At 51.5% G+C, this 113,759-nt stretch carries 122 protein-coding genes and 1 tRNA gene (2 of these 123 cut by a window edge); 59 read left to right on the top strand and 64 right to left on the bottom strand.

What is annotated here, in order from left to right:
* The 30 genes from HAV38_RS04670 to HAV38_RS04530 all read left to right on the top strand — a co-directional run.
* Positions 1-149, top strand: partial view of a phage major capsid protein, P2 family gene (locus HAV38_RS04670; protein WP_168052834.1) — the 3' portion only. Its footprint begins 871 nt before the window's first position; the window shows 149 of its 1,020 coding nt (coding positions 872-1,020); its start codon lies off the left edge, out of view; the stop codon is at positions 147-149.
* A 2-nt stretch (positions 150-151) separates the two neighbouring features.
* Positions 152-856: a phage terminase small subunit gene (gene gpM, locus HAV38_RS04665; RefSeq protein WP_168052832.1), complete on the top strand. Its 705-nt coding sequence runs from the start codon at positions 152-154 to the stop codon at positions 854-856.
* Positions 857-964: 108 nt separating this feature from the next.
* Positions 965-1,450, top strand: coding sequence for a head completion/stabilization protein (locus HAV38_RS04660; RefSeq protein ID WP_168052830.1), 486 nt, complete (start codon positions 965-967; stop codon positions 1,448-1,450).
* A 4-nt stretch (positions 1,451-1,454) separates the two neighbouring features.
* Entirely contained in the window at positions 1,455-1,664 is a 210-nt protein-coding gene (locus HAV38_RS04655; RefSeq protein ID WP_168052828.1) for a tail protein X, read from the top strand.
* Positions 1,665-1,678: 14 nt separating this feature from the next.
* On the top strand, positions 1,679-2,032 hold the full coding sequence (locus HAV38_RS04650; RefSeq protein ID WP_168052826.1) for a putative holin: 354 nt from the start codon (positions 1,679-1,681) through the stop codon (positions 2,030-2,032).
* Entirely contained in the window at positions 2,025-2,324 is a 300-nt protein-coding gene (locus HAV38_RS04645; protein WP_168052824.1) for a phage holin family protein, read from the top strand. Before HAV38_RS04650 ends, HAV38_RS04645 begins: the two co-directional genes overlap by 8 nt.
* Complete coding sequence (locus HAV38_RS04640; RefSeq protein WP_168052822.1) at positions 2,321-2,776, top strand: D-Ala-D-Ala carboxypeptidase family metallohydrolase; 456 nt, start codon at positions 2,321-2,323, stop codon at positions 2,774-2,776. The genes HAV38_RS04645 and HAV38_RS04640 overlap by 4 nt, the downstream gene beginning before the upstream one ends.
* Complete coding sequence (gene lysB, locus HAV38_RS04635; RefSeq protein WP_168052820.1) at positions 2,773-3,189, top strand: Rz-like lysis system protein LysB; 417 nt, start codon at positions 2,773-2,775, stop codon at positions 3,187-3,189. The genes HAV38_RS04640 and lysB overlap by 4 nt, the downstream gene beginning before the upstream one ends.
* Positions 3,077-3,355 (top strand): Rz1-like lysis system protein LysC, encoded by a 279-nt coding sequence (gene lysC, locus HAV38_RS21820; RefSeq protein ID WP_245182189.1) that lies wholly within the window; start codon positions 3,077-3,079, stop codon positions 3,353-3,355. The genes lysB and lysC overlap by 113 nt, the downstream gene beginning before the upstream one ends.
* Complete coding sequence (locus HAV38_RS04630) at positions 3,288-3,776, top strand: phage tail protein (protein ID WP_168052818.1); 489 nt, start codon at positions 3,288-3,290, stop codon at positions 3,774-3,776. Before lysC ends, HAV38_RS04630 begins: the two co-directional genes overlap by 68 nt.
* The gene (locus HAV38_RS04625) at positions 3,773-4,237 is read left to right on the top strand and encodes a phage virion morphogenesis protein (protein WP_168052816.1); all 465 of its coding nucleotides are present in this window, start codon (positions 3,773-3,775) and stop codon (positions 4,235-4,237) included. The genes HAV38_RS04630 and HAV38_RS04625 overlap by 4 nt, the downstream gene beginning before the upstream one ends.
* Positions 4,238-4,327: 90 nt before the next feature.
* Positions 4,328-4,582, top strand: a complete 255-nt coding sequence (locus HAV38_RS04620) for a type II toxin-antitoxin system HicA family toxin (RefSeq protein ID WP_168052814.1) — start codon at positions 4,328-4,330, stop codon at positions 4,580-4,582.
* Positions 4,579-4,914 (top strand): type II toxin-antitoxin system HicB family antitoxin, encoded by a 336-nt coding sequence (locus HAV38_RS04615; protein ID WP_168052812.1) that lies wholly within the window; start codon positions 4,579-4,581, stop codon positions 4,912-4,914. Before HAV38_RS04620 ends, HAV38_RS04615 begins: the two co-directional genes overlap by 4 nt.
* Before the next feature lie 120 nt (positions 4,915-5,034).
* Positions 5,035-5,367 (top strand): BrnA antitoxin family protein, encoded by a 333-nt coding sequence (locus HAV38_RS04610; protein WP_168052810.1) that lies wholly within the window; start codon positions 5,035-5,037, stop codon positions 5,365-5,367.
* Positions 5,368-5,406: 39 nt separating this feature from the next.
* Positions 5,407-5,631: a hypothetical protein gene (locus tag HAV38_RS04605; RefSeq protein WP_209216606.1), complete on the top strand. Its 225-nt coding sequence runs from the start codon at positions 5,407-5,409 to the stop codon at positions 5,629-5,631.
* 149 nt (positions 5,632-5,780) lie between these two features.
* Positions 5,781-6,437, top strand: coding sequence for a phage baseplate assembly protein V (locus tag HAV38_RS04600; RefSeq protein ID WP_168052808.1), 657 nt, complete (start codon positions 5,781-5,783; stop codon positions 6,435-6,437).
* Entirely contained in the window at positions 6,434-6,775 is a 342-nt protein-coding gene (locus tag HAV38_RS04595) for a GPW/gp25 family protein (RefSeq protein WP_168052805.1), read from the top strand. Before HAV38_RS04600 ends, HAV38_RS04595 begins: the two co-directional genes overlap by 4 nt.
* Entirely contained in the window at positions 6,772-7,659 is an 888-nt protein-coding gene (locus tag HAV38_RS04590; protein WP_168052803.1) for a baseplate assembly protein, read from the top strand. The genes HAV38_RS04595 and HAV38_RS04590 overlap by 4 nt, the downstream gene beginning before the upstream one ends.
* Entirely contained in the window at positions 7,652-8,206 is a 555-nt protein-coding gene (locus HAV38_RS04585; protein WP_168052801.1) for a phage tail protein I, read from the top strand. The genes HAV38_RS04590 and HAV38_RS04585 overlap by 8 nt, the downstream gene beginning before the upstream one ends.
* A 5-nt stretch (positions 8,207-8,211) precedes the next feature.
* On the top strand, positions 8,212-9,732 hold the full coding sequence (locus HAV38_RS04580) for a hypothetical protein (protein ID WP_168052799.1): 1,521 nt from the start codon (positions 8,212-8,214) through the stop codon (positions 9,730-9,732).
* 5 nt (positions 9,733-9,737) lie between these two features.
* A complete protein-coding gene (locus tag HAV38_RS04575; RefSeq protein WP_168052797.1) occupies positions 9,738-10,202 on the top strand; it encodes an XkdW family protein in 465 nt (154 codons plus the stop codon).
* Between the two features lie 49 nt (positions 10,203-10,251).
* Positions 10,252-10,710, top strand: a complete 459-nt coding sequence (locus tag HAV38_RS04570; RefSeq protein ID WP_168052795.1) for a tail fiber assembly protein — start codon at positions 10,252-10,254, stop codon at positions 10,708-10,710.
* 27 nt (positions 10,711-10,737) lie between these two features.
* Positions 10,738-11,910, top strand: a complete 1,173-nt coding sequence (locus HAV38_RS04565; RefSeq protein WP_168052793.1) for a phage tail sheath protein — start codon at positions 10,738-10,740, stop codon at positions 11,908-11,910.
* 24 nt (positions 11,911-11,934) lie between these two features.
* On the top strand, positions 11,935-12,444 hold the full coding sequence (locus tag HAV38_RS04560) for a phage major tail tube protein (RefSeq protein ID WP_168052791.1): 510 nt from the start codon (positions 11,935-11,937) through the stop codon (positions 12,442-12,444).
* A 36-nt stretch (positions 12,445-12,480) separates the two neighbouring features.
* The gene (locus HAV38_RS04555; RefSeq protein ID WP_168052789.1) at positions 12,481-12,798 is read left to right on the top strand and encodes a phage tail assembly protein; all 318 of its coding nucleotides are present in this window, start codon (positions 12,481-12,483) and stop codon (positions 12,796-12,798) included.
* Positions 12,799-12,806: 8 nt separating this feature from the next.
* A complete protein-coding gene (locus HAV38_RS04550) occupies positions 12,807-12,920 on the top strand; it encodes a GpE family phage tail protein (RefSeq protein ID WP_168052787.1) in 114 nt (37 codons plus the stop codon).
* A gap of 12 nt (positions 12,921-12,932) precedes the next feature.
* A complete protein-coding gene (locus HAV38_RS04545) occupies positions 12,933-13,178 on the top strand; it encodes a hypothetical protein (RefSeq protein ID WP_168052785.1) in 246 nt (81 codons plus the stop codon).
* A gap of 206 nt (positions 13,179-13,384) precedes the next feature.
* Entirely contained in the window at positions 13,385-15,541 is a 2,157-nt protein-coding gene (locus tag HAV38_RS04540; protein ID WP_168052783.1) for a phage tail tape measure protein, read from the top strand.
* Positions 15,542-15,561: 20 nt separating this feature from the next.
* Positions 15,562-16,071: a phage tail protein gene (locus tag HAV38_RS04535; protein ID WP_168052781.1), complete on the top strand. Its 510-nt coding sequence runs from the start codon at positions 15,562-15,564 to the stop codon at positions 16,069-16,071.
* On the top strand, positions 16,068-17,294 hold the full coding sequence (locus tag HAV38_RS04530; RefSeq protein ID WP_168052779.1) for a contractile injection system protein, VgrG/Pvc8 family: 1,227 nt from the start codon (positions 16,068-16,070) through the stop codon (positions 17,292-17,294). Before HAV38_RS04535 ends, HAV38_RS04530 begins: the two co-directional genes overlap by 4 nt.
* Before the next feature lie 68 nt (positions 17,295-17,362).
* On the opposite strand, the gene HAV38_RS04525 is transcribed toward HAV38_RS04530, so the two are convergent.
* Positions 17,363-17,635, bottom strand: a complete 273-nt coding sequence (locus HAV38_RS04525; RefSeq protein WP_168052777.1) for a type II toxin-antitoxin system RelE/ParE family toxin — start codon at positions 17,633-17,635, stop codon at positions 17,363-17,365.
* Positions 17,635-17,877 (bottom strand): addiction module antitoxin, encoded by a 243-nt coding sequence (locus HAV38_RS04520; RefSeq protein WP_168052775.1) that lies wholly within the window; start codon positions 17,875-17,877, stop codon positions 17,635-17,637. Before HAV38_RS04520 ends, HAV38_RS04525 begins: the two co-directional genes overlap by 1 nt.
* A 179-nt stretch (positions 17,878-18,056) precedes the next feature.
* Between HAV38_RS04520 and HAV38_RS04515 the strand changes: the two genes are divergently transcribed.
* From HAV38_RS04515 to HAV38_RS04505, 3 genes are all read left to right on the top strand, one after another.
* The gene (locus HAV38_RS04515; protein WP_168052773.1) at positions 18,057-18,338 is read left to right on the top strand and encodes a BrnT family toxin; all 282 of its coding nucleotides are present in this window, start codon (positions 18,057-18,059) and stop codon (positions 18,336-18,338) included.
* The gene (locus HAV38_RS04510; protein WP_168052771.1) at positions 18,310-18,594 is read left to right on the top strand and encodes a BrnA antitoxin family protein; all 285 of its coding nucleotides are present in this window, start codon (positions 18,310-18,312) and stop codon (positions 18,592-18,594) included. Before HAV38_RS04515 ends, HAV38_RS04510 begins: the two co-directional genes overlap by 29 nt.
* An 88-nt stretch (positions 18,595-18,682) precedes the next feature.
* Positions 18,683-18,859 carry a hypothetical protein gene (locus tag HAV38_RS04505; RefSeq protein ID WP_168052769.1) on the top strand — a complete coding sequence of 59 codons (177 nt, stop codon included), beginning with the start codon at positions 18,683-18,685 and terminating at the stop codon, positions 18,857-18,859.
* Here the strand turns inward: HAV38_RS04505 and HAV38_RS04500 are convergent.
* From HAV38_RS04500 to HAV38_RS04480, 5 genes are all read right to left on the bottom strand, one after another.
* On the bottom strand, positions 18,843-19,352 hold the full coding sequence (locus tag HAV38_RS04500) for a hypothetical protein (RefSeq protein ID WP_168052767.1): 510 nt from the start codon (positions 19,350-19,352) through the stop codon (positions 18,843-18,845). The genes HAV38_RS04505 and HAV38_RS04500 overlap by 17 nt on opposite strands.
* Positions 19,353-19,612: 260 nt before the next feature.
* The gene (locus HAV38_RS04495) at positions 19,613-19,933 is read right to left on the bottom strand and encodes a hypothetical protein (protein WP_168052765.1); all 321 of its coding nucleotides are present in this window, start codon (positions 19,931-19,933) and stop codon (positions 19,613-19,615) included.
* Between the two features lie 23 nt (positions 19,934-19,956).
* Positions 19,957-21,006 carry a BRCT domain-containing protein gene (locus HAV38_RS04490; RefSeq protein ID WP_168052763.1) on the bottom strand — a complete coding sequence of 350 codons (1,050 nt, stop codon included), beginning with the start codon at positions 21,004-21,006 and terminating at the stop codon, positions 19,957-19,959.
* 111 nt (positions 21,007-21,117) lie between these two features.
* Positions 21,118-21,264, bottom strand: a complete 147-nt coding sequence (locus tag HAV38_RS04485; RefSeq protein ID WP_168052761.1) for a hypothetical protein — start codon at positions 21,262-21,264, stop codon at positions 21,118-21,120.
* Positions 21,265-21,418: 154 nt separating this feature from the next.
* On the bottom strand, positions 21,419-21,985 hold the full coding sequence (locus tag HAV38_RS04480; RefSeq protein ID WP_245182188.1) for an OB-fold protein: 567 nt from the start codon (positions 21,983-21,985) through the stop codon (positions 21,419-21,421).
* Positions 21,986-22,236: 251 nt separating this feature from the next.
* Here HAV38_RS04480 and HAV38_RS04475 point away from each other — a divergent pair, with 251 nt between their 5' ends.
* The 7 genes from HAV38_RS04475 to HAV38_RS04445 all read left to right on the top strand — a co-directional run bounded on the left by HAV38_RS04475 (position 22,237) and on the right by HAV38_RS04445 (position 26,122).
* Positions 22,237-22,494: an Ogr/Delta-like zinc finger protein gene (locus tag HAV38_RS04475; protein ID WP_168052759.1), complete on the top strand. Its 258-nt coding sequence runs from the start codon at positions 22,237-22,239 to the stop codon at positions 22,492-22,494.
* Positions 22,495-22,629: 135 nt separating this feature from the next.
* Positions 22,630-23,091, top strand: coding sequence for a hypothetical protein (locus HAV38_RS04470; RefSeq protein WP_168052757.1), 462 nt, complete (start codon positions 22,630-22,632; stop codon positions 23,089-23,091).
* Between the two features lie 98 nt (positions 23,092-23,189).
* A complete protein-coding gene (locus tag HAV38_RS04465) occupies positions 23,190-23,363 on the top strand; it encodes a hypothetical protein (RefSeq protein WP_168052755.1) in 174 nt (57 codons plus the stop codon).
* Positions 23,360-23,719: a hypothetical protein gene (locus HAV38_RS04460; protein WP_168052753.1), complete on the top strand. Its 360-nt coding sequence runs from the start codon at positions 23,360-23,362 to the stop codon at positions 23,717-23,719. Before HAV38_RS04465 ends, HAV38_RS04460 begins: the two co-directional genes overlap by 4 nt.
* Positions 23,709-25,547, top strand: a complete 1,839-nt coding sequence (locus HAV38_RS04455) for a replication endonuclease (RefSeq protein WP_168052751.1) — start codon at positions 23,709-23,711, stop codon at positions 25,545-25,547. Before HAV38_RS04460 ends, HAV38_RS04455 begins: the two co-directional genes overlap by 11 nt.
* Positions 25,544-25,768, top strand: coding sequence for a hypothetical protein (locus HAV38_RS04450; protein ID WP_168052749.1), 225 nt, complete (start codon positions 25,544-25,546; stop codon positions 25,766-25,768). Before HAV38_RS04455 ends, HAV38_RS04450 begins: the two co-directional genes overlap by 4 nt.
* Positions 25,769-25,912: 144 nt before the next feature.
* Positions 25,913-26,122 (top strand): helix-turn-helix transcriptional regulator, encoded by a 210-nt coding sequence (locus HAV38_RS04445; RefSeq protein WP_168052747.1) that lies wholly within the window; start codon positions 25,913-25,915, stop codon positions 26,120-26,122.
* Here HAV38_RS04445 and HAV38_RS04440 read toward each other — a convergent pair.
* From HAV38_RS04440 to HAV38_RS04430, 3 genes are all read right to left on the bottom strand, one after another.
* Positions 26,095-27,291: a tyrosine-type recombinase/integrase gene (locus HAV38_RS04440; protein WP_168052745.1), complete on the bottom strand. Its 1,197-nt coding sequence runs from the start codon at positions 27,289-27,291 to the stop codon at positions 26,095-26,097. The genes HAV38_RS04445 and HAV38_RS04440 overlap by 28 nt on opposite strands.
* A gap of 533 nt (positions 27,292-27,824) precedes the next feature.
* A complete protein-coding gene (locus HAV38_RS04435; protein WP_168052743.1) occupies positions 27,825-28,742 on the bottom strand; it encodes a DUF3037 domain-containing protein in 918 nt (305 codons plus the stop codon).
* Positions 28,739-29,473, bottom strand: coding sequence for a hypothetical protein (locus HAV38_RS04430; RefSeq protein ID WP_168052741.1), 735 nt, complete (start codon positions 29,471-29,473; stop codon positions 28,739-28,741). The genes HAV38_RS04435 and HAV38_RS04430 overlap by 4 nt, the downstream gene beginning before the upstream one ends.
* A gap of 329 nt (positions 29,474-29,802) precedes the next feature.
* Here HAV38_RS04430 and HAV38_RS04425 point away from each other — a divergent pair, with 329 nt between their 5' ends.
* From HAV38_RS04425 to HAV38_RS21590, 3 genes are all read left to right on the top strand, one after another.
* Positions 29,803-30,450: a hypothetical protein gene (locus HAV38_RS04425; protein WP_168052739.1), complete on the top strand. Its 648-nt coding sequence runs from the start codon at positions 29,803-29,805 to the stop codon at positions 30,448-30,450.
* Between the two features lie 252 nt (positions 30,451-30,702).
* The gene (locus HAV38_RS04420) at positions 30,703-31,056 is read left to right on the top strand and encodes a Rap1a/Tai family immunity protein (protein WP_168052737.1); all 354 of its coding nucleotides are present in this window, start codon (positions 30,703-30,705) and stop codon (positions 31,054-31,056) included.
* A gap of 8 nt (positions 31,057-31,064) precedes the next feature.
* Positions 31,065-31,241, top strand: coding sequence for a hypothetical protein (locus tag HAV38_RS21590; protein WP_209216604.1), 177 nt, complete (start codon positions 31,065-31,067; stop codon positions 31,239-31,241).
* A gap of 650 nt (positions 31,242-31,891) precedes the next feature.
* On the opposite strand, the gene HAV38_RS04415 is transcribed toward HAV38_RS21590, so the two are convergent.
* The 9 genes from HAV38_RS04415 to HAV38_RS04375 all read right to left on the bottom strand — a co-directional run bounded on the left by HAV38_RS04415 (position 31,892) and on the right by HAV38_RS04375 (position 38,023).
* On the bottom strand, positions 31,892-32,206 hold the full coding sequence (locus HAV38_RS04415) for a hypothetical protein (RefSeq protein ID WP_168052735.1): 315 nt from the start codon (positions 32,204-32,206) through the stop codon (positions 31,892-31,894).
* Positions 32,199-32,693: a hypothetical protein gene (locus HAV38_RS04410; protein WP_245182187.1), complete on the bottom strand. Its 495-nt coding sequence runs from the start codon at positions 32,691-32,693 to the stop codon at positions 32,199-32,201. The genes HAV38_RS04415 and HAV38_RS04410 overlap by 8 nt, the downstream gene beginning before the upstream one ends.
* A 96-nt stretch (positions 32,694-32,789) precedes the next feature.
* Positions 32,790-33,167: a YdaU family protein gene (locus HAV38_RS04405; RefSeq protein WP_168052733.1), complete on the bottom strand. Its 378-nt coding sequence runs from the start codon at positions 33,165-33,167 to the stop codon at positions 32,790-32,792.
* Positions 33,167-34,114 (bottom strand): PriCT-2 domain-containing protein, encoded by a 948-nt coding sequence (locus HAV38_RS04400; RefSeq protein ID WP_168052731.1) that lies wholly within the window; start codon positions 34,112-34,114, stop codon positions 33,167-33,169. The genes HAV38_RS04405 and HAV38_RS04400 overlap by 1 nt, the downstream gene beginning before the upstream one ends.
* The gene (locus tag HAV38_RS04395) at positions 34,111-35,640 is read right to left on the bottom strand and encodes a DEAD/DEAH box helicase (protein WP_168052729.1); all 1,530 of its coding nucleotides are present in this window, start codon (positions 35,638-35,640) and stop codon (positions 34,111-34,113) included. Before HAV38_RS04395 ends, HAV38_RS04400 begins: the two co-directional genes overlap by 4 nt.
* Positions 35,637-36,494, bottom strand: a complete 858-nt coding sequence (locus tag HAV38_RS04390) for a ParB N-terminal domain-containing protein (RefSeq protein ID WP_168052727.1) — start codon at positions 36,492-36,494, stop codon at positions 35,637-35,639. Before HAV38_RS04390 ends, HAV38_RS04395 begins: the two co-directional genes overlap by 4 nt.
* Positions 36,494-36,931 carry a helix-turn-helix domain-containing protein gene (locus HAV38_RS04385; protein ID WP_168052725.1) on the bottom strand — a complete coding sequence of 146 codons (438 nt, stop codon included), beginning with the start codon at positions 36,929-36,931 and terminating at the stop codon, positions 36,494-36,496. The genes HAV38_RS04390 and HAV38_RS04385 overlap by 1 nt, the downstream gene beginning before the upstream one ends.
* Positions 36,931-37,122, bottom strand: coding sequence for a helix-turn-helix transcriptional regulator (locus tag HAV38_RS04380; protein ID WP_168052723.1), 192 nt, complete (start codon positions 37,120-37,122; stop codon positions 36,931-36,933). The genes HAV38_RS04385 and HAV38_RS04380 overlap by 1 nt, the downstream gene beginning before the upstream one ends.
* Positions 37,123-37,240: 118 nt before the next feature.
* Positions 37,241-38,023 (bottom strand): response regulator, encoded by a 783-nt coding sequence (locus tag HAV38_RS04375; RefSeq protein ID WP_168052721.1) that lies wholly within the window; start codon positions 38,021-38,023, stop codon positions 37,241-37,243.
* Between the two features lie 660 nt (positions 38,024-38,683).
* Between HAV38_RS04375 and HAV38_RS04370 the strand changes: the two genes are divergently transcribed.
* Positions 38,684-38,941 (top strand): hypothetical protein, encoded by a 258-nt coding sequence (locus HAV38_RS04370; RefSeq protein WP_168052719.1) that lies wholly within the window; start codon positions 38,684-38,686, stop codon positions 38,939-38,941.
* A gap of 58 nt (positions 38,942-38,999) precedes the next feature.
* Here the strand turns inward: HAV38_RS04370 and HAV38_RS04365 are convergent, their stop codons facing one another.
* The 7 genes from HAV38_RS04365 to HAV38_RS22240 all read right to left on the bottom strand — a co-directional run bounded on the left by HAV38_RS04365 (position 39,000) and on the right by HAV38_RS22240 (position 42,488).
* Positions 39,000-39,896, bottom strand: coding sequence for a hypothetical protein (locus HAV38_RS04365; protein WP_184013369.1), 897 nt, complete (start codon positions 39,894-39,896; stop codon positions 39,000-39,002).
* 597 nt (positions 39,897-40,493) lie between these two features.
* Positions 40,494-40,991, bottom strand: coding sequence for a hypothetical protein (locus HAV38_RS04360; protein WP_168052717.1), 498 nt, complete (start codon positions 40,989-40,991; stop codon positions 40,494-40,496).
* A 143-nt stretch (positions 40,992-41,134) separates the two neighbouring features.
* Positions 41,135-41,329 (bottom strand): hypothetical protein, encoded by a 195-nt coding sequence (locus tag HAV38_RS04355; protein WP_168052715.1) that lies wholly within the window; start codon positions 41,327-41,329, stop codon positions 41,135-41,137.
* On the bottom strand, positions 41,326-41,646 hold the full coding sequence (locus HAV38_RS04350; RefSeq protein ID WP_168052713.1) for a hypothetical protein: 321 nt from the start codon (positions 41,644-41,646) through the stop codon (positions 41,326-41,328). The genes HAV38_RS04355 and HAV38_RS04350 overlap by 4 nt, the downstream gene beginning before the upstream one ends.
* Entirely contained in the window at positions 41,646-41,852 is a 207-nt protein-coding gene (locus tag HAV38_RS04345) for a hypothetical protein (RefSeq protein WP_168052711.1), read from the bottom strand. The genes HAV38_RS04350 and HAV38_RS04345 overlap by 1 nt, the downstream gene beginning before the upstream one ends.
* Positions 41,849-42,232: a hypothetical protein gene (locus HAV38_RS04340; protein WP_168052709.1), complete on the bottom strand. Its 384-nt coding sequence runs from the start codon at positions 42,230-42,232 to the stop codon at positions 41,849-41,851. Before HAV38_RS04340 ends, HAV38_RS04345 begins: the two co-directional genes overlap by 4 nt.
* A 73-nt stretch (positions 42,233-42,305) precedes the next feature.
* Complete coding sequence (locus HAV38_RS22240; RefSeq protein ID WP_168052707.1) at positions 42,306-42,488, bottom strand: Arc family DNA-binding protein; 183 nt, start codon at positions 42,486-42,488, stop codon at positions 42,306-42,308.
* 50 nt (positions 42,489-42,538) lie between these two features.
* On the opposite strand from HAV38_RS22240, the gene HAV38_RS04330 reads away from it, so the two are divergent.
* Positions 42,539-42,823 (top strand): Arc family DNA-binding protein, encoded by a 285-nt coding sequence (locus HAV38_RS04330; protein WP_209216602.1) that lies wholly within the window; start codon positions 42,539-42,541, stop codon positions 42,821-42,823.
* 668 nt (positions 42,824-43,491) lie between these two features.
* Here HAV38_RS04330 and HAV38_RS04325 read toward each other — a convergent pair.
* The 10 genes from HAV38_RS04325 to HAV38_RS04280 all read right to left on the bottom strand — a co-directional run bounded on the left by HAV38_RS04325 (position 43,492) and on the right by HAV38_RS04280 (position 56,065).
* Positions 43,492-44,754 (bottom strand): tyrosine-type recombinase/integrase, encoded by a 1,263-nt coding sequence (locus HAV38_RS04325; RefSeq protein ID WP_168052705.1) that lies wholly within the window; start codon positions 44,752-44,754, stop codon positions 43,492-43,494.
* A gap of 164 nt (positions 44,755-44,918) precedes the next feature.
* Positions 44,919-45,009: transfer RNA gene (locus HAV38_RS04320), tRNA-Ser, on the bottom strand.
* A gap of 154 nt (positions 45,010-45,163) precedes the next feature.
* On the bottom strand, positions 45,164-46,471 hold the full coding sequence (gene serS, locus HAV38_RS04315) for a serine--tRNA ligase (protein ID WP_168052703.1): 1,308 nt from the start codon (positions 46,469-46,471) through the stop codon (positions 45,164-45,166).
* 258 nt (positions 46,472-46,729) lie between these two features.
* Positions 46,730-47,746, bottom strand: coding sequence for a peptide ABC transporter ATP-binding protein (locus HAV38_RS04310; RefSeq protein WP_168052701.1), 1,017 nt, complete (start codon positions 47,744-47,746; stop codon positions 46,730-46,732).
* Positions 47,743-48,834 carry an oligopeptide/dipeptide ABC transporter ATP-binding protein gene (locus tag HAV38_RS04305; protein ID WP_168053561.1) on the bottom strand — a complete coding sequence of 364 codons (1,092 nt, stop codon included), beginning with the start codon at positions 48,832-48,834 and terminating at the stop codon, positions 47,743-47,745. Before HAV38_RS04305 ends, HAV38_RS04310 begins: the two co-directional genes overlap by 4 nt.
* A 26-nt stretch (positions 48,835-48,860) precedes the next feature.
* Positions 48,861-49,796 (bottom strand): ABC transporter permease subunit, encoded by a 936-nt coding sequence (locus tag HAV38_RS04300; RefSeq protein ID WP_168052700.1) that lies wholly within the window; start codon positions 49,794-49,796, stop codon positions 48,861-48,863.
* A complete protein-coding gene (locus HAV38_RS04295; RefSeq protein WP_168052699.1) occupies positions 49,793-50,803 on the bottom strand; it encodes an ABC transporter permease subunit in 1,011 nt (336 codons plus the stop codon). The genes HAV38_RS04300 and HAV38_RS04295 overlap by 4 nt, the downstream gene beginning before the upstream one ends.
* A 378-nt stretch (positions 50,804-51,181) precedes the next feature.
* A complete protein-coding gene (locus HAV38_RS04290) occupies positions 51,182-52,798 on the bottom strand; it encodes an ABC transporter substrate-binding protein (RefSeq protein ID WP_168053559.1) in 1,617 nt (538 codons plus the stop codon).
* A 140-nt stretch (positions 52,799-52,938) separates the two neighbouring features.
* Positions 52,939-54,327 (bottom strand): aminopeptidase P family protein, encoded by a 1,389-nt coding sequence (locus HAV38_RS04285; RefSeq protein ID WP_168052698.1) that lies wholly within the window; start codon positions 54,325-54,327, stop codon positions 52,939-52,941.
* Between the two features lie 430 nt (positions 54,328-54,757).
* On the bottom strand, positions 54,758-56,065 hold the full coding sequence (locus tag HAV38_RS04280) for a replication-associated recombination protein A (protein ID WP_168052697.1): 1,308 nt from the start codon (positions 56,063-56,065) through the stop codon (positions 54,758-54,760).
* Positions 56,066-56,339: 274 nt separating this feature from the next.
* Between HAV38_RS04280 and fdxA the strand changes: the two genes are divergently transcribed.
* On the top strand, positions 56,340-56,690 hold the full coding sequence (fdxA, locus tag HAV38_RS04275; RefSeq protein WP_168052696.1) for a ferredoxin FdxA: 351 nt from the start codon (positions 56,340-56,342) through the stop codon (positions 56,688-56,690).
* A 79-nt stretch (positions 56,691-56,769) separates the two neighbouring features.
* Here the strand turns inward: fdxA and lolA are convergent, their stop codons facing one another.
* Positions 56,770-57,417, bottom strand: a complete 648-nt coding sequence (lolA, locus tag HAV38_RS04270; RefSeq protein WP_184013382.1) for an outer membrane lipoprotein chaperone LolA — start codon at positions 57,415-57,417, stop codon at positions 56,770-56,772.
* A gap of 238 nt (positions 57,418-57,655) precedes the next feature.
* Positions 57,656-59,986, bottom strand: coding sequence for a DNA translocase FtsK (locus HAV38_RS04265; protein WP_168052695.1), 2,331 nt, complete (start codon positions 59,984-59,986; stop codon positions 57,656-57,658).
* A 656-nt stretch (positions 59,987-60,642) separates the two neighbouring features.
* On the opposite strand from HAV38_RS04265, the gene trxB reads away from it, so the two are divergent.
* The 4 genes from trxB (at position 60,643) to fusA (ending at position 65,171) form a co-directional block, all read left to right on the top strand.
* Complete coding sequence (gene trxB / locus HAV38_RS04260; protein ID WP_168052694.1) at positions 60,643-61,599, top strand: thioredoxin-disulfide reductase; 957 nt, start codon at positions 60,643-60,645, stop codon at positions 61,597-61,599.
* A 149-nt stretch (positions 61,600-61,748) separates the two neighbouring features.
* Positions 61,749-61,934, top strand: coding sequence for a hypothetical protein (locus HAV38_RS04255; protein WP_168052693.1), 186 nt, complete (start codon positions 61,749-61,751; stop codon positions 61,932-61,934).
* A 36-nt stretch (positions 61,935-61,970) separates the two neighbouring features.
* A complete protein-coding gene (locus HAV38_RS04250) occupies positions 61,971-62,651 on the top strand; it encodes a Smr/MutS family protein (protein WP_168052692.1) in 681 nt (226 codons plus the stop codon).
* Between the two features lie 420 nt (positions 62,652-63,071).
* Positions 63,072-65,171: an elongation factor G gene (gene fusA / locus HAV38_RS04245; protein WP_168052691.1), complete on the top strand. Its 2,100-nt coding sequence runs from the start codon at positions 63,072-63,074 to the stop codon at positions 65,169-65,171.
* A gap of 200 nt (positions 65,172-65,371) precedes the next feature.
* Here the strand turns inward: fusA and HAV38_RS04240 are convergent, their stop codons facing one another.
* The 12 genes from HAV38_RS04240 to HAV38_RS04185 form a co-directional block, all read right to left on the bottom strand.
* Positions 65,372-65,929, bottom strand: a complete 558-nt coding sequence (locus HAV38_RS04240) for an NADPH-dependent FMN reductase (protein ID WP_168052690.1) — start codon at positions 65,927-65,929, stop codon at positions 65,372-65,374.
* Positions 65,930-66,147: 218 nt separating this feature from the next.
* The gene (locus HAV38_RS04235; RefSeq protein WP_168052689.1) at positions 66,148-67,257 is read right to left on the bottom strand and encodes an ABC transporter ATP-binding protein; all 1,110 of its coding nucleotides are present in this window, start codon (positions 67,255-67,257) and stop codon (positions 66,148-66,150) included.
* 78 nt (positions 67,258-67,335) lie between these two features.
* Entirely contained in the window at positions 67,336-68,211 is an 876-nt protein-coding gene (locus HAV38_RS04230; protein ID WP_168052688.1) for a carbohydrate ABC transporter permease, read from the bottom strand.
* Complete coding sequence (locus tag HAV38_RS04225) at positions 68,208-69,128, bottom strand: carbohydrate ABC transporter permease (protein WP_168052687.1); 921 nt, start codon at positions 69,126-69,128, stop codon at positions 68,208-68,210. Before HAV38_RS04225 ends, HAV38_RS04230 begins: the two co-directional genes overlap by 4 nt.
* Positions 69,125-70,417 (bottom strand): ABC transporter substrate-binding protein, encoded by a 1,293-nt coding sequence (locus tag HAV38_RS04220; RefSeq protein ID WP_168052686.1) that lies wholly within the window; start codon positions 70,415-70,417, stop codon positions 69,125-69,127. The genes HAV38_RS04225 and HAV38_RS04220 overlap by 4 nt, the downstream gene beginning before the upstream one ends.
* Before the next feature lie 44 nt (positions 70,418-70,461).
* The gene (locus HAV38_RS04215; RefSeq protein ID WP_168052685.1) at positions 70,462-71,676 is read right to left on the bottom strand and encodes a tetratricopeptide repeat protein; all 1,215 of its coding nucleotides are present in this window, start codon (positions 71,674-71,676) and stop codon (positions 70,462-70,464) included.
* 78 nt (positions 71,677-71,754) lie between these two features.
* Entirely contained in the window at positions 71,755-72,186 is a 432-nt protein-coding gene (locus tag HAV38_RS04210; protein ID WP_184013368.1) for an ExbD/TolR family protein, read from the bottom strand.
* A 32-nt stretch (positions 72,187-72,218) separates the two neighbouring features.
* Entirely contained in the window at positions 72,219-72,650 is a 432-nt protein-coding gene (locus tag HAV38_RS04205; RefSeq protein ID WP_168052684.1) for an ExbD/TolR family protein, read from the bottom strand.
* Positions 72,651-72,653: 3 nt separating this feature from the next.
* Entirely contained in the window at positions 72,654-73,547 is an 894-nt protein-coding gene (locus tag HAV38_RS04200) for a MotA/TolQ/ExbB proton channel family protein (RefSeq protein WP_168052683.1), read from the bottom strand.
* Positions 73,548-73,603: 56 nt separating this feature from the next.
* Positions 73,604-74,278 (bottom strand): energy transducer TonB, encoded by a 675-nt coding sequence (locus HAV38_RS04195; RefSeq protein WP_168052682.1) that lies wholly within the window; start codon positions 74,276-74,278, stop codon positions 73,604-73,606.
* A 37-nt stretch (positions 74,279-74,315) separates the two neighbouring features.
* Positions 74,316-76,208 (bottom strand): alpha-amylase family glycosyl hydrolase, encoded by a 1,893-nt coding sequence (locus HAV38_RS04190; RefSeq protein ID WP_245182186.1) that lies wholly within the window; start codon positions 76,206-76,208, stop codon positions 74,316-74,318.
* Between the two features lie 165 nt (positions 76,209-76,373).
* Positions 76,374-78,731 (bottom strand): TonB-dependent receptor, encoded by a 2,358-nt coding sequence (locus tag HAV38_RS04185; protein ID WP_168052681.1) that lies wholly within the window; start codon positions 78,729-78,731, stop codon positions 76,374-76,376.
* Positions 78,732-79,599: 868 nt separating this feature from the next.
* Here HAV38_RS04185 and HAV38_RS04180 point away from each other — a divergent pair.
* Entirely contained in the window at positions 79,600-80,607 is a 1,008-nt protein-coding gene (locus tag HAV38_RS04180) for a LacI family DNA-binding transcriptional regulator (RefSeq protein ID WP_168052680.1), read from the top strand.
* 184 nt (positions 80,608-80,791) lie between these two features.
* On the opposite strand, the gene HAV38_RS04175 is transcribed toward HAV38_RS04180, so the two are convergent.
* Entirely contained in the window at positions 80,792-82,027 is a 1,236-nt protein-coding gene (locus HAV38_RS04175) for an AI-2E family transporter (RefSeq protein WP_168052679.1), read from the bottom strand.
* Positions 82,028-82,341: 314 nt separating this feature from the next.
* Between HAV38_RS04175 and HAV38_RS04170 the strand changes: the two genes are divergently transcribed.
* Both HAV38_RS04170 and HAV38_RS04165 read left to right on the top strand, forming a co-directional pair.
* Positions 82,342-83,622: an FAD-dependent oxidoreductase gene (locus HAV38_RS04170; protein WP_168052677.1), complete on the top strand. Its 1,281-nt coding sequence runs from the start codon at positions 82,342-82,344 to the stop codon at positions 83,620-83,622.
* A 71-nt stretch (positions 83,623-83,693) separates the two neighbouring features.
* A complete protein-coding gene (locus tag HAV38_RS04165) occupies positions 83,694-85,214 on the top strand; it encodes an NAD(P)H-hydrate dehydratase (RefSeq protein WP_168052675.1) in 1,521 nt (506 codons plus the stop codon).
* A 163-nt stretch (positions 85,215-85,377) separates the two neighbouring features.
* Here HAV38_RS04165 and HAV38_RS04160 read toward each other — a convergent pair whose 3' ends face one another.
* The 4 genes from HAV38_RS04160 to HAV38_RS04145 all read right to left on the bottom strand — a co-directional run bounded on the left by HAV38_RS04160 (position 85,378) and on the right by HAV38_RS04145 (position 88,831).
* A complete protein-coding gene (locus tag HAV38_RS04160; protein WP_168052673.1) occupies positions 85,378-86,436 on the bottom strand; it encodes an alkene reductase in 1,059 nt (352 codons plus the stop codon).
* Positions 86,437-86,556: 120 nt separating this feature from the next.
* Positions 86,557-87,744 (bottom strand): MFS transporter, encoded by a 1,188-nt coding sequence (locus tag HAV38_RS04155; protein ID WP_168052671.1) that lies wholly within the window; start codon positions 87,742-87,744, stop codon positions 86,557-86,559.
* A 97-nt stretch (positions 87,745-87,841) separates the two neighbouring features.
* The gene (locus tag HAV38_RS04150) at positions 87,842-88,138 is read right to left on the bottom strand and encodes an ArsR/SmtB family transcription factor (RefSeq protein ID WP_168052669.1); all 297 of its coding nucleotides are present in this window, start codon (positions 88,136-88,138) and stop codon (positions 87,842-87,844) included.
* Between the two features lie 411 nt (positions 88,139-88,549).
* Positions 88,550-88,831, bottom strand: a complete 282-nt coding sequence (locus HAV38_RS04145) for a DUF427 domain-containing protein (protein ID WP_168052667.1) — start codon at positions 88,829-88,831, stop codon at positions 88,550-88,552.
* 704 nt (positions 88,832-89,535) lie between these two features.
* Here HAV38_RS04145 and HAV38_RS04140 point away from each other — a divergent pair.
* Both HAV38_RS04140 and HAV38_RS04135 read left to right on the top strand, forming a co-directional pair.
* The gene (locus HAV38_RS04140; protein WP_168052665.1) at positions 89,536-91,269 is read left to right on the top strand and encodes an ABC transporter permease; all 1,734 of its coding nucleotides are present in this window, start codon (positions 89,536-89,538) and stop codon (positions 91,267-91,269) included.
* 31 nt (positions 91,270-91,300) lie between these two features.
* The gene (locus HAV38_RS04135; RefSeq protein WP_168052663.1) at positions 91,301-92,602 is read left to right on the top strand and encodes an ABC transporter ATP-binding protein; all 1,302 of its coding nucleotides are present in this window, start codon (positions 91,301-91,303) and stop codon (positions 92,600-92,602) included.
* 499 nt (positions 92,603-93,101) lie between these two features.
* On the opposite strand, the gene HAV38_RS04130 is transcribed toward HAV38_RS04135, so the two are convergent.
* A complete protein-coding gene (locus HAV38_RS04130; protein WP_168052661.1) occupies positions 93,102-96,890 on the bottom strand; it encodes a sensor domain-containing phosphodiesterase in 3,789 nt (1,262 codons plus the stop codon).
* A gap of 581 nt (positions 96,891-97,471) precedes the next feature.
* Between HAV38_RS04130 and HAV38_RS04125 the strand changes: the two genes are divergently transcribed.
* The 3 genes from HAV38_RS04125 (at position 97,472) to nadB (ending at position 102,938) form a co-directional block, all read left to right on the top strand.
* Positions 97,472-99,148 (top strand): MFS transporter, encoded by a 1,677-nt coding sequence (locus HAV38_RS04125; RefSeq protein ID WP_168052659.1) that lies wholly within the window; start codon positions 97,472-97,474, stop codon positions 99,146-99,148.
* A 543-nt stretch (positions 99,149-99,691) separates the two neighbouring features.
* A complete protein-coding gene (purT, locus tag HAV38_RS04120; protein WP_168052657.1) occupies positions 99,692-100,903 on the top strand; it encodes a formate-dependent phosphoribosylglycinamide formyltransferase in 1,212 nt (403 codons plus the stop codon).
* A 397-nt stretch (positions 100,904-101,300) separates the two neighbouring features.
* On the top strand, positions 101,301-102,938 hold the full coding sequence (gene nadB, locus HAV38_RS04115; protein WP_168052655.1) for an L-aspartate oxidase: 1,638 nt from the start codon (positions 101,301-101,303) through the stop codon (positions 102,936-102,938).
* A 129-nt stretch (positions 102,939-103,067) separates the two neighbouring features.
* Here nadB and nadC read toward each other — a convergent pair whose 3' ends face one another.
* Both nadC and nadA read right to left on the bottom strand, forming a co-directional pair.
* Positions 103,068-103,976: a carboxylating nicotinate-nucleotide diphosphorylase gene (nadC, locus tag HAV38_RS04110; RefSeq protein ID WP_168052653.1), complete on the bottom strand. Its 909-nt coding sequence runs from the start codon at positions 103,974-103,976 to the stop codon at positions 103,068-103,070.
* Positions 103,973-105,112, bottom strand: a complete 1,140-nt coding sequence (nadA, locus tag HAV38_RS04105) for a quinolinate synthase NadA (RefSeq protein ID WP_184013367.1) — start codon at positions 105,110-105,112, stop codon at positions 103,973-103,975. The genes nadC and nadA overlap by 4 nt, the downstream gene beginning before the upstream one ends.
* Positions 105,113-105,287: 175 nt before the next feature.
* Here nadA and HAV38_RS04100 point away from each other — a divergent pair, with 175 nt between their 5' ends.
* Complete coding sequence (locus HAV38_RS04100) at positions 105,288-105,890, top strand: hypothetical protein (protein ID WP_245182185.1); 603 nt, start codon at positions 105,288-105,290, stop codon at positions 105,888-105,890.
* Between the two features lie 239 nt (positions 105,891-106,129).
* Here HAV38_RS04100 and HAV38_RS04095 read toward each other — a convergent pair whose 3' ends face one another.
* The 6 genes from HAV38_RS04095 to ldcA form a co-directional block, all read right to left on the bottom strand.
* Entirely contained in the window at positions 106,130-107,731 is a 1,602-nt protein-coding gene (locus HAV38_RS04095) for an ABC-F family ATPase (protein WP_168052651.1), read from the bottom strand.
* A 142-nt stretch (positions 107,732-107,873) separates the two neighbouring features.
* Positions 107,874-108,899: a galactofuranose ABC transporter, permease protein YjfF gene (gene yjfF / locus HAV38_RS04090; protein WP_168052649.1), complete on the bottom strand. Its 1,026-nt coding sequence runs from the start codon at positions 108,897-108,899 to the stop codon at positions 107,874-107,876.
* On the bottom strand, positions 108,899-110,035 hold the full coding sequence (locus HAV38_RS04085; protein ID WP_168052647.1) for an ABC transporter permease: 1,137 nt from the start codon (positions 110,033-110,035) through the stop codon (positions 108,899-108,901). Before HAV38_RS04085 ends, yjfF begins: the two co-directional genes overlap by 1 nt.
* Positions 110,032-111,633 (bottom strand): sugar ABC transporter ATP-binding protein, encoded by a 1,602-nt coding sequence (locus tag HAV38_RS04080; RefSeq protein ID WP_245182184.1) that lies wholly within the window; start codon positions 111,631-111,633, stop codon positions 110,032-110,034. The genes HAV38_RS04085 and HAV38_RS04080 overlap by 4 nt, the downstream gene beginning before the upstream one ends.
* A 206-nt stretch (positions 111,634-111,839) precedes the next feature.
* Positions 111,840-112,808 (bottom strand): ABC transporter substrate-binding protein, encoded by a 969-nt coding sequence (locus HAV38_RS04075; protein WP_168052645.1) that lies wholly within the window; start codon positions 112,806-112,808, stop codon positions 111,840-111,842.
* 429 nt (positions 112,809-113,237) lie between these two features.
* Positions 113,238-113,759 carry the 3' portion of a muramoyltetrapeptide carboxypeptidase gene (gene ldcA, locus HAV38_RS04070; protein ID WP_168053544.1) on the bottom strand. The gene runs 414 nt beyond the window's last position, so 522 of the gene's 936 nt are visible here — the last part of the coding sequence; the start codon falls outside the window, past its right edge; its stop codon occupies positions 113,238-113,240.

The raw sequence follows: 113,759 nt of genomic DNA, 5'->3' as shown, positions 1-113,759 counted from the left end.
CCGGTCGCCGCCGTCGCATCGTCGATGAAGCCAAGCGCGACCGCATCGAAAATTACGAATCTTCGAACGACGCCTATGTAGTCGAAGATTTTGGTCTAGGTGCCCTCATTGAAAACATTGCGCTGGTCGCCGCCACACCGAAAGCCTGACGATGTCCCACCTTTCCCCTGCACTGCGCCACAAGGCCCGTACGCTTGCCGCCAAAGCCGCCGCCGACACCGCGCCCGGCGGACTGACTGGCGGCAATGCCTACGAGCTGATCCACTATCAATTGATCGACCATCTGCGACGTATCAAGCAAATCCAGTCAATCGAACAAAAGAATACGCTCAAGGCAGAATTGTTGCCCGAGTATCAGGACTGGATCGACGGCGTCTTAAGCGCGGGCAAAGGTGGGCAAGACGACGTACTCACCACGCTCCTGGTCTGGTATATCGACGTCGGTCATTATGCGCGCGCCTTGCAGGTGGCGCAGTACGCGGTTACGCACAACATGAGCATGCCGGACCAATACAATCGCGACATCCCGACGCTACTAATGGATGAATTTGCCGACGCCACGCTGGCGGGCAATATGCCCGCCGAGGTTGGCCGTGCCATCTTAGCCGACGTCATTGCACTAACCGAAAGCAAAGACGCCCCCGATCAGGCTCGCGCCAAACTGCACAAAGCCTATGCCTATGCACTACTCGACAAAAGCAACACCGCCGACCCTATCGCCGAAGGCCTCGATCCCAGCGAGATGCAGCAAGCGCTGCCGCATCTGACCCGTGCACTAGCGCTCGACAAACGGATTGGCGTCAAAAAAGACATCGAACGTCTGACATTGCGCCTTAAAAAAGTGCCCAAGGTCTAGACGTTCAACAGAGCACCCAAGCGGCGCACGGCGGCGCGGGTCGATAAGGCACGGCGCAATCCAACACCTTAAGACACCCGCCCACCGCCGTCCTACCAGAAAGTCGTCATGCCCTTTATCCCCAAAACCACCATCATCACCGATGGCGTCCCCGAACAAACCGTCGTCCACAATGACGGCTGGTTCCCCGACATTGATCTGCATCATATGCGCGACGCCATGCGGCTTGACGGCACCGTCACCACCCCGCGCCTCATTCAAGCCGTCGCCGAAGCCATCCTGCACGTCAACGCAGAACTCGACGCATGGCAAGACGCGCAACTGGACGACGGCTACATCGCGCTCGAAGCCGTCCCCGCCAAAAAGGTCAACCAGGAAAGCAGACTCGTCATCCATTACCGGCGCGCCGTCTACAGCACCGCCAAAGCCGACCTCATGGAAAAGTACCGCGATTACGACAGCACTGCGTCGTCATTGTCCAACAAGAAAGCAACCGACAATCTCGACATCGGCCCCGGTGAACAACGCCGCAACGCGCACTGGGCCATCGCCGATATATTGCAACGGCATCATTTAACCGTTGAACTGATCTGACGCCATGCTAGTGCGCGCCCAACAACACGACACGCTCGATCTGCTGTGCTGGCGCCACCTCGGTGCCACCGCCCGCGTGGTCGAAGTCGCGCTGGAACTGAACCCCGGCATAGCAGACGGCGGCCCGTTCATTCCCCACGGTCATCTTGTCACGTTGCCAGACCCTTCCGCGGTCCCCACCAACACCACCCAGACCATCAGTCTCTGGGATTAACAAGTGAGAACGTCATGGCCGAACCCAGCACCTCTTTTGTCCTGACCGCCGCCGCAGGCATCGGCCTGTCCTCCCTCTATCCCGGCATTGACGGCAATGCCCTCATCGGTGCCTTCGCCGGAGCCGCATTGGTCGCGATTTCCAGCAAAAACCTGCCGCTCTTCAAACGGCTGGCCTACCTCGTCATCTCGCTGGCCATCGGTTACCTCGCCGCGCCCGAAGTCATCCAGCACACGCCGCTCAAACAATCCGGCGTCGCCGCCTTCTTCGCTTCCGCGGGTGTCATTGCCCTGACCCTGCACGGCATCGACCTGATTAAAACCATCGCACTACCCGACTGGCTACGCAAAGGAGACCGCCATGATTAATGCAGCAGACGCCATTAGCGTCACCACCACGCTACTAACCACCATCGAAATGCTGAGCTACGCCGCCACCTGCATGCAACTGCTGTGCTATCAACGCGGCCTTGCCAACTACCGCATTCACATCTCATTCATTGCATGGATGCTCATCGTCTTCACCGGCACCTGTGCGCTCGAAATAATGCTTGGCAACAGGCAAACGTCGTTCGGCCACGCCGGAATCGCCTTCACCTGGTGCGTCCTGGTCTATCGCGCACAGGGCAATGTCGCCCATATCCTTCGAGGTAATCTATGACCGCATTCACCGAACACTTCACACTCGAAGAGTTTGTCCGCAGCAACAGCGCCCACATTCTCGGCATCAACAACACGCCCACGCCCGCCATCATCGTCAACCTGCGCCGCCTTGCCCGCTTTAATGAAATGGTGCGATTAGAACTGGGCGGCGCGGCAATCACCATCTCCAGCGGGTATCGCTGTCCCGCACTTAATCGGGCGGTAGGCGGTGCTAGTAAAAGCGCGCATCTCGACGGCCTCGCTAACGACTTCATCGCTCCCGCATTTGGCACACCGTTTGCCATCTGCCAGAAGATCGAAAAATCGTACCTGCATTTCGATCAGCTGATCTATGAACGCGCCGGAGCCACCGTCTGGGTCCATCTCGGCATCGCTGCAGAAGGCAAAAAACCGCGACGCCAAGTCTTGACGGTGGATGGCAAGGGAACACGAATCGGACTCTGGCAATGATCAGTAAATGGATTTCTATACTATTGATCGTCGGCGGTTTAGCCACGATGCTGTACGTCCAGCGCGGCAGCCTGAGCGCAGCAAAAGGCCGTGCCGACCGTGCCGAAAAAAACGTCAGCGAGCGCGACGCCATCATCGATACCCTCAACGCCATCAACGCCCGTCACCGCGCCGCCACCGTCAAACTGCAAGCGGATCACGCAGGCATCGCCGCCACGTTATCGGCCCGAGAAACCCTGATCAAAAAGCTCCAACATGAAAATGCCACGATCCGCCATTGGGCCGAGTCTCCTTTGCCTGATGCTATTGCCCGGTTGCGCCAGCGTCCCGCCGTCACTGGCGCGACCGCTTATCGTCAACGCCTGTCCGCCGGTCATCCGTTGCCAGCTCCCAGCCAGCGCGCCGACGACTAACGGTGCGCTGAACCTAACACTGGAACGCACCGAAGCCGCGTGGGCCACCTGCGCGGCGCAAGTAGACATGATCGTCGATTGCCAACAAGAGATTACTAATGCAAAAACCAGACAGCCTGAAAGCCCATCTCATCGCGTCCGATCCGGACCTGCGCCAGAATCCTGAGAAGCTATTAATCTTCGCCGATGAAGGCAATATTGTCGCCGCCGGTACCGGGTCGCTATCGTTTGAATACCGCTTCAAACTCAATATCATCATCACCGACTACAGCGGCGGTGCGGATGCGATCATGGTGCCGCTGTTGGCTTGGATCGCCGTCTATCAAAACGAACTGTTATCGAACCCCGACCAGCGCAAGACCGGGATTGGTTTCGAGATGGATTACAACAATCACGCATCGCGCGATATATCGATCAAGCTGGAGTTGACCGAACGTGTCATCGTCAAGCGCGGCGACGCCGGACGGCTGGAGGTGCGTCATCTGGCCGAACCGGTACCGACACCCGATTATCAGGACAATTTCTGGCGACTATATGAAAGTTATACGTTGCTGGCCGAATGGCATACGCCGACCGATCAACCATGAGCGGCGATCTCTGCGCCATCGAAGCATGGGCCGGAGCGCTGCTGGCCAAGCTGGAACCCGCTCAACGCCGCGCCATTAATCGCCAGGTCGCGCAAGACCTGCGCCGCAGTCAGGCCCAGCGCATTGCCAGCCAGCAAACGCCGGATGGAGAAGCGTACACGGCGCGTAAAAACCGCAAGAACCTGCGCGGCAAAAGCGGTCGCATCAAACGCCAGAAGGCGGCGATGTTTGACAGGTTACGTAAATCGAAGAGCCTCAAAACAACGCAGGATGCGCATCAGCTATCCGTTGGGTTCTTTGGGCGCGTGGCACGCGTCGCACGCGTGCATCAGGAAGGATTGACGGACCGGGTCGCAAAAAAAGGGCCGGAAGTTCGCTATCCGGCCCGTCCGTTACTGGGCTTTAGTGTTGAAGATCAGGTGGTGATTCGGGACTCGTTGCTAAAACATTTGACACTGTAGCGTTCTTTTAGCCCGGCAAACTTCAAACAACAATGCATAAAGGCGACTCACTAATTTTAAATGATATCATTTTGTGCTATCATTTATCGCATGAAAGCAAAACACCGAAAAACGTTACAAGCCGTGTTCACCAAACCAACTTTGCCCGGTATCATTTTTTCAGATATGGAATCATTAGTGATTGCTGTTGGTGGTCTGATACGCGAAAGCGAAGGTTCTCGCGTGGTATTTGAATTAAATGGAAAACGGCTCTACCCGCATCGCCCCCATCCCGGTAAAGAGGCCAAACGTTATCAAGTTGAAGAACTCCGTGAATTGCTTACTTCACAAGGAATTACACCATGAACAACACTATGATTTACAACGGCTACACTGCCCGCGTCGAGTTTGATCCTCGCGACAATATTTTTGTGGGACGTGTGCTTGGCATCACTGACAGCATCAGCTTTCACGGTGAAACGGTGGCTGATTTGACTGAAGATTTTCATCAGGCCGTCGAGCATTATTTGGCCGACTGTAAAGTTACCGGTCGGGCAGCTGAGAAACCGGCATCTGGTAAGCTTATGCTGCGGGTACCGCCGGAAGTCCACGCCGCTGCTGCCATCGCCGCACAGGCCTCCGGTAAAAGCTTGAACCAGTGGGCCAGCGAGGCATTAGCACAGGCTGCTCACGCATAAAAGCATAAGACTAACGCTTTGTAGCCGGAAGGCTGCGGCAGATAATGGTTTATTGTCATCGTGCCGACACTGTACGCGTCATCAGTCTGCGCAAGGCCAACCCAAGAGAGGTGAAAAATTATGCCGAAACTTAAATCAGGGACCATTATTCCCACCCCCGAGGAAACCGTCCTCATCAATGCCGGGATTGCCGCTGATCCGGATAATCCAGAACTTACAAGAGAATGGTTCGCCAACGCGAAACCCGCTAGCGAAGTATTGCCGCCGGAAATCTACACGGCATTAGTTACTAAGCGCCGCGGCCGTCCGAAAGCCGAGGAAACGAAGGTATTTACGGCCATTCGTCTGGATGCCGATCTGCTGGATGCTTTCAAAGCGACCGGTAAAGGCTGGCAGACGCGCGTCAACGCGGCCCTGCGCCAGTTTATTACCGAACATCCACTTCACCGGTAATCAAGGCATAGGTATGCTTACTTCGCCAGGAATTACACCATGAACAACACCATGATTTACAAGGGCTATACTGCCCGCGTCGAATTCGATTCTCGCGATAATAGTTTGGTCGGGCGTGTGCTCGGTATCACCGAAAGTATCAGCTTTCACGGAGAAACGGTTGCGGATTTGACTGAAGATTTTCATCAGGCAGTCGAGCACTATTTGGCTGATCGCAAAGTTACTGGTCTTGCATCGCCGAACAGGCTACCAGTAAAAGCTTGAGCCAATGGGCCAACAAAGCGTTAGCATAAGCTGCGCGCACCAATCGACGTTAGTCCTAAAAGCCCCTTCCTAGAGCGCGCGCGCTGGTAGAGTTGATAACCACGATATCAACCCGCTGCCGGATGCATTTCCATCAGCAACCCGGCACCATGCATCGCATGACTGCCGACATCTCCGAATTACTCCGCTTACTTCACAACCTGATTCGTCTGGGCACGATTGCCGAGATTGATCATGACGCCCAACGCGTACGCGTTAAAGTCGGCAACAATCTGACCAACTGGCGACCGTGGGTGACGATCCGCGCTGGCGACGCGCAGACGTGGTGGCCACCGACAATCGGTGAACAAGTCATTCTGCTCTCGCCTGAAGGCGACTTCGATCATGGCGTGATTTTGCCCGCGGTGTATTCGGATCAGTTTGCGCCCCCATCGACCGATCCGGCGCATCACACCACCCGTTACGCCGATGGGGCCATCGTCCAATACGACAGTGCAGCACATGCACTGAGCGCGACGTTACCGGACGGCACCAGTATTACCGTGGTGCCGGGTCAGATCACGCTGGATGCTGCCGAGTCGCTGTGTACCGGCAACCTGACCGTGCAAAAGAATCTGATCGTTAGCGCGATGAGTTCTCTGAACGGCGGCATGGCCGTGACCGCCGGTGCGTCCGGAGGCCCCGCTGCCCGGATCGAAGGCAAGCTCGAAGCGACCGACGATATTGTCGCCAACGGCATCAGCTTGACAGGCCATAAGCATGGGGGCGTCAAACAAGGTAATGACGCTTCCGGTGGCCCGCAATGACCGGCATGCACCGTAGCACTGGGCGGGCGTTATCGGGCCTCGCACATATCCGGCAATCGCTGGCCGATATCCTGACCACGCCGATCGGATCGCGTGTGATGCGCCGCGGCTATGGTTCCGAAGTGCCGGAGCTGATCGATCAGCCGCTAAACGGCGCGACCACGTTACGCATTTATGCGGCCACCGCGCATGCGGTGCGCCTGCACGAACCGCGCCTGCAATTGCACGGCCTGCAACTGCATCGCGATAAGGATGGGCGCGCCACGTTATTACTGGACGGCGTGGCCGATGAACAGAATATCCGGCTGGCGGTGCCGGTGCATCAGGGTCCGGTATGAGTACGTCCGCGATTGACCTGTCCCGCTTGCCGGTACCGAACATTGTTGAGGCGCTGGATTTTGAGACGATTCTGACAGAACAACTGGCGGACCTGACCGCCCGTGATCCGGTGTTCCATGGATTACTGGAATCCGACCCGGCGATGAAGATTTTACAGGTCACCGCCTACCGCGAATTACTGATGCGCCAACGCGTCAATGACAGCGCGCGCGGGCTGATGCTGGCGTATGCAATGGCCAGCGATCTCGATCATCTGGGCGCATTGATGGACGTCCCGCGTCTGACCGTCACCCCGGCCGATCCGGACAAAGGCACGCCCGCGGTCATGGAAACCGACGCCGACCTGCGCAAGCGTATCCAGTTAGCGCCGCACGGCTTCTCGGTGGCCGGTCCGGAGGGCGCGTATATCTTTCATGCGCTGGGAGCCGATAGCCGTGTGTTGGATGCGTCGGCGACCAGTCCGACGCCGGGGACCGTCATCGTGACGATCCTGTCACGGGACGGCGACGGCACCGCGTCAGCAGACCTGCTGGCCATCGTTGCAGCGCGCCTTGCAGCCGATGACGTGCGCCCGCTGACCGATTATGTCCTGGTCGAATCGGCAGAAATCGTCCGCTATCAGGTCCGCGCAAAATTATTCACTTTCCCCGGTCCCGACGCCGCGGTGGTAGTTGCCGAAGCACAACGCCGCATGGCGCAGTATGTGGTCGAAGCGCACCGCCTCGGACGCGGTCCGACACTGTCCGGCCTGTATGCCGCGTTGCACGTCGATGGGGTCGAACGGGTGGCGTTAAGCGTGCCGGATGCCGACCTGAACATCACCCGCCGTCAAGCCCCGTTCTGCGACGACATCCTGGTCGAATATGGCGGCGTCCATGAATAAGCGCCGCTCGCTATTGCCACCCAACACCACCCCGCAGGAACGGGCTTTGGAAGCGGCCACCGCCCGCATCTCCGACGTGCCGGTACCGCTCGGTCACCTGTACCGCCCGACGACGTGCCCGATCAATTTATTACCGTGGCTGGCGTGGCAATTGTCAGTCGACAGCTGGAAACCGTATTGGAGCGAAGAAGTCCGCCGCGCCCGGGTACGCAGCGCGATGGCAATCCATCGCCAGAAAGGCACCGCCAAATCGGTCAAGGCCGTCGTGGCCGCGTTTGGCGGCGCGATATTGCTTAACGAGTGGTGGCAGAAGACCCCGATGGGCGCACCGCATACGTTCGATTTATTGATGACGTTAAGCGGCACCGGCGGCGAGACAGCGACCGCGGCGTTTGTCGATGACGTGATCGCCGAAGTCAACCGCACCAAGCCGGTCCGCAGCCATTTTACGTTTACGCAAGGCATCCATACCCATGCCGAAATTGCCGTCGTCAGCGCCTTCCGGCCTGCGCTGTATGCCCGACTCAACCTTACCGAAGGGAATTAACAGCGATGTCCGGATTACCATTCATCACGACCAAAGTCGGTCGCGCAGCGCTGATCAACGCGGCCCACAACGGCACCGCACCGCTGACCGTCACGCACGTCGGCCTGACCGCTGCAGTGTTCACGCCCGACGACGACAGCACCGATCTGCCTGGTGAATTCAAGCGCCTCGACACGATCTCCGGCGAGGTGGTCGCCGCCGGCACCATCCACGTGACGATCCGTGACGACAGCGCCGATGTGTATCACGTGCGCGGGATCGGCTATTGGTTGAGTAATGGCGTGTTGCTGGGCGTCTACAGTCAGCCGGAACCGATCCTGCAAAAGTCCGCCCAGTCGATGCTGCTGTTGTCCGCCGATACGGTGTTTACCACGTTGGATGTGACGGCGCTGACGTTTGGCAACGCCAACTTTACCAATCCACCGGCAACCATCCAACGACAAGGAGTCGTTGCACTGGCGAGCGCTGACGACACCGTGACCGGCACCGACGCCACCCGTGCCGTGACGCCTGCGGGGTTAACGCCTGCGCTGACGCAAGCCGTGGACCTTCATAAAGAAGAAGTCGATCCGCATGCCGGTTACCTGACGCAGGAACGTGGCAATAAACTATATTTCCACAAGCTGGAAGCCGTGACCAACAGCGACACCGATTGCGACCTGCTGATTGCCAGCGGCGTGCGCGATGTGTCGGTGACCAACGACCGCGGGATTCTCGCGCATACCCACTTGCCAACGGATGGCGACGGCTACGGCTCGCTCACCACCTTTAACGGCGGTCAGTTCATCCATCAGTGCTATAGCAATGGCGGCACCGTCCAGCGCAGCTGGTCACGCACCGGTTACACCGGCGACAGTCCAACATTTAATGATCGCCCATGGAAGCTGGCATGGGATGGGATCACCTTCAATCCGGACGACAAACAGGATGCACTCGGTTTTACCCCGGTCCAGCAAGGCACCGGCGTCGATCAATTGCTCAATACCGTCAAGATCGGCTGGAATAACAAAGTCCTGAAAGCCACGGTGGACAAAACCGATTTGGGCAGTTTTGTCTTTTTGACGACGCTCAATGCGGCGCTGTCCGGCAAGATCAGCGGTAACCACAACATCCGCCTGCAATGGCAAGGCCGGGACGGTCAACCGACGTGGGTATATGGGGGCTATGCAGATCCGAATGATGGCGCGCTATATAATCCCGCTAACTTTAGCGTCCATTACGCCAGCAACGCCGGCAACGCCAATACGCTCAGCGGCATCAGAGCGCGCTACGTTGAAAATCCCGGGATCAAGCCCTATTACCTCTGGGGTATGGCCGCAGGATCACCTGCAGAAATGACGCTATTCCACCTTTCTCAAATTCCTGCAGTCCACTCGAGTGGCTTACATGAATTCGGCAGTATCGACCCCGGCAGAACCGGTGGTACCGCTGACTTGCCCAGTCCCTTCGTTCTGGTCGGATTACGCTCCAACGTCTCTGGCAATTTTCGGGTACATCTGCGCGGCGTCACAATGGGATTGGGCTAGACCACATGATGAAGAGCACCCAATGGCTGACACACGACCAACTCGCCTTTTGCGTATTAAAGATTTATCCGGAATTGATATGTGGCAAAGATTTCTGGACTTCTCACCCTATTGAGCGTAATCAACTTGCGCAAACCGGTCCGGCCATCATCGCCATCTGGGATACCGAGGTCACGCAGCCGACCATCAAGCAAATAAGAAGAATCTGGGCGCGTCATTTTGAAGAGTGTTTATTGGGCGAGGCAGAGTTGAACGCCGCGCAGACAAAGTTAACACTACTCGCCATCGCGAATCAACACGTCAATGACTATCAGGATCTGATCGACATTGAAGAAGCCACCGATAGCGATCTCAAAAGGCAAAAAGAATGGAAGAAATTCCGGGCCAATCTTAACCGGGTCAATCAGCAAAACGGCTGGCCGCTGCAACCTGAATGGCCGCAGCAGCCGGACGACCACACAGCCCGTTAAGCGCTATCCCGCATGTTTTGCATGCACCCACTTCACCACAGGATCCATCATGACCACAACCACGCTGCCACCAGTATCAGAAAATCCCTATGCCTATACCGATGTGCGCCAGCCGGTGCGCATGCCAAATGGAATTCAATGCGACGTCAAATTTGCAAACGCCGAGAACTACGTTTCATTTTTAGCCACGCCGAAGGATTTCTATGAACATGGTCGTCAGATTTATGCCGAGTGTGACGCCGGCAAATGGGGTCTCGTAGTGGACTACGTACCGACTGACGAAGAATTGTCCCGGTCCGCGTATAAGCGTATCTATTACGAGCTGAGCCTTGCCACGAACGACGTGAATAAATATCAGGACCGCATTGATCTAAATGACGCCACCGACACCGACAGGAGACTGGCCATTGCGTGGAAAACCTACCGCGCCGCGCTCAATCGCATTCCAGAAAAGCCGGATTTCCCGAACGATATTTGCTGGCCCGCCGCACCCAACGCCACTATCTGAACGCACCACAAACCTACAGGAGTCTTTATGGCAGCTGACTATCACCACGGTGTACGCGTCCTTGAAATCAACGACGGCACCCGTCCCATCCGCACCATCAGCACCGCCGTCATTGGCCTCATCGCCACCGCCGACGATGCCGATCCGGTCACATTTCCGCTCGACACGCCGGTGTTACTGACCAACGTGATTGCCGCGCTCGGAAAGGCCGGTGTAAAAGGAACTTTACGCCGCACGTTAGAGGCCATCGGCCTGCAAACCAAACCGTTTACGATAGTCGTCCGTGTGGCCGAAGGCGACGATGCGGACGCCACCACCAGCAACGTCATCGGCACCGTCACTGCCAGCGGCAAGTACACCGGCATCAAGGCGTTACTGGCCGCGCAAAGCAAACTCGGTATCAAGCCGCGCATTCTCGGTGCGCCGGGACTAGACACCAAGCCGGTCGCCAATGCGCTCGCCAGTGTCGCCCAGCAACTGCGTGCTTTTGCATACGTCGCCGCACACGGGTGCCAGACCAAAGAAGACGCGGTCGCCTATCGCAAGGATTTCGGGCAACGCGAATTAATGCTGATCTGGCCCGACTTTGTGAACTGGGACACCGCGACCGATGCCGAGGTGAACATCTCCGCGGTCGCCTATGCGCTCGGCTTACGCGCCAAAATCGATGAAGAAATCGGCTGGCATAAAACGTTATCGAACATGCCGGTCAACGGTCCGACCGGCATCAGTAGCGACGTATTCTGGGACTTGCAGGATCCGGCCACCGACGCCGGTTACCTGAACAGCCATGAAGTCACCACGCTGATCAATAACGGCGGCTTTCGTTTCTGGGGGTCGCGCACTTGCGAGGTGCCGGAATTCTTCTTTTTTGAGAATTACACCCGCACCGCGCAGGTGCTGGCCGACACAATAGCCGAGGCGCATTTTACGTATGTCGACAAGCCGCTGCATCCATCCTTAGTCAAGGACTTGATTGAAAGTATCAATGCCAAATTCCGCGACCTGAAAGCGCAGGGTTACATCATCGACGGCACCGCCTGGTACGACGAAGCCTTTAATAGTAAAGACACGTTGAAGGCGGGCAAGCTAGCCATTGATTACGACTACACGCCGGTCCCGCCTTTAGAAAATCTGGTGTTTCAGCAACGGATTACCGACCGCTATCTGGCCGACTTCGCCAGCCGCATTACTGCTTAACCCTATTTCCGATCGGATGTACAAATGGGCTTACCCCGCAAACTCAAAGATTTTAATCTGTTCAACGATGGCGCGTCCTATCTGGGACTGGTGCCTGAAATAACCCTTCCTAAACTGAGCCGCAAGATGGAAGAATACCGCGCCGGTGGCATGAGCGGCCCGGTCATGGTCGACATGGGCAACGAGGCATTGACGCTCGAATGGACCGCGGGCGGGCTGGTCGTCGACGCCTTAAAACAGTACGCTGCCAAATCGCATAATGCAGTCCAGTTACGCTTTGCCGGAGCGTTTCAAAACGACGATACCGGCGGAACCACCGCGGTCGAGATTGTCGTGCGCGGACGGCATAAAGAAATCGATATGGGTTCTGCCAAGGTCGGCGATGACACCGCACATAAATACTCGACCGCACTCAGTTATTACAAATTGACGGTCGACAACGCAGACATTATCGAACTCGACTTCATGAACTGCGTGGAAAAAATCGGCGGCGTCAGCATGAATGACGATCTGCGCAAAGCCATCGGTCTGTAATAAAACATTCTATTCACTCTCTCAAAAGGCACCACCATGACCATCACCAAACCAGATAACGCGACCCACGTCACCATCACTCTCGACGAACCGATCCAGCGCGGCGACACCACAATTACCGAAGTCCAGCTGCGTAAGCCAAAGGCCGGAGAACTGCGCGGCGTCTCCTTGGTCGATGTCGCTAATCTAGACGTCATCGCGCTGCAAAAAGTATTGCCCCGCATCTCGTACCCGATCCTGACCCCGCAAGATATCAACAACCTCGATCTGGCCGACCTGATGGCGCTCGGTGCCGAGGTGGCGTATTTTTTAGCGAAGAAAGCGGATCGGCACATGGTCTCCCCGACCGCGTAGAAAACGCGATGGCCGACATCGCCGTGGTATTCCACTGGGACCCTGCGGCGATGGCCACGTTTGAATTAACCGAGTTAATGGACTGGCGCGAACGCGCACGCTTGCGGTCTGAATCAGAGTAATAAGGAATAATCATGGCGGACCTCAGATTACAAGTCATCATGACCGCGCTGGACAAAATCACCGGTCCGCTTAAAAAAATACAGGCTGCTGCGTCTCCGACGGCCAAGGCCATCAAAGCCACCAGCGACCGCTTGAAAGAACTCGGCAGTCAGCAAAAAAACTTAATGAATTCGTTGCGCTCAAGCGCGGCCTCAAAACTACCTCGGTCGCACTACGCCATGCGCAGCAAAATGCCAAAGCCATCGGCGACCAGTTAGGTACGCTGACTGCACAGGCATCCCCTGCGGCGGCAGCGGTCAAAAAACTCAGTGCAGAATACAAGAAATCGCAAGCCATCGCAGAGAAATTAAAAACCACTTACCGTGCCAATCTGGAGACCAACAAGCAACTCGCCACCGCGCTGGCGCGCACCGGCATCAGCACCAAAAATTTAGGTCAGGCCCAGACGTGGCTCAAGGACAGCGTGTCGTACGCGAACGCCGAACTCTCGTCACAGCAACAAAAACTCGTCAGTATTGCCCGCCAGCAGGAACGCATGGGTGCAGCCCGCCACCGTCTGCACGCTACCCGTGCGACTGCGGGAAGTGTCGCCATGGCAGGCGCAGGCATGGCGGCAGCGGGCGTCGCCAGCGGCATGCCGGTACTCAAAACGGTCAGGGACTTCATGCGCTATGAAGACAGCATGCTCGGCATTGCCAAACAGGTCGACGGCGCGCGTGACGCCAACGGCAAACTGACCGCGACCTATTACGACATGGGGCGGGCGATCCAGAATCTCGCAACGCGGGTACCGATGGCGACCACCGAGCTGATCGACCTGACCGTGGCCGGGGCGCGCATGGGGATACAGGGCAAAGAAAATCTGATCGCATTTGCTACCAATAACGCCAAGATGGCGACCGCGTTCGACATGCCTGCGGACGAAATTGGCGACCAGATGGGAAAGATCGCGGGCATTTTTAAAATCCCAATCCAACACCTCGACAAACTCGGGGACGCGATTAATTACCTCGACGATAACGCGCTGTCCAAAGGCAAAGATATTATTAACGTCCTGCAAGGCGACTTAGCCGGTGCCGCATCGACCATCGGCTTGCCGGTGCGCAATGCCGCGGCGCTTGCCTCCACCTTTCTGACCCTTGGTGAATCACCGGAACGGGCCGATACCGCTGCATCCGGCATGATGCGTCAGTTGCAGATTGCCAAGATGAATCCGGAAAAGTTTCAGATCGGTGCCGGGATGATCGGCATGACGAGCACCGACCTCCAGATGGGCATGATCAAGGACGCACAAGGCACGATATTGCACGTGCTCGACAAGATCAACGCCTTACCGGCAGAATTGACAACGGAAGCCGTCACTCGCCTGTTCGGCAAAGACTGGAGTGGTGCCATCGCCAAGCTGGCCGGTGGTGTCGGGGAATACCGGCGGCAATTAGAACTGGCAAACGGCGAAGCCGCCAAGGGCAGCATGGACCGTGAGTTTGAGGCGCGGCTCGATACCTTGTCGGCCAAGTGGCAACTATTAAAAAATAAAGCGTTCGGGTTCTCCGCCATGGCTGGCAGCACGTTGAAACCGGCGTTGACAGACATCATGGATACTGTCGGACGCGTGATGGAACGCCTTTCGCGCTGGATCGAAGACAACCCTCAACTGGCTGGCACCCTGCTTAAAATTGCCGTTGTACTGGCGATCGTCTTAGTCGTGCTGGGCGCGCTGGCAATCGGCGTTGCCGCCATTCTTGGCCCCTTTGCCCTCATGCGATTTGTGCTTAGCGCCCTGGGTTTAAAAGGCGGCATTGTGATACCAATTTTAAAGGGCCTTGGTCGTGCCTTTAAGGGTATCGGTAAGATCATGTTGACGTTAGGTAAGATTTTGCTCAGAAATCCGATCATCCTGCTGATTCTCGGCATTGCGCTAGCCGCTTACTTAATTTATAAAAACTGGGACCCGATTAAGGCGTGGTTTATCGATCTGTGGAAGACGGTCACCGATATCTTTGATCGCGCATGGGAAGGCATAAAAAGTAGCGCCAGTGCCATCTGGGACTGGCTTAAAGAAAAGGTGGAATCCGTTAGCGACGGCATCGTCGACTTTCTTTCAGGTATGGGGAACAAGTTCATGGACATCGGCGGCGCGATGATGACCGGCTTAACCAATGGCTTTCTGGACGGCATGACAGGCCTCAAAAGTGCCATCGATAACGTCGCTGAAAGAGCCATCGGCTGGTTTAAAGACAAACTCGGCATCCACAGCCCTAGCAAGGTGTTTGCCACGCTGGGTGACTACACGATGCAAGGCTTAGCCGTCGGTCTGCGCCGCAGCAAGGACGCACCCGTGGCCCAGGTCAGCAGTCTCGCCAAGCGCCTGACCCAACTCGGTACCGGCATCGCCATTGGCGCAGCAACGCTGCCCGCGATGGCGTTTGACACGCGCCCACCAATGGCGAGCCGTGGCACCAGCGGCGGCACAGTTGTCCAGGGCGACACGATCCACATCACCATCCAGACCGCCCCCGGCATGGATGGCAACGCGATTGCCCAAGCCGTCGCCAAAGCACTAGACCAGCGCGACCGTGACAAGCGTGCCCGGCAGCGGTCCAGCCTGCATGACTATTAATTTTTTACAGGAACATAACCATGATGATGGCCCTCGGCATGTTCGTCTTCAGTCTTCCCACGCTGGCGTATCAGGAGTTACAACGCCAGACCGAATGGAAACACGTCAGCAACGCCCGCGTCGGTGCGCGTGACGCGTTCCAATACACCGGCAAGGGGGACGACACCATCACGCTGTCGGGCTGGATTGCGCCCGAACTAACCGGATCGTTGTACGCGCTCGATGCATTACGCCTGATGGCCGACACCGGTAAATCATGGATATTGATTCAGGGCACCGGACGGATTTATGGCGCGTACATCATCACCAGCATGACCGAAGGTAAAACGCATCTCGGGTCCGATGGCGATCCGGCCCGTGTGGAATTTGCGATTACGCTGAAATGTACCGATGACGATGTGCACAATGCAATAAACAATTTAGGCAATATCGGCACCCTGCGCGACATGCTCAATCTGGAAGGGTTGAATAACAATGTCAATGCGGTCAATGGCATCGGCGGTATCGTCAGCGGTCTTGGTAATCGATGAACGACCGAATCCCAGACTTTCGTGTCACGCTTGATGACCGTGACTTAACTGCTATCCTCCGCCCGCGCCTGATCAGCCTGACGCTGACCGAGTGCCGTAACGAGTCTGCCGACCAGCTCGACCTCGCATTGGACGACACCGACGGCCTGCTCGCGATCCCGTCCAAAGGTGCAACCATCCATCTGTACATCGGCTGGAAACATCTGGGTCTGGTCGACAAAGGCAGCTTCACGGTAGATGAAGTGGAACACTCCGGCGCACCCGATACCATCACGTTACGCGCCCGCACGGCGAACCTGATCGACACCTTCCGCCAGGTAGAAGAACACAGTTTCCACAACACCACGCTCGGCGCCATCATTGAGATGATCGCGTTCCGGCAGCAACTGACAGCGGGCATCGCCGATGGTTTGCGCGATGTGGCGGTCAAGCACATCGACCAGACCCGCGAGAGCGACGCCGCGTTTCTGCGTCGACTTGGCAAAAAGTACGATGCGGTCGCGACCGTTAAAAACGACACGTTGATCTTCACTCCGGCCAGCCGCAGCCAAACCGTCTCCGGCAAGCAACTACCAACAATTATCATCACGCGCCAAGCAGGCGACGGCCACCGCTATCACAGTGCCGAGCGCGACAGCTACACCGGCGTGCGGGTGTTCTGGCACGATGACAAACACGGATTGCGTCGCAGTGTCGTGGCCGGTGCGCCCGGTAGCGCCAAACGGCTGCGCACGACGTATGCCACTGAAGCCGATGCACGCACCGCCGCGGTCGCGGAATGGGCGCGCATCCAGCGTGGGTTAGCCACGTTTGAATTAACGCTGTCCGTTGGCAATCCTTTGCTGATGCCGCAATCGCCGGTCATCGTGTCTGGCTTTAAAGCCGTTATTGATAGCGTGGAATGGCTGACCGCCAAAGTCACGCATAGCATCGGCGCGGGTGGATTCACGACCGGTATTGAAATGGAAACCAAAACAGAAGAAGCCGAAGTCGAGCGTGAACAGCAGACTGATCCTGATCCGGGTATTACCGGCGTCACTGCGCATTGGCACGACAAAGTCAGCCATCAACGCGGCGAAGAATTGGCGGGAACGCGGGCCAAAACAAAGGCGCTTGACCACCGGTATGCCAGCAAACAGACGGCGTCCCGGGCCGTTAAATTGGCGTGGGCGAATATTGAGGAACGACGGACAATCATTGCCGAAAACGGGGATAAGTTGTAATGCCACCAGAAAACGAATGACCCTTGCTCAATGATATCTAAAATCAAAAGCAAGATCATAACGGCTTATCAATTACTAAAAAGATCCGAGTGGGTACCGGTACGCTCGAAACGCACAACTTCTGCAGTTGCAGTGTAAATCAACACCCAATCCGGCTCGATATGAAGGTCCCGGTTTGGCTTCCAAACGCCTTTGAGGGGATGATCACCTAACTCTCGCGGAAGGGACTCTCCAGCAAGAAGTAAGGCGATTACCTCACGCAGCTTTTGCATATCCTTGCCGCGTTTTTCTGCTAGTTTTACGTCACGTTTAAATTGTCCGGAATAGCTTGGCACCCGCATTAAATTCCCAACTGTTTAAACAAATCGGCTGCGTTAGACGCGCTATAGACATCCTCACCTCTTTCGCTCTTTCGCAGCGTCTCTGCGGTCAGGGCGTTAGGGGTTTCGTTCTCTGCAATATAAAGGCGCATTAAATCTCGGATAATTTGTGCAGCAGGACGATGGCGATCTGCCGCCACTGCCATAAACTGGTCGCGTAACGCAGCCTCCATTTTGATCGACATTTGTACTTCTTTAAGCATATTTATCTCCGAGGGTTAGTGAACTCTCGCCATTATACAAACTACCAATTGAATATTCAATAGATACCTTAAAAATACCGATTGGATATCTTGGTGTTGATTGCAACTTTTTTCACCATGACCAGAATGTGCATACAGAAAACTTGATTCCTCAGCATTTTGTACATACAATATAATTGATGGATATTACATTTGATGTTGATAAGAACGAACGTAACATCCGAGAACGGGACCTGAGCTTCGAACAGGCTGCCGATTTTGATATTTCTACTGCGGATATTACCGTGGATGAGCGTAACAATTATGGTGAAGAGCGCTATATCGCAGTGGGATACCTCGGGCACCGACTCCACGTGCTCTGTTTTACAGAAAGTGACGTCGGAATCCGCGTCATTAGTTTTCGTAAAGCCAACTTAAGAGAAGGAAAGAGATATGAAAAACCGCTTACCCTTAACCGATAAAGAAGGTGAAGTCCGCGAACTAACGACGGATGACTTCGCACGGTTTAAACCGGCCACAGAGGTACTGCCTGATTCGCTGTTGAAAAAACTAGGTGTAAGCAAACGTGGTCCACAGAAGTCGCCAGTCAAAGAACGCATCACCATCCGCCTGTCGCCGGATGTATTAATGCAGTTCCGTGCTACTGGCGACGGCTGGCAAACTCGCATGGACGGCGCTTTGCGTGACTGGCTCAAAGACCATGCGTTAACGCACTAATCTCGATCCGTTGTGCAGTAGGAGACCTCTTAACAAGTTCCTGTTGTATAAATCGACCGCGCCCAGCAATTGAAAGAGAGACTGAAAAATGGTTAAAAAAGTAGACCCCGAATACATTAGTGAAGACAATCCTGAATGGACAGCTGAGGACTTCGCAAAATCCCGGCCAGCCCGGGACGTACTGCCGGAGCTTTTTGGTAAAAAGGCTGCAGCCGAGATGTTGAAATCAAGCCGCAGCGTTTCAAATTTTAAGGTACCAGACTAAACAAGTGATAACGCATCCACCACTTGGTCTGGTGGTCTGTATTAGTCCCTAACGCGGTACATGCACGATTGTGGCATTGATCCAAAATCCCTTGATGCGCAGCTGGTTCCGTCGCCTCAATATCATGTGCTCTGGCCGTCCATTGATTGAGATCGGCTTCGGTAAATTCTGTTTCCCCCCGTATATCAATGCTGCGCTCCAACGCGATCCATTCGCTCGTGCGTTGGGCACTGTCGCGCGCTTTGACGCCAAAAGAAAATATCAACGAACAAGCGCTTGCGCCAGTGATGATGGCAGCGCATATTTTGATGATATCCGGGCTGGCCACATTAGCAAAAGCAATGGTGCCAAATAATAGCGAGGCCGCTTTCACAACATTTTCCCGATTTTCAAAAATACGGCGACGTTCCTGGTAGTACAGCCGATTCATCAGCGTACGTACCTTCAGTTCATGGCGGCGGTTCCAGATATAGGTGAAATGTGCATCAGTCAAGGTGGTTCCTTTTAAGTGCGCGATGGCGGTTTTGGAGGCGGCAATGTAGGTCGTGGCGGGACGTGAAATTTTTCGGTTTCGTCACCATTGTCCGAAAAATTTATTGTCCCCGGAAAGCGTGTACGAAGTGAAGCGCATTTAGTGAATAGGCTTGTAGTGTGCATGCTGCTCCTGATGAAAAAGTGCGCCGCGTTGCTGCGGTATATTGGGGGACTCAATTATTACAAAACCGCCGCCCGCTAACGCCTGTTATACATTTGTCAGACGTCTTTCTTATTTTCCCCCGCCGTTAAATTGAACGTCTGAGTGGCGGTGATATTGCCGGATACCTGCTGACAGACTCTGCCAAAGATGGAGATGACTGGACTTCCGCCGACACATGGCGTGCCGCTAATGGTACCGAGAATATTGGCTTTTTTTCGTAGATCCAAGGTGCGATATCCGTTGATTAGCTCGATTTCATCTACGGTAAGCGCTACCAACTTGGTAGAGGAATATACATTCTGCATTTCTGGAAATATACCTGCGTCGTTACTTCTCTCTTGCTCTGTATCGCGGGGAAAAATTTTTGGTTCTGGCATGCTTGTGTTGACTCCTGTTTTTATTACGTTACTTCTACTGCTTCTTCGAGCCATTCCCGAAAACTTTCTACGTCTGACATAGTTACTATCTCGACACCATATGCTATGGCATCTTTAGTTTTGGACGGACCGGCATTCTTGCCCGCCATCAGATAATCCAAGGTCTTTGAAATCGTTTTTCTTACCGTCCATCCTGCATTCTCGGCGAAGGATTCCATCACCTCGCGTTCGGCTTTTCTGTAGCCGGTGAACATGATATTGACTGGACCGGTTTTATAGACAGTGGGCGCTCGTGCAGCGATGAACCGAGGCGTAATATCGGCGAATAGTTTCCACCATTCTTCAACGGAAAGAATCTCGCCAGTCGACGAGCGCGTGATTGTACCGATGATGCGATCAGTTCGAAATGTCCGGCTGGCGCGGGCTTTAAGGCAATAACCTGCAATGTAGAAATCACCTCGTTCATTACTGTATTTTGAAGTCACATTGACATCACGAAGAGCAATATCTCCATCCGCATTCTCATATAGAAAAACGATCTGATCAGGTAAAGTGGAGGCCACCCTTTGTATCAATTGGGAAGGGATATTCCGAGTTGCCTTGCGTGCGGATCGTTTTTTGATAACGACCGACTCGCTTAACTTTTCTAAATTAATTTTCTGCTCTTGCTGTGCCCCCATGTGCGTCCGTTGACCGACCACAGCCATCTTTTCCAGCACCTTTTTTTTGTGTTCACGACCGTAGAAAACGACAAGTACAAAAAGAAAAAGTATGAATATGATGGTCGACCAATCTACGTGGGCGCCTAATGTGCTTAACACGCCAGCAACCATTGAAAGCCCTCCGCACGCAGCACCGATTAAGTGCCGAAAGATTGGTCTTACACATTTCGAGCCTAAATAATATACAAAGGCAAACCAAACCACGGGGAGCGATAATAATATGGCGGCATCTCTCATTAATCCTTTCGTCTTACTGAAGTTGTGCGAGGCAAATCTAAGCCACGCAAGGCCAATGGTTAAAACAAGACGAAAAAAATACATCACTAACGACGTGATGTATTTGTTTTGCATCTCATACCGATTACAAATGATAACCCGCAATCGAAAATGAAATCGTAAGGTTTTTCCGCGACTTTGATATCAGATAGTTGCTTTTATTTCTTCTAAAAGAATCGATTATTCTTAGACTGGCGGTTTCTTTTTCTTTGTTCCTCCGCTATGAAAAGTTTGCGGCGCTTTGATATCGCCGGTGACTTGTTGTCCAACTTCCCCATGAAGGACTACGTCTGGATTACCCTTCGCCGTTGGCACGGTTAGCGCTGTGCTCATGCCCCTACCATTCCTAAAACACCAGCTTTACCGCGAATAATTTTGACTCCTGTTTTATTAATATATTTCTCTTGCCTGTTCGAGCCATTTCCAAAAATTTCCCACGTCGAAGTTAATATTATGTTGAGTCCAAAATTTTGTAGGCTCGACTATTTTAGATAGGGACACAATCATTTAGTACTGCACTTCCAACTAATAGCCCGCCACCGACACAATGCCAGGTAACTTTCTTCCCCTTTAATAACGATGCAGCTAACGCCTCATGCTCACTGCCAAGGTTCGCCACTGCTGCCATGAATTCGTTCGTCGCTTTGAGGCGAACTACGATGTTATCAAACATGTCTTTATCTATACTTTGAACACTTCCTGAAACACGTAGTTTTTTACCTTTGTATTTTTGATCCGCTGCAACTTCGTTAACCTCGTAATCTTTTGAAAGCTGAATCACGGTTACCGACAAGATAGACGCCACTGGCTGTGGCGCTAGCTCCTTCATTAGGGAGCCATCGTTTGGCGCTATTGCGGCAGTATGTTGCGCGATAGTTTTATCCCCGTCTTTATTTTCTGGAACTTCTATTATGGCGACAATACACAGTGCTAGAACACCACCCGCAAATCCACCCATGTGACGAAAAAATGCTCCCTTCCCCTTGTTTTTCAACAATTTTGCCAAGCCCCACCAAACCAGAATAAAACTTGTCAATGCAATAAATGCGCCCATTCCTACTCCTAGTTATCTATTGCCAATAAATGCCGAATTTCCATGTGTTTGCACTCACGCTAATGGCACTCAATATGGAAGACAAAAAAAATACATCATTCCGTTCGAATGATGTATTCATTTTTATCTCATACCGATTACAAATGATAACCCGCAATCGAAAATGAAATCGTAAGGTTTTTCCGCGACTTTGATATCAGATAGTTGCTTTTTTGTTATCAAAATTGGCTGATTACTATGGACACCCCGCCATGCGCGTAATTAGTTTGCCTTGCCCCCACTGCCAACACCGTGTGCGCGCCGCCAAAAGCCGCACGATGTCTACCTTGATGAAAGAGATCACGTACATGTGCCAGAACCCGGAATGCGGTCACACCTTTGTCGCCAGTCTTGAAGTGCTGCGCACGTTGTCGATGTCGGCGATTCCTAACCCTGAAGTACGTATCCATTTATCCCAGCACGTCCGTAATGCTTGCGCTAATCAACTAGCGTTATTTAAGAATGACTGAGGCCGCTATGCGCGCCCGCACCATTCTCGCGCCGCCGTAGTTTTCCGCTAGCGCCATTCACCTTTTGACGTTGTACCCGGTCATGCCTGTTTTCAGGCATGCGGGATTTTTTCGCCCTTAAATAAGGAAAGCACTATGGAATATGTCAATAACTACGCACTACAGAATCAGGACATCCGGAAAAAAATGATGCTAGCGGGTGCTAAAGATGGCGTCATCACCATCCTGTGGGTGGTCGAAGGATTCCAGCTCATCGACCATGTTGAGTTCAACCAATTGATAGATTGCATCCATAAACTGCGTCAAGCCGGTGACGCCGACAACGCGGTAGAGCTCGCTTTGTTCATTACGGATGCCGATGATCATTCGCTCTTTTCTGACGGCACGCATTTCCAAGGATTGCAGTTTAAGTTTGTTGAGAATTTCCACGTCAAATTTTCCCATTTGTTTGGCGGCGATGAGGGTTGTTTTCAAGAGATTCCATCGGTTGTTTTAAAAAACGTACTGCGGCCGGGCATGGCTAAGTACGCCCGCAAGTATATGCAGAAGGAAACTATGCGCAACTACACGGCTTCTCCAAGCCCTGCCGCGCTATGAAGGCCCATCTCAAAACGTTCGGCGCTGGTTTGCTGTGCGGCTTCGTGATGTTTGCACCGGCCTTTGCGGTCGCACTTGGCTGGGTGAAGGGCTAATCCATGTTCGCTAAAAGCACTTACGCCCTGTTGATCGACAAGCTCGACTTGCGCAACTGGTTTATCTCGCGCAGCCATGCGTTGCGTGCTGACCATCTTGCAGCAGTGGGCGAAGTGCTGGATGCGCAAACTGCTACTTTTATCCATCAGCTGGGCGGCATGGCGGGGCATTGGTGATGGGTGTCTCGCTGATCGATAACCACCTGTCCTTCACGCCTGCATCCCAAATCATTGCCGCATGGGAGGCCGCTGAAGAGGCGATGACGCCACCCGATCATGCACGCGTCAAGTTAGTGGCAGCACGCCAGTTGATTAAGCCACGCTACGATGCGCAACGCTTGCAGCGTCTGACAGCGCAATCATGGGGCGTAACGCCGGAGCATGCGCGCCGCTATGTGCTGTACGTGGCGGGGCTGGACATGGCGCGTTGGGAAAGTCCGATCCATTCGTTTAAGCCATCAGAGCGGGCGGCGATCAAGGCGGCGGTGGTGGCCTCGGTCGGCATGTTTGAACGGGTGCTGCATGCGGTCTAAGCGCGTCGTTTTACCACTTCGGCAGCGGCATTTAAGTTTTCTGCAATCTGAACGCTTTGCACCGGAATTGGCGCGACTGCCTTACAAATGGCGCAGGCGCGTCATCGGTCTGGCGCTGGACAAAATGGCGTGGTCGTCCTGGTACAAAATTTATGAATCGCTGGCCACTACATTGGTGCGCGAATTTGCCGAGCGTTATGTGCCTGCTGGCGTGGATTTGTCGCAACACGATGCAGACATTGTGGCGACCGCGAAGAAGGCGGCGGCGCATGTGGTCTCGGCACTGTGGGGTGCGCAATCGGACCTGCATGCGTTGCAGATTATCCAGTGCGAATGTACCGAATACGGGATTGATCCGCCAGCGTTTGAGGCGCTGAAAGATGTGATCGCCCGCGCCGTCAATCCGCACTGGTGGCGCGCGCAATTGCGCAAGCGCGTCGGACGGGCTTTTGAGGCAGGCAATATCCGCCTCGGCTATGTGCACTACCGCGGCGAACCTTATGCCAGCAACGACACCGTGATCAACCGGCAGGCACAAAACCGCCGCAACGTATTGGCGCTGGAAGGCCAAAAACTAGAAAACGAATTAGGTCAGCAGTTCACGCTGGCCGAACTGGCCGGTACCACAACGGCGAACAAGGCAATACGACGAGGAGAATTAATGTTGCGACTGAATGGCTTTGAAACCATCGCTAAGGAAGTGGGGGACGAGGGATTATTTATTACGTGGACCTGTCCGTCACGCTTTCATGCGACGTTGCATTGTGGCAAACCGAATCCTAAATATAGCGGCGCAACACCGCGGGAGGCGAATGAATATTTACAGGATCTGACCGCCCGCTTCCGGGCGGCAATGGCGCGACGTGGTCTGGCTTTGTATGGATTCAGGATAGCGGAACCGCACCACGACGCCACGCCGCACTGGCACATGTTGTTGTTTGTCAGGACGACCGCGAAATTTAAGACACCGCATATACACGACGTAGCAAACCGCGTCACACGTCTGATGAAGCGCTATGCGTGGGCCGCTAACCGAGGCGAACCGGGTGCGTTTGCGCGCCGTCTGAAGGTGGAGCGGATTGACTGGCGCAAAGGGAGCGCGGCTGGCTATATCGCTAAGTATGTTTCCAAGAATATCGACGGCGCGCATGTGGGCGACCACAAGACCAAAGATGGTTATGTGGTGGTCACCGATTGTGTCGGTGACCAGGAGCTGGTCCCGTCGGCGCGGATTGACGCATGGGCCGCCTGCTGGGGTATCCGCCAATTTCAACAATGGGGCGGCGCACCGGTGACGGTTTGGCGCGAGTTGCGTCGGATCAAGGAAGAGATGGTCAACGAAGCGCCAGCGCCGATGCGCCGCGCCTGGAACGCAGCCCAAAAAATTGAAGGTGAAAAGCGCGCAGACTTTGCTGAGTATCTGCGGGTGCAAGGCGGTCCGGTTATCCCGCGTAAAAATTTAATCATCACACTGGCGAAAGATTTGACCACCTGCATCGGTCGCTATGGTGAAACGATTAAATCGACACCGTATGGCGTGCATTGTGCGGCGTTGTTTGGGGTGGTGTTCAAGTCGGTGCGCCATATCTGGACCCCTGTGCCATCGGACACCACCGCATGCGACGGGGCGGCAGTTGCCCTTCCTCGGACTCGTGTAAATAACTGTACGCACCCCGCGGTGCCTCTGCGAGAAAAACAGCCGGACTGGTCGTTTCCTGATGTGAATAAATTTCCTCAGGAGGCCAAATCCGCGCTCATTGCGGCATGGGCAGCGCTGAACGCCTGCCCTTATCCCCGTATTTTTGATGAACCCAAGGAGACACCATGACGCATTTACTAAAGCGAGTAGCACTGCTGGCCCAAGCGGTCGCAATCGACCCCGATAACATCGGGACTATGAGCACCGGTGAGGCCGTGGCTGCGGCCCTGCTGAACGGGCGGCTCGACCTGTTGTCGTCGCGCTTTCATCATCCGCTGGATGCGCTTGAGCGGCTGGATGAAGGCTGGATTGCCGCATTGCTGGAGGCGCATCGTTGTGGGTGGCGGTGAGGTGTTCTGTTTACATAGGGGCTTGCGCCCAATACGCGCAACTATTTTTAAAAGCCCACTTTGATTTAATCACCTCCGATTTTATGAGGCAGGCGTATCGACTATCGATTCCCTACTCTCTCTTCTAAACAAATTAAGGAAACAATGAGCTACTCAATCCTGCGCGTAAAAGACGTCATCGCTAAAACTGGCATTAAGCGCACCAATCTGTACCGGCAAGTTAAAGCCAAAACATTCCCAGCGCCGATCAACTTAGGCGCGAAGGCCATCGGCTGGATCGAAAACGAAGTGGACGCGTGGATCGAATCCCGTATGGATGCGCGCTGTCAGGAAGTCGATACTGAAGCCAATTGATCGATATAGTCGGACCAGTCCTGCATCATTTTTGTACGCTCGTTCAAAAACTTGGCACGATCATAAGCAGCGTCTACTTTATTTCCCTTGGCATGGGCCAGTTGCAGGTCAATGATTTCATGCAGGTAGCCGAGCTCCTGTTTGATGGTACCCATAGCCAGCGACCGAAAACCGTGGCCCGTCATCTTCCCCGCGTAACCGAGCCGTCTCAATAGGGCTAATATAGCGCCGTCTGACATATGTTCCGCCGGTCGATGCTGATTGGGAAAAACGTAATGATTTTTTCCTGTTAGCGGTAGCATCTCTTTGAAGAGTGCTAGCGACTGGCGCGATAGCGGAATAACATGGTCGCGCCCCATCTTCATTCGGACACCCGGAATCGTCCATACCGCTTTGTCCAGATCTACTTCTGACCATGGCACGGCAATCAACTCGCCTGTCCGCACAAAGGTATGCATCATCAACCAGATCGCTACCCTGGTCGCAATAAACATGCGGTCGGGCGTACGCGTCAAGGTCTGAATAAACGCTGGCAATTCCTCAACTTCAATGGCTGCAAAGTTGCCTTTTATCGGCACCTGTAATACGTCCTTTAACGGTGCAGCAGGATTGTTGGTGGCGTAACCGCACGCAATCGCAAAATTAAACACCCGGGAGCAAAGGCCGCAAGTTCTGCTGGATAACTCCAACGCGCCACGCGCTTCGATCTTCCGCAATGCGGCAAGCACTTGTTGCGGGGTGATGGTTGATACTGGCAACGCGCCAAACTGGGGGAAAATATCGGTTTCAAGACGATGGATGTTGTTCTGGGCGGTGATGGCCTTCCAGGTACTGAACCGGGCTTTATGCCATTCTCTCGCAACCAGTTCAAAAGTTTGCTGCGCGATTTGTAAATTGCCAGCCTTTTCTACCTGCTTGACTGCACTGGGGTCGCTACCAGCTTTAAGCAATTTACGCGCAATCTCCCAATTTTCTCGCGCTTGTAACAAGGTCACTTCTGGATATACGCCGAGGGAAAGAGACTTTTGTTTTGCCAGAAAGCGGTATGCGCCGCTCCAATATTTACTGCCGTTCTGATGAACAATAAGACAGAGGCCTCGTCCATCAGTTAGTTTATACTGCTTTTCTTTAGATTTAGCCGTGCGGCAAGCGAGATCAGTCAAAGACATGTTGGTGGATTTTTTCCTTGGGTTTTTCAACCATTGAATTTACCAACAAATTTTGTGTCTGTAAAGAAACAGCCCCGAATTACAGTAAACAAAAAACCCGTGATTCCTCTATGAAATCACGGGTTTTTGGTCTGCCTGAAACACCGGCGGATTTATTCTTGGAGGGAAGGTGGGAGTCTAACAATGCTCTCTAACCCTTATACATAAAGGCTTCGATGATTTTAAATCCATAATATGGATACAAACATGGATGCAAAAATAATTCCTTAAGCCTTTACCAAGTCAAAACCGCTCATCAATTTATCACCGCGCAAGATCGCTGCGTCGGACTTGTACCAAAAAGAGTCTTTAACCCCTATCCTGCCCTCGCTCTTTTTTTGACGTTGTACCAAATAGATGCTTGAAAGCCTATCCCGCCCTCACTGATTTTTCATACTTTACCGAATCGCCAGGCGCTAAAAACCCACCGAGAAAGGTGGGTTAATGATTCATAATTCCGTTATCGACCCAACGGCATTGGAGTAAACCAATTATTAAAATGGGTTCATTTTATTGAATGCCACATCAGTAATTTTATTATGGGAAAGATTTAATGTTGGGTTTGAAAGTTGAGTAGTTAGATGAAGTGCTTCAGTGAGCCGACGAATTAGCCGGTCGATGTCCTCTTGGCTTTCCATTGATATGACGTCATCTGCATTTCGCTCAATCATTTTTATGGCGGGCTTCACCAGAGAGTAATCGCTCGCAGACACGACGGCAATCCGTTGGCCTCCTCCCTGTGTTACCTCCCGGGCCTGATCTAACACGATGCTTTTGAATGCAGCTTGATTCCGTAGCCTTGCTGAAAGGTAATTTACGCCACGCAAATCCATCGTTTCCATAACATGAAGCGCACCATTTTTAAACGCAAAGTCTGCATACGAGTCAGTTTCTAGAGACACTGGATATTCGGATACGATCTGGCTTCGGCTAAGGTCATCCATATTTTTACCCATAATTTTCTGGGCCTTGAACCAATTTTTCAACTCAGCTTGAAGTTTAGTAGTTCGAGGGAGGCCTTTATTTTCTATCCGGATAACACGTTGTGGGCTTACAACTAATCTTTTTAGGAGACCATCGATATTGTCCTGTACTTCCTCTTCACTGGTTGCTTTAAACCAACCAGTTTGAGTATCAGTCGTGATCGGCGAGAACGCAGTTTGTAAAAAATGAACTCGATTTTCTACGGGAATTGCTGTTAAAGATTCTTTGGCCTGCATCGCCCATGCGTCCCACTTTATTGCTGAAAGGTTAGGATCAAGCGCCCTAAGACGATCTTTAATTATGTGAAGATGTATGGTGACATCGTGACCTCCAGGATGAAATACTACCAAACCTACATTTACACGTTCCCCGCGCATTACATTGGGCACTACGCGCAACACGGAAAAATAATAGTCAGTAGTTTTCATAGGCAAGCGATTAAATCGCTAATTCTTTGAGTTCTTTCGGCAGATGCCCACCATCCCACGCTTTCAGCGACTTCCTTATTTACCCACGAGGGTGGCATGGCCGCTACCCAGTTGCCGTATAACTGAGGTGTGATAGCCCCTAATGCGGAGGCGGTAAGACTAGACCTTCCATTGTCCCACAAAAGGCTATTTTTCATAAGCTGGATAGTATTTGCAGTATTTCCATTCTTTCTAGTGTGACTTACGTCAGTTTTCGGAAACCCACCCATCCACATCGCCCTTGAAAAATCTATCGCGATCATAGACCATTTCCCCGTCAGGCTTAATCTCCTGGATAAAAAATTTCCGCCATGTCTGTCGTCGTTGGCCAAGAAAATATCCAATGTCAACAAAGCACTTAGCTCCGCAGCGCAAGCCGCCAGTGCTGCGCTCTGATCGATCGGCATCAGCGCAGAAAAGCCCCCGACGCCCCCCTCAAATCTTGAGCCCAATGCAAAAGTACCATCTTGCATTACCAATGTAGCAGTTGCCGGAACCGCAATTTGACACCTAGCAGAAAAGCAATACCCAAGATATTCGGCTGCTGGCAAAGAAGGATTGGCAATTGAAGACTCTTTTGCCGCATATTCATGCCCATCGGCTCCAATCGCAATATAGCGAAGGTCGGCCGACCCCATCCCATTTGGAATGAGTTGTTTTACCTCTATTTCGAAAAGTGGCTGCTGGCTCACGGCGCTCCCAAGGTAGATTATTTAATTATGCTAGGCACCGCTGCATTGGCGCATTAATACTCATGAGAAATAATTGGCACGCAACTTGTGGATAATTTCTCTTAAGATTCATGCCACCGTGTTCCCATAATCGTGAATAGCTGCAAATTCGGTAATGCTTAACATTTCCACAAAATACACTATTGATTACTATTGGACAACATAATTTATATAACAATAATAATACCCTTTCCCGTACTCACCGCTTCCCCCATTACCCCCAATGAGTCTTTCTAATTTGTGGCAAATGCGTCAAACTACGAAACATTTCTTTAGGGAAACAATCCTGCATGTTCAAATTTTTCTCGTTATTTTTGACTAAGATGAGCTCCCGGCTAAGGCGCATAGGCTACGTAACTAAGAGCGGGTTATCGGCTAAAGACTTGCACACTGATGCATGGATCGTCGCCAGCGACATCGGCGAGAAGCGCGGGAGCGAGGTCGACTTTTCAGATCCGGATGATCAAGAGTTGGTTTTAAGCAAATTGTATAGCCAGACTAGGCGTCAAACCGATTCCCGCTTACGTTCTGCTATTTGCATCGATCAGGATATAGAAGGGGAATTTAAGTGGTCGGAACGGTTGCCTGCCAGTGCGGCCTCAGACCCGTTAATTTCTTTGCTGGAGCAAGAGGTGGCGCACGAGGTGGCATTGAGTTCTGCAGTCATACTTAAGTCCAGCTATTCAGAAGCAGCCGCCTATGTGATCGTACTTGCTCATTTCAATAATGAGCGTGAAGACGTCTGCACTTATCTTGCCATATCTGACAGCACCCTCTACAAACGGGTGGCTTCCGCAGCAAACCACGTGCGGGTACAGCCCTCATTAATCGACCGCATCGAGCGGGTAGGCGTGCGTTTCATGCCGCCACCAGGGTGGCAATATCCTGTCAGAGTAGAAGGGCCGGTCGCGGCGAAGCAATGGGGATGGGAGTTCTAACTCATCATTTCGTAAGATTTCGTGTGTGGCTCATTTGCCCTTACCGCTTAATTTTTAAGCCCTAAATTTGCGCCATCTGTTTGTGTCAGCATTCTTAGGCTTAGAGGCCTGACTTGGATATGAAGGGGAATTTTGTTGCCATAAGTTTATTGCCGTTATTACCTTTTTTGTTTTACACTTTTATGTACATAAGACTAACAACGCTGAGATACATCAAAGCGATGTACACATGTGGCACCCAAAGGTCTAATAATGAAAAAAATAATTGCAGTGCTGGCGATATACGTTTTTGCAGGGCAAGCAAGCGCCTATTTTTATACTGGAAATGACATCGTTAAGTGGTCTCGGGCTGGTGATCGCATCGCTGAAAATCGAGCCCAATCTGATGATTATTGGTACTCGGCTCTACTGGTAGGCTACGCTATAGCCACTTACGATGGCTATAGCGGTTATTTGTTTTGTAGTCCAGCCAATGCAAGTAGCGAGCAAGTTGTTGCGATCGTAAAGAAGTATGTAAATGAGAGGCCCGCAAGATGGGGTGAGGTGGCAAGCAACTTGATGATCGATGCCCTCAGAGAATCGTTCCCATGTGCGAAGCGGCATTGAACCCTTTTATGTTTAGTAATCAGAATATAGCTATGCAGGAGGGGATTAAAGAACAGCAGGCCGACTTCGCCGAAAACGTTTTGGGCGAGTGTGTAGCCCGCTGGGAGCAATCGCCCCCTATTCGTCAAAGCGGTCACAGGCTGTTACCGCGTGTAGTCAGCTCCGGTAATCGGCCCAGTTCATAAGCACGAGGTGCGGTCACACGATGTTACCCCACCGAGTCCGCTCAGGATAATCGGACTGATGCCTATCATGTGATCGATCACATGATCCATGTGTGCGGCGGTAAAGGCCGTGCAGGTGCGAACGCCCACCATGATGAGTTCAGGCCGGCCCGCTGCACGCGAAGTGCCCGCAATGCGCATCTCCGTAAATGCGGAGATAGACCGCACCCGCACCTACACTACAAAGCACCCTCCCCGTAATTAGCCCTTCCGTAACGTTGCGGAGGCCCAGAGTCCAGACGTTTTGCCAGTTCCGTAATCAGGCGGGTATCAGCGACAATTTACCCCGTCCCCTGGGCCCCGAGTTTGATCATTAATGAGAATGATTGTCGAACTCATTCACTACTCAAACGCCTATTTGCCTATATAGAGCGATTGACTTCAGCCATTTGGCATCTCGGCTGGCCTTGTGTCGTCTCTCCTGCTCACAGGTCCGCGAACAGCAGGGTATGCGCGCCCTCAATTGATACGCCTCTGCTTTAAATGCTTTGCCGCAGACCGGGCACTTACATGGAATTGTTTTGAAGCCCATATCGGTTTACTCCTTAACTGTGTGACGTTGCATGTTCGGGGAGCGCTCAGATTTGAGCAGTCCTGAGTTAGATAAACCGTTAATCATCGTTCTCTCCTTGTATGGATTGCGCACTCATTTCAATTTCAATGAAGCGCCCTTCGATCACTAGATCGGCGTCCTCGACCATTTCAAGGTGGCCGCGGTGTTCCTTGCAGGCTTTTGCCAAGATGCGCAGGGCGGCCTGCTCAACGCGCTTGGCGTGGGTAAGTTGCCGGGAGGTCTGAACTTGAAGGTACAAACCCGTGAACGCATCCAACTCATCGGCGCGGCGCTTCTGGGCACCCACCAGGAGCCGATGGTTTCGGGCGTTATGCCAGCGAAGGGCGGCCGTAATAATTTCACGTTCATTCATATTGACCGCCAATCGTTCGCCGAAATGAGTCCGGGTGACGCCACTCCACGCCGCGGCTTCGGGCGGATCTGGCGGCTCTTGATGCCATCACCCCGCTTAGCCAGTCACGTCCACCGGCAGCGAGGGCGACCTCCACCACCCCCTGCGGCAGACTCCACGTCGAAGCCCATCCAGCTCTGCCCACGGCGATATTGGTTGGGAAGTCGCGGCGCTCAATTGGCCATCCGTACTTTCTCATCAGTACCCGTATGACGGTATTGAGACTGGCATTGCGATTTTGAAAGATACTTTCAACGCCGGTCATGTCCTCCGATGCCAGCAAGACAGCCAATACTTCCGCCCGGGCCGTGTTGGTTAGCTTAGGGAACCTTCCGGGTCGCCCGTCAACCTGCGTTCCCGGTTTGCTTGTCGATGCGATACGTTGAAATGGCTTCCGGCTCGGCCGGGTTTGCTGTTGTTTTTGATCTTGCTTTTGAACCTGTTTCATGGGACGCCTTTGCTGTTGAAGTCATAACTACCGTTAGGTAAGTTAGGTGAAGGTGAAGGTGCATCACTTCGTTAAAGCTTTGCTATGCGTTCGCCATCAATTCGTCATGCCTTCGCTATGCGTTTGCCATCTGGCAGCCGCCCCTTTTATGCCAGAAACGGTCTTTGCCTCAGTGTTCTTTATTGCTTTTTCCATCTCCTCCCGTAGTCGGTTATTGATCCAATATTCAGGAGTGATATGAAAAAATCTCTTTAAAACCGATTCACTCGCCTTCCACTTAGCGGGGCTTAACCTGCAAATTGCCTGCAGCTGCTCTGGATCATTCGGCAGTCGCGCCTCAGACTTCCATGCAGCCATCAGCAATAGCAAATAAGCGCCGTGCTGTTCGGTGTTCAGGTGCATGGTGTCGGACAGATAATCCGACACGTAAAGCGGCATCCAAATGTCGGCTTTTTTCTTCTTTGGGACAACCATTACTTGCTCCTCATACGGACATCAATGATTAATTTGCACAGCGCCATTAACCCCGCGCGCTGATGCAGATCGTTGACGTCCTCACCGATCGCGTCACTCATGCAGTACCGCAGACCGGTTTTCTTCGCCGCCTTTTCGCCGGCGCCCGATACATCATGGTCCGCGCACACAAATGCACGCCCTTGGACCATTTCAGCTACATGCGCCATATTGGAATCGCTAAAACAAATCAGCACAGAGGCGTTTAAACGCAGTCTGCGCAGCGCCATTTCAATGGATAGGCCAGTCACATAGCCCTCACACAGAAACGTCTCTGCGGCGTTCCTGTTGCCAAGCCGAAGTACCGCGCCTTTCGCCCTCATGCCGAACGCCATCTTCTTTTCCCACTGGCGTTCTTCGGGCATCCATTCGATTGACTGCATACCTTGCAGCTGATTGGTTTCCAGATTGCGCATGGGGACGATTAAGACGTGATCGGCAACCAGACCGACTGCAGCCGGCAGGCCTTTGGCGTTGAGGTAGTAGTGCGTTTCCAGCGTGCACAGGTCGATTAGCTTTTGTGATGCCTCGGCGGCGGCGCGGTAACCCCGCTGCTTGCGGATCTCCTCCTCAGCTGTCGCTGCATCGCGTACAGCCCGGGCTCGCTGTTTTTCTGCTTCTTCCTGAGCGGAGAGCGGGCCGCGCGGCTGGTCGTTGTCCCTCCAGCCATTGGCCGCCGCTTCGTGAAACAGGGAGCCGATACCGATTTTCCCTGCGGTACCGATACTCCGCCACACGGCACGGGCTGACTTCTCGTTGTAGGACTCCGCACCTTGGCTCCAGGTGTCCCAGGCATCAAACCCATCTTCCGCAAATTCGGACTTGATCGCCATCGCCATACGCACCCAGAGGTCGCGATCATGCGGCGGCACAAACGACAGCGCGCCCGCTGCTTTGGCGGTCGTCATGCTGCCGACCCGCGCGAGAATGCAATATTCTTCGATTTGATTTTATTCATCACATTGCGGGTGATCGGCGTATTGGCCAACGCATCAAATTTAAAATCAGCGGGCGGCCAATCTCCCGTCATATCCTTGTAAAGATGCGACGCGCGGCCTCGCTGCTTTTCAGGCGCGCTGTTTCCGACGGCGTAGGTGCACAGCTGATCCCAAAGATGGTAAGTGTCATCAGCAAGTTTTTTCTTGCCAAGCATGACCTCTCGCATTTCCCCTGCTTCCACTTGCACCATCGAAGTAGACGTCGCCTCGTGACCACAGGAAATGCAGCGCTTAGCGAACGGAAAGAAGCCGCATGACGGACAACCTTTTGGTTCCTTGACCTTCTCCTCACGGCGAATCACTTTGTCCAATTTGTCACCGGCATCGAGTGCTTCTAGGCCGTTGTAATAAATGTCGCTGTAATCATCCATGAACCGCAGAATATTGCCGCTGTGATCCAATAGAATGCAATCGGTCTTACCAGTTTCGGGGGAGCTTCGCAGCCCCCTGCCAATCATTTGCATAAAAGTGCTCAGCGACTTGCGCAGCGGGCGACAGTCAACTACGCACCCAACGGTCGGCGCATCGAAGCCCTTGGCAAGCGCTTCGACACTTACCAGAATCTTGAGTGCTGAATCGGGCTGTTTGTACTCGGTTAACAGTTCCGCGCGTTCGATTGCATCTGTTTTAGAAGTGAACATTGCAGCCATGATCCCAGCTTCGTTAAACTGGCGGCATATCTCCTCGCAATGCGCTATCGTTGCGCCAAATACAATGGTCTTTCGGTCCTCTGCGTATTTGACCCACTCGACAACGACATCGCCCACAATTTCCATACCGCGTTCCTCTGCGGCTTTGTCCGTCCATTCCCCTCCGCCTATCGCTGCTCCGTCCATATTGGTCTTGGTGCAACTAAATACCTTCATCGGTACCAGTACGCCGGACAGGGTCAATTCATTCATCGTGACCGCGTTTATCAAATTACTAAACAACTTGCCCAGACCATCAGAGAACGGCGTCGCCGACAACCCCACCACTGCGGCACGGCACGTTTTAATATGCTCGGTCCATACGCTCAACTGCGTGTGAGCCTCGTCCACGATAATGACGTCAGCGTCTGGCCATCCGCGATTCTTCAGCGTCTGCGCGCTCGCGATTTGAAACGGCACATCGGGATTGAATCGCCAGTGGTTGGCCTGAATGATGCCGTGCACGGACAAGCCGTACTTGTCGGCCGCCTCGCTGGTCTGATTGATCAACGTCGTGCGGTCACACACGAAGATTACGCGTCGGCCTTTCAGCAGCGCCTCGTGTGCGATGCGCAGGCCTAAATACGACTTGCCGGCGCCGGTCGGCGCCATGATCAACTGGTTTTTGTGCCCAGCCTTAAGCCCCTTGCGCAGCGCATCGTGGGCAGTCGATTGGAACGGGCGCGGCTCTGGGAATGACGTACTGGCGTAGCATGGCGCCTCTTTTTCAAATAAGGTCGCGTTCATGCTGCGCGCTCCAATTTTTCCAGCTTCGAGCGCAAGGACTTAATCATGCGTATCTGGTCGTTGATTGTATTTTGATGGCCGGCGTTTTGCGATCTCAGCGCCGATATTTCCAAGCCCTTCTGTTTTAATTCCGCTAGGGTCTTTGCCAACGGGTCATCGTCAGATGCGAGCAGGCTCTTGATATAGTCCATCTGCTCGGCCTCGGCGCGGACAGCAAAAGCAATTTCTTCTGGCGATGGGCCGAAGTTCTCGGGGACGACTTCGGGCAGCGTCGCAGATTGTTTGATCTCGATGGATTGCGGTACTTGTTCGTCAACCGGCTTGGCCTTGCCGATATTGGCCGTGTTTTGCTCGTACACTTTGCCATTGCGCTCTACCGTGCGAGTTGCTGGCTTACTCATCCCTTCACCATGAAGAGATGGTTCATTTACCAGCTTTGAAACGAAGCCGGTCGAAACGCCGCACGCTTTTGCGATCTTTTCTTGGCTCCAAGCGGCCCATTCAGCATCGCCAAGCAAAGTTTTCACGGCACGGTGCTTATCCTCATTCGTGCGGCGCAGGCCATGGGAGGCATTGGCACCGACCGAATACAGCACGGCATCACGGCATAGACCATTGCGCACTTCGGCCATGATTTCCATGGCACCAGCCGCCTTGTGCGCGTGATAACGGTGGAAACCATCAGCCAGCCAGTAATTCGCTCCGTCGAAAAAAGTGATGATCGGCGGAAGGTCGACACCACCGCGTATAGCTTCAGCGTATTCGCCGATCGTTGCTTCGTTGAGGGCCGCGCGGGATTGGGTGCCGCCATCGATACGGATTGTATCGAGCAGGATAGTGTCGATTTTTTCCATTATGCCGCCGCTCCCAGATCGAGCGCACCCTGCGGATCAATGAAATCCACGCGGCGACCACGGAAGACGTACCGGGCGATTCCGCGATGCGTCAGACCATCTGCCGTGATTACATCCTCGCGCAGCGTATCGATGCGCCAGCCGCGCATTTCAAGATCGAAAACACGAGTTGCAATTCTGGCGAAACCGATTCCTACGCCCTCGGGAGTGTTGACGCCAGCGTCACCGCGGTACTGCAATATTTTCAGAAGGGTATCGAGCTGGGTTTCGGTTTTGGTACTCGACAATAAAAGATTCTTTTGGCGTAGCGCCTCACGAAACTTACTGATATGCTTCTCGCCACACCGCAATACTTTATTTTGAAGATTTCCAGAAGTCGCTTTTCCTTTGCCGGGGGCGACTTTTTTCGTTTTGGGCTTACGTGGTGTGCGGCTCATTACGCGCCGCCTTGGGCAATAAGGGCGCGAATATCTTCGACCTTCCAAGCGGTGACACGCTCAGACAATTTAATCCCCACGGGGAACTTGCCCGACTTAATTCCGGCCCACCAGGTAGATTTAGAAACGGGATAAACGTGAAGAACAGCTGGCAAGCGGACGTAGCCAGTATTTGGAAGGGTCTCAAACATTTATTGCACCTCATCGGATTAGTGATAATCCAGAGCGGGTTATTCCGCTCCGATGAAGTGCATTAGAAACTGGGGTGCTAGTGGGGTCGCAAGAGTGGGGATGTGGGGTATTTTTACCCTACCTCCTGGCAAATTTATCGTGATCAGCCATGCGCAAACGTGGAGGGTCTGACCTAGTTGCTACTTCCCAAGCATCGTCAAATGGATTATCACCAGCGCCAAACAGGTCCGGCCGCGATGTTTTACATGCTTTACGAAGTAATGCTTTATTGCCGGTCTCGATGCTTAGAACTTTATATCCTTTCGTTTCTGCCGTGGTGACTATTACTCTAATTTGCTTTTCTCGCTTCGACAAACCCAGTTCTTCTACGGACTGTGCTAGTTTGACTGATTCAGCCGCAACAGCTGGAGCGCCGTCTAGTTCTGGTCTACTCTCGGCGGGCGATCCAGCGGCAATGTTCTGAGCGGTGAACGGCGCTGTGGTCGTCTCCGATTCGCTTACTGGCGCTAGTTGTGGCATTAATTCCATTGAGTTGGCGGAAGGCGTTTCCGGACGTTTATCCTTATCTGCTAATTCGGCCATAGACCTAAATTCATCAGGAAATGACCAATCATAATTTTCGACAGCTAGTTTTGTTCCTATTCGAAAAAAAATCGGCTGGGAATACACCAGACTCTTGTTTATCCTTGCCATCGGGTGCAGGGACATTGGGGTGTTATTAGCCAAAATTTTAAGGCGACGCTCAAATTCTTTGCAAAATGGCTCATCAATAGATTTGTCAAACCTGCCGTTGTATATTGTTTTTACATCAGCAGGACTTGCATCTAACGATAGCGCAGTGAATTGCCAGAGTTCGACATGATTCATATCTCGCCAACTAGCCCAGTCAGGCTTTTCCATGCATACGCTCCTTCAAGCGGCTTCATTTAAAAGGGTCTCAGCCAGATCGGTGAAGGAGCCGACTTTTTGCCCGCTAAGGCTAGGCTGAGATTTAAACTTGTATTACGGTGGTCGTGTTCCGACTTTGCATTGATTATAGTCCTGAGCAGTGGATTTTCCGGGTCCATCGCCGCCGTGGAATGGGTCCGAGTTTTTCGGATCATCTCCCGGCGAATGCAATCAAGTCTCGCGGTCAAAGCAGATGCCGTGAGGGTGGCGTTTGAAACGCTACCCTTCCAAAACGCCAAACTGACGGTCTCTAAAGTGGCTTAAATCTTAATACCCGCATGACGGGTATTAACCAATCTAATTACGGAAAATCCGCATTTATAAATGTGAGCTGCGTCTACATTTCAAGTCCGAACGAGCCAAGCTCGACATGGAGGTATGTCCAGCTATGGGAAACCCCCAATCGGCATCCTGACCGCCATTGACGGATGGGATGATCCGAGCCGTCCCGCCTTTGGCATTCGTGTTCCTAAAGTTTCAGGAGCACGGAAGTCTAAGACGCCCGGAGCCTTTGATGCATATCCCGCCAAAGGCACAAAGTAAACGGGACGGCGGTCTCTAATGTGTTAAGTTAATGTTTCTCGCGCAACTAATTTAACGAAAGAAACTCCCGTGGAAGAAACATCAAAAATAGATATTTCGGATCTCTATGAAAAGGTCATCGCCATAGATGTAATGCTTCAATTTATCTGCTCAACCCTTTCGCAAGATCAGTCTGGAACACTTCTTCAGTTGATCCAAAAGTACCGTGACCATATTATTTCTATCGCGCCAGAATCGGAGATGGCAGCCACGCGGAAGGCGATGGATCAATTTACGCGGTTTGAGGAGATCCTAGCGGGCCTTCCTTCGGTGCCTGTCGTTCACTAACAGTTGTGCCGATGGCGGCATTTGTCATGCGATCCTTGAAACACCCTGTTTCCGACTGCTAGCCAATCAAATTCAAAAGAATGTCATTGGTTTCGGTCTCATCCATATACTCCGAGTCCGATAGGTAGCGAAACACGGCGATTGCCTCATCCTTTGTTTTGGCGCGAATGTGGGCCAGGCGACGGAATGCAAACCTTTCTCGCTCAGTTGATTCGGCAGCCGGATCGCCGGTACCATCAACAGCAGCTCGCATCTTATACAAACAATCCCAGTAGTCCAGTTCGTACAGGCAGTCGCTCAATGTGTGCGGCATCAGATCGGCGCGGGCCACAAACCGAGTATCTACCTTGACCCGGTCAAACGTCCACCCAGTTCCACGCTCTAACCCCTCAAGCGCCTCAATGCAAAACTGTTCCGCTTGGGTGCTTTCAAATAGGTCGTCACCAAATCGGGCGCGGGCCTCCTGCTTACGACTCAACTTCTTGACGCACCTCTTGGCCAGATCCTCAAGATCAGCAAATCCGATTGATGCGAACACTGCACTAAGCGATCCAGGATGCTTTGCCATCATGTGGCTGGCATAACGCTTCTCCAATTCGGCAAGCGGCGTCTTGATCCTGCTGGCACCCAGCATGGCCTTCTCGATCATCGCAGCCTGCCCAGTGCTAATCACTGAGCGCAGCCACAGAAGTGCGTCAACCTCCTTATCGCCGGTAACATCCTCCTGGGGCGGCAATTCCGGCACAGCCAGATCGGTACTGGCGCTCAACTTAAGGGGAGGCAGCGAGAATAACTCCCGGTGCTTCGGGTTATCGCGAAACTCTCCAGAGCGGGAGCATATCGTTTTCACGGTCCCCAGCGGCAACGCGGTCATCTCAGCCACCTGGCTCAAGGAATGGGCGCGACGCAGGTCGAGGACTTGGCGGCGCAACTGGTCGGGTATCTGGATTGCCATCGGTATATTGGTGAAACAGGGGTTTCATCTTGCCACACGTGAAACCCCTTGTTTCAATCTTTCTTTATTGGTTGATCGGGTTTGAATCGTAACCACTGGTATTTCAGTAACGTGCGCCATCCTCAAATTGAAGGTGGGATGATCGGGCGTTTGATCACGTTTTTAACGCGAGCAAGAGCGCCATGGAATGCGAAGTCCAATTTCAAATCCGACTTACCTCAAATCTTAGCGGACCGCTCCGATTTCAAATCTGACCAAGATTGTGTTGAGGGCCAAGCGCCACCGAACGCTTAAAGCCTGTGGTCAATGACCGGGGTCTAACGAATTTCCGTTATACCCCGGCGGCCATGTGGATTTGAAATCCAGAAGGTGAATCAAGCCATCCAGCTACCGATGACGACTCGCAATTTGGGGTCATCGTTTGGGCCGCTCGCACTTCTTTACCCCTTTTACCCCATAAATTCAAGGACAAACCCACAGAGGAAAAACACCTACAGATGGCAACCTCTAGAACATGTTCAGTTTCTGAAGTGATTAAAGAATAGGCACTCTCCTATGGGCGCTTGTTCAGAAACTGAAGTGATGGACCTCAAATTTTCAGTTCATCGCTTCAGAAACTGAACAAGTAGAGGCCTGTTTTGGGGCTAATCGCTTCAGATTCTGAACTACAGAAGTTAATTTTGTTGGGACCGATTTATTGCTCTCTTGAATCATGTTGATAAAGTTTAAATACGGGAATTTAGCCGGATCTATATCCATGCACCGATCATAATCAAGCTTCCACCACGTGAAGCCAAGCCACTCCGGGGTGCTTGGTGGATGACCCTTGCGAGTCAGCACCACGAAAAGGCATTCCAATAACGCGCTCTTGGCGTCCAACAGCGTTTTACTGGATTTCCAGCCGCATTGCCGCATGACCGTTATCGATGGGCACAACCGGCCATTATTCTTGCCGGTGTACTGACCCATCAAATCAATAGCAAGTTTTACCGCGCTCGGCGGTAGCGCCTGCCATTCCGATGACTGGATAATTTGCTTGGGCACCGGAACGAACCCATACGGGATAGATCCCTTGGCATAGTCACGTTTTGCCATTAGTTGCCTCATTTTTAGCCTTAGATTTACGCGGATCAGGAAGGGTACTCATAGAGCGCTGACCAACAATAGCAGCGTGATGATCATCGCCAGGCAGGACCGCGGGTGCCGCTCGCACCAGTCGTTTGAATCGGAAAGAATACTCATACTGCCCCCTTCCGGACTACGGCTATCGACGGGCGGCCACCGACGATCAAAGTTAAATGAGGTTGATTTGCTTTAATGCGTTGGGCTGCAACGTTTTGTGCGCCCATTAATAGCAATCCACGCTCTTCCTTATCCATGCTTTTAAATGCAGAGATCAATGCGGCTTCTTGCGGTGTGAGAGTCGCCATCATTCGGCCGCCTTCTGAAACCGAGTATTCTCGAACTCGATTTCGCCAGATGCTTTCTCGGCCAGTAACGACGCGGACGTAATCGCCATTCTCAGCAGACTCGCACGGTCGTTATCGTTGAACATTGGCGTTTCATAGTGCTCATGCGCCGCTAAACCGGCCTCTATTATTTCGAGAATGGTTGCAATGCCTTTTCCTATATCCAAGGCTGCGGTCTGCAATGAATGGTGGTGCTCGTATTTTCCGTATTGCCATTGGAAAGCCTTGAACGGCTCGGCTACGGCTTCGACTGGTGCCGACGTGATGGTGTTCTTTGCCATTATTGAGAGTCCTCAACGATTCTGCTGACAACGTTGAGCAAGTCTGCCAGCAGAAAGGCAATATCACCAGTGCTGACGTTATCTATTTTTCCGTCATATGATGCCGCTGCGACCATCCGGCTGACTGCTTCCATCCCACTTAGGAGGGTCAGTAAACTCCCGCCGTCGGAAATGTGATCTTTAAGTGCTTTAGCCGTAGTGGTCATGACAAGGCTCCCTCTAGCGCATTCAGCTTGTCCTGCATAGCTTCGCGCTCGGAGTCCAATGTATTTTCCATGTCGGCCGCCACACGAACACCGAATCGCGCAAGATTTTTTATTGAGTCAAGTCTCTTGACCAAATCCTTACCGGTCATGCCATCGGTAGAAGCCAGTGCCTCAAGGGCGGCCATGATGGGGCTGATATTATCGCTGATGCAGCTGTAGCCAATCTCCGCTACCAAGACCGCATCTTTAGCACCCTGCAGGGCGGTGTACTGCGCTGGCTTTGTAGGTTTCGCTATTTGCTCATGTTCGGTAGTGCGTTGCTTTACGCTAGCCGATGGTTTTTGATGTACTTCATTTGCAGTGCTATTATTGCTGGTCATTTGGACAAACCTCTAATTTGTGCTTTTGATCGGCAGCAACGGTGCTGATACATCGTTACTGCCACTTTTTACATTACTGCCTTTTGACTGAGTCTCGCTGCAACTGAGACAATTCCATCGCTCTGCTTTCTTCCAATCGCGTGACCACCTCGCTGTTTAGACTACGTCTGTTATCGACAGATTTATGCTTCAGCCAAACTTTTAATTGTTCTGGCAATCGAACTTGCAAAGTAGGAATTTTTCTCGCGCCTTCCATATGACCCCCTTTCGGAATTGGTAAAATTACAAATCAACACCATCTAACGGATGAAGCACGGTGATACTATAGCACCGTGCTTCATTGTGCGCAAGCACCGTGCTGTATTATTCTTCGGTATGGCTAGAAATGACCCACAGATGAATCTGCGCCTCCCGGTTGAGCTCAAAGAGCAAATTGAGGATGCCGCCGCAAAAAATAACCGTACGCTGACTGCTGAGGTCGTTGATCGACTTCAGCAAAGCTTTGAAATAGTTGCAGGGCTTAAGGAAAAGGAGATCGAGGCGCTTGCAGAAAAAATAGCGGCCAGACTCACTGATAAAATGAAAAAGTAATACATTAGCTCGTTGAAGCTTTATCGAGAACACCATTTTAGTGTTCTCGGGGGTTGCTAGATCAAAGCAGTTTTGCTGACATCTGTCGTGATGCTCGCAACCTTCACCGGCGAAGCTATCGAAGGTGACTTAATTTTTACCGCGCGCTCCCACGATGAAATCTCAGGAATTTTGCTTGCAGGGTGAGGTTAATTTTTGCCAAGCGCGCAGCTTCCACACTTGATACCGGCCCTGCTGGTCCTATTGGATGGCCACGTCAGCGATTTTGATAACGTTCATAGCGGCCATTATTTGACCTCCACGTTGTAATTTAGTGGGTCTGCAAAGAAGCGGTGAAGCTCCCGGTTACTGTAGGCCGTGCAACGAGGGGAAAACCTGATAGCTTGCGGTGCCTTGCCCGCTATCGTCAGTTGCCGGTACTTTTCCCGACATACTGGAGAACTGGGCGATCTGACTCCATCAGCTCATGCCATCAAGCGGAAGGGATTTGGGTGGGGTATCTGCTAGGGTTACTGCTGGTGTGATAGTGTGTGTTGCCATGATTGTCTAACCTTTGCTCGTTATCGCCAAGTAGCGAATAGAGCAAGATTAGATGTGCGGCATCAGGTGGCTAGATCGTCTAGCGGCTGGACGGTATATCTTAGCCGCTAGACGTGTCTCCATAGCGGCTAGACGGCTTTTCCGAACTTACCGGCAATTACTATGCCTCCAGCGACATTTTCAAGATAATCGGCATACTGCTGCATCATGACCTTGCGCTCATCCAGGAAAAGGGCACGGTCGTATGCCTCGCCGTAAGCATCGCCTGATGCGTGGGACAACTGGCGGTCCACGACCTCATGCCGATAGCCTAGACGTTCTTTTATAACGCCCATCGCTAATGACCGGAACCCGTGACCAGTCATCTTGCCGGTGTAGCCCATCCGCTTGATAGCTGCCAAGATGGTGCCATTGCTGGTTGGCTTTGTCGGGTCACGCATATTGGGGAACAGATGTTTATTACCGCCAGTGAAAGTGTGCAGCTCATGCAATAGCGCCCATCCCTGAGTCGGCAGGAACACGTGATGATCCACCTTGCGGGGCTTAACTTTCCTTTTGCCCATCTTCATACGCTGCCAAGGGATAATCCACGACTCATTGACAAGATCGACTTCGGACCATGGCGTCTCGATCAACTCGCTGGTGCGAACAAAGATCATCATCATTAGACGGAACATAACCTTCGTCGGCGGGTACATGTGGCCCTCGATCTTTTCGAAGGCGCGAATAAATTCCGGCAGTCCGTCCGCCGTGATGGCAGCATGGTTACCTGATTCAGAATGCTTAAGTGCTCCTTTAAGGCTTGGCATCGGATTGACTTCACCTCTACCGGAAGCTACCGAATAATCGAATATCTGACTGCAGACTTGTCGCAACCGCTTCGCCATATCTAGAGCACCGCGCTTTTCCACTTGGCGAAGCACGTCTAGCATCGTGGGCGCTTTGATGGTGGCTATTGGGTGCTTGCCGACTAAAGGGAATACATCCACCTCTAGCCTATGCAAGATGTTTGTCGCCGTTTGGGCTTTCCAAGTATCAAGCTTGTGTGTATGCCACTCCCGGGCCACAACTTCGAAAGTGTTCGCGCTAAGAGTCGCTTTGTTGCTTTTGTCGATCCGTCGAGCTTGTGCCGGATCAGTTCCTGCTTCCCTCAATGCCCGGGCTTCATCGCGCCTCTTCCTGGCAGCTAAGAGCGTTACGGCGGGATATGCTCCAAAAGTTAATCGGGTGTTTTTTCCGTTGGGCTGGCGGTAAGCCATGCGCCAAATTTTGGAACCGAGCGGGGAAACCTCCAAATACATGCCTCCACCATCTGCCAGCGTGTAGGACTTGTCTTTGGGCTTTGCACTTTTGACTTGAATATCCGTGAGAGGGGTGGCGAGTTTTGGCATCTTGCATCCATGTCAGTTTTGAGGTGCATCCATGTGCTCAAGTATGGATGCAAAAAACGTGGATGTAAATGGACAACGCTGGACAGTAGGCGACAAAAAACCCGCGTCTGCTCTATGGCGGAGGCGGGCTATTGGACTTATATGGACATCATAAGACATTGTCTTGGAGGAGAAGGTGGGATTCGAACCCACGTTACAGCGAAACTGTAAACCAGATTTCGAGTCTGGCGCATTCGACCACTCTGCCACTTCTCCTAATTGGTCGATTTGCTGCGTGGTCTGCAGCAAAGCACAAGATTATAGCAGAATATCTTGTCTACGAAACAGCTTTTTAAGTCTCCGTCTGCAAATTAATATTCTTTCAAATTCATGCTTTCGATTAAATAAATTCATTCGCAAATCGTCGGCCTTAAACCGTCGGCATCAGGCGTGTAATACCGCCCATGTACGGATGCAATACGGCTGGGATTTCAACGCTTCCATCAGCTTGCTGATAATTCTCAAGTATCGCGACCAACGTGCGGCCTACCGCTAGCCCTGAACCATTCAACGTGTGCAGTAATTCAGTTTTACCTTGTGCGTTTCTGAAGCGGGCTTGCATGCGGCGGGCCTGGAATGCTTCCATATTCGATATCGAGGAAATCTCGCGATAGGTTTTTTGGGCGGGCAACCAGACTTCCAGATCGTAGGTTTTGGCCGCGCCAAAACCCATGTCGCCGGTGCACAGAGAAACTACCCGATATGGCAGGCCGAGCTTTTGTAGAATAACTTCAGCATGGCCGACCATTTCTTCCAGCGCTTGGTAGGAGGTTTCCGGATTGACTATTTGTACCATTTCGACTTTATCGAACTGATGCTGCCGTATCATGCCACGGGTGTCGCGGCCGTAACTGCCAGCTTCGGAGCGGAAGCAAGGTGAATGCGCGGTCAGCTTCATAGGCAAGGCTTCGCTTGCGATGATTTCATCACGAACAAGATTGGTAAGCGGGACTTCCGCAGTCGGGATCAGATAAAGCGCTGCGCTATCTGCGCCCTGCCCGCCTTCTTGTCCGCCCTTTTTGACCGCAAATAAATCTTCTTCAAATTTAGGCAACTGGCCGGTGCCGCGCAATGAATCTGCGTTGACGATATAAGGCGTGTAACACTCGGTATAGCCATGCTCAGCCGTGTGGGTGTCGAGCATGAATTGCGCCAATGCGCGATGCAAGCGGGCGATCCCGCCCTTCATCACAGAAAAACGCGATCCGGTCAATTTGGCGGCGACGTCAAAATCAAGGCCGACACCGGCACCGACATCCACGTGGTCGCGCGCCTCAAAATCAAATACGGGTACCGTGCCTGACTTGCGAACCTCGACGTTACCGGACTCATCTATTCCAACCGGAACGGACTCGTGCGGTAGGTTGGGGATGATTTCCAAAAATCTGCTGAACTGATCTTGTACCTGTTCCAGTCGCGTTGCGGAAGTCTTCAATTCTTCGGCGATACCGTTAACTTCTGCCATGACCGCAGTAGCATCTCCGCCTTTGCCCTTTAACATGCCAATTTGCTTGGATAACTGATTGCGCTGGCTTTGCAGTTCTTCGGTACGGGTCTGAATTTGCTTGCGCTCCGCTTCCAGTGTGTTAAACGCGTCAACGTCGAGCTGATATTTGCGCGCAGCTAAACGGCTGGCGGCGGAGGCGATGTCTTTGCGGAGAAGTTGGATGTCGATCATGGGATGTGCGGACCTAAAGTTAAGTCACTAATGTTAAGTCACTAATGGGATAGCCGCCATTGTACCAAGCTAAGCCCGCATTGCGCGTAGGTGATAACCAATCAGCACCAAACGTTTTCTTTTTGCGATGCTGCGTGGGGTATAGCAATAATAAAAGGCACGATTTCCGCCAGGACTTTCGTCGTCCGCAACCTGCACTACCGGTGTATTCAGCCGAACGGCACGTCGGCAAATATCAGCATTCCGTGATCAATGCCTTTAATTAATCTCCGCGACCCTATGACAGGCGACCAGACGCCCCTCAAACTCTTCCAATGGCGGGATAATTTCACGACACAGTGCGATTGCGTGCGGGCAACGATTATTAAAGCTACATCCGGGCGGGGGTGCCAGTGGCGATGGCAATTCCCCGGGCAACATCATTTTTTGTTGGCGCTGGGCTGGATCCAGCCTTGGCGTGCTCGCTAACAATGCTTTGGTATAAGGGTGCATTGGCCGACTAAAAATATCTTTTTTGCCGCCATGTTCAACTGCTTTACCCAAATACATGACCAGCACCTCGTCGGCGATGTGCTCCACCACCGAAAGATTATGCGAAATAAACAGATAGGCTACGCCGGTGGCATCTTGCAAATCCATTAGCAAATTCAGTACCTGCGCCTGAATCGAGACATCCAGTGCCGACACCGGTTCATCGGCAACGATGACTTTTGGATCGAGCATTAATGCGCGTGCGATGGCGACCCGTTGTCGTTGGCCGCCGGAGAACATATGCGGAAAGCGATTGTAGTGCTCAGGGCGCAGCCCCACTTTGGCCATCATCGCCTGCGCTTTTTCGGCGCGTTGGGATTTGCTCAGATGGGTATTGATAATCAGCGGTTCTTCCAGCATCGCGCTGACTTTCTTGCGCGGATTGAGGCTGGCGTACGGATTTTGAAATACCATTTGCACCAAAGGGCGCACGCGCTTAAGCATTGCCCGGTCGGCGTCGGCAATATTGACGCCGTCCATCCATAACTCGCCATCGGTCGGCGGCTCGATCATGGTGATCTGCCGCGCCAGCGTGGATTTGCCGCAACCGGATTCCCCGACTACCGCCAAGGTTTTGCCCGGATTGAGACTGAACGACACGCCGTCAAGCGCCTTGGCGGTTGCCTTGGGCTTAAAAAATCCTTGCGAAACGTTGTAATGCTTACGAAGATTTTTGGCTTCAAGTAACACGTTCGGCGGGCTGATTATCTGTGACACTGATGTCAGCGGTATCGTAGTCGTCATAAAACCGTCCTACTATCTGGTTGGTTGGCTATTTTAGTATCAAATAATGGTTGAGCCTTAACGGGATCTACAAAAACCGGATCTACAAAATTAGGTGTTGGCACCCAGCCGTTGGTCGGATTACCCTCACCATCCAGCGGGAAATGGCATCGTACCAGCGCCCCGGAATTACCCGTCAGGCGCGGGCGCTCCTGACTGCAGCGGGTGACTGCGTATCGACAACGCGGACTAAGTAAGCAGCCTGTTGGCCGGTCATACAGACCGGGCACGACGCCGGGGATGGTTTGCAAACGATCACGGCCGATATTGTGCTCGGGCAGCGCTGCGAGCAACGCCTGCGTGTATGGATGCTGCGGTGCCTGAAATATTGCTGGCACCGGACCGGTTTCCAGCACCTGTCCGGCGTACATCACGACTACCCGCTGCGCCGTCTGCGCCACCACACTCAGATCGTGTGTAATCAACATCAGCGCCATGCCGCGATCACGCTGCAACTGCAACAAAAGTTCCAGCATCTGGGCTTGAACGGTAACGTCTAGCGCCGTGGTTGGTTCATCCGCGATCAACAGGCGCGGATTGCATGCGATAGCGATGGCCACCATGACGCGCTGGCTCATGCCGCCGGATAGTTGATGCGGATAGGCGTCGAGACGCCGTTCAGGGTCGGGGATATCAACTTGTTTTAATAAGGCCAGCGCCCGTTCTCGCAATTCTTTATTGGAGCCACCCTGGTGTACACGTAAAGTCTCGATGAGTTGATAGGCAACGGTGAAGGATGGATTCAGGCTTGTCATCGGGTCCTGAAAGATCATTGCGATGTCCTTGCCCAACAATCGACGGCGCTGCTTTTCCGGCATAGTTAGCAAGTCCCGGCCATCAAACGCCATGCGCTCTGCATTGACGCGACCCGGATAATCGATCAATCCCATCAGCGCCAGCGATGTGACGCTTTTGCCGGATCCTGACTCGCCCACAATGCCGACGACTTCGCCGGCTTCAATGGTTAAATCGAGGCCGTCGACGGCGGTAAAAGGAGAAGTTGTCGATCCAAACTTTACCTCAAGGTTTTTGATTTCTAACAATGCCATGGGTACTCGCTGTGTAATGGTTGTCATCAACGCTTCAATTTAGGATCGAGTGCATCACGCAACCCGTCGCCCATCAAATTGAACGCAAGTACCGAAACTAAAATTGCCAGCCCCGGGAACGTCACAACCCACCATGCGCTCTGGATAAACTCCAGCGCGCTGGCAAGCATCGATCCCCACTCGGGAGTCGGCGGCTGTGCGCCCAGCCCAAGAAAGCCGAGTGCCGCAGCATCGAGAATGGCGGTAGAAAATCCCAACGTGGCCTGCACGATGAGCGGCGCGGCACAATTTGGTAGCACGCAATTAAACATAATCCGCGTGGTGCCCGCGCCAGCGATACGGGACGCGCTAACGTAATCCTTTGCCAATTCTCCGATGACTGCGGCGCGGGTCTGCCGCGCATAATGCGGCAACATCACGATCGCAATGGCGTACATCGCATTTATTAGTCCCGGTCCCAGAATAGCGACGACCGCGACCGCGAGTAACAGGCTTGGAAGCGCCAGCATGATATCCATCAAGCGCATGATTGCCACTTCAATGAGGCCGCGGAAATAACCGGCCATCAGACCGAGCACTATGCCGAGTATGAGCGACAACGAGACCGAAACCAGTCCGATTATCAAGGACAAGCGCGCGCCGTGGATCAGCCGCGATAACATATCCCGACCGACCGGATCAGTGCCGAGCAGGAACCTGGCGGAACCGCCGGTTTGCCAGACGGGCGGTACCAGTGTTGCCTCCCGAAATTGCTCAATCGGAGAATGCGGGGCAATCACATCGGCAAACAAGGCTGCCAGCACGATGATAAAAACGATTATCAAGCCCATTACTGCTCCACGATTTTGGCTGAAATAGCCCCAAAATTCTTTCAGCCCATGTGGCGGCGCAGTGACCGCGATTTCAGCGATGTCAGCAACATCGCCTGGAGTCTCAACTTGGAGAGAGGTAGTAGTATTCATGCGTTGTGCCGGATGCGGGGATTGATCACGCCGTACAACAAGTCGACGACCAGGTTGACGATGATAATAATGGTAGCAGAAAGCAAAATCCCCCCCTGCACTACCGGATAATCACGCCGCTGAATCGCGCCGACCAGCCATTTGCCGATACCGGGCCACGAGAAAATGGTCTCGGTTAAAATCGCCCCCGCCAATAGCGTGCCGACTTGCAGACCGATCACCGTCACGACAGGAATCAACGCATTGCGCAGCGCATGAATACCAATGACGCGCCACGTAGACAACCCTTTGGCGCGGGCAGTCCGGACATAATCCTCGCGCAAAACTTCCAGCATCGCCGATCGTGTCATACGCGCAATCACTGCCAACGGAATAGTACCAAGCGCAATCGTCGGCAATATCAAATGCGATAGTGCCGATTTAAAGGCACCGGTATCGCCCGCTAGCAACGTATCGATTAACATAAAACCGGTGACGGGTGGAATATCGAATAGCAGATCAATGCGTCCGGATACGGGTGTCCAGCCCAACGTCACAGAAAACAACAGAATCAACAATAAGGCCCACCAGAATACCGGCATGGAATAACCGGTAAGCGACGCGCCCATCACCGAATAATCAAGGACGGTATTGCGCTTGACAGCGGCCAGAATACCAGCGGGAACACCGATGATCAGAGCCAATAACATGCCGCAAATCGAAAGTTCCAGTGTGGCAGGAAACAAGGTCAAAAATTCAGACAGTACAGTTTCATGCGTGGTAACGGACATACCAAGGTTGCCATGAAATACTTGTCCGAGATAAGTAAAATATTGCACATATAACGGCTTGTCGAGGCCGAACTCTTTCATCATCTGCGCATAGCGCACCGGGTCCATACCCCGCTCACCGGATATGGCTTCCACCACATTTCCGGGGATCATATGAATCAATAAAAATACTAGCAAGGTGATGCCAAGAAAAGTCGGTATGACCAACGCTGCACGTCGCAACAAAAATCCAAACATAGGGTTGCCTATTCAATAAAAAGCGCAGCGCATGAAAATGAAAGATGCCTCGTAAGCGTTTTTTACTTCCACGCGGCCGACATGGCGATTTGTGACCATATAGGCAGAAAAGTTAAAGAACCGTGCATCAGATAGTAGACTTATTTCGAAGCCCCGTGCACCTCGCGAATATTGCACGGCGCTTATCATCAAATGCCCTAAAGAGCATGCCAGTCGATGCCATCTGGACGCCTTGCCTGCCCGAAAAAGGCTGGTGTTGCAGAAGTAGTTTGCTATAAAAAACTAAAGTCAATCCCAGCGCAGCACCCGAAGGTTATAAAGGGCCAGTCCCAGTTGCTCGACGTCGGAATGACTTCAGTTTCTTTGTGCTACGGTACTTTACTTAACAATATCAACTTTATCAAAATAGAAACTATATGGCGTCGCCGGGATTTTGAAACCCACTACATTCTTGCGAACCGGCACAAAACCTACCGAATGTGCGATGTCGATCCACGGTGCTTCTTCGTGCGCAATGACCTGCGCTTTATCGTATAACGCGGCGCGGTCGCTTTGTTTGGAAACCAGCTTGGCTTTTTGAACCAGCGCGTCAAAATCCTTATTGCACCAGCGCGATACGTTGCCGCCACCCTTGACCCCGTCGCAGCTCAATAGGTTACCGAAGAAATTATCCGGATCGCCGTTGTCACCCGACCAGCCGAACATCATCGACTGCTGGTCGCCCTGCTTACTACGCTTGAGATATTCGCCCCATTCGTAAGTCGTCAGTTTGACTTTGACACCGATTTTTGCCCAGTCCGCCTGAATCAGCTCACCGATACGCTTACCGTCGGGGTTATACGGGCGCTGGACCGGCAGATACCACATTTCGATTTCTGTGCCGTTCGGGTAACCGGCTTTGGCCAGCAATTCTTTGGCTTTTTTCAAATCGTACGGATAGTCCTTGATCTTATCGTTGTATGACCAAAGCGTTGGGGGAATAGGATTTTTAGCGACCTGGCCCGCGCCTTGATACACCGTTTTGAGTATCGTTTCTTTATCGATTGCCATGCTCAATGCCTGTCGCACCAGCTTGTTATCGAACGGCTTCTTTTCTACGTTAAAAGCAATATAGCCAATGTTCATGCCCGGCTTTGAAATCAGATTAATGTTTTTATCTGCTTTCATTGCTGCCAAATCGGCTGGCTTGGGATACGACATCACCTGACACTCGTTAGCTTTTAGCTTGGCAAAGCGTACCGATGCGTCAGGCGTAATAGCGTAAATCAAATTGTCGATTTTAGGACGTCCGTCCCAATACCCCTCAAATGCCTTGTAGCGAATAACCGCATCTTTTTGATACGATACAAATTCAAACGGACCGGTACCGATAGGGTCGCGATCAAGCAATTCGCGCGTACCCGCCTTGTCCAGTTGCGCCGCGTATTCGGCGGAATAGATCGATGCAAAATACATGACCAGATCGGCAAGGAACGGTGATTCTGCATGCTTAAGCTTAAAGCGCACGGTGCTGTCATCGACTTTTTCAACTTTATCGATAATGTTGTTTAGACCCATATCCAAATAATAGCCAAACGATTGCCCGCGCTCCAGCGTGTGGAAAGGATTAGCAGGATTGCCCATGCGGTCAAATGTGAACACGACGTCATCGGCGTTCATATCTCGTGTTGGCTTGAATTTGGCGTTGCTATGAAACTTCACGCCTTTACGTAATTTGAAGGTATACACCGTGCCATCATCTGAAATAACCCAGGACAGTGCTAATCCTGGCTTAATGGCGGTTGTTCCCATCTCAAAATCAACCAGACGATTAAATATTGGAATAGCAGAAGCGTCAAAAGTATTACCAGTCGTGTACAGCTGCGGACTAAAACCTTCAGGACTCGCTTCCGAGCAGTAAACTAATGTTTTTTTCGCTTGAGCTGATGCAAGTCCGGCGCACACGCTTAACACGGCGACCAGACCTACTTTGGCAGCAAATTTTGCATTTTTCATCATCAATTTCTTCCATGGTTGATATTGCAATATCATGAGGGGTACCGCAAGGGCAAACAACTGCCACTTAACTACAGTTAACCAACTTATTTAACCTTTTTTATTTAATAATTTTAATTAGTATTTTATTTTAGAGGCCATTAACTTGCCATCGCAGCTTCTACAGCCTCACAGGTTTTAGGAATTGCGGGGCCCAGCACGCGTGCGCCGGTGGTCGTCACCAAAACGTTATCTTCAATCCGAATACCACCAAAATCCAGATACTCGCCAAATCGATCATAGTTAATCATGGCGGCATGGAGGCCGTCGTCCTTCCAGCGCTTAATCAGTGTGGGGATAAAATAAATCCCCGGCTCCACAGTCAGTACCATGCCAGCGCGCAAGGGTTTGGCCAGACGCAAATTGCGCATACCGAACAAGTCACTGCGCGTAACGCTGTCATCGTAACCCACGGCGGTTTCGCCCAAACCTTCCATGTCGTGAACATCTAACCCAAGTTGATGCCCTACCCCATGCGGAAAACAAATCGCGTAAGCACCCGAATCCACGACCTGCTGCGGATCGCCATTGAAGAAGCCCATCTCCATCATCCCTTCAACGATGACCAAGGCGGCCAGTTTATGTATCGCGAGATACGTTACCGCTGGCTTAATGGCGGCGATGGCACGCTCTTGTGCTGCTAACACGAGGTTATATAGAGGACGTTGACGCGCACTAAATTTTCCACCGACAGGGATCGTCCGGGTGATATCCGAGGCGTAACCTAACGCACTGGAAACCCCCGAATCGTTGACGACCAGATCACCGGCGACCAATTGTTGGGTATGCTGGCGACTGTGAAGAATCTCGCCATGACGAGTAAAAATGACCGGATAAGCGCCATGCAAATCATGGGACCGCATAATGCCTTCTATCATGCCGACGACTTCATATTCAAATTTACCGGGCTTGGTTGCCTGCATTGCTGCCACGTGCATTTTCTTGGTAATGGAGAGCGCGTACTCGATTTCCGCGATTTCATGTTCTTCTTTTATTTCGCGCAAATGAATGATCGCAGCGATCAGGGCCGCGGAGGTATTGATCGATACTTGTTCCGGCGTGCAGCGTAATAAACGGGACAGGGTAAGAATGGAATCGCCGCGATATGGTGGCAAGTAGTGGATTGTGCGGTGCGCTTTTTGCGCGCTCTCCAGGATGTCCGCCAGCGCATGCATTGGCATGACGGTAGTGACGCCAACTTCGCCCGCTAGCGCTACCAACGACGGTTGCGGTCCGGCCCAGATCACTGCATCGACGTTTGCGGCGTCGCCGAATAAGATATCGATTCCTGCGTCGATATCAATGATGCCCACCACATCGGGGCTATTCAGTCCAAATAAGTAAGAAAACGAAGAATCTTGACGAAACCAGTAATTATTGTGCGAAAAATTGATCGATGCATCAGAATTCCCCAAAATTAACAGCAATCCGGATGAGAACTGCTGCCTTAAATTCTGGCGCCGCGCGATGTACTGATTCATTGTAAACATGCCGCTCCTCAATCATTTTTTTATCATGCCACGGCTATTAAAATAAAATCTACCTTGAACTAAGATAATTCTGTGTTTTTTTGAAATTTTTCGTTAATACCCGCTTTTCTTCTGCAATTATTCCCTTTATACCATCGAAAATTTGTACTGTCCCAGTCCAGATTAGCTCGGCTTAAATTACTGGTATGTTCGAGCGCTCCACTCGATGGGAAACATTTTCGTCGAAGTGCGTAGAAAAGCCTAGACTTACTAAAGGCTGCGAAGTCTTTATGCAATCAATTACAGCGGACGTGGAGCATCTTGCATGCACTTTATTCCAGCGCAATGTAGCGCTTGCCAAAGATGAGCGGCACTGGCCTGATCTGATTGGATAAAAGGTTTGCTGTGGCGCTTATTCTTCGTGCCACTTAATCGTGTTAGGTGCGCTTATTTAGCCGTTATTCCGCGCTTTACTATCTAAGTCCCGTAACCACGCAAGCTTGTCAGCAATTTTGACTTCCATGCCCCTCGGCACAGGGGCATACCAACCAGGATCAGGCATGTCGTCCGGCAGGTAGGTCTCGCCAGCAGCATAGGCGTGCGGCTCGTCATGGGCGTAACGGTAGGCATGACCATAACCAAGTTCTTTCATTAGCTTGGTGGGGGCATTCCGCAGATGCACCGGCACTTCCCGCGATTTGTCTTGCTTTACAAACGCCATCGCCTGATTAAAGGCGTTATAGCCGGCATTGCTTTTAGCGGCGATCGCCAGATAGATGACCGCCTGCCCCAGTGCTAACTCGCCTTCTGGGGAGCCTAAGCGCTCATAAGTATTGGCGGCGTCGTTAGCAATCTGCATGGCGCGCGGATCAGCGAGGCCGATATCTTCCCAAGCCATGCGAACGATACGGCGCGCAAGATATTTGGCGTCGGCACCACCGTCCAGCATCCGGCATAACCAATACAGGGCCGCATCCGGATTGGAACCACGCACAGATTTATGCAGCGCTGAAATTTGATCGTAAAAGTTATCGCCGCCTTTATCAAACCGGCGCGCGTTCAGCGTCAGGGCATTTTGGATAAACTCTGCCGTAATCCGATTGGTACGGGCAGCGCCGGACGCGGTGTTGGTCTGCTCCAATAAATTAAGTAACCTGCGCGCATCGCCATCGGCATAACCCACCAACGTATCAATCGCGGCATCATCAAATAAAAGGTCCGGCAACACCGAAGACTGTGCGCGCGCCAACAACTGCTTCAATTCATCGTCCGTCAGCGATTTCAACACATAGACTTGCGCCCGGGAGAGCAATGCTGAATTGACTTCAAAGGACGGATTCTCGGTCGTTGCACCGATTAAAGTGACAAGTCCCGACTCTGCATAAGGCAACAATGCATCTTGCTGCGACTTATTGAATCGATGAATTTCATCAACAAACAGAATCGTGTGTTTGCCCATCGCCAAATTTTGTTCCGCCTGCTCCATCGCGGCACGGATGTCTTTAACCCCGGAAAATACGGCGGACAATGCAATGAATTCACAGGCAAATGCGTTCGCTGTCAGACGCGCTAAGGTCGTTTTGCCGACGCCAGGCGGCCCCCATAAAATCATGGAGTGCGGCTTGCCTGACTCAAAGGCCAGACGCAAGGGCTTACCCTCGCCCAACAAATGGCTCTGGCCGATGACTTCATTAAGGGTAGTCGGACGGAGCGCTTCCGCCAGCGGTGGCGTAGGCGCTACTTTAAAAAGATCAGACATGGCGACAGCGCTCTGCAAGATTGACGTGTTAAAAATAAAGACCAGTGATGGAATTGGAACAAACAGCCTGCTCGCAATGCGATATCAATGCATATTAATGCAATTCAGGAATATCGTGTAGCGTCACCCTGCGGCTTCTGCTTTCACTAACTGGCAACCCAAGTCAACCGGAGCCTTCAGGCAACAAGGGAAAGATTATGAGAAAATAGGCGCTCGCTGATAATGCCATGGCGAGTTCACCTTTCCAGCAATAAAGACGATTTTCTCCCAGCCTATGCCTTTTGTTGTGACCGACTCTTGCATCCTCTGCAAATACACTACTTGCGTAGATGTTTGTCCGATGAACTGTTTCCGCGAGGGGCCTCACTTTCTGGTCATTGCCCCTGACGAATGTATCGACTGTTCGTTATGCGTATCAGAATGTCCGGTAAATGCGATTTTTTGCGACACCGACTTACCTGCCGATCAACGTCATTTTATGCAGATCAATGCCAAACTGGCAGCTCGACCGGAATGGAAGCCGATCACACAGACCAAAGCGCCGTTGGCTGAGCATAATAAATGGCGCTCAGCGTTCGAAAAACTGACGTTACTGGACGAGCATTTTCTCAAACTGGCAATCTAGCTATTCATTCGAGGCGGCCTCAATTTAGCGTTCAGCCCTCCGAAAACAAATTCCGCCGCTTATTTACTGAATTAATTATTTAATTATCGAAGACGTCAGCGCCCTTCGGCACTACAAATTTAAAGCCGCCGCTCGGAGGCGCTGGGTTTTTGACGAAGTTTTTGAACGACAGCATTGACGTTTGTCCAAATGAATCCCGCAACTCCATCGCCTCCGGCAGGCCATTGCGCAACCCAACGCCGATCTTGTCGAACGTCGTGTCTTTGGCTTTGGGCGTTACTTCCAGCCACTCCAGACCGTCTTTTGGCTTCCCCTCTTTCAGGGTGAAATTCTTTTCCAGATCATTACTGCCAAATAAAATCGCCGCCGGGGAGGAGCCTAACGCGTTGCCCAGCTTCTTTGTCGTCACCTGATTAAGGTCTTTATCGTAAATGTACAATTTATCCCCATCGGCCTGTAATACTTGCTCGTAAGGTTTGGTGTACGTCCAAATAAACTTGCCCGGACGTGCAAAAATAAATGTCCCGGCGGATTGTGTCGATACCTTCGGTTTGTTGGTACCACCGTCGGTGGTGACCAGACGCTGTGTGAACTCACCCTTGGCAGATTGCGTACTGCTAACAAAGGACTTGAATTGTTCAAGCGCACTGGCGCCGGCGATCGCTGGCAGTAGGGCCAAAGCTACGGCAAAAATAGTGATAACTTTCCGCGTATTAAGCGACTGCATGGTGCTGAACGATAACGCGCTATTCGGCGACGATGGTTTGGTTTGGACTACATTGTGCATGTGTTTCACGATAACTTTCATTTCAGGTTCGTTCCAGGTTCGCTACCAACGCATAAAGTCAAAATAAACAGCAAGACCAAACGCCCAGCGTCTTGCGCTCTAACCTGCTGCGCTATTTTGCCTCAATATTTGGACGATTATTGAATGAAAATGTAACCGAATGTTTGGCAGAGAACGATCACTCGGGATTGCCCGCGGGTACCAATATCTCCCGGTTGCCGTTAGATTGCATCGTCGAGACCAATCCGCTTTGTTCCATTTGTTCGAGTAATCGGGCGGCCCTGTTATAGCCGATGCGCAAATGACGCTGTACCAGCGAAATCGATGCGCGGCGGTTTTTCAGGACGATGGCAACCGCCTGATCATATAATTCATCGCCCTCGGTACCGCCCGCCCCGACGCCGCTGACGCCCTCTGCACCGTCCTCGCTAACGCCGCCTTCCAGTATGCCCTCTACGTAATTGGGCTCGCCCTGCTCCTTAAGATAATCCACCACGCGATGGACTTCTTCATCCGACACAAAAGCGCCGTGCACGCGAATCGGCAAGCCGGTCCCCGGGGGCATGTACAACATGTCGCCCATACCAAGCAGCGCTTCAGCGCCCATCTGGTCCAAAATCGTGCGGGAATCAATCTTGCTGCTTACCTGAAACGCGATCCGGGTCGGGACATTGGCCTTGATCAAGCCGGTAATGACGTCTACCGAGGGTCGCTGCGTAGCCAAAATCAAATGAATTCCGGCGGCACGCGCTTTTTGCGCAATACGGGCGATCAATTCTTCGACCTTTTTACCGACAACCATCATCAAATCAGCCAACTCGTCAATAATCACCACGATGGTCGGCAATTTCTCCAGCGGTTCCGGCGCGTCCGGTGTCAGGCTAAACGGATTGGGGATTTTATCTTCGCGCTTCTCCGCGTCTATAATTTTCTGGTTATAGCCCGCCAGATTGCGCACGCCCATTTTGGACATCAACTTGTAACGCCGCTCCATCTCATTGACGGCCCAGTTAAGGGCGTGTCCAGCCTGTCGCATATCCGTCACGACTGGCGCGAGCAGGTGTGGAATTCCCTCATAAATCGAGAGTTCCAGCATTTTGGGATCGATCAGAATCAACCGCACCTGCTTGGGATCGGATTTATAAAGAAGAGACAAAATGGTGGCATTAATACCAACCGACTTACCCGAACCGGTCGTTCCGGCCACCAGCAAATGCGGCATTTTGGCCAAATCCGCGACCACCGGATGGCCACCGATATCTTTGCCCAGCGCGATAGTCAGGCTGGATACGCCGTCGTTGTATACCTTGGAACTCAATATTTCGGTTAAGCGGACGATCTGACGTTTTGGATTGGGCAATTCCAGACCCATGAACATTTTGCCCGGGATCACCTCCACTACGCGGATCGATGTCAGCGACAATGAACGCGCCAGATCGCGGGCAAGCCCGACAATTTGACTGCCTTTTACGCCCGTTGCCGGTTCAATTTCATAGCGGGTAATAACGGGGCCGGGATAAGCGGCAACGACTTTTACCTGTACGCCAAAGTCCGACAACTTCTTTTCAATCAGACGACTGGTAAATTCCAGCGTCTCGACGCTGACCGTTTCTTGTGCTGGCGGCGCCTCATCCAGCAAAGACAACGGCGGTAAATTGGTGTCGGGCAGATCCTGAAACAACGTGGTTTGTCGTTCTTTCTCGACGCGCTCAGATTTTTGCACCATTACTATCTGCGGCTCGATCCGTATCGGGGGGGCCTCTATCGCCTTGGCGCGTTCCTGCACTACGACGACTTCACGCTTCACGGCAGCAACATGGCCCAACTTGCGATCCTCGCGCGCGGCGATCAGGTTTTTGAGCCAGAGAAACGCACCTTCGACGGCGAGACCGATACGCTCGGCAACTGTTAGCCAAGATACATGAAAGAACAGGCTGAAACCGATTGCAAACAGCAGTAGTAACAACAGCGTTGCACCGGTAAAGCCAAGGGCATCTTGCGCATTCGCGCCAATCAAGCGCCCCAAGACTCCCCCAGGCGCACGTGGCAACTGCATGTGGAGTGAATACATCCGCGTATATTCAATGCCCATACTGCCAATCAGTATCAATACAAAGCCGATACCCCGGAGCACGCCCTCATGCGGATGCTCTGCATCGGGATCGGTCTCCGGTTCCAGACGGTGAGAAATCCGCTGATAACCACCCCACAACGAACGCAGCAACAAAATACACCACCACCAGGCCGAGGCACCAAACACAAATAGCATCAGGTCTGCCAGCCATGCGCCGACGTGCCCACCCCAATTATCCAGATGCGCCACGACTTTGGCCTGCGACCAACCCGGGTCTGACTTGGAATAGGTCAGAAAAATGATCATTAAATAAGCAGTAACGACCGCGAAAATGATCCAGCGCGCCTCTGTCAGAAGACGCACCAGACGGTTCTGCGGCGCTACCGTCGTTTTAGGTTTGGCGCTGCGAGTATAAGCTTGCGTTGTTCTAGTCATAAATCCAAATGGCAAAACCAATACTGGTTAATACAAAAAAACTTCCGGGGACCATAACTAATAGTGAAAACATTTAACGATAGTTGTTGGCTTACCAACATCTTCTTTGCGCTAATTCAACGAACGACATCACCGCTTCAGCTTGAATAAAAAACCGGGCAACCAATTGCTCTACGCTCAAGTATGGCAGCGTACCTGTTCGGTTGGCTTTTTAGGCGGGTTTTCGCGTGGAAGAATCGCGTTTTATCAAACAGATGAAATTATGCACCGGAATGGACCACGAATCACAAATGACATGCATCCTTTGACGCGCTGCGGCAAATTGGTTCTCGCTATCAACACAATTAGTTTGTCGAACACGTCAAATCCACTCCTTGGATTATAATCTTAACCAGTTTTAGGACAGTTTCTTGATACGGCCAAAAAACCTTCTCTTTTGTTACTGTTTTGGCCATTCTAGCCCGACTATGCTGTAAGACAACTATCGTCAGGTAGCGGTCTTCACAACTTGATATCTGGCATCAAGAACACCATATTAGAGAACAAAGATCTTTTTTGCCGATACTTTTTACCCTATACAGATGTCCACAACCTAATTTGTGCGCAGGCGCGCACTTTCATCCCTTGCCCCTGCCACGCCCAACTGAGAATAATTCATGACTATCGAAAAAACCATCAAGCACGCCAAAGTAATGATTCTTGGCTCCGGCCCAGCCGGCTACAGCGCCGCTGTGTATGCTGCGCGGGCCAATCTGAATCCCGTGCTGATTACCGGCATTGAGCAAGGCGGTCAACTGATGACGACAACCGATGTAGAAAACTGGCCCGGCGACCATGGCGGCGTTCAGGGGCCGGAATTGATGCAGCGTTTGTTAAAGCATGCCGAAGAATTCAACACAGAAATTATTTTTGACCATATCCACACCACTAAGTTATCAGAAAAGCCATTCCGCCTGATCGGAGACTCCGCCGAATATACGTGCGACGCGTTGATCATCGCCACCGGCGCATCGGCGCAATATCTGGGCCTTCCGTCTGAAGAAGCATTCATGGGCAAAGGCGTATCTGCCTGCGCCACCTGCGACGGTTTTTTCTACAAGGGTCAGGAAGTCGCAGTCGTTGGCGGTGGCAATACCGCGGTTGAAGAGGCACTGTATCTATCCAACATCGCAACCAAAGTCACACTGGTTCACCGTCGTGAAAAATTTCGCGCTGAGCCAATTTTGATCGACCGCTTGATGGCAAAGGTAGCCGAAGGCAAGATTGCGATCCAATATAACCATACCTTGGAAGAAGTTACCGGCGATACCAGTGGGGTCACCGGCATGAATATCAAATCAACCGTCGATGGCAAGGTCACATCGATTAACTTGCATGGCGTGTTTATCGCCATCGGCCACAAACCGAACACCAGCATTTTTGAAGGCCAGTTGACTATGCACAACGGTTATATCAAAACCAAAACCGGTTTGGAAGGCATGGCAACAGCGACCAGCATCCCCGGCGTATTCGCCGCGGGCGACGTGCAAGATCACATTTACCGTCAGGCAATCACCAGCGCCGGTACCGGCTGCATGGCCGCACTGGATGCGCAACGCTTCTTGGAAGAATAATTGAGCGTGCCGTCGCCGTTTTAGGTGACGGCGCTGTTCGATGAAGGCGATTATATGGCCCTCGACATCACTCACTTAATCGCCTGATCGTCATTAACGATGATGAACACTTGCAGGTATCAACCTCGTACTATGTGAAGGAAAGTGCCATGACCGCCCCGCTTAAAGATTTCACCGATCTAAAATCCCTTCAGCAAAAGTTGAAGGCGCAGGAAGAGGTTCGCATAGCCGAAGCCGCGGAACGCAAGCAGCGCGCCGAACAAGCAGACCGAGATGCCAACGTTTTCCGCAAGAGTGTCGGCAACATACAGCCTCTTACTTCTAAAAATAAATAAATCCTTTCCATTATTATCACCCGTTGAAACGACCATATGTCTGGCCCGATCAAAGATTTCCGCGCACTGAAACCGTTGCGCAAAGCATTAATGGTTCAGCGCGAAGCCCGTCTGGTTGCCGCTGCGGAACGTCTGCGCCTTACACAACAGGCAGAACGTGATAGTGAGAAATTTAGTCAAAAAATCGGTCCCGTGTTTCCCCTAAAATTGTCCGATACCCTTCCGCCCCATCAGTTTCATCCTAAACCGCTTCCACGAACAATTCAGAAAATGTTGGCCTTAGACGTAAGCGCTGACCATGCGACCATTCTGCAAGCATCGCTTTCGGACCAATTCAGTATTGAAAACTTGCTAGATAGTGAAGAATATTTACGCTTCGCACGCAATGGCGTTGGCGCCGATGTACTGACTAAATTACACCGTGGTCATTGGGCAATTCGCCAACAAGTTGATTTACACGGTTTGCGTGTAGATCAAGCCCGCGACACACTGGCAGAGTTTTTGCAAGTTGCGCAAAGACGTGGATGGCGCTGCGTCAGTATTATTCATGGCAAGGGATTTGGCTCGGTAAATCAGGTCCCCGTGCTAAAAGGCAAAGTACGCGACTGGCTGGTGCAGATTGAAGGCGTGGTCGCTTTCTGTCAGGCTAGCGAGGCCGAGGGCGGATCAGGCGCGTTAGTCGTCTTGCTGAAGTCCCGAACACGCCCGGATAATTAATCTCCGTTCTGATTTATACCGCCACGTTCGAAGGCATTCGGATTTTGGAGATAGCTTTGATCCAGCCCTTAAGAAAATGGGAAAGGATCAAAAGCGCCGCGCCAAACAATAAAAGACGGCCCCTATTGTTTGCAAACGAACGCGCCCCATATCTATAGGGCGGGCCACTTAAAAAATAAAAAAATGATAACCTAGTCGAATAATCAGTCCGACTGTATGTTCCGTCTTCGAGGAATTGGTATGCGTACCTATGACAAGTTGATTGCTGTAATTCGTGTTGGTCAAAGGAGCGGTAGCTTGCGCCCGCCTTTGACCGTGACGTTAACGATGGTGTAACCGCACCGTCCGGCAAGTTCTGCTTATCCATATCGTACAAAGACACCCGGATAATCCGGGCCAATTACCTGATAAGGCACTGTCATGACACGCAAAACACCGATTGAACGCTATAGAAATATCGGCATCAGCGCGCATATAGATGCGGGCAAAACAACCACCACAGAACGCATTCTGTTCTACACCGGCGTCAAGCATAAAATTGGCGAGGTCCACGATGGTGCTGCCACCATGGACTGGATGGAACAAGAACAAGAGCGCGGCATCACCATCACCTCCGCCGCAACCACGGCCTTCTGGAAAGGCATGGCCGGCAACTTTGCGGAGCATCGCATCAATATCATCGATACGCCTGGCCACGTCGATTTCACGATTGAAGTCGAGCGCTCAATGCGCGTCCTTGACGGTGTTGTGATGGTTTATGATGCAGTCGGCGGCGTACAACCACAATCCGAAACCGTCTGGCGTCAGGCCAACAAATATGGCGTGCCCCGGGTTGCCTTCATTAACAAGATGGATCGGGTGGGTGCGGATTTTTTTCGCGTTTATCAACAGATCAAGGATCGACTCAAAGGCAATCCTGTGCCGATTCAGATTCCAGTCGGTGCCGAGGATCACTTTCAGGGTGTAATTGATCTCGTTAAAATGAAAGCCATTATCTGGGATGAAGAAAGCCAGGGCGTAATATTTGAATACCGCGAGATTCCGGACGCGCTGCTTGCAACTGCGCAAGAATGGCACGACAAGATGGTGGAGCAAGCTGCCGAAGCAACCGATGCACTCACGGAAAAATATCTTGGCGGCGGACAACTCTCCGAAGCCGAGATCATCGACGGACTGCGACTGCGCACAGTTGCCAACCAGATCGTCCCGATGCTCTGCGGCAGCGCGTTTAAAAACAAAGGCGTGCAGGCATTACTGGATGCGGTGGTTGACTACCTGCCCTCTCCGTTAGATGTTCCGGCGATCCTCGGTCACGACGAAAATGATGAGCAGATTGAACGCCATCCGGCAGATAACGAGCCGTTCTCGGCGCTCGCCTTCAAGATCATGACCGATCCTTTTGTGGGCCAACTGACTTTTTTCCGGGTCTATTCGGGCGTCGTTAATTCTGGCGATTCGGTGTATATCCCGGTCAAGGGCAAGAAGGAAAGACTAGGACGCATTTTACAAATGCATGCTAACGAGCGCAAAGAAATCAAGGAAGTCTACGCGGGCGATATCGCCGCTGCGGTCGGGCTAAAAGACGTGACAACTGGTGACACGCTGTCCGATCCTGATCACGTGATTATTCTGGAACGGATGATTTTTCCGGAGCCGGTGATTTCACAGGCGGTGGAACCGAAAACCAAGCCCGATCAGGAAAAGATGGGGCTGGCCTTAAATCGCCTGGCGCAAGAAGACCCGTCGTTCCGGGTGCATACAGATGAAGAATCCGGACAAACGATTATCTCCGGCATGGGCGAGTTGCATCTGGAAATTCTGGTCGACCGCATGCGGCGTGAGTTTGGGGTGGAAGCCACGGTTGGCAAGCCGCAAGTAGCGTATCGCGAAACCATTCATTCCACCGTCTCGGATATAGAAGGCAAGTTCGTCAAGCAGTCCGGCGGTCGTGGGCAATATGGTCACGTGGTGCTGAAACTGGAACCGCTGGCACCGGGAAAAGGTTATGAATTTGTCGATGCGATTAAAGGTGGTGTGGTGCCGCGCGAGTACATACCAGCGGTGGATAAAGGCATTCAGGAGACGCTTAAAAGTGGTGTCTTAGCCGGTTATCCAGTGGTGGACGTACGGGCAACGCTGACATTTGGGTCCTATCACGATGTAGACTCAAATGAAAATGCATTCCGGATGGCGGGATCCATTGCGTTCAAGGAAGGCATGCGGCGGGCAAATCCGATCTTGTTAGAGCCCATGATGATGGTTGAGGTAGAGACGCCCGAAGACTTTATGGGCAATGTCATGGGCGATCTGTCGTCGCGGCGCGGCATGGTACAGGGCACCGATGATATCGCGGGCGGTGGCGGCAAAACCATCCGTGCCGAGGTACCGTTGGCGGAAATGTTTGGCTACTCTACGACACTGCGCTCACTCAGTCAGGGACGCGCAACTTACACGATGGAGTTCAAGCATTATGCAGCGGTGCCGAAGCATATTTTAGATCAGGTCAAGGTGACTAAATAATACGGTTATTGATCTGCGGTTTAGCGCATTGTTGATCGCGAGACTGCCCTACCTCAGGCTAAATCGCCGCTACCGGTGTAAGCAAAGCTGTATAAAAATGCCGTAGGACATCGAATGATGTCCTACGGCATTTTCACATCCGGTTGTGGTCGCCCGCATCGTTTAGTAGAACTAAATCGTGTACGCGCAACCAACAATTATTACTTCAGTTTTAAGGTCCAGTCCTGCAACGCCGCTAACGTTTTTCCTATGAATTCACGCGTTGGTTCATGGGTCAGGTTACCGGCGCTATCAAAGCGATCAGCTGCGCCGCCGATCATGACTTCTGGCTTATTCAATACCTTTAAATCTAGAAACACAGCGATCTGACGCAAGTGATATTGCGCGCGCGCGGTGCCGATTACGCCTGGGCTAGCGCCCATGATTGCCGCCGGTTTGCCAGCAAACGGTTGCTCTGGTGGACGCGAGGCCCAATCGATGGCATTTTTTAATACACCGGGGACGGAGTAATTGTACTCCGGCGTCACAAAAAGAATCGCGTCGGCATCCCGAATTTGCGCCCGAAAACGGACTACCGATTCGGGCAGGCCGTGTGCATGAACATCTTCGTTATACAGGGGAATGTCTGAAATATCGGCAGCAATAATACTCACGCCTTCGGGTGCAAGTTCGATGGCCGCCCGTAACGCCGCGGTATTAAACGAGCCTTTACGCAGACTGCCTGAAATGCCCAATATTTTGATCGCAGGTTTATCCATTTTTAACTCCTTTAAATAATTCATCAACGTCAGACTGACCATATCAGGATTTACGTAAAGCCGCCTCGGGACACCTAAAAACGCGATCAGTCGTTGCCGATAAGCATGATGACCAAAATATTCCGATATTGGAAACGAGGGGAACTGAGAATCCAGTACACCTCTCAACTGCCTTTCCACGCAACGCCGAGCCTAAACTTTTGGCTACTTTGATACCGTCAGACAAAGCTCAGGCTGCTGCCTGCTTCATTAAACAGGTGGCATGAACCCGCTTTGGGACGCACGCAAAGCTTCTTTCCTACGCACCATTCAAAATCCGTCTCCTGGACCTTAATAGACAAAGACTTTTCTACCCCGGGCAGCCGCGCATAGATCATCAACGTGTCACCAAGATGTTCAACTAATTCAACTTCAACCGGTAATCCATCGCCCGCAGGCGCAATCTCAAAGCTCTCCGGCCTAATCCCAACCGTCACGCTACCGCTTGCCAATGCTGCTGCGTGTGCAACGACGGCAGTAGTTCCTTCTAGTATGATGGTACCGCTTTCACCTATGCGCAAAACCAACTGCTCGCCATCCCCGCGACTGATTGTACACGGCAGAAAATTCATCATCGGCGATCCGAGAAATCCAGCAACAAACGTATTTATCGGCTGTCGATACAAGTCCATAGGCGGACCAACCTGTTCTATCTTTCCCTTGTTGAATACCGCGATGCGATCGCCCATCGTCATTGCCTCGGTCTGATCATGGGTAACGTAAATCATGGTGGTACCCAGCTCTTTATGCAGCTTCGATAGTTCCACCCGCATTTGCACCCTCAACGCGGCATCAAGGTTAGATAATGGCTCGTCAAACAAAAACACTTTCGGCTTGCGCACAATTGCGCGGCCGATTGCGACACGCTGGCGCTGCCCACCGGAGAGCGCTTTCGGCTTGCGATCAAGTAAATGAGTGATATGCAGAATATCGGCGGCGCGTCCAACTGCATCCTTCACCGCCTGCTTGGAGGAACCAGAAATTTTCAGCCCAAAGCCCATGTTGTCGAATACCGTCATATGCGGATACAGCGCATAACTCTGAAACACCATCGCCACGCCTCGGTCAACTGGGGAAATCTGATTGCTGAGCTGGTCGCCTATGTATAGTTCACCCCCGGTTATATCTTCGAGTCCGGCAATCATGCGCATCATAGTAGTTTTACCGCAGCCAGACGGCCCGACAAAGACCATAAACTCGCCATCCCTGATGTTCAGATCAATACCATGAATGATGTTGTTGATCCCATCGTAATTTTTTGCAATTGCTCGCAAACTCACGCTAGCCATTTAACTACCTCTATAAATTGATCCGGCGACACCAGCCAGAAATATGTGGGAACGTCCCAATGTCATCCTGAGGACTTATCAGCCCTTGATTCCGCTCGAAATGGTGCTTTGTACAAACCAGCGTTGAAACACGATGAATACCAGTAAAGTGGGCAAAGTAGCCATGACCGCAAATGCCATCACATCTCCCCAGTGGCGTGGAAACTGACCAAAAAATGTCTGCATCGCCAGTGGCAACGTGGCAAATTTATCGCCCCGCACCACCATCACAGGCCACAGCAAATCCCCCCAACGTGCCAGAAACTGGAGGATGGCAACCGTCGCAATGACTGGTTTCGACAATGGCAGAACAATGCTCCAGTAGATGCGGAAGCGTCCGGCACCATCCATCAGGGCAGCTTCTTCTAAATCTTTGGGTAGCGCGATAAAAAACTGATAGAACAGATAAATCGAAAATGCATGCGCGATGAATGGAATAATCTGGACCTGATACGAATCCAGCCAGCCATCCGCGCCCCCGAACCAGGGCAAGTTATTGACCAACAGTAGCAAGGGCACCGCAATTGCTTCGAAAGGAATGATGATCAGCGCAACCACCAACGCCAGTAAAAATTCACGTCCAAAAAAACGGAAACGCGCCAACGCGTAAGCCAGCATACTGTTCACAAGTACCCCCATCACAACGGTACTACTGACGATCATCAACGTATTAATAAATGCATGCAGATAATCAGTACGGGCCAGAACGTCACGAAAATTATCAAGTGAGATTTTTCCATACGGAACGAAAGCCAATATCCCTGACATGTCACTTAACAACTGAGTTTCATCCGTCTTTAAGGCAGAAACAAACATGAAAAGTAAGGGAATAAAAAAGAATATTGCTAGCATTGTCAGCATGCCGTAATGTGTCCAGCGACCTGCCCCAGGCTTGGAATTAACATTTAGCTTCATTGAACTTGCCTTTCTTCTTTCAGCAAAAACCGTTGCAGAATTGAAATCAGCAAAACAATCATGAAAAAAATCACTGAAAGTGCCGATGCGTAACCCAGCTTTCCGTTGCGAAATCCTTCCTGTACCATCAACATCACTACTGTACGGAATGAGTCGAGGGGCGCCACCGATCCGCTATTTGCGATGATTTGTACTTGGGTAAACAGTTGAAATGCATAGATCGTTGTCGTGAGCAGCACAAAAATGGTGGTATTGCGCAGCAGCGGTAAGGTAATGTAAAAAAACTGATGCCAGCGCGATGCGCCATCAAGCATTGCCGCCTCATACAAATCAACCGGGATCGCCTGTAAGCCGGCCAGAAACACCAGCATCTGAAATCCAACACCCTGCCAGATCGACATCAACATTACCGCTGGCAGTACTAGCATCGGATTACGCAGCCAGTCTTGCGGACCGATCAAATCAAAGCTGACGAACGCAAGAAAGTGATTAATCAGTCCCTGATCCGGGCTGTACATCAAGGACCAGATTACTGCTACCACCGCCATCGTGGTGGCAACCGGCATAAAGTATATGGTGCGAAAAAATTTTATGCCGCGTGCGTGCTTGTTGACCAGCAGTGCCAGAAACAATGCAAATGCTGACTGTAACGGTGCCACGAGAACCACGAAGAGAAAGTTATTTCTCAAGGCTGCGTAAAAACTGTCATCGTCGAATAAGCGCAAATAGTTACGCATGCCGATGAATTCGGTCGCCATCTGATCGTTCGCAATCAGGCGCTGATCGGTAAATGAAAAACCGAACGCCAGCAAAAACGGTGCTAATAAAAATAACGAAAGAAGAATCAGCGCCGGCGCGGCAAAAGCATAGGCGGTCAATGACTCACGTTTGTAGCGGTTGTAGTTTGGTGTACTCATGGCCTGACCGGGTAGCCCCTGTTATCTTCGATGTTTTGATCAATTTTCTTGACCGCTTTATCAAGCTCTTTTTTGACATTAGCACCGGCAACAATATTATTGACGGACTCATAAAATGCCGTGGTGATGGCAGGATAGGCTGGCGTTTGCGGTCTGATTACTGCTACTCCTCCGGAAAGTTGATCCAGATAGACCCTCAGCGGTCCGCCGTTGACAAAATCAGGCGATGCCGGTATTGCAGAAACGAGTCCCGGCACTGCGCCATTGGCCGCTGCAACGCGCAATACTTCCTGCTTCGACATCAGGTGTGCTAACAGCTTCGCAGCTGCTTGCGGCTGCTTGCAATTTGATGAAATACCCCAGTTCCAGGAACCGGCTCCCGTGACCGCTTTACCACCAAAACGCGGCATCGGGATCAATACCAGATCACTACCGAGGGCTTTTTTATAACCGCTGTAGGTCCAGTGACCAACGTACGACAAGGCAGATTTACCTTGCGTAAAATCATTGTCACTTTTGGCAGACGGATTAACATAACCTTGCCTGACCCACCTTTGCACCATCTGTAATGCCTTGACCGAACCGGGATTATTCAATACGCCGTCGGCTGACTGATAGGTCTTCCGATTGATCAGATCGCCACCGAAACTTTGAATTATTGGCGTGAAACTATAGGTGATCCATTCGCCAATACCGTAGTTGAATTTCATATCAAGCGGGTAAGCGACGCCGTCATTCTTTAGTTTCTTCAGTACATCCTCAAACTCTGGACCAGTCCAGGCATCTTCCACTGACGCAGGAATTCTGACTCCCGCTTTTTGCAACATTTTGAGGTTGCCCCATATCGCGAGGCCTGAGTCAAATTGCCCAACGCTATACAACTTGCCGTTGTAGGTACCCTGTTGGACCAACGTTTTGAGCATCGTATTTTTTAAATCGTTGATAGCTGGAAACTGGTCGAGCGCAATAATCTTGCCGCTCCACGCATAGTTATACAAACTAGGACCATCAAAGTCGAGAACGCAGGGCAGCTTTCTGGCCAGCGTGGCGGCGTTCACCTGATCGCTGTAACTGCCTTCCGGCAATGCAATGAACTCAACCTGAACATCCGTGTGGGCAGCATTGAAGGCCGCCACTGCTGCGCGGTAGACGTCACGTTCCGGGCCGGGCCCTGCATGGGCCCACATCGATACGATGATCTGGGCTTGCGTGCTGGCCGATAGCGCGGTGCACAACGCTAATGTTGCTGCGACCGTGATTTTTCTTATTGGTAATCGTATAAATCGCATTCTTGTCTCCTTCACGCTTTTCCCCCTAAACCGCGATTAAGTACTTAATTAAGATAAGTCCATAACCGCGCCAGATCAGCTGTTCCGTCAGTCCCTTGCACAGCCTTTAGAATCTGCACCGCCCGGGCCTTTTTTCCGGCCTCAATATAGACTTGTCCTAAACGAAGTTTGCCGTCCTCAGGACGCTTAAGTCCGCCTTTAGCGAGACCTTGTTCCATCATCGCGATGGCTTTATCAAACTGATTATGCGTCGCATAGTTATAGCCAATATTCACCAGCGCGATTCCCTCTTTTGCGTTCGTTGCCTGGCTATCACCTTGACCCATAGCCTTTACATCTTCTTCAAACTTTGTATTCACCATGTCGCGCAAACGCTTGTGGCGGTCAGCTTCAGCGCCGGATCCTAAGACACCGGACGAGAAACCAAGATCAATCACTTTTTTTGCTTCGGCCGGATAACCTGCCTGCAACGCCATTTGTGCCATTTCCATAAAATGGTTCGGCACGCTCATGTTGCCAGTAGCCATTTGCAAGCGGTAGACATCAAGCGACAAGCGCTCAGAAAATCCTGGCTTCGCCTCAATCCGCACAATCAGATCAGCCCAGTATTCTTTTTTTGGATAATGCGCCACCAGCCGCTCCAACACACCAATATAGCCAGCATCATCTTTAATTTGTTGATAGCTACTGCCCAAGAGCCGCAGCCGATCCTCAGCAGGCACGCGTGCCGCCTTATCGTCAGCCTGAAACTCTGCGCTAAGACCTTTTGCTGCAGCGCTGTAATCGCCGCTCAGATATTGCGATTGGATCAGCAATGCATGCATAGTTGCATTGCTGCCGTCGTCCTTCAAATAACGCTGCGTCCAGATCACAGTTTTCCGGTAATCTTTATTCCGATAATAATTACCGGCCATCGCTTCCATCAACTTTAATTGTTCCGCCACCGGCAAGCGTCCGCTACCAATGACGGTATCGAAAGCCTTGGCAGCAACGTCCGCATCTCCGGCAGCAGAAGCCGCGGAACCACGCATGCGCTCCGTAATAAAAATTTCGTAAGGGGTTTTGCCTTCAATCGCATCAAGCTCGGCTACCTTGGCTAAGGCCTCCTTATATTTCTTATTCTTCATCAGCTCTTGCGCTGACTGCAAAGGCTTACTGACTTCAGGACGCAAGCTATCGGATTCTGCGCTGGCATTGCCAACGCTTAACGTTAACGCCACCAATAGTATGCTAATGGCAAAGGTTCGGGTAGGGCTCATGACTATTGCCTCCATGTATGGAATCAAAAAGGCGGCGTAGGCCGCCTTCTCTTTTGCTCGCTCTGCTAGTTCTGCTGCTTATTTAATAAACTGCTCGTTACCAACCATACCGATTTTTGTAACGCCTAACCGCTGCGCCGATGCCATTACCGCTGCGACTGATTTATAGGGCACCAGCTTATTCGGCCGCAGATGGACTTCTGGCTGCGTTGGAATTAACGCTACCGCACGCAATTTGCTTTCCAACGCGGCGCGATCAGCAACGATCTGACCGTCCCACAACAACGTTCCGTCAAAATCAATATCAATCGTCACTACTACTGGCGGCGCACTCACCGCCGTCGCGGCATTGACCGGCAAATTCAGACTGACCGAATGATTCTGAATCGGAATCGTAATGATCAGCATGATGATGAGAACCAGCATGACGTCGATCAACGGTGTCATGTTCATCTCCATCATCGGCTCGGGGTCGGCAGAGCTGCTGCCGGAACCTAGATTCATACCCATCAATTACTCCCTTTAATAGTTCAACAGCAAGATTAACCGCCGCGTGCAGGCGGTTCTGTAATAAAGCCAACCTTGGCAATCCCGGCTCGCTGTGCAGTCAGAATCACTTTACCGATGAACTCGTAGCGCGCATCTTGATCGCCCCGAATATGCAGCTCTGGTTGCGGCACCATCACCGCAACGACTTTCAGCTTGGCCAATAGCGCAGTGGTGTCAGGCACTAACTGTTCATTCCAGTACATGTCGCCATCTTTATTTACCGCAAGATTGATATTTTCAGGCTTGGTCTGGTAAGGGCGGTTGATTTCGGCAGGCAGCTTTACTGGCACCGTGTGCGTCACCACTGGAATAGTGATCAGAAAAATAATCAGCAGTACCAGCATCACATCTACCAACGGTGTGGTATTGATTGCCGCAATTACTTCGTCTTCATCGCCGTCGGAAGAGCCGAGAGACATTGCCATGGCTTATCCCGTCTTTTTCAAATTCGCGCCACGACCGGCTTGACTGGAAGACATTACGCCGCTCAGCAAGACAGCGTGCAGGTCAGCGCTAAAGGCGCGGATATCTTCCATTGCTGCTTTATTGCGGCGTACCAGCCAGTTGTAGCCAAGCACCGCCGGTACAGCGACTGCCAAACCGATTGCCGTCATGATCAGCGCTTCGCCAACCGGACCAGCAACTTTGTCGATGGAGGCCTGACCTGCGATGCCGATTGCGGTGAGTGCGTGGTAGATACCCCAGACCGTACCGAACAAGCCAACGAAAGGTGCCGTCGAGCCGACCGTTGCCAACACCGCTAAACCATCTTGTAAGCGCGTTTGGACTTTTTCCGTTGAGCGCTGGATCGACATCGTGATCCAGGTATTGAAATCGATGCGCTCAAGTAAAGCACCGTCGTGATGCTCAGTCGATTTAATTCCAATTTCAGCGATGTAACGAAATGCACTGCCTGCTTTTAAATTATTGGTAGCGGCTTGCACCGAAGTACTGCTCCAGAATTTACTGCGTACCTCGCGCGCTTGTGCCGTCATGCGATATTGGTCAAGCAGTTTGGTGATCGTGACATACCAGCTGCCCATCGACATCAAGACCAATAAAATCAACACACCGCGGGCAATAAAATCACCGCCCTGCCATAACGCATCCAGACCGTAAGGGTTATCAACTACGACCTTTGATGCGGCTTCAGGCTGCGGCGCGGACTCTGCGGCGATCGCAGCAACCGGAGTGGATGCGGTTGCTACACTAACTACTGCAGAGTCAACCGCGAACGCTGGCGTGGTCAGGACTGGCCCCACCGTAGCAACCGAAATTAATACAGCAGAAAGCAATGCGGATAAATGTCTCTTCGTGTTCATATTTTTCTCCAATTAGAATTATTAGGCCGTACCAAGTATTTTTTGAAACTGGTAACTCATTCCAACTTCCAGACATACTGCAATTTTGCCAGGGATTGTTCCGGTTTTCCTTCAAAACTCCCAGGCTTAAACTTGCATAAGCTCAATGCACTACGTGCAGCATTGTCCAGGTTCTTGGACCCGCTAGATTTTTCTATCTTGGAATCAATCACCTGACCATCAACATCCACCAGAAACTGTAAATAAACCGTGCCCGTTTCTTCTGCTAGTAGCGATACACGTGGATACTTCGGCTTATCGCAAGCGCGCGAATCGACCACTGCAGCAATATGCACCGCTGCGACCACCGGGGCCGGAGTCGGTACCGGTCCCGGTGCTACCTCGGCTCGTTGCGCCGTTGGCATGACAGGGCTATCCGGCTTGACTGACGATACTGCTGTAATCGTATTTTGCTGCGGCTGTTGCTGCATCCGTATTTCTGGCGGTGGTATAAACGGCGGCGGCGGCGCTGCAAGTTTCGGCGGTGGCGGCGCTAACGGTTTATCCGGTGGCGGTGGAGGTGGTTTAAATTCATCCACAAGCTTGGTCTCGATCGGCTGCTGGATCACCTCGACTACTTTACGGGCCAGACCTGTAGCCAGCGCATAGACGATAAGAATATGAAATAAGACGACCAGAATGAAGCCGGTATATTTTTTTGCAGGTACTTGTTCAGTGTCTGAAAAATGCATGTTTGTCTCCTTCTTATATGAATATTGCGTCGATTTGTCAGGTCTGGCGCTCAAGCCACATGGTTCCCCAAGGCGGCAACTCAAGCATGTTCGGCACAACCGTTTCTGACAGACAGTCAAACCAGCGAACCGCAGGGCCAGTATTGAAGGAAAGCAGATCCAAGGTTGCTGCATGTTCAGAGAAATTTGATAGCGCGATGAACTGCTCTCCCCTTTTAAGTGCCAGAACTGCTAAATTTCCGGTAGCAATTATCTGCCGGGGGACATCTGCAGCAAGTATGTTCTGGCGCTGGCGCTGATGAATCATACGGCGGAAGGCGCTGAAAACTTTCCCCGTCGTCAGATCGGCCGAGTGACGCTGCTCATAACTCACGTTGTCCCAATGAGGACGTTGTAGCCAGCGACTATCAATGTTGCGCGCGGCCAGACTGGCTTCTGATACGTCGTTTCGAAATGCCATTTCGTCGCCCATATATAGCAGCGGTAATCCACCAAAAGCCAGCGCCAAACCATATAGCAAAATCAAACGTCGTTGCGCAAACTCAACATCGATTTCCGTTCGCGCACGGTCATAGCCAACCAGACTCGATGACATCCCGTTGGTGCCATGCACTGAGAGTCCTGGGCTGGTCTGAAATGCGGTACCACCAGAGAAACTATCAGGATCAGTACCAGCAAAAAACCGCGACACCGTCGCCAGTCGATTGCTATCGTCCCCAATACTGGCAAGCTCAGGACGGAGGACATTCCAGCCGATGTCGTCATGGCAGCGAACATAGGTCAGCCAGGATGCAGGTCCCGGTAAAACTGGCGTTGCCTTAATTACCTCGCACAATAAATCTGTACGTTGTTCTGCGACTGCGGCCCAGCCAGCGGCCATCAAACTGCTGTGGTATGCCAAATGACACTCGCGCCCAAGCCCCTCGTCTGCGCCGAAGTAGGCTGGCAGTTCTTGCATCGGCACAATCGCTTCTGCCTTGAGCAATACGCCGGGCGCGGCTATCTCGGTAATGCAGCGCAATATCTGCAAAATCCAATGCGCTTCCGGCTGGTTCATGCCGTTAGTGCCTTCGCGCTTCCATAGAAAGGCTGTCGAATCAAGCCGAAACACTTCGATACCGCGATTCGCCAGCCCCAATAAGGCGCTGACCATTTCGCCCAATACCTCGGGATTGGTGTAGTTAAGATCCCATTGATAAGGATAAAAAGTCGTCCAGACCCAGGCTTGCATCGCTACCGACCAGGTAAAGTTTCCGGGCGCTGCCTGCGGAAATATCTGCACCAGTGTTTGTTCGAACTGATCCGGGATAATGCGATCTTCAAACAGATAAAAGTAGTCACGCAATCTGGCATCGCCCCCTGCTGCACCCTGCGCCCAAGCGTGATCATCGGCAACATGATTCAATATAAAATCTGAGCACAGGCTAATACCCGCTTTTCGTAGTTGCGCAGTCAGCTCTTCCAGATCCCGCACGGTACCCAGACGCGGTTCGACATCGTCATAACTTGCTACCGCAAAACCGCCATCGTTTTCAATAGCGCGCGCTCGCAAGAACGGCAAAAGATGAAGATAAGTAACCCCAAGTTCCTGTAGATGCGGAATGCGCTGCGTGACACCGCGCAACGTGCCAGAGAAGCGGTCAACATAGGCGCTGTAGCCCAGCATAGTTTGCGTGAGAAACCAGTCAGATGAGTTCGCGCGCTCGGTGTCTTGTGCGCGTAAGGCGACCGAGCGGGCTGCATGCAAAAGCCCCACCGATTCCATCAAATTAGCAAACCATTCTGCAAAATCCGCCCGACTTCCGTATAACTGGGTTAGTCGCTGCAGTAATAACGGAGACTGCTCGGCAAAGCGTTGCGTGGCTTCTGCGTGAAGCGCAACAGGCAATACTGCCAACATGCGGGATAAAGCGGAAGAGGCAATTGTCATAGCAATTATTATTCAGTAGTACGGTGCTACGTTAGAAAGCAACCGCCCTCAGCAATCGCACACAGCGATTAACGGCACCATTACTGGCAAATTGGCGGACCCAAACAGGATAAATAAATTGGATGGAACGCACACTGCCTCCTATCGGAAGCAGTGTGCTATTGCTTAGAACGTGTATTTCAACGAAACCTTGGCGGTACGTCCATTGATGGAGCGGGCCGCGTTGCGGTCATCTTCCATCTCGGTGTAACCAATCGTATTGAACAGATTGTTGACACTCAACGCGATACTTGTTCTTGCATCGAACGCGTAGCTTGTAAACATATTGACCACGGCAAATGCAGGCAAGATTTTGGTGTTCAAATTATCGGCCCAAGACTTGGTGGTACCGATGACACTGGCACCGACGACGGCACTTCCAAAGCTATAAGACGGCGCAACCTGATACACCACGTTAGCCTGGCGGCGTGGCGCGTTGCCAATCGTCATACTGTCGGCAGCAGCGGCACCAACGATTTTGGCGTGGGTGTAGGTAACGCCACTATTGATACGGAAACCACCGATGCGATAGCCTGTTTCGAGCTCAACACCTTTGCCATCGTAGCGATTGGAAGTGAACTTTTGCGTGGTCAGCTCAAAGTTACTTTCATTCGTCTTGGCCTGAAAAAAGGTGACGAAGGTACTAAAGTTGCCTTGTTTCCATTTCAGGCCGGCTTCGTTTTGTTTGACTTGGTTAATCGATACAGGCGTCGTACCATCAAGCGGATTGCCTAACAATATGCGGTCTGCATTGAACGATACGCCATCGCTGACGCGCGCAAATGCAGCAAGATTGCTGGTAATACGATAGTTACCACCAATCGAGTACGACGTATTGCTTTTGCTATAGTTAACGATCTGCGTCGGCGACACTGGATAAACGCCGGTTGGTGCGGTGTTCACATTACCCGATACGGTCTGACGGTCAAAACGTACACCACCATCCAAATTCCACGGCCCGATTTCCAGCCCAGTGTTGAAGTAGGGCGAATTCATTTTGTATTGCAAGTCGTAAGTGCGTTCGCAGCACCCGCCGAATGCAACACCTTGAAAGCCAGTAGTGTTGCTGCCGTTTGCCAGCAGCGCGGGCTGGCTACCGCTAGCTTGCATCAAATAACTGTTGAAATTCCAGGTCGTTCCAACATTTTGATTGCTAGTCGATAAACCGGCTACAGTCGTCAACTTGGCGGCGTCTGTCAGCTGAAACACTTTTGAAACTTTTAGCTCATTGACCGTGTTACCCAAATCATCGAGAGAGGTATTAAAGACGACCGGGTTAAACACCAGCCCGGTGTACGGCTTGCCCTTGTTTGGTCCGGTTGCGTAGGTGGTGCCAGCAGCAGCCGGGGCAACATTATCGGCCGGGAAAATGCCAATAAATCTGCCGCTATTGCTCGATTTGCGGAAGTTTTCACTCACGGTCCATCCGTCACCGACTTTAAACGCACTCTCAAAACCGAATGAATTACTCGTCACGTGCAACCCGTCGTTGACGTTAGTAGCGATCCGGTTACCGTTGCGGTCCAGCACGATATCCTTGATCCAATATGGCGAGTAAAAGCTGGCAGTACGCGGATCAATCCCGGGGATTGTCGAAATGACGCGATTAGCGCTACCCGGCGTACCGCTAAGCATGACGGGGACTGGCAAATCAGTCGGGGTCTTGTCATCAAGATGCTTAAAGCTCAGTCTGATAAAGCCGTTATCAAACTCATGCGTGACATTCGCTCTGATCTGGCCGCCGTCTTCGGTGGTAACACCGGCAGGGCGCGCGCCGTTACCAGTTCGATAGAATCCACCGACAAAAAAGCGCGTCTTGTCCGAAATGGGGGCGCCATAATCGAAATCATAACGCATCTGATCGAAACCCAAACCTTTGGAAACGCCAATGCTGCCGCCTTTTTCCTCGCCAGTTTTGGTAATGAAATTGATAATGCCGCCGGGTGCGTTGGTGCCCAGTACTGAAGACGAGCCACCGCGTACTACTTCAATATGATCCAGGCCGCCGTCAACCCGCATGAATGAATCCGGCGTAGCGAATTGAAGATCGCCATTTTGCAGTATCGGCAAACCGTCTTCCTGGAATTGCACGTAACGTGCACCGCCGGCTGAAATCGGCACGCCGCGCACAGTGACGTTTGCATTGCCTTCGCCGCCCGAAGATTCGGACCGGACACCTGGAATTGAGCGTAATACTTCGGCTGCACTGGTGGGAGCGGCCATCTGGATCTGCTCCGCATCCATCGTGCTGATCGAGACGCTGGCTTTCATTTTAGTTACGCCCATAGGGGTACCTGTGACTACCACCTGCTCCAGATTCACAGCGTTGCCTTTTTCAGCACTCGAAGCGGTGATTTTGGCAGAATCAATGTTATCCAAGGCTAAAGCTGGCTTAACCTCCTGCGCACAAGCCGTTCCCATCTGCAATAACGCGACCGAAACTGCTGCAGCCAGGCGTGTAACTTTTATATAACGTAATTTCATAGTCCCCTCTTTTTTAATTTGACTTCCCAAGTGAAGCCAAAATTTATTGTTGGTTTTTTAAGCGCAATTGCAGCGTGTGTTTAAAAAAAATGCCAACACTACTTCTAGTGTTGGCGAATTGTAAATGCTTTTAAAATTCTTTGCAATCGATTGTATTAACTTATAATTCTAACTGTAAAAAATATTTTTCTTTAAATCAACATCCGAAATGATGAATTTTCACGCGCAATTTAACTAAATAAAGCGGGGTCCGAATTTAGATTATATTGAATAAAATCAGTATATTTCACCAAATTAACAACAATTAATGGCATATGTAGCTATTTATCTTCGTAAAATGGACAGATCACGTTGACGCTCCAAGGCGAATGTTCCCGGTAGCCGTATCAAAAATATCGAGTAGTAAGAAAAGAGCATTTTAATGCAAACGTTTGCATATAAATTTGTTTTTTGACTTGGTAGTTACCAGATAGTCAGTTCTTGGGCGGGGTTAGTTTCCTAAAATTAACTTTTCAGTGTAGGCTATCGCTTTTTACAATGGTATTTGGAGCCATTTTGACAATTGTTAAAATACAAATAAAATAGGCTATTAATGAGAGTTAAAGTGAGAGGTCACAGCAGTGCATGACTGTCGACTGTTTTACTTGATTTAAAAGCCAACGTTTTGGAAAATTATTAATGTCAGCTGCGTACCAGGCTTCAGCCTAACAATTTGGCCATCTTTGTTTTGAACTTACCAAGAGTGCAAATCGAAGATATTAAGAAAATTTAAACTGGCTATAACCAAAATGTGGATGTGATGGTAGACAAAAAAAAACAAGAATTGGAAGGCCAGCGAACTTCAGTTACTGAGCGTCGGCGTCTGCAAATGGTTGATATAGCCCGCTTGGCGGGCGTATCCACCTCGACCGTATCGCGGGCGCTAAATCAAAGTTCTCTGGTCAATGAAGAAACTCGGATTCGAATCGCTGAGTTGGCACGGTCACTGAATTATTCAATCAATATCGGTGCGAAAAATTTGCGGCTTGGACAGAATCGGACAGTTGCTGTTGTGGTGCCGTATGACGCGCAAACCCAACAACATTTATCCGATCCGTTTTTTTTGAGTATGCTTGGCAGTCTGGCCGACGCACTCACGGAGCAAGGTTTGGACATGCTGCTCTCGCGCATTGATGCCGAGCGGTTGGATACGGCGGCCCACTTTTACGATGCCGGACGCGCGATTGGAATCATCCTGATCGGGCAATGGCGCCACCATGACCAGCTCAATGAATTAGCCTCGCGCAGGGTTCCGGTGGTTGTATGGGGTGCCCAATTACCACAACAACTATACTGCACGGTAGGTAGCGATAACGTACACGGCGGTTTTTTGGCGACAGAACATTTGCTTGCGCTTGGACGACGCAAAATCGTATTTTTTGGCGATACGAATTTGCCAGAAGTGGCGCAGCGGTTTGAGGGATATCGAAACGCATTAGCTCAGAACAATATGGAATTCGATCCTCTATTATGTGTTCCCGTTTCCTTTATTGCTGAAAGCGCCAAGGAGGCAGTGCATGATTTGTGTCGACGCAACGTTGCATTCGATGCTATTTTTGCCTGTAGCGATTTGCTCGCGATGATGGCCATAAATACCCTGCGCGAACACAATCTGCATGTACCCCAGGACGTGGCCGTGGTTGGCTACGATGATATCGAACTGGCTCGTTATTTTCATCCGCCACTAACAACTATTGGTCAACCGATTCAGAGTGCCGGACACGCGTTAGTGAATTCTCTTTTATCTCAAATCAATGGTGACCGCGTTAAGCCACAGTTTTTACCAACCCAACTTATAGTTCGGGCCACGAGTAAGCGGACCGCCCTGCCCGATTAATATAACCGCACCGCAGATGCGCCGGTCACATGGCGCGGACTCAGAGACAACCAAAATTTATTGTATTGAATAGGAGGATTGGGCGCCTTTTTGTTAATTTCGGCATGTTGAGAGTCTTAAGTATAGTTGCGGATTTGTCCTATTATCGCTACCTGACGAACGCGCCCTTGCTCTTGCAATGCACTTATTCACCCAATAATTCCGCTATTGGCGCCATGCCTTCAATGTGCTCCGCTATCACCTTGATAATCACCACAATCGGAATCCCTACTAGTAGTCCCGCCATTCCCCATAGCCAGCCCCAAAATAGCAGTGCAACAAACACCGCAGATGGATTCATTTTGGCGATTCTCCCAGTCATCCAGGTGGTGACGAAGGTGCCGACGATCGCTGCGATTGTCAAAGAGACACCCGCGAGCAGGAACATCATGGAAAAGGTACCGAACTGCATGAATGCAGCAACACCCGTTACAATCGCAAATAACAGTGAACCAAAATAGGGAATGATATGAAGAAAGCCCCCTGCCACCGCCCACGCACCGGCGTTTTCTAACCCAATAATACGGAATGACAGCCACATTAGAAACGCCAGCAGGATATTGGTGACCAGCAACATAAACATATAATTTTGAATGGACGTATTGATTTCATCCAAAATTTGTACGGTCACTTTTTTATGGCTTAACGATGGCCCCGTTAATTTTACCAATTTACGTTTGAACGTATCCCCTGATTGCAACAAGAAAAATACCAGAAACAATACCACTAGCGCCTCTCCCAAAACGCCTATGGCGCCAAGCGAACCAGCCAGCAGCCATTCACTGAGTTTAGAGACAGAGGTGGAGGAGTCATGTATTTGCGATTGATTACCGGCAGCTTTCGCAAGCTCATTGGCCGCAGCCTGCATTTGCTGGATGGTGGTGGGATGACCCCCTCGCAACTTTGCGAGTCCTCGGGATAATTTGTGAGAGGCTTCGGGCAATTGTTCTACGATTGATTGAAACTCCCCGCGTAACGCGTCAGTGACCAGCGCGCCACCGCCCAGTATCGCCAGCATCACAATACTGGTGGCGACTAATCGCGGTAATTTTATGCGCTGCAACCACCCGACGACCGGGTTGAGAGTGTATGCGATAAAAATACCAAAGACCACCGGCGCTAAAAATTTTTGCGCCCATTGCAGCGCGAAGATAAACACGAACGTCGCAATAATCGTCAACGCCGCACCGCGGGCGTCCACGTGGATCCTGGTGGGGACTGACTCACGCGCTATTGTCGGGCCGAGCACACGCAACGGTTCGCCCGGCGTTTTGGTGGGCGACTCACCGCTGTCATCGGGCGCAGATGAAATAAGTACATCGCCCGTAGCAGGGACAACGTTGGCAGGTAGTTCTGCCGGAGCAATGTTCTTTTTATACATATAAATGGCTATATCAGATCGTCGTTCTTAGGTTGCACAGGGACATCCATGATCCCTGAATATATCTCGCACATATAGATATTATCCTGCCTCGGCGGGGGATGTTTCGCGTTTCGCGTCCAACCACACATTTTTTTTGTGGACAGCACTTGCCGGGCAGCAAATATAGTTTGGGAATCCAAAATTATTATCAATTCAGGGTATGATTCCTGTCGCCTTCTCTGGAGCAGTTCGCTTACCGCGTTGTGCGTAAAGAGAAAGCACTACGGTCGGTGGGTCGTTGTTAAATGCAGCTGGATTAATTGAGTCACATAGTGAAAGATCAAGATTTACTAAAACCCGCACAAAAGCAAATTGTTGTCATCGGCGGTGGCATTATCGGTATCTCGACCGCCTATTTTTTAGCACAAGCCGGGCATCAGGTCGCACTAATAGAACAACGCCGCAACGTCGCAGAAGTTTCTACGCTAGGGAACTCGGGGATGTTGGCAACAGCTTCCAGTACGCCATGGGCGGTCAATGGCATGAGACGGCGCGTATTTTCCGGATTGTTCAGTCAGGAGGCGCCGACGATACTAAATGCCCGACTTAGCCCTTCACTCTGGCGCTGGATGCTGCGCTGGACATCTACCCCAGAATTGCAACGATATCAATTGCACAGCGAGCGGATGCGGCGCCTTGCATCCTATAGCCAGGCTATTCTTCTTGAGATGCAGCAATACTATCGACTTGATTTTGAACAAACCACGGGACTGCTACAACTATTTCGTACCCAAAAAGAACTTGCCGCCACTGCCCCGCTCCAAGCCTTATTAGCCGAACGAAATATTGCACACCAGTTGCTGGACGGTGCCGCAGCGCAAGCCCTGGAGCCCGCGCTGCATACCGCACGCAGTGTTGCTGGTGGGCTATACTTTCCGGAGTTGGCGTCGGGCAATTGTACGCTTTTCACCAAACAATTAAAGTCCATCGCGCAAGCTAGCGGGGTGCAATTTCATTTAGATGTCAGGGTTGATGCGATTGATTCGCATGATGTCCGGGTAGCGTTAAAGATCGGCGCCGACGTTTTGCATGCCGACACTGTGGTGGTCGCGGCGGGAACCGGTAGCGCACCCTTGCTACGCAACATCGGACTGAACGTTCCGCTGCAGGCAGTCAAAACTTATACCGTCACCGCAGCAATCAAAAATCACGATGTCGCGCCGAAATTTGCATTGCAGGATGACGCGTATAAAGTGACGATGGCGCGCCTCGGCGAAAGAATCCGCGTTGCTGGCGTTGCGGAACTGGGTGCGCGCGATACCGAATTTGACGACAAAGCCCTTCGTACATTATTGAAGGTCACGCAAGACTGGTACCCGGATGCCGCTAACTATCACAACGCCCAAATGTGGACCGGTAATATTCCGATGCTGTCGGACGAAGTGCCGTTAATCGGCCCCACCCGCGCCAGTAACGTCTACATCAATGTGGGGCACGGCGGAAGTGGCTGGAGCATGGCATTGGGAGCGGCTAAAATTGTCGCCGATCAAATTTCAGGCAAACTACCGGAAATAGACATCGAAGGCCTGACGCTGGCACGATATCTACGTTAGCCGAAAGTAGTGAACCTGCGTTAATGTCAGCCAGCAGCGTTAAAAAGCACCAACCCGAAGAGGATAAATCGATGGCACTTTACGCAAGCGCAGAAATCCGCCGCACCGAATATGCGGCTCAGGCAATGCTCCCGCCCTATACATTGATGCAGCGCGCAGGAAAAGCTGCCGCCAACGCCGCGCTGCAAATGTTATCGGATGGCGCGTACAAGGCACGCATTCTGGTATTGATCGGCCCGGGAAATAATGGTGGTGACGCGCTGGAAGCGGCCACCCTGCTGACCCAGGCTGGAGCGGAAGTCGTCGCATTAGTGCAAGGGGATGTTAACAAGTTACCGCCGGATGCCGCCAACGCTCTCGCCCGCGCAGCACGCGCTGGCGTTCATATGATGCCGCCGGAACAATTTTTTACGATAGACGGCATTGCGTGGTCCCTGGTAATAGATGGTTTGTTGGGCATAGGTTTACAACGCCCGCTGGATGGCGCTTTACGTAGTCTGGTCGCCACCATCAACACCTTAAACTGCCATGTTCTGGCGCTTGACGTACCAACCGGGCTGAACGCGGATACGGGCATGGTGGTCGGTCCTGATGGCATCGCTATCGTCGCCGATCAAACCATCACCTTCATCAACGACAAAACTGGCTTACATACTGGCGATGGACCGGATTACGCGGGCAAGGTGACTGTCGCCGGTTTAGATATTTTGGCCAGTCTGGCACCGCCCGCACATTGCTGGCTGAACACTCCCGACTTGTTTGATAGCAACTTGCAACCACGCGCCCGCGATTCACACAAGGGTAGTTTTGGCAGTGTTGCCGTCATTGGCGGGGCCAGCGGGATGTCTGGCGCTGCGGTGCTTGCTGCACGCGCTGCGGCCAAAGCTGGCGCTGGCAAAGTATTTATCGGCTTTCTTGATCATGGGCCGGCCTACGACAGCAATCAGCCCGAGCTGATGTGTCGTGTTGCTGCTGAGCTGGACCTGACGTCGGTCACGTTGGTCGTTGGGACAGGTCTTGGGACCTCCCCGCCTGCGCATGACTTATTGGTAAAAACTTTAATGACCCCGCGCGATCTGGTGCTGGATGCCGATGCGCTTAACCTGATCGCCATTGAGCCAGCATTGCATCAGTTGGTAGCGCAACGGCGACAATCGGCGCTGCACACCATTATGACCCCACATCCTCTGGAGGCGGCGCGGCTACTTGGCGTCAGTACTGCCAACATCCAGTCAGACCGTCTGGCTGCTGCCCGCCGTCTGGCACACAACTTCAACGCGGTCGTCGTTCTCAAAGGTGCTGGTAGCGTGATTGCGCATCCCAATGGCGATGCCATAATCAACCCAACCGGAAATCCTGCATTGGCAACCGGCGGCAGCGGCGACGTATTGTCCGGCATTTGCGGCGCACTATTGGCGCAAGGATGGTCGGATTGGAATGCCGCTATGGGCGCGGTCTGGTTGCATGGAAGCGCAGCCGATCTTCTGGTATCGCAGGGGTGCGGGCCGATTGGCCTGACCGCCTCAGAATTAATTCCGGCAGTGCGAAGCGTATTCAACGAGCTTGTGTACAGCCGCTCCGCCGCAGGATAACAGCGCACGCTTGACTAAAACGTAGCCAAAAAAAATCGCAAACAGACTTACAAAGTCGATTTGCGATCTCCTGACGTAATGCATTAACGCTCGTTACGCTGTGTATTAAATCACTGTTGATCTAAATATCAGCCCACGAAGCTAAATTATCACATGCCGGATATCAAGCAGCCAGCGCGGGATAATCGGTATAGCCTTCTGGCGTCGCTGCATAAAATGTTTCTGAATTTGGTGCATTCAGCGGTGCATCCAGTTTCAAACGACGTGGCAAGTCTGGGTTAGCAATAAATAATTGACCGAACGCGACAGCATCCGCTTCACCTTTTGCCAGCAATTCTTCTGCTGCGGCTTTGGTCAACTGCTGGTTGGCAATATAAGTGCCACCAAATGCTTGCTTAAGTTGTGGGCCTAAGCGCGTTGGCGTTTGACCTTCGCGCGCGCAAATAAACGCGATGTTGCGTTTGCCCAGTTCTCGGGCGACATAGCTGAATGTCTCCAATGGATTAGCATCGCCCATTGTGTGGGTGTCGCAAGCTGGTGCCAAATGCATACCGACCAGTGGCGCGCCCCATACCTCAATACATGCATCCGTAATTTCAAGCATTAAACGTGCGCGATTTTCTAACGAACCACCATAAATGTCGGTGCGTTGGTTGGTGCTGCTTTGGAGAAATTGATCCAGCAAATAACCATTCGCGCCGTGAATTTCTACGCCGTCAAAGTTGGCTGCCTTGGCATTTTCTGCACCTTTACGGAAGGCTGCGACGATGCCGGGGATTTCTTCCAGATCAAGCGCGCGTGGCGTGACGTAATTACGCATTGGGCGTAACAGGCTGACATGTCCTTCTGCGGCAATCGCACTCGGCGCAACTGGCAAATCCCCGTTCAGCAGGCTTGGATCGGAGATACGACCAACATGCCATAGTTGCAGAATGATACGACCACCGGCAGCATGGACAGCCTCCGTTACATTTTTCCAGCCAGCAACTTGCGCGTCGGACCAGATCCCCGGGGTATCTGCATAACCGACACCTTGCGGCGTTACCGCAGTCGCCTCGCTAATGATCAAACCAGCCGAAGCGCGCTGAACGTAGTATTCGGTCATCAGGCTGTTCGGTACGCGACCTTCCCCAATTGCACGGGAGCGCGTCAACGGTGCCATGATGATGCGGTTAGGAAGTTGAAAACCGCCAATTTTGATAGGATCGAATAATGTAGTCATAATATTTATATTCTTAAAGTTGAAAAGTTAAAAAAGATTCTGCTAAAAAATCACTACTCGCAAGCCTCGCAAACACATAGGCACACGCGTGATGCCGAAAAAATCTAAACAAAAATGGGATCAGCCCATTGCCGGAGATGCTGTATGTATTCCTAAGGCCGATGCCTCTTTCCTGGCCAACCGCAGCGATAACTGCATCGCAACCACCGCTACCAGCGCCAGCGCGCCAGCCGCCAGCGGTACCGCTTGCAATCCGAGCCCCTGTCCAATCACAAGTCCGCCCACCCAGGCGCCGAGTGCATTACCGACGTTAAACGCGCCGATGTTGAGGGTGGCGACCAGATTGGGCGCGGCCTTGCCAAAAATCATCACGTTAATCTGCAAACCGGGCACTGCGGCAAAAGCCACCATGGCCCAGATAAACAGATTAATTTCCGCGGGGATCAGCGCCACGCTCGTCCATCTGAGCGTTGCTGCCGCTACCGCTAGCAGTACAAAAATCCCGGTCAACGCGGTTCCCAAACGCCAGTCAGCCAATCGACCGCCTACATAATTGCCTACGGTGAGGCCAAGACCGATTAAAAATAAAGTCCAGGTAACGCCGTGCGGAGTGACGTGCGTGACCTCTTCCAGCAACGGTGCTACGTAGGTAAATAGTGCGAACATTGCCGCCGAAAAAAAGGTCGTGGTCGCCAGCGCCGCCCAAATACCGGCGCTGCCGAGTTGTTTAAATTCGCTACGTAGGTCTGTCTTCTTCTCATCTTTGAGCGTGGGCAGCACCTTGGCTAAAGCCGCCAATGCGACGACGCCGAGGACCGTCACCGCCCAGAAAGGCGTACGCCAACCGGCAAACTGACCAAGCGCCGTACCTAAAGGCACGCCCAGCACGTTCGCCAACGTCAAACCGGTGAACATCAATGCCACCGCCGACGCTTTCTTGTTTTCGGGGACCAGACTAGCCGCTACCACCGAGCCAATTCCGAAGAAGGCACCATGACATAGCGCTGTTACTACCCGTGCAAACATCAAAAAGCCGTAATCCGCTGCTACCGCACACATCAGATTGCCTACTATGAACACGCCCATCAATATTAGCAAAGCACGTTTGCGTGGCAGCGAAGCCGTCGCCACCGCCATGATCGGCGCGCCAATGGCGACACCCAGCGCATAGCCGCTGATCAGCCATCCTGCGCTGGGAAGAGAAACCGCCAGACTGCGGGCAACATCCGGGAGCAAGCCCATGATCACAAATTCTGTGGTGCCGATGGCAAAAGCGCTGAGCGCGAGTACTAGTAGAGCAAGAGGCATGGAAGTCTTTGGAAAATTTAGGTGGATCAGATGGCAGCGTCAATTCAGAGGTTTGTCTTGATCGGACGATGAACGCTAATGAAACTCTTGCTGGCGATCAAAGATCCCCGTTTATATGTGCGAGAAATTGTTGAATGGTCTCTTCGTTGCGGCGATAAAAAACCCATTGCCCTACCCGCTTGGTCGTTACCAGTTCGGCGCGCTGCAATGTCGCTAAATGGGCCGACACTGTCGATTGTGATAACCCGGTACGCTTATCGATCAAGCCGCAGCAAACACCGATATCGAGCGGATACTCCTGTTCAGAAAAATACGCGTCGGGCGTTTTTAGCCATTGCAGTATTTGCCGTCTGACCGGATTGGCGAGTGCTTTGTGTATAAGATCGAAGTTCATAATGTCGATAGGTATTTCGTCTTTTATAGAAATGAATATTGGGTTTTACAGAACTTAATATCGCTATATTACGATACATCTAAAAAGTTTGCTGAGCGCGGTTGAAAATGCGGGTTTATTATCGAAATGGAAAGAGGAACAAAATCGCGAAATTACTTCGCTAGCGAGCACTTAAAAAGGCGCGGACTGCCTAATAAACAAAGGCAGTGGGATAGAACAATCCATCTGAGGCAGCCGCTTGCCGAAAGCAATCTGCCCCGATCCTGACAGCGAAATCCATAGATAGAACTCACGTTGAATCGACGTTGAACTAACATTGAACTAACATTGAACTGACGTCGAATTAACGTTGAATTAATGTTGAATTAGTGCTGAATAAACGTTGAATAAACCTCGATAGGGGCCGCACCCTCATTGGGTTACTTTCACGCCTTTCCAGAATGCAACCCGATCACGAATTTCCCGCGCGGCTTCCTTCGGCTCGGCGTAGTACCACACCGCGTCGGGATTAATCTTGCCACCGACCTCCAGCGTGTAGTAATGAGCAGTGCCCTTCCACGGGCATACGGACGTGGTGTCACTAGACTGCAAAAATAAGGGGCTAATCGATGACTTTGGAAAGTAATGATTTCCCTCGACGACGACGGTGTCGTCAGATTCAGCGATGACGATATCATTCCAGATGGCCTTCATTTTGTCTCCTTAATGCAATAAATAGCGCACTAGCGCATTAGCTAATATATAGCAGATGGAATCCCGGCGCCGCAATCAACTAGCATTGTTGCAAAAAATTTTAAAAATTGTTGAACGAAATAGCTTCCAGGCAATATGCATGCGCATTTTAGGTGTGGGGTTTCACTCTTCCTTCAGCCTCAATAAAGATAGCCCTTTACAATATTAATACCATTGCTGCGCGTATCTTGTGAAAAATACTAAAGGATTACAAATAACGTATCAGTCATTCATTTATGTTTTCCAACTAAACACTGTATCTATTTATTATTTATCTCACCATGTCACGAGAATGCCATATTCAATTGGTAACGTGCCGGGATGCGTAAAAAAAATATATCATATTAGAATTATGTGAGCGAGGTGACGTTCCCGTGAACCTGCGCCCGCTGCGTACAGCCGCAGCTAGAGTAAAAGGGATTGTCCAGGAAAAAAAGAACGAATCTTCTCTGCACGCGCTATGCGCTCTTGTAAGGAATAACGAAAATTGTGGTACAGATGAAAATAGCTACGGCATGTGTCACCAAATACGCATCAGGCACCGCCAGCGAACAGCCAACATTCGCAGCAAACATAGCACGCGAATATGCAGTATTGACTGACTACGCTCCCACTTACCGCGTGGATCACTGAATTTTTAAATATAAGTAACAGGAATTTCAGGTATGACATTAAACGTTCACGCACTACCCTTATCAAAAAGACTCACGCCAAATCGTTGGGATTTTCTGGTTTTCCCGCTTGTTATAGGTATTATCGCTTTTAGCGGACTCGGCGTAAAAGACACGCTCGCCCCGTTATCAAGCCTTACCGCTAATATCATCACGCTCGATCCCGCCAATTTGCCGGAATATGCCCTTAGGACGACTTTGCGCATGTTGGCCGCCATGGTTGCGTCGCTCGTGTTCACGCTCATTTACGCCACAGTCGCCGCCAAAAGTAAGCGCGCCGAGAAAATCCTGATTCCTGCTCTGGACGTACTGCAATCGGTACCCGTGTTAGGTTATATCTCGTTCACGGTCACTTTCTTTATAGCGCTCTTTCCCGGGCGTGTTATGGGAGCCGAACTGGCGGCAATCTTTGCCATATTTACCAGTCAGGCCTGGAACATGACGTTTAGTTTCTATCAGTCGCTCACCACTATTCCCGATGATCTGCAGGAAGTCTCACGCAGCTTCCACCTTTCCGGATGGCAACGCTTTTGGAAACTAGAAGTGCCCTTCGCCATTCCAGGTTTGATCTGGAACATGATGATGAGTATGTCCGGCGGCTGGTTCTTTGTGGTCGCAGCCGAAGCCATCACGGTGGGCAATAAAAGTATTACGCTGCCCGGCGTAGGTTCGTATCTGGCTTTAGCCATCAGTGAACACAATCTGGGTGCAGTTGGCTGGGTCATCGTGGTGATGACCGCGGTCATTATTTGCTATGACCAGCTACTCTTCCGACCACTGGTTGCGTGGGCCGACAAATTCCGCATGGAAAACACCACTGCACAGTTTTCTCCGTCGTCCTGGTTACTGAATCTGATCCAGCGTACGCGTCTGATTCAGGCTATTTTATTGCCGTTCGGTTATTTGTTCCGCCGCGTGATTACGGCCCCAATGCGTTTTAATCCGGGCAAGAGCAGTAACAGAAAATTAAATCAGCCCCCTGATCGGCGGGTCGATATTGCGTGGAACACCGCATTGGGCGTTCTGGCAATTTGGGTGATGTGGCGGGTGATCGCCTTCGTCGGCGCAGAGGTCAGCCTGGGCGAAGTTGGTCAGGTGCTGGTGCTGGGAGTCTATACATTATTGCGCGTGATGTTATTGATAGTGATCGCCTCTTTGATATGGGTGCCACTAGGCGTCCTGATCGGATTACGTCCACGGCTGGCAGAAAAAATTCAACCGCTGGCGCAGTTTTTGGCGGCATTTCCGGCTAATCTGCTGTTTCCGGTATTTGTCATTATGATCGTTCGGTTTAACGGCAATCCTGACATATGGCTAAGCCCATTGATCGTGCTCGGTACGCAATGGTACATCCTCTTCAATGTAATTGCGGGGGCAATGGCCTATCCCAATGACTATCGTGAAGTATCGGCAAATTTCAAAATAAGGGGTTGGCAATGGTGGCGTAAAGCCATGCTGCCAGGGATTTTTCCTTATTACGTTACCGGTGCCATCACAGCTTCCGGTGGTGCCTGGAACGCGAGTATTGTTTCTGAGTCGGTGTCTTGGGGCGATACTAAACTCAATGCCCATGGCCTGGGTTCTTACATTGCGCAATATACCGCTGCAGGCGACTTTCCCCGCATCATCCTTGGCATCATTGTAATGTCGTTCTTTGTGGTGATGTTTAATCGCCTGCTGTGGCGCCCCATGTATCACTACGCCAATAACAAACTGAACGCAACGTAAGCGCATATTTAAAGCTCTATCAAGGATACTCATGCCAAAAGTAACGGAAACAGAAATTTTAAAAGTTAATCAGGTGCGTCGCGGTTTTGCCAAGGCACAAGGCGAGTTATTAGTCCTTGATGACGTCAGTCTGACGCTACATGACGGAGAAATCGTCGGTCTGCTGGGCCGATCAGGTTGCGGAAAATCCTCTTTATTGCGCATTATCGCCGGATTGATCCAGCCGACCGGCGGCGATGTTACGTATCGCGGCCAACCGGTCAAGGGCCCTGCTGACGGCGTAGCGATGGTATTCCAGACTTTTGCGCTATTTCCGTGGTTAACTGTTTTAGACAATGTAGAGGCCGGTCTCGAAGCACTCGGAACGCCGCCCGCAGAGCGCCGCAAGCGTGCATTGGCGGCCATTGATCTGATTGGACTCGATGGCTTTGAAAACGCTTATCCGCGCGAACTCTCGGGCGGTATGCGTCAACGGGTGGGATTTGCCCGCGCGCTGGTGGTGGACCCAACCCTGCTGCTGATGGACGAACCTTTTTCTGCGCTCGATGTATTGACCGCGGAGACGTTGCGTACGGACTTGCTCGACCTGTGGAACGATGGCCGCTTGCCGATCAAGTCGATTCTGATCGTTACCCATAACATCGAAGAAGCCGTGTTCATGTGTGATCGCATTCTGGTGCTCTCCTCTAATCCGGGTCGTATCATCGCCGAGATCAAGGTGCCGTTTGCGCATCCCCGCAATCGACTGGACCCGGCATTTCGGCAGCTGGTCGATGATATTTATGCCAAGATGACCGCCAGACTCCAGCCGATTTCAAACCGTAGTAATCCCGGTCTGGAACTGGGCAGTCGTCTTAACCCGGTATCGACCAACCTGATGGCGGGTTTGCTGGAAACGCTTGCGGCAGCACCCTACAACGGACGTGCAGATATGCCGGACATCGCTGCGCAACTCCATCTTGAGATTGACGATTTGTTTCCGGTCGCGGAGGTTTTGCATTATCTCGGGTTCGCGGAAATGAAAGAAGGCGATATCACCCTCACGACGTTAGGACTGGCGTTTGCGGAGCACGGCGTACAGCAGCGCAAACAGGTCTTTGCGCAACAACTGCTGCGTCTGGTACCTTTGGCGGCACGCATCAAATCCGTCTTGCAGGAAAGACCCGGCCAACGCGCGCCGCGTGCACGCTTTCAGCAAGAGCTGGAAGATTACCTGAGCGATGAGGCTGCCGAAGAAACGATAGACGCGATCATTCGCTGGGGCCGTTACGCGGAAATTTTTTCGTACGACGACAAAAGAGAAATCTTCAGCCTTGAAGATATTGCAAGTTAGCAATAGCTTACCGCGTAGTCAGCGGTTGTAATCGCTACTGCGACAGCACGTCGGTCTGTTCTCAAGACAAAGCCGCCCTACCGGGAAGGTTATCTTAAAGCGGTGCTGGCAAAACAGGGCTTACGACCGGCATTTGCACAAGATACGCGTTGCGCTACACGCTCAGCGCGATCTGACCGCAGAGGCCATCTTCAGCCACTTTCAAGTCGGTACCCGTTGCGGCCTGCCTAATGGCGGCGTGTCGATCTGGGTAGAGTTGCCACCGGGACTCTCTTCTCAAAAAATATGCGAGGCCGCGCTACTGCGCGGAAAATACTGCTCTCTCCCGGACTTCTGTTTTCGAACTCTCCTCGTTACAATCATTTCATCCGCCTTAATTGCGGAATGCCCTTCTCCGACGACGTCATAAGGGCGTATCTAGATTTAGGGAAAATCATTCATGCGCAACAAAAATGATTTTTACGGCACCCACGACGCCGACCGCATCGAACCAGAAGCCTTACAAGTTTTCAAGCGTTTTTTGGTGGTCTGTTTGTAGATGATGCGCCTGAAAAAATTGATCAAAATCTGCAACTAATAATGGCTTGCTGAATAAATAACCTTGATACGCATGGCAGCCATTACGCGCCAGAAAATCTCGCTGCGCTTCTGTCTCCACGCCTTCTGCAATGACCGCGAAGCCCAGACTCTGCGCCAATGCCACGATGGTGCGCGCGATGGCTGCATCATTGGGATTAGTGATGATGTCTTTGACGAAGGACTGGTCAATCTTCAGTTGGTCCAGCGGCAGTCGCTTGAGGTAATAAAGGGACGAGTAACCGGTACCGAAATCGTCTAATGAAAAGCACACACCGCAGTTTTTGAGCGCGGTCATCTTGGCAATGGTTGCATCCATATTGTCGACCATCAGACTTTCGGTGATCTCCAGCTTAAGTCGGCGCGGGTTGGCGCCGCTACTATCGAGCGCGCCAATCAACATGTCGACGAAATTGGCATGTCTGAATTGACGAATGCTGACATTGACCGCAAGGGTAAGCCGCGCCGTCGCCGGTTGCTTCCCCCAAATTGCCAATTGCGCACAGGCAGTTTCCAGCACCCATTGACCCAGCGGTAAAATGAGGCCGGTTTCTTCCGCCAGAGATATAAACTCTGCGGGTTGCACCAGGCCGCGTTCCGGGTGGTCCCACCGTAATAAGCCTTCGGCGCCGGTAACCAGACTGTCTTCGTCCATTTGGGGTTGAAAATAAAGAACAAATTCCTGGCGCGGTAGGGCCCGTCGAAGGTCGTTTTCCATCGCCGCACGATTTGTGACGACCGCTTGCATCTCGACGTCAAAAAAACGCATCGCATTACGGCCGGATGCCTTGCCTTGATACATCGCCAGATCAGCCTGCTTTAACAGGTCGCCCACGGTGTCTTGCTGATCGCTGAACTGCGTAATGCCAATGCTGGCAGTACCGTGACGTTCGATTCCGGCGATGTGGTATGGCTTGCTAAGCATGCTGAGGATTTTTTCGCCTATTGCTTTGGCCTGCGACACCGCTGCCCCCGGATCGGCATCTAGTCCCAGCAGCATCACCACAAATTCATCGCCGCCCAGACGCGCAACCGTATCGCTGGTACGCACGCAAGTAGTAATGCGCGACGCCGCTTGCTGCAATAAGAGGTCGCCTTTGTCGTGCCCTAAAGTGTCATTAATGGATTTGAAATTATCAAGATCGATAAACAATAGCGCGCCTGAGCTTTGACCGCGAATATGCGTCGCCAGTGCATGCTCAAGTCGACTAATCAATAACAGTCGATTCGGTAACAAAGTCAGCTGATCGTAAAAAGCGAGTTGCTGGATTTCAAGCTCAGAGGCTTTGCGCTGCGTAATGTCGGTATCGATTGCAAAAATTGAATGCGGTTGACCGTCATCATCTCTCACGAGAGTCCAGCGGCTTTCTACCGTTAAAGTGTCACCACTCTTACACCGCTTTGTGATTTCGCCGCTCCATTCACCGCTATCCATGATTTTATTTTTAGCGTCTTCAAAGATGAGGGTCGAATCAGATATGAAATCTTCCATCGGCACACCCAAAACCTCAGCTTGCGTCCACCCATACAGACGTTCGGCGCTTTTATTCCAAAACAGGATGCGATGATCCATACCACGCACAATAATGGCATCCTGGGCTTTATCGAGTAGCGAAGCCTGATCGCGCATGCGTGCATCTGTTTCTTCACGCTCTAGTTCACTGGCAACGCGGGCAGCAAATATCTGGAGCGTTGACGTAATAAAGTCTAGCTTCTCCAACGGTGCGCGAAATAAAATGAAGAGCAATCCAATCGCATGACCGGCAGAATTATCGAGACGCCAACCGATCGCTGCCTGCGTTCCTAAGCCTGTCAGGAACGGCGATTGGGAAAAATCCATCGCGACCTCGTTAGATACCAGAAATTTGTCCGCTGCCAGGACCTCCTCGACCTGCGCGTCATGAATCATATAATCGAAATTTTCCGTGACAACACCGTCACTCACGCCAGCCAAAACCCGTGCCACGACCGGCTTACCGGGCATAAGGCGGGCTACAAACCCGGCACTGGCGCCGAGGGCCTCCGCCATATTGCGCGCCACCTGCTCAAAAAAGTCCTGGCCCGTACTCGCCGAAACGCCGGCAGCAATTTTCAGAACAGCGGACTGAATCTGATGCTGGTGTTGCTGGGCTCGAATACTTTTAATGCCGAATGCAAGATCGCGCGCTAATTCTTTTAGCAGATTAATTTCATCGGTCGAGACAACCATGATTTCTTCAGAATATAAGGTCAGCACACCTAAAATACCGTCTTTATCATGGAGCGGAAGATAAATTCCGCTGAGGTAACCGTGAAGTTGAGTTTCCAGTAACCATGGCGCAATCCGTTGATCATGCGACATATCCTCAATAACTATCGGCAAACCGCTCCGTACGGCACGTCCGGCAGGGCCGCAACCAAAGGGATCGTCCTCCGACCAACTAATCTTTAACTTACTCAGGAAGGCGGCGTCGTTATCGATACCGGCATAGGATTCAATCGTAATCGTGCGCCGCAAGTCGAATTGTGCGTAACCTACCCACGCCATCCTATAGCCGCCGATATCTACCGCCAGGCGACATATTTGCGACAGCAGCTCACGCTCGCTTTCTGCGCGAATAACGGCCTCGCTGCACCGGCTAAGCATTTTTAATGCGCGATTACTGCGCGTTAGTTCCCGGTCAGCTTTCTTGCGTTCGGTGACATCAACAATTGCTCCTGTCATCCGTGTCGCATTGCCCAGACTATTTAAAGTGGAACGTGCACGGAGCCGCACCCAGCGCAAATTTCCCGATAGAGACAATATCCTGAACTCAAGGTCAAACGACGCGTTGTCGTGCAGATGATTTTTGATCGCCCCACGTACACCTTCTTGATCGTGCGGGTGGATATACTGAAAAAAATGCCTCGACGAATACAAGGCGCCATCGTCAACCTGTTCTAACAGTGCCATCAGACGGGAAGAGCAATGCATGCTATTGGCTTCAATATCCCAGTCCCACAAGCCGTCACCGGTGCTTTGAATGGCAAGATGCAAACGTTCCTCGCTGATGCTGAGCGCGTGATGAACGCGTTTTATTTTGCTCAGGATAGATCGGGAAATGATGCTTCCCACGGCAATTAACAATGCGCCCATTAAAACGATTCCCAGCAGCAAAAGATGTTGTATTTTGCGTGATGCTTCGCCCAGGCCAGCAGAAAAATTAGATTCTAATTCATGCATAGGCAGGTTAATGGCTTTAATTCTGGCGCGGGCAAGTTGCGATGACATTGCATCATATGCCCCTGCTATTGTCTCCTTTTGTAACAGTTGTGCCTCGGCGTCAAGTGCTTTCACAAGGCTGTCGGCCTCCGCCCAGAAAGAAATTACAGGCGCCATCAAGTAAAAATGTCGAAAGTTGCGGAACAGGCTGACCATCCCGTTATAGTCGTCTGGATGATTCTCACCTTGCAAAAAAGCTTGATACACGACAGCCATATCGGGCATCGCCTTCTCTAGTTCAAGACGCGCTGTGCGATCCCCTTGCGGGATCGCGATTGCGTCAGAATAGGCTTTGAACTGCGCAGGATCGCGGGTATCAATATATTGCAACAAATGTCCCACTGCTGCGTTCTGCGCTTTGGAATAAATGCTTTCACCCACCACAAAACCACGTACCGAAGACAAAATATCCATGCTAAAGGCAGCCAACCCTACCAGCAGGGCGGCAGAAACTGCAAGCGGCCATGCCACTTTAATCCAATGCAAACTGGAAAAATTCAATTCAATTTTCAAAAGCGTTTTTAGTCGACGCATAGAAAGACGCAGGCAAAAAATGATGGGAGAGGGACAGTGCTTGAGGCTTGCTTTGATGACAAAGTATTAACGGATGCAAACAACGTTCCTGATCATAAGCTCATTGAAATTAAACGTGTTATTTTTATAATTTCAAGATAGCAATATATGGAATGCCAGGGCGCCACGTTGAAGTCCCGAGTGCTATATTTTAGCTAAGTTTATTTTAAAGGATTGCCCAGAGTAACGCTGTCTTGCTCTTGCGGATATGCTTCTTAATGTGTGCGCGAAAGCGGAAAAGACCAATTCACCCTAAATGCGGTGGAAAATATCCGCTTTTACAATGCATTCCCCTTCTTTGTAAGTCTCTGTAAGTTTCAAGCAAGCCTTACGTAAGGTTGGGGTAGCACACTCCACTCGTCGAGACGCGTAGAAAAGCGGACACACATTCTATTTGCAACGTAATGCCAGCCGCTAGCGACAAAAGCAATCGGTTACTGCAAATAGTCAGGCCCACAATATCAATAAAGGAGACCAGTATGGCAACCAGTATTGCTGCACCAAACGTTGCTTCTCGCGGAATTACGCCTGAAGAACGAAAAGTCATTTTTGCATCATCCCTTGGTACAGTATTTGAATGGTATGACTTTTATTTGTACGGCTCGTTGGCTGCAATTATTGCCAAGCAATTCTTCGCGGGCACGGATCCAAATACAGCTTTTATTTTTGCCTTGTTAGCATTTGCAGCGGGTTTTATCGTACGGCCATTTGGTGCGCTCGTGTTCGGGCGTCTGGGCGATATGATCGGACGAAAATATACTTTTCTGGTAACCATCCTTATCATGGGTGCGTCCACCTTTGTCGTCGGAATTCTGCCTAACTACAATTCTATCGGAATCGCTGCACCAATTATTTTGGTAGCGTTACGCATTCTGCAAGGTTTGGCGTTGGGCGGCGAGTATGGCGGTGCCGCAACTTATGTTGCAGAACACGCGCCAAATGATAAGCGCGGTGCATTTACAGCCTGGATTCAAACGACGGCGACGCTTGGCTTGTTCCTGTCGCTGCTGGTCATCTTGGGCGTACGTACTGCCGTTGGCGAAGAAGCATTTGCTGATTGGGGATGGCGCATTCCGTTCCTGGTATCAATCGTTTTGCTTGGCGTATCTGTATGGATTCGCTTGTCAATGAGCGAATCGCCAGCGTTTACCAAAATGAAGGCAGAGGGCAAAGTATCGAAAGCACCGCTAACCGAAGCATTCGGTCAATGGAAAAACATGAAGCTGGTCATTCTGGCTTTGTTTGGTTTAACCGCTGGTCAGGCTGTGGTGTGGTACACGGGTCAGTTCTACTCACTATTTTTCCTGACTCAAACCCTCAAGGTTGATGGTCCAACTGCGAACATTCTGATCGCATTGGCGCTATTGCTTGCCACTCCATTCTTCCTGATTTTCGGCTCGGTATCCGACAAGATTGGTCGCAAGCCTATTATTCTTGCAGGTTGCCTGATTGCCGCATTGACTTACTTTCCGATCTTCTCGGGCCTGACGCATTATGCTAACCCTGCTCTGGAAGCGGCATTAAAAACCGCCCCTGTGATCGTTACCGCAGATCCGGCTACTTGCCAATTTCAGTTCAACCCGACCGGCACCAAGAAGTTCACGTCATCGTGCGACATCGCCAAAGCAAAATTGTCCGCCATGTCGGTCAACTATGAAAACGTGGCTGGCACGCCAGGCTCTGCAGCGACGGTGAAGATCGGCGATAAAACGCTAACTTCGTACGACGCCAACGGTCTGTCGAAAGAAGATGCAGCCGTTAAAGATAAGGCGTTTAGCGCTGAATTGACCACCAATATCAGAGGTGCTGGTTATCCAAGTAAAGCGGATCCGGCGCAAATGAACAAACCGATGGTATTGTTGTTACTGTTCATTCTTGTACTGTACGTCACGATGGTTTATGGCCCGATTGCAGCGATGCTTGTTGAGATGTTTCCAACGCGCATTCGTTACACTTCGATGTCGTTGCCATATCATATCGGTAATGGCTGGTTTGGTGGTTTGCTACCTACGACTGCTTTCGCACTGGTGGCCTATAAAGGTGATATTTATTATGGCCTGTGGTATCCAATCGTCATTGCTATCGGGACATTCATCATCGGTATGCTGTTCGTAAAAGAAACAATTCATAACGACATTTACGCAGAAGAACGTTAGATCTAATAGGGTTAAAAAGCCTTTATTAGATCATGTTGGTGGGGACGACCTTCCAATCATTCCTTCAGCAAGTTGAGCCGATCAGGGTTACCTGATCGGCTTTTTATTTTACTTAAACAATCCTGATTGAACTTTCCAACATACTCTTCGTTTGCTCACCCTCCGCGCATCGGCTTGCTGCGAATCATGACGAGAGCATTCAAATTATGCACAATAGCTTATGATTGCCTCAAGCGTTACTTGTATAAATCAAGGCGGCACACCTATTCAGCACTTCCTGTCTAGGTGCGTTCTTAACACCTCCACTTCTGCAAACTAAATTTTCTGTTCAAAAATTATTGCTCCGATTCAAACGCGAAATCAATAACAATCTTTTGCAGCACTTGCTCTTTAAAGTTTGTCTAAGAATTCAATAGCGCAAAGTGTTGCTACTTGTGCTCGAAAGCCGATACAACGCCTCAGAGTAGAAAAATAGGTATTTATGGCTGTCCAAAAGCTTCAGGATTTGCTATCGTCATTAGCCATCTACCCATATATGAGAATATGAAGACACCTGTCAGAATCGGTACTCCGCTCTCCTCCTCCGCAACCAAGGTTATGTTGCTGGGCTCCGGTGAACTTGGCAAAGAAGTCATTATTTCGCTCCAACGTCTTGGCGTTGAAGTCATCGCAGTTGACCGCTATCCTAATGCCCCGGGTCATCAGGTCGCGCACCGTTCGCATGTTATTAACATGACTGATGGTGCGGCACTGGAGGCGCTGATTGCACTGGAGAAACCAGATCTGGTGGTACCTGAAATTGAAGCCATCGCAACCGAAACGCTGGTGGCAATGGAAGCGTCTGGCAAAATTACCGTTATACCGACCGCAAGAGCCGTTTGGCTTACCATGAACCGTGAAGGTATTCGCCGGCTGGCTGGAGAAACGCTTGGCCTTGCTACCTCACCGTATCGCTTCGCAAACAATCTCGACGAACTAAAAACTGCCTGTGGCGCCATTGGATTCCCGTGCGTGATCAAGCCGGTCATGTCCTCGTCCGGGAAAGGCCAGTCTAAAATAGATAGCGAGGCCGACATAGACGCCGCGTGGGCACACGCCGCTGCAGGCGGACGGGTTGATGCCGGTCGCGTCATCGTCGAAGGTTTCATCGACTTCGACTATGAAATTACGTTGTTAACGGTTCGTGCGTTAGAGGCAGACGGCAGCATCAAGACCCATTTCTGTGAGCCTATCGGTCATGTCCAGGTGCAGGGTGATTATGTTGAATCATGGCAACCGCATCCGATGCACCCTGAAGCGCTGGTTCGTGCGCGCGATATTGCAAAGAAAGTTACCGATAATCTCGGCGGTCTGGGCGTCTTCGGCGTCGAGTTGTTTGTTAAGAATGACATGGTCTGGTTCTCTGAAGTCAGCCCCCGCCCCCACGATACCGGAATGGTCACCATGGCGAGTCAGCAGCAAAGCGAATTTGAGTTGCACGCCAAAGCAATCCTTGGCTTGCCAGTCAATGTAGCCCTCCACACACCGGCAGCCTCGGCAGTCATTTACGGTAAGCACGATGCCAAAGGAATTGCATTTGAAGGCGTGGCAGAAGCGCTACGTGATCCAGGCATAGACATACGCTTATTTGGCAAACCAGAATCGTTTGCACGCCGCCGTATGGGCGTGATCCTCGCCGTTGCAAGCGACGTGGAGACCGCGCGCGTCCGCGCCAAACAGGCCGCCGCTAAAGTGAAACCAGTGATGCCGGTTTAACGTCATCATGAAGCGTTCTTCCATGTAGCCGTTTATGCAGTCCGCGTCGCTAACCATTGGTTGGCGACGCAAGGTTGTTTACCGTCGTATTCATAAAGTTATGCCGTGCCTGACTCAAAAACCTGCTTTACAGACCCCAGTTTTTTACATGATGTACAGTCCATTCACGTATTGATCTACAACATTGCGAACACCGGTCCCACAATATGTTCTTTCAAAAACCGCCGGCTTTTTGCCCAGTACGCAGAGGAAAATATCTCGCGATCGCACGAAAATGTCCGCCCGGTCATACCAATGCAAAACACCGCAGCTTGCGCTACACTATTCCACCTAATTACTGACCCACTTCTCTCGCAATTCAGAGCAATTAACATTACACCCTTCATCTCTAAACACTATGAAATTCGATGTCGCTATTATTGGTAGTGGTCTGGCCGGCCTCTCAGTTGCTCTTCATCTCGCCGAACAAAGAAAGGTTGCAGTCATCTCAAAACGGGCACTGCTCGACGGGGCCAGCAACTGGGCGCAAGGCGGCATCGCTGCTGTGCTGGACTCTGGCGATAGCTACGATGAGCATATTTCAGACACGCTGATTGCTGGTAGCGGGTTATGTGATGAAGCTGCGACGCGTTATATTGTCGAGCATGGGCGTGAAGCAATCGAATGGTTGATTGAGCAAGGGGTGCCGTTTACAACCGATGCCAGCGCCGAATTAGGCTTTCACCTGACGCGGGAAGGCGGCCACAGCCAGCGCCGCATCATCCATGCAGCCGATGCAACGGGACATGCTGTACAAGTCACCCTTGAACAAAAAATCCGCGCGCATCCCAACATTACCTTGCTTGAGGACCACTACGCGATTGATCTGATTACAACCAAAAAAATCGATGGAAAAGGCGTATCGCCGCAGTGTCTGGGACTGTATGCAAAGAACGTAAAAACCGGCAAAGTACTGACTATTAGCGCTGGACATACTGTGATGGCTACCGGCGGCGCGGGCAAAGTGTATCTGTACACCACCAATCCCGACACCGCCACCGGCGACGGCATCGCGATGGCGTGGCGCGCTGGATGCCGGGTGGCCAATATGGAGTTCATCCAGTTCCACCCTACTTGCCTGTATCACCCGTACGCCAAATCATTTTTGATCTCCGAAGCGATCCGCGGCGAAGGCGGTTTGTTAAAACTTCCCGGTACCGAAGGAGAAGATGCAGGCAAGCGATTTATGCCCGATCATGACGAGCGCGCTGAACTGGCGCCGCGCGATATCGTGGCCCGGGCGATTGACTTTGAAATGAAAAAACGCGGTCTCGATCATGTCGATCTGGATATCAGCCACAAGTCGCCGGAGTTCCTCAAGGAACATTTTCCGACGATTTATGCGCGCTGCCTTGAGTTCGGGATAGACATCACGACCCAGCCGATTCCCGTCGTGCCAGCGGTGCATTTTACATGCGGTGGCGTGGTGACCGACCTCAGCGGTCGCACTGACCTCCCCGGCTTGTACGCCGTTGGGGAGACCGCTTATACCGGCTTGCACGGCGCCAATCGTCTCGCCAGTAACTCATTACTAGAGTGCGTGGTGATCGGTCGTGCCACGGCTAAATATATCGAGCAACAACCAACACCGAAGGGACGGCCTCTACCAGCATGGGATGAAAGCCGTGTCATTGATGCCGATGAAGAAGTCGTTATCGCCCATAACTGGGATGAGTTACGTCGCTTTATGTGGAATTACGTCGGCATCGTCCGCACCAACAAACGCCTGGAACGCGCCCAGCATCGGATCCGATTGTTGAAAGAAGAAATTGATGAGTATTACACCCATTTCCGCATCAGCCGCGATTTGCTAGAGCTGCGTAACTTGGTGCAGGTAGCAGCACTTATCATCGAAAGCGCATTATCGCGCCGCGAAAGTCGTGGATTGCATTACAGCCAGGATTATCCCGAAACGCTAGCCAAGGCATTGCCAACGGTATTGACGCCGGACGAACCCAAGCCAAAGTACTACAATAAGCCAGACCGGCGCGCATAGTTTTCGTTGGCCAGGATATTTCTCCGCAAGCGTGTTGGTCAAATAAAGGAAATCGAGAAAGCTACCACGCTCGATTCCTTTATTTTATGCAATTCGGCCAGTTATCGGTCTCGGCTTTTAGTTCTGCTTTTAGTCAAGCACACGCAGAGAGTAATCGGCAGCCTGAATGTCCTTGGTCAGACTGCCAATGGAGATCCGATCGACGCCGGTCGCGGCAATCGCCCGCACGGTCTCCATGTTGATGCCGCCAGAGGCTTCCAACAGCGCCCTGCCCGCTGTCAGATTGACCGCTTCACGCATCGCATCCAAACTAAAATTATCGAGCAGGATCGAGACCGCGCCTGCCGTCAGCGCCTCATCCAGTTCTACCAGATCCTCTACCTCAACCTGTATTGTTACACCGGCGTTCAGTCCCTGCGCTGCGCGCATTGCGGCGCTAATGCCGCCAGCTGCTGCGATGTGGTTTTCTTTGATGAGGATGCCGTCATACAGCGCCAGCCGTTGATTGTGCCCGCCACCAACCCGCACCGCGTATTTTTGCGCCAGACGTAAGCCGGGCAATGTCTTGCGGGTGTCGAGAATTTTAGCGTTAGTGTCCGCCACAGCAAGGACGTAACGTCGGGTTGCAGTCGCTACGCCGGATAGCAACTGCAAAAAATTAAGCGCGCCACGCTCAGCGGTCAGCAGACCACGCGCAGGAGCCGTAATCACGCAGACTTCGCTGTCAGCGCGCATCAAGTCGCCCTCTGCATATTGCCATTCGATTTGAATCCGACCGTCAAGGCGTTGCATGACCGCCTCAAACCAGGGTGCGCCGCAGAGCACTGCCTCTTCACGCACGATCACGCGGGCCTTGACCATCGCATCTGCCGGCACCAACATACCGGTAAAGTCGCCGCTGCCCACGTCTTCCGCGATGGCCGCATTGATATTATTTTCAAATGCCATTTGCAGCGCATCATCAAACGGTGCAAAACGATTTTTTAAAGTGCTGACCGTGGCGATGGTGGCGCTATTGCTACGATTAGGGAGACTCATGCGGGACCGATTCCTGAAAATAATGCTTGTTCTTGCGCCAGATCGCTGGACGGACGGGTGTTAGCTTTGCGTTCGGCCGCAAAATCGAGCATGCGGTCGATGCAAATGACGGCCTTGCGGCTGGTTTCGGCTTCAACGTGTATTTCATTACTACCGGACTCGAGAACATCGGCTAAATTCTGTAAGCCGTTCATCGCCATCCACGGGCAGTGCGCACAACTTTTGCAGGTGGCACTGTTACCGGCGGTAGGCGCATCGATAAATCGTTTACCGGGCGCAGCCATCCGCATCTTGTGCAAAATGCCGTTATCAGTCGCGACGATAAACTCTTCCGCATCCAGCATCTGCGCTGCCGCAATCAGTTGCGATGTCGAGCCAACGACGTCGGCCTGGTCCACCACGTCTTGCGGCGACTCCGGGTGTACCAATACCTTGGCACCGGGATGCTGCTTGCGCAGGAGCTCCAGTTCTATCCCTTTAAACTCGTCATGCACCAGACAGGAACCCTGCCACAACAACATATCCGCGCCGGTTTTTTTCTGGATATACCCACCGAGATGCTTATCCGGTGCCCATAGAATTTTTTTTCCTTGCGCGTGCAGATGGGCCACGATGTCCAGACCAATTGACGACGTCACCATCCAGTCCGCCCGCGCTTTTACAGCCGCGCTGGTGTTGGCATAGACCACGACAGTACGATCCGGATGGGCATCGCAAAATGCACTGAATTCATCAGCCGGGCAACCCAGATCCAATGAACATGTAGCGTCAAGATCGGGCATCAGCACTCTCTTGTGCGGGCTGAGAATCTTGGATGTTTCGCCCATAAATTTCACGCCTGCGACAACGAGCGTCTGGGCCGGGTGATCACGCCCAAAACGGGCCATTTCCAATGAGTCGGAAACGCACCCACCGGTTTCTTCGGCCAGATCCTGTAAATCGGCATCTACGTAATAATGGGCCACCAGGACTGCCTGCTTCTCTACCAAGAGGCGTTTGATACGGGCCTTAAGTTCGCTTTTTTCCTGCGGCGAAGGGGTAGCAGGAACACGCGCCCACGCATGCGCGGTGCAACTGCTGCCCTGCGCCATTTGCGGGCGTTCAAATTCGATGGTTTTGATTTGTGTAGATGGCATGACGATAATAAACCTGAATCAAGTGAGAGGCCAAAAGGAGTATCGAAACCAAAAAACGGGTCTCTGACAAACAACGGAAGCCAATTTTACCGCCAACGCGAATACCTTGCTGCAATATAGCTGTGTAGCCATCTTCAAAAAACCACCGTAATATTAATTACCAATAAGGAGTGAGATGACAAATATGACAATTTTTGACAAAACCACACGCGGACGGGCTGAAATCGCGGTACGCGGACATAATCTTACACCACGCTTGCGCACGCTATTATTACTTATCGACGGAAAAACCGAGAGCACCGCGGTCCTAACTAAAGTTGCAGGGCTCGGATTAACCGCGACGCATCTCGATGTATTGTTTGAGACCGGTCTGATTGAGATCCACGCAAGCCGCGCCAATCCGTCTACTGTCAGTGCTACCTCCATCCCGCCAAATACCGTTAATATTGCGCCGCCTTTGCAGCCTATATCCACCGCAGCGCCCGCGCAACCGGTCGAGGAGGTCGGGTCAATCCTGCCACCCGGACAAAGTCAATTTGAGGCTATTTATCGGTTCTACAATGAAACGATCAAAAGCATGATCGGTCTGCGCGGTTACGGTCTGCAGTTGAAAGTCGAACGTGCAGGCTCGATCGATGACTTCAAGGAATTGCGCCAACTCTATCTGGAGGCGATATTCAAGTCCAAAGGCAAAGAAACCACGCGTAGCCTGCGTGATCGGCTCGATAAATTACTTTATCTGGGTCAACCGGGACCAAATTCCATTCATCTGGAATAGGTAACGTCCATTCAAATAAAACAATCGCTGCGTACTATCACTACCGCAATATGCGGCGCAAAAAAAAATCGCACCTGAAGACTCGGTGCGATTTTTTGCTATCTAAATTTGCTGCCTTAAATATCATCAATAAATTTCTCTGGATTCGCCGTCATTCTCGCCGTCATCCTTACTATGATGAATGATTGCTCTGTTAGGAGCAACCATTGCGCTAGTGCATGCCCGACCAAATCGATCAATTACTCAATACCCTGACTACTCAGGTAATCTTCGTAGTTACCACGGAAATCGATGATTTCACTCTCTTTTACTTCCAATATCCGGGTTGCCAATGACGATACAAACTCACGGTCATGCGACACAAAAATCAGCGTGCCGGCATACTTATCGAGCGCAATATTCAACGACTCGATAGACTCCATATCCATATGATTGGTTGGCTCATCCATCAACAGAATATTATGGCGACCTAACATCAGTTTGCCATAAGTCATGCGCCCCTTTTCACCGCCTGACAATACCTTAACAGATTTTTTAACGTCATCGCCACTGAACAGCAAACGCCCTAAAATTGAGCGGACCGCCTGATCGTCGTCGCCTTCTTGCGTCCATGCGCCCATCCAGTCGGTCAGCGTAATATCTGCGGCGAAATTCTCTGTCGGGTCTTGCGGCATGTAGCCCGGATTGGCATTTTCTGCCCACTTCACAAGACCGCTGTCGGCTTCCAAACCACAAATATCCTGACCACCTATGCTACGGAGTAAAGTAGTTTTACCGGCACCATTGGCACCGATAATCGCGATGCGCTCGCCAGCTTCAACCATGATGCCGAAGTTTTTGAACAACGTACGGTCATAAGTTTTGGTAATGCTTTGCACGTCCACCGCCAGACGATGGAGTTTTTTCTCGCCATCAAAACGAATAAAAGGATTGGCGCGACTCGATGGCTTGAGGTCTTCAACCTTGATTTTTTCAATTTGTTTAGCGCGGGATGTCGCCTGACGTGCTTTGGACTTATTGGCCGCGAAACGACGCACAAAATCTTGTAATTCAGCAACTTTATCTTTGGCCTTGGCATTCACCGACAACTGCTGCGCACGCGCCTGCGTTGACGCCAGCATGTAGTCATCGTAATTGCCCGGATACACCTTCAATGTGCCGTAATCCATATCGGCCATGTGAGTGCATACCTGATTTAAAAAGTGGCGATCATGCGAAATGATGATCATGGTTGAGTTGCGCTGATTGAGCACATCTTCCAGCCAGCGAATGGTATTAATATCCAGATTGTTGGTTGGCTCATCCAGCAATAAGATATCCGGATTGGAGAACAGCGCCTGTGCCAGCAAGACACGCAGCTTCCAGCCGGGTGCCACGTTGCTCATAGGGCCTTTATGCTGATCCATGGCAACACCCACGCCAAGCAACAGTTCGCCCGCGCGCGATTCCGCCGTGTAGCCGTCGTACTCTGCAAACTTGGCCTCAAGCTCTGCGGCTTTCATGTAGTCGTCGTCAGTGGCTTCCGGATTGGCATAAATAGCGTCACGCTCAGCCATCGCTGCCCACATCTCAGTGTGGCCCATCATCACAACATCCAGCACGCGCATTTCTTCAAACGCAAACTGATCCTGACGCAATTTACCCAAACGCTCGTTCGGGTCGAGCATCACATTACCAGCAGACGGATCCAGATCACCGCCTAAAATCTTCATAAAAGTCGACTTACCGCAGCCGTTGGCACCGATCAAACCGTAACGGTTACCATCGCCGAACTTGACTGATATGTTTTCAAATAACGGCTTAGCGCCGAACTGCATCGTAATATTTGCTGTGGATAGCACGGAATAAAGCCCTTAAAACAATATGGAATAACCTTATATTTTACCATTTTGCCAGACGGGGTTTAACCTAGACTATCGCGATATGCAGTTTAAAGCCAAATTTCACGCTAAAAATAACATAAAGTAACTTTTCGTCGCATTTTTACACCGTCTTTGGTGCGCTTCCCCGTGCTTTTCCACCAATGGCCAATAAGCGCTGCGCCAGACAAAAGATGAAAAGTAATGCACCGATCACAATTTTGGTCCACCAGGAACTCAGCGTGCCATCAAAAGATATGAGCGTCTGAATCACGCCCAGAATCAACACGCCGGATAGCGTACCCGCTACATAACCGTAACCGCCGCTCAATAACGTGCCGCCAATTACAACCGCTGCAATTGCATCCAGTTCCGCACCTTGCGCATGTAAACCGTAGCCGGACAACATGTACAGCGAAAACAGAATCCCTGCGAGCGACGCACTAAATCCACTAAAAGCGTACACCAATATTTTGGTTCGACCTACCGGCAAACCCATCAAATGGGCAGATTCTTCATTGCCGCCCATGGCATACACCGCCCGACCAAAGCGCGTGTAATGCGCCAGATAAATCGCCAACGCCAGCGTCAGGAGTGCAATCACCACGCTGGGTGAAATAAACGCGCCGAACAAATTGAGACGCGCTTGCGACAGCGTCACATACAGCGAATTATCAATTGTGATCGAATTTATGCTGATCAAATAACACAGCCCACGGGCAAAAAACATGCCGGCTAGCGTAACGATAAACGCTTGCAACTTAAAGAAATGCATCAGCGCACCCATCAATGCACCAAATAAGGCGCCCATCAGCAATACACATAACATTACGACTATTGGGGGCCAGTGCAACGACTGCAATAGATAAGCCGAAATCATCGTGGTCAGCGCCAATACCGAGCCGACCGATAAATCAATCCCGCCAGAAAGGATCACAAAGGTCATGCCGATACCAATTACCAATAGATAAGCGTTATCGATCAGTAAATTAAAAAATACCTGTGCGGAGAAAAATCCTGGGTAAGAAACTGCCCCCAGCACGAACATAATGACAAACAACACGACTGTGATTACGGAGGTGAAATAGGGAGAGTTGAATAATGTGCGCAAGCGTAAAGCACGGGAATTGTTTACTGTGGCGTTGGCCATTATTTACTCGCCATAAAAAAATGTTTAAAACGACGGACCCCGGCACTGGAGAAATGCCACCGAAATTGTGGTGATTGGGACAAGCAGACAATAAATACGACGATCGATTTAACCACCATATTGACTTCAGGCGGCACGCCGATGGAGTAAATAGTGTACGTCAGGGTCTGGATTATCAATGCGCCGATTACGCTGCCGAGCAGGCTGAATTTTCCTCCAGCCAGCGATGTTCCGCCCAGCGTTACCGCCAGAATGGCATCAAGCTCCATGAGCAACCCTGCGTTGTTAGCATCCGCACTTTTAATATTGGCACTGATCATCAACCCCGCCATCCCAGCGCAAGCGCTACAAAACATGTACACAAAAAAGATCAGCGCGGAAGTTTTGATACCTGCCAGACGGGACGCTACCGGATTGATACCGACGGCCTGAATAAATAAGCCCAACGCAGTTTTACGCATGAGTAATAGTAAAATGCCGCCGACCGCCAGTACGATAAACAATGAGAATGGCAGACCGAGCAAATAACCACTGCCGATGAAGAAAAAAGGTTTGTAATAGACCGTGATGATTTGACCGTCGGTGATCAATTGGGCCAGCCCACGCCCTCCTACCATAAGGATTAACGTCGCAATAATGGGTTGCAAACCCAGCGTCGACACCAACAATCCATTCCAGGCCCCGCATAGAATCGCTGCGCCCAGAGCGATAAATAGCGCCAGTATCATTGGCATTTTGCTGACGTATTCGGGCATGCCATTGATCACCGCCATGTCGCCGCCGATCAGACAGGTAGCAACCGCACCAGAGATCGCGACCACCGCCCCAACTGAGATATCAATACCACGCGTGGCGATGACCAGTGTCATGCCTAGCGCTACCAGCATCAGCGGTGCAGCCCGATTAACGATGTCGATCAGGCTGCCATACAAATGCCCGTCTTTCATTTCTAATCGAAAAAATCCCGGAATCATGAATAGATCGATCAATAGCAACGTAACTAATGCTGTACTCGGCCAAAACAGCGGATGCTGCAGCCACAGCGATGGCTTTACCGGACCCTGGACACGAGAATTATCTAATTTATCTGATACCGTCGCTTTTGATGTCGTGTTTACTTGTTGATCGATAGTCATGCGGCGTCTCCTGCGATCACTTGCAACACCGAAGCGTCGTCTAGCTCGCCCCGCAAATATTCACCGCAAGCTTTACGATCGCGCAAAACCACCAGGCGATCACTACAACGGAGCACCTCGTCAATTTCGGATGAGATGAACAGAATCGCCATCCCCTTGCGACACAATGAGACCACATAATCCATGATCTCCTGCTTGGCACGGACGTCAACACCGCGGGTCGGCTCGTCAAGAATCAGCATTTCGGGATCGGTCGCCAGCCAGCGTGCCAGCAATGCCTTTTGCTGATTGCCGCCGGATAGCTTGCTGATCGGCGTGTCTGCACTAGGTGTCTTGATGCCGAGCCATTGAATATAATTATTCGCAATTTCCTGCTGCCGTCTACGCCCGATGACGTGCATCAACCCCGCGCGCGCCTGCAACGCCAGAATGATATTTTCGCGCACGCTCAGCGCCAGAATCGCGCCCTCCTCTTTGCGATTTTCAGAGCAAAATCCAATCCCAGCCGCAATCGCATCGCGAGGAGAATTAAATTTCTGGATCTTGCCTTTAACTGCAATCGTGCCGCTGTCAGCCTTATCTGCCCCGAACAATAATCGCGCCGCTTCGGTCCGCCCCGAGCCTAACAGGCCGCACAAACCCAACACCTCGCCGCTACGGCAAGTGAGGTCTAGTGGAGCCAACGCGCCCTTGCGACCCATTTTGGATGCGGTTAAAAAGACCGGATCATCCTCTTCGACAGCCACCGACCGCGTAACCTCGGCAGTCGGCAATGTCTGTAAATTTTCTTCACGTGCTACGCTGGCGGCCTGCGCCTCTTGGGCACTTACGCCCACCATCTTATTGACCAGATCGAAACGGGTCAGCGCGCCAACCGCGTACTCACCTTCGAGCACGCCATTGCGCAAAACGGTGATGCGATCAGAAATCTCAAATGTCTGGTCGAGAAAATGGGTCACAAATAAAATCGCCATGCCCTGATCGCGCAAACGTCGCAGCACGGTAAACAACATTTGTACTTCGTTTTCATCAAGGCTAGAAGTAGGTTCGTCCAGAATCAGTACTTTCGCGGAGATGCTTAACGCGCGAGAAATCGCGACCATTTGCTGTACTGCAAGCGAATAGCGAGATAATGGGACAGCAACGTCAATCTCCACCTGTAGTTCAGCCAATAATTTTTGCGCATTTCTTTCCATCGTCGACCAGTCGATGAAACCATTCCGGCCATACCGCATAGGATAGCGGCCAATAAATATGTTCTCGGCAACGGACAGGTTAAGGCAAAGATTAACTTCTTGGTAAACGGCGCTTATTCCCAGATTTTGTGCGTCGAGCGTCGAGCGCGGCTGAACTGACTGGCCTTGCAATATTATGCGTCCGCTATCGGGGGCGTACACACCGGTCAATATTTTGATCAATGTGGATTTGCCAGCACCATTTTGGCCCATCAGGGTGTGGACTTCGCCCGGAAAAAGCATCAGTCCAACCTCGGTCAGCGCTTTAACACCGGGGAAAACTTTATTAATACCGCGCAGTTCCAACACTGGCTTGGTACGATCCATATCACCAGAAATCGACGTAGAAAGAGATGGGGTCATCAATGTCACCATTGGCAAAGTAATTTTCCGGGAAGATCACGCTACCGCATGCAAAAACATGCGCTAGCATGCGGCCGCATGTGGTGCGGAGGATGAGAGGTCGAACGCAATGAGGGCAGACGCATATACATACTCGCTCAGTAGCCGAGGTCTCGTCTGTTGAATCCTCATCGGTCGATCTTCACGCAGTTTTTAAGCGCAACCTCCTAATACTTGCGATTAGGAAATTCATTGGCAGCGACTTCTGCCGGGAACACACCTTCAAGCGTTGTGATTCGTTTCGGGACCGCCTTGCCTGCCACGATGTCCTTCGCCACTTGCATCAATTGCGGACCCAACAGTGGGCTACATTCAACCGTGACATTTAACTTGCCGGCCATCATCGCCTCGAAAGCACCTTTGACGCCGTCAACCGAAATCACCAGAATATCCTTACCCGGTTTCAAGCCCGCTTCTTCAATTGCCTGAATCGCACCAATCGCCATGTCGTCATTGTGTGCATACAAGACATTGATTTTTTTACCTTCGGCTTTTAGAAAGGCCTCCATCACCTCCTTGCCTTTTGCCCGGGTGAAATCCCCGGTTTGCGAGCGGATAATTTTCAGACGAGGATTAGTTGCAATTTCTTTCTCAAAACCCGCTTTACGATCAATTGCCGGGGCAGAACCGACCGTCCCTTGCAACTCAACGATATTAATGTCACCTGCAGGCATAGTCTTGGAGCGCTCAAGCAACCAGCGACCGGCACGATGACCTTCCTCAACGAAGTCAGAGCCAATGAACGTAACATACAGGGACTTATCCGTAACGTTGACAGCGCGATCAGTCAAAATGACAGGGATTTTGGCGCTCTTGGCTTCTTTTAGCACGGTATCCCATCCTGATTCAACTACTGGAGAAAACGCAATCACGTCTACTTTTTGGGCGATGTATGAGCGAATCGCCTTAATCTGATTTTCTTGCTTTTGTTGCGCATCGGAGAATTTCAGCGTCACGCCTGCCTTGCTCGCGGCGTCTTTAATCGACGCGGTATTGGCGCTACGCCATTCGCTTTCTGCACCTACCTGAGCAAAACCGATCACCAACGGTTTATCAGCGAGCGCATTTGATGCTGCACTCAGACCGATTGCTAAAAATAATGTGCACTGTAGTATTTTTTTGTTTGCGAACTTCATTTGTCTACTCCTTGGAGGTGGTTTAACACGCTGTTTGCGGTACACGCGGCGGATAGTCTCGTCGATGTATTTGTGAGATTCTTTATTTCCGCAATTTTTTGCCTTGAAACAAGCCGAAGATGACCTCCGAATGCCTCAAACCATCTCGTATCCTAGGGGAAATATTAATAACTATCTAATGAAATTTTTGCGACAAGCGATATGCATTTAGGTATTAACGATTTCAGGGAGCAATAGGTCGCGGACCCTGAATACCAACGCGGGGAAGAGGAAACTCGAGGCGGGAGAAGGCATATCGGGTTAGCAGACCAGCTAAGCCACAGGCATTACGGAAAAAAATGACAGCAAAAAAGAGCCCAGTAGATTAGCGCAGTTAGTTAGCTCAATACATCAGATCAATACATCAGAGCAATACGTCAGCTCAGTACGTCAGCTCAGTACGAGCGTGCCACTGAGATGAAGCTGAAAGCCGTCAAAACCAGACACCAGCTTTGCATGCCCGCCAACCGGCAGGGTCAGCTTGTCGCGAATATGGCCAAATGGCAAGCCAGTCAATATCGGTACCGAAATATGCGAGCGCAGATACGCCAGCATCGCGTCGAAATCATAGCCATTGTCATGCTCCGCCAACTGATATTGCGAAAATTTGCCCATCACGATGGCCCGTTGACGGTCTAAAATTCCGGCGTATTGCAACTGCAGCATCATGCGCTCGATGCGATAGGGATGCTCGCCAATATCCTCGATGAACAATATTCCATCTTCGATTTGCGGAAAATAAGGCGTACCGATCAAATGATTGATCATCGCCAGATTGCCGCCCCACAGCATTCCTTCAACGCTTACCTCTGGGTTGCCGCTTGCCACCACCTCCAGCGTTTGCTCGGGCTGCCGCAAACTTTGCCAAAAATGGGAGATCGTAAATTCGCTCAACGTGGCGTCGCCAAAGTC

This window comes from Glaciimonas immobilis (assembly GCF_011947285.1).
Taxonomy (GTDB): Bacteria; Pseudomonadota; Gammaproteobacteria; order Burkholderiales; family Burkholderiaceae_D; genus Glaciimonas; species Glaciimonas immobilis.
The sequence above is the reverse complement of the archived record's forward strand: the minus strand, read 5'-3'. Positions and strand labels throughout refer to the sequence as shown.

What these genes read in the sequence shown, in the direction of transcription:
- HAV38_RS04345 (WP_168052711.1), bottom strand. Translation starts at nt 41,852, where the DNA reads ATGACCACTACGGCTAAAGCACTTAAAGATCACATTTCCGACGGCGGG.
- HAV38_RS04385 (WP_168052725.1), bottom strand. Translation starts at nt 36,931, where the DNA reads ATGAGCCGCACACCACGTAAGCCCAAAACGAAAAAAGTCGCCCCCGGC.
- HAV38_RS04255 (WP_168052693.1), top strand. Translation starts at nt 61,749, where the DNA reads ATGACCGCCCCGCTTAAAGATTTCACCGATCTAAAATCCCTTCAGCAA.
- HAV38_RS04160 (WP_168052673.1), bottom strand. Translation starts at nt 86,436, where the DNA reads ATGACTACATTATTCGATCCTATCAAAATTGGCGGTTTTCAACTTCCT.
- HAV38_RS04450 (WP_168052749.1), top strand. Translation starts at nt 25,544, where the DNA reads ATGACGCATTTACTAAAGCGAGTAGCACTGCTGGCCCAAGCGGTCGCA.
- HAV38_RS04265 (WP_168052695.1), bottom strand. Translation starts at nt 59,986, where the DNA reads ATGACTAGAACAACGCAAGCTTATACTCGCAGCGCCAAACCTAAAACG.
- HAV38_RS04310 (WP_168052701.1), bottom strand. Translation starts at nt 47,746, where the DNA reads ATGACGACTACGATACCGCTGACATCAGTGTCACAGATAATCAGCCCG.
- lolA (WP_184013382.1), bottom strand. Translation starts at nt 57,417, where the DNA reads ATGCAGTCGCTTAATACGCGGAAAGTTATCACTATTTTTGCCGTAGCT.
- HAV38_RS04655 (WP_168052828.1), top strand. Translation starts at nt 1,455, where the DNA reads ATGCTAGTGCGCGCCCAACAACACGACACGCTCGATCTGCTGTGCTGG.
- HAV38_RS04495 (WP_168052765.1), bottom strand. Translation starts at nt 19,933, where the DNA reads ATGCCAGAACCAAAAATTTTTCCCCGCGATACAGAGCAAGAGAGAAGT.
- HAV38_RS04555 (WP_168052789.1), top strand. Translation starts at nt 12,481, where the DNA reads ATGACCATCACCAAACCAGATAACGCGACCCACGTCACCATCACTCTC.
- HAV38_RS04165 (WP_168052675.1), top strand. Translation starts at nt 83,694, where the DNA reads ATGGCACTTTACGCAAGCGCAGAAATCCGCCGCACCGAATATGCGGCT.
- HAV38_RS04485 (WP_168052761.1), bottom strand. Translation starts at nt 21,264, where the DNA reads ATGAGCACAGCGCTAACCGTGCCAACGGCGAAGGGTAATCCAGACGTA.
- HAV38_RS04195 (WP_168052682.1), bottom strand. Translation starts at nt 74,278, where the DNA reads ATGCATTTTTCAGACACTGAACAAGTACCTGCAAAAAAATATACCGGC.
- HAV38_RS04145 (WP_168052667.1), bottom strand. Translation starts at nt 88,831, where the DNA reads ATGAAGGCCATCTGGAATGATATCGTCATCGCTGAATCTGACGACACC.
- HAV38_RS04205 (WP_168052684.1), bottom strand. Translation starts at nt 72,650, where the DNA reads ATGGCAATGTCTCTCGGCTCTTCCGACGGCGATGAAGACGAAGTAATT.
- nadC (WP_168052653.1), bottom strand. Translation starts at nt 103,976, where the DNA reads ATGAGTCTCCCTAATCGTAGCAATAGCGCCACCATCGCCACGGTCAGC.
- HAV38_RS04190 (WP_245182186.1), bottom strand. Translation starts at nt 76,208, where the DNA reads ATGACAATTGCCTCTTCCGCTTTATCCCGCATGTTGGCAGTATTGCCT.
- gpM (WP_168052832.1), top strand. Translation starts at nt 152, where the DNA reads ATGTCCCACCTTTCCCCTGCACTGCGCCACAAGGCCCGTACGCTTGCC.
- HAV38_RS21590 (WP_209216604.1), top strand. Translation starts at nt 31,065, where the DNA reads ATGTTTAGTAATCAGAATATAGCTATGCAGGAGGGGATTAAAGAACAG.
- HAV38_RS04530 (WP_168052779.1), top strand. Translation starts at nt 16,068, where the DNA reads ATGAACGACCGAATCCCAGACTTTCGTGTCACGCTTGATGACCGTGAC.
- HAV38_RS04415 (WP_168052735.1), bottom strand. Translation starts at nt 32,206, where the DNA reads ATGAATGAACGTGAAATTATTACGGCCGCCCTTCGCTGGCATAACGCC.
- serS (WP_168052703.1), bottom strand. Translation starts at nt 46,471, where the DNA reads ATGATCGACATCCAACTTCTCCGCAAAGACATCGCCTCCGCCGCCAGC.
- HAV38_RS04140 (WP_168052665.1), top strand. Translation starts at nt 89,536, where the DNA reads ATGACATTAAACGTTCACGCACTACCCTTATCAAAAAGACTCACGCCA.
- HAV38_RS04235 (WP_168052689.1), bottom strand. Translation starts at nt 67,257, where the DNA reads ATGGCTAGCGTGAGTTTGCGAGCAATTGCAAAAAATTACGATGGGATC.
- HAV38_RS04475 (WP_168052759.1), top strand. Translation starts at nt 22,237, where the DNA reads ATGCGCGTAATTAGTTTGCCTTGCCCCCACTGCCAACACCGTGTGCGC.
- HAV38_RS04605 (WP_209216606.1), top strand. Translation starts at nt 5,407, where the DNA reads ATGAACAACACCATGATTTACAAGGGCTATACTGCCCGCGTCGAATTC.
- HAV38_RS04200 (WP_168052683.1), bottom strand. Translation starts at nt 73,547, where the DNA reads ATGAACACGAAGAGACATTTATCCGCATTGCTTTCTGCTGTATTAATT.
- HAV38_RS04175 (WP_168052679.1), bottom strand. Translation starts at nt 82,027, where the DNA reads ATGTATAAAAAGAACATTGCTCCGGCAGAACTACCTGCCAACGTTGTC.
- HAV38_RS04340 (WP_168052709.1), bottom strand. Translation starts at nt 42,232, where the DNA reads ATGACCAGCAATAATAGCACTGCAAATGAAGTACATCAAAAACCATCG.
- HAV38_RS04185 (WP_168052681.1), bottom strand. Translation starts at nt 78,731, where the DNA reads ATGAAATTACGTTATATAAAAGTTACACGCCTGGCTGCAGCAGTTTCG.
- HAV38_RS04080 (WP_245182184.1), bottom strand. Translation starts at nt 111,633, where the DNA reads ATGACCCCATCTCTTTCTACGTCGATTTCTGGTGATATGGATCGTACC.
- HAV38_RS04330 (WP_209216602.1), top strand. Translation starts at nt 42,539, where the DNA reads ATGAAGCACGGTGATACTATAGCACCGTGCTTCATTGTGCGCAAGCAC.
- HAV38_RS04570 (WP_168052795.1), top strand. Translation starts at nt 10,252, where the DNA reads ATGACCACAACCACGCTGCCACCAGTATCAGAAAATCCCTATGCCTAT.
- HAV38_RS04480 (WP_245182188.1), bottom strand. Translation starts at nt 21,985, where the DNA reads ATGGGCGCATTTATTGCATTGACAAGTTTTATTCTGGTTTGGTGGGGC.
- HAV38_RS04550 (WP_168052787.1), top strand. Translation starts at nt 12,807, where the DNA reads ATGGCCGACATCGCCGTGGTATTCCACTGGGACCCTGCGGCGATGGCC.
- HAV38_RS04590 (WP_168052803.1), top strand. Translation starts at nt 6,772, where the DNA reads ATGAGTACGTCCGCGATTGACCTGTCCCGCTTGCCGGTACCGAACATT.
- HAV38_RS04395 (WP_168052729.1), bottom strand. Translation starts at nt 35,640, where the DNA reads ATGAACGCGACCTTATTTGAAAAAGAGGCGCCATGCTACGCCAGTACG.
- HAV38_RS04305 (WP_168053561.1), bottom strand. Translation starts at nt 48,834, where the DNA reads ATGGCATTGTTAGAAATCAAAAACCTTGAGGTAAAGTTTGGATCGACA.
- HAV38_RS04410 (WP_245182187.1), bottom strand. Translation starts at nt 32,693, where the DNA reads ATGAAACAGGTTCAAAAGCAAGATCAAAAACAACAGCAAACCCGGCCG.
- lysB (WP_168052820.1), top strand. Translation starts at nt 2,773, where the DNA reads ATGATCAGTAAATGGATTTCTATACTATTGATCGTCGGCGGTTTAGCC.
- HAV38_RS04630 (WP_168052818.1), top strand. Translation starts at nt 3,288, where the DNA reads ATGCAAAAACCAGACAGCCTGAAAGCCCATCTCATCGCGTCCGATCCG.
- HAV38_RS04250 (WP_168052692.1), top strand. Translation starts at nt 61,971, where the DNA reads ATGTCTGGCCCGATCAAAGATTTCCGCGCACTGAAACCGTTGCGCAAA.
- HAV38_RS04505 (WP_168052769.1), top strand. Translation starts at nt 18,683, where the DNA reads ATGGTTAAAAAAGTAGACCCCGAATACATTAGTGAAGACAATCCTGAA.
- yjfF (WP_168052649.1), bottom strand. Translation starts at nt 108,899, where the DNA reads ATGGCCAACGCCACAGTAAACAATTCCCGTGCTTTACGCTTGCGCACA.
- HAV38_RS04520 (WP_168052775.1), bottom strand. Translation starts at nt 17,877, where the DNA reads ATGCTTAAAGAAGTACAAATGTCGATCAAAATGGAGGCTGCGTTACGC.
- HAV38_RS04240 (WP_168052690.1), bottom strand. Translation starts at nt 65,929, where the DNA reads ATGGATAAACCTGCGATCAAAATATTGGGCATTTCAGGCAGTCTGCGT.
- HAV38_RS04660 (WP_168052830.1), top strand. Translation starts at nt 965, where the DNA reads ATGCCCTTTATCCCCAAAACCACCATCATCACCGATGGCGTCCCCGAA.
- HAV38_RS04325 (WP_168052705.1), bottom strand. Translation starts at nt 44,754, where the DNA reads ATGCCAAAACTCGCCACCCCTCTCACGGATATTCAAGTCAAAAGTGCA.
- HAV38_RS04285 (WP_168052698.1), bottom strand. Translation starts at nt 54,327, where the DNA reads ATGTTTACAATGAATCAGTACATCGCGCGGCGCCAGAATTTAAGGCAG.
- HAV38_RS04625 (WP_168052816.1), top strand. Translation starts at nt 3,773, where the DNA reads ATGAGCGGCGATCTCTGCGCCATCGAAGCATGGGCCGGAGCGCTGCTG.
- HAV38_RS04085 (WP_168052647.1), bottom strand. Translation starts at nt 110,035, where the DNA reads ATGACTATCGATCAACAAGTAAACACGACATCAAAAGCGACGGTATCA.
- HAV38_RS04435 (WP_168052743.1), bottom strand. Translation starts at nt 28,742, where the DNA reads ATGAAAACTACTGACTATTATTTTTCCGTGTTGCGCGTAGTGCCCAAT.
- HAV38_RS22240 (WP_168052707.1), bottom strand. Translation starts at nt 42,488, where the DNA reads ATGGAAGGCGCGAGAAAAATTCCTACTTTGCAAGTTCGATTGCCAGAA.
- HAV38_RS04350 (WP_168052713.1), bottom strand. Translation starts at nt 41,646, where the DNA reads ATGGCAAAGAACACCATCACGTCGGCACCAGTCGAAGCCGTAGCCGAG.
- HAV38_RS04360 (WP_168052717.1), bottom strand. Translation starts at nt 40,991, where the DNA reads ATGGCAAAACGTGACTATGCCAAGGGATCTATCCCGTATGGGTTCGTT.
- HAV38_RS04355 (WP_168052715.1), bottom strand. Translation starts at nt 41,329, where the DNA reads ATGATGGCGACTCTCACACCGCAAGAAGCCGCATTGATCTCTGCATTT.
- HAV38_RS04440 (WP_168052745.1), bottom strand. Translation starts at nt 27,291, where the DNA reads ATGTCTTTGACTGATCTCGCTTGCCGCACGGCTAAATCTAAAGAAAAG.
- HAV38_RS04565 (WP_168052793.1), top strand. Translation starts at nt 10,738, where the DNA reads ATGGCAGCTGACTATCACCACGGTGTACGCGTCCTTGAAATCAACGAC.
- HAV38_RS04375 (WP_168052721.1), bottom strand. Translation starts at nt 38,023, where the DNA reads ATGGAAAAGCCTGACTGGGCTAGTTGGCGAGATATGAATCATGTCGAA.
- HAV38_RS04580 (WP_168052799.1), top strand. Translation starts at nt 8,212, where the DNA reads ATGTCCGGATTACCATTCATCACGACCAAAGTCGGTCGCGCAGCGCTG.
- HAV38_RS04545 (WP_168052785.1), top strand. Translation starts at nt 12,933, where the DNA reads ATGGCGGACCTCAGATTACAAGTCATCATGACCGCGCTGGACAAAATC.
- HAV38_RS04535 (WP_168052781.1), top strand. Translation starts at nt 15,562, where the DNA reads ATGATGATGGCCCTCGGCATGTTCGTCTTCAGTCTTCCCACGCTGGCG.
- fusA (WP_168052691.1), top strand. Translation starts at nt 63,072, where the DNA reads ATGACACGCAAAACACCGATTGAACGCTATAGAAATATCGGCATCAGC.
- HAV38_RS04125 (WP_168052659.1), top strand. Translation starts at nt 97,472, where the DNA reads ATGGCAACCAGTATTGCTGCACCAAACGTTGCTTCTCGCGGAATTACG.
- HAV38_RS04585 (WP_168052801.1), top strand. Translation starts at nt 7,652, where the DNA reads ATGAATAAGCGCCGCTCGCTATTGCCACCCAACACCACCCCGCAGGAA.
- nadA (WP_184013367.1), bottom strand. Translation starts at nt 105,112, where the DNA reads ATGCCATCTACACAAATCAAAACCATCGAATTTGAACGCCCGCAAATG.
- nadB (WP_168052655.1), top strand. Translation starts at nt 101,301, where the DNA reads ATGAAATTCGATGTCGCTATTATTGGTAGTGGTCTGGCCGGCCTCTCA.
- HAV38_RS04390 (WP_168052727.1), bottom strand. Translation starts at nt 36,494, where the DNA reads ATGGAAAAAATCGACACTATCCTGCTCGATACAATCCGTATCGATGGC.
- trxB (WP_168052694.1), top strand. Translation starts at nt 60,643, where the DNA reads ATGACTATCGAAAAAACCATCAAGCACGCCAAAGTAATGATTCTTGGC.
- fdxA (WP_168052696.1), top strand. Translation starts at nt 56,340, where the DNA reads ATGCCTTTTGTTGTGACCGACTCTTGCATCCTCTGCAAATACACTACT.
- purT (WP_168052657.1), top strand. Translation starts at nt 99,692, where the DNA reads ATGAAGACACCTGTCAGAATCGGTACTCCGCTCTCCTCCTCCGCAACC.
- HAV38_RS04380 (WP_168052723.1), bottom strand. Translation starts at nt 37,122, where the DNA reads ATGTTTGAGACCCTTCCAAATACTGGCTACGTCCGCTTGCCAGCTGTT.
- HAV38_RS04560 (WP_168052791.1), top strand. Translation starts at nt 11,935, where the DNA reads ATGGGCTTACCCCGCAAACTCAAAGATTTTAATCTGTTCAACGATGGC.
- HAV38_RS04510 (WP_168052771.1), top strand. Translation starts at nt 18,310, where the DNA reads ATGAAAAACCGCTTACCCTTAACCGATAAAGAAGGTGAAGTCCGCGAA.
- HAV38_RS04210 (WP_184013368.1), bottom strand. Translation starts at nt 72,186, where the DNA reads ATGGGTATGAATCTAGGTTCCGGCAGCAGCTCTGCCGACCCCGAGCCG.
- HAV38_RS04445 (WP_168052747.1), top strand. Translation starts at nt 25,913, where the DNA reads ATGAGCTACTCAATCCTGCGCGTAAAAGACGTCATCGCTAAAACTGGC.
- HAV38_RS04640 (WP_168052822.1), top strand. Translation starts at nt 2,321, where the DNA reads ATGACCGCATTCACCGAACACTTCACACTCGAAGAGTTTGTCCGCAGC.
- HAV38_RS04280 (WP_168052697.1), bottom strand. Translation starts at nt 56,065, where the DNA reads ATGTCTGATCTTTTTAAAGTAGCGCCTACGCCACCGCTGGCGGAAGCG.
- HAV38_RS04300 (WP_168052700.1), bottom strand. Translation starts at nt 49,796, where the DNA reads ATGAATACTACTACCTCTCTCCAAGTTGAGACTCCAGGCGATGTTGCT.
- HAV38_RS04215 (WP_168052685.1), bottom strand. Translation starts at nt 71,676, where the DNA reads ATGAGCCCTACCCGAACCTTTGCCATTAGCATACTATTGGTGGCGTTA.
- HAV38_RS04600 (WP_168052808.1), top strand. Translation starts at nt 5,781, where the DNA reads ATGCATCGCATGACTGCCGACATCTCCGAATTACTCCGCTTACTTCAC.
- HAV38_RS04470 (WP_168052757.1), top strand. Translation starts at nt 22,630, where the DNA reads ATGGAATATGTCAATAACTACGCACTACAGAATCAGGACATCCGGAAA.
- HAV38_RS04290 (WP_168053559.1), bottom strand. Translation starts at nt 52,798, where the DNA reads ATGAAAAATGCAAAATTTGCTGCCAAAGTAGGTCTGGTCGCCGTGTTA.
- HAV38_RS04575 (WP_168052797.1), top strand. Translation starts at nt 9,738, where the DNA reads ATGATGAAGAGCACCCAATGGCTGACACACGACCAACTCGCCTTTTGC.
- HAV38_RS04365 (WP_184013369.1), bottom strand. Translation starts at nt 39,896, where the DNA reads ATGGCAATCCAGATACCCGACCAGTTGCGCCGCCAAGTCCTCGACCTG.
- HAV38_RS04525 (WP_168052777.1), bottom strand. Translation starts at nt 17,635, where the DNA reads ATGCGGGTGCCAAGCTATTCCGGACAATTTAAACGTGACGTAAAACTA.
- HAV38_RS04220 (WP_168052686.1), bottom strand. Translation starts at nt 70,417, where the DNA reads ATGCGATTTATACGATTACCAATAAGAAAAATCACGGTCGCAGCAACA.
- HAV38_RS04515 (WP_168052773.1), top strand. Translation starts at nt 18,057, where the DNA reads ATGGATATTACATTTGATGTTGATAAGAACGAACGTAACATCCGAGAA.
- HAV38_RS04405 (WP_168052733.1), bottom strand. Translation starts at nt 33,167, where the DNA reads ATGGTTGTCCCAAAGAAGAAAAAAGCCGACATTTGGATGCCGCTTTAC.
- HAV38_RS04075 (WP_168052645.1), bottom strand. Translation starts at nt 112,808, where the DNA reads ATGAAGTTCGCAAACAAAAAAATACTACAGTGCACATTATTTTTAGCA.
- HAV38_RS04100 (WP_245182185.1), top strand. Translation starts at nt 105,288, where the DNA reads ATGACAAATATGACAATTTTTGACAAAACCACACGCGGACGGGCTGAA.
- HAV38_RS04620 (WP_168052814.1), top strand. Translation starts at nt 4,328, where the DNA reads ATGAAAGCAAAACACCGAAAAACGTTACAAGCCGTGTTCACCAAACCA.
- HAV38_RS04230 (WP_168052688.1), bottom strand. Translation starts at nt 68,211, where the DNA reads ATGAAGCTAAATGTTAATTCCAAGCCTGGGGCAGGTCGCTGGACACAT.
- HAV38_RS04295 (WP_168052699.1), bottom strand. Translation starts at nt 50,803, where the DNA reads ATGTTTGGATTTTTGTTGCGACGTGCAGCGTTGGTCATACCGACTTTT.
- HAV38_RS04400 (WP_168052731.1), bottom strand. Translation starts at nt 34,114, where the DNA reads ATGACGACCGCCAAAGCAGCGGGCGCGCTGTCGTTTGTGCCGCCGCAT.
- HAV38_RS04180 (WP_168052680.1), top strand. Translation starts at nt 79,600, where the DNA reads ATGGTTGATATAGCCCGCTTGGCGGGCGTATCCACCTCGACCGTATCG.
- HAV38_RS04155 (WP_168052671.1), bottom strand. Translation starts at nt 87,744, where the DNA reads ATGCCTCTTGCTCTACTAGTACTCGCGCTCAGCGCTTTTGCCATCGGC.
- HAV38_RS04150 (WP_168052669.1), bottom strand. Translation starts at nt 88,138, where the DNA reads ATGAACTTCGATCTTATACACAAAGCACTCGCCAATCCGGTCAGACGG.
- HAV38_RS04135 (WP_168052663.1), top strand. Translation starts at nt 91,301, where the DNA reads ATGCCAAAAGTAACGGAAACAGAAATTTTAAAAGTTAATCAGGTGCGT.
- HAV38_RS04610 (WP_168052810.1), top strand. Translation starts at nt 5,035, where the DNA reads ATGCCGAAACTTAAATCAGGGACCATTATTCCCACCCCCGAGGAAACC.
- HAV38_RS04650 (WP_168052826.1), top strand. Translation starts at nt 1,679, where the DNA reads ATGGCCGAACCCAGCACCTCTTTTGTCCTGACCGCCGCCGCAGGCATC.
- HAV38_RS04615 (WP_168052812.1), top strand. Translation starts at nt 4,579, where the DNA reads ATGAACAACACTATGATTTACAACGGCTACACTGCCCGCGTCGAGTTT.
- HAV38_RS04225 (WP_168052687.1), bottom strand. Translation starts at nt 69,128, where the DNA reads ATGAGTACACCAAACTACAACCGCTACAAACGTGAGTCATTGACCGCC.
- HAV38_RS04465 (WP_168052755.1), top strand. Translation starts at nt 23,190, where the DNA reads ATGTTCGCTAAAAGCACTTACGCCCTGTTGATCGACAAGCTCGACTTG.
- lysC (WP_245182189.1), top strand. Translation starts at nt 3,077, where the DNA reads ATGCTATTGCCCGGTTGCGCCAGCGTCCCGCCGTCACTGGCGCGACCG.
- HAV38_RS04490 (WP_168052763.1), bottom strand. Translation starts at nt 21,006, where the DNA reads ATGCAAAACAAATACATCACGTCGTTAGTGATGTATTTTTTTCGTCTT.
- HAV38_RS04420 (WP_168052737.1), top strand. Translation starts at nt 30,703, where the DNA reads ATGAAAAAAATAATTGCAGTGCTGGCGATATACGTTTTTGCAGGGCAA.
- HAV38_RS04455 (WP_168052751.1), top strand. Translation starts at nt 23,709, where the DNA reads ATGCGGTCTAAGCGCGTCGTTTTACCACTTCGGCAGCGGCATTTAAGT.
- HAV38_RS04645 (WP_168052824.1), top strand. Translation starts at nt 2,025, where the DNA reads ATGATTAATGCAGCAGACGCCATTAGCGTCACCACCACGCTACTAACC.
- HAV38_RS04595 (WP_168052805.1), top strand. Translation starts at nt 6,434, where the DNA reads ATGACCGGCATGCACCGTAGCACTGGGCGGGCGTTATCGGGCCTCGCA.
- HAV38_RS04425 (WP_168052739.1), top strand. Translation starts at nt 29,803, where the DNA reads ATGTTCAAATTTTTCTCGTTATTTTTGACTAAGATGAGCTCCCGGCTA.